Here is a 115,343-nt window from a genome sequence, read left to right as displayed (position 1 = left end):
GAAAAAACTTTTAATGAAATACCGGTAGCCGTTGGTTTCGTACTTATAAGTGTTTACTTGGACTTCTTTATTCTTAAGAATTGAAAAGCTTTTAGGAAATGTGAATTCCCGGAGAGTAGTATTTACCTTAGAATAGGTCGCCGCATCTGTTGAGGTAGAAGGAAAATCCTTTACAGCTATTTTTTCCCATTTAATTGGTTTTAGCTGCCCTTTAATAAAATGATTTTCTTTACCTATAAATACCAGGGTATGGTCTGAATATTCCCCAAACTTTTTTAAATGGTTTGGTTTTATCTCAAATCCGATCATAAAATCGTCCTGGGGGAATGGCCAGTCTTCTTTGGATCTATAAACGCTGGGGGTTGCCATTACTCCCAGGCTTTTTACAGGAAATGTGGCGAGAACATCGATAGCATAATCATAGAGGAATACGGTATCCGTTTCCGATATTTTTGTTCCGGCAAGAAAGGCTTTCCGGTTTTTACCGGTTAGTTTAAGATATTGGATATCCTCAAATTCCTTTTCCGTTAGATCCGGCATAGCAGCAGTATCGGGATGATAAATATCTGACAGCGAAATAAAACCGGTGCTCCATTTGGGTTTTATTTCATGCATCCTGATAACAAATAACCTGAGATCTTGCAGTTTTGGATGTACTACCGGGAGAGGCGGCTGTGCAGGAACTTCTTTCTGCTTCGGTTTATAATTCTTTTTCTTTTCCTCAACTCGTTTGCCTTCATGGGGTTGGTCTGATTTCGATTTGCCGTTACAAGCATTTAAGATTAAAAAAAAGGAAACAACTAAAAACAAATTTATAAAACCAGGAACCTGCTTCATTTGAAAAAAGATGTGTTTGTTTCAATTTGACTCGCAAATGATTTAAAACGCTACTCCAGTTATAAGCTTAATTTGCGAAGGTTCAACCTTAAACTCATAACCGCTTTAAAAGCAACCGCAAAGCCTGCAGCTAAGATAAGAAGATGTTACCAGTCTGTCACGGGTTTTTATAACCAGGCTTCCATTATTCTTAACCCAGTACTTCCCTAAACCATTTTCTTAACCAATTAGCTGAAATTCAAAACCGATTCTTATGATAACGATGCCCTTTATCGAACCGGGTAAGCAAGAGCAGGGTAAGTAAAACGAAGCCTGCCTGTATAATTCTTATCGTCCATCTAAACATATCCTTGTCTTTTTAACAAGACAATATTTAACGGGCTAACGCTGCCTGTGAAATTTAATTTATGTTCTTGAAATCCATTTTCCTCGGAAAACAGTACCTTTAAACTTGAAAAAGGGCAGCAAAAGGAAGGAAGCCTTAACAGCTTTGCGCCGGTTTAATTTTGCTTATTCCATATCCGGCAAGAACCTGCCGGATATGGAAGCCGGTTGATTTTCTTGCTTATTCCTGTAATATTATTATATATTTGTATGCAAGTAAAATAAGCCTCTCACAAATTCTTGCCTGTGTATAAATCGCTCTTACGTCCGCTGCTTTTCCAGATCGATCCCGAAAAGATTCATACGCTTTCTTACAGCGCCATCCGGACTGCCTTCCGCCTTCCTTTTTCCTCCAGAATTGCCGATAATATTTTTTGTGTAAAGCATGCTGCCCTGGAGCGCGAAGTATTCGGTCTGAAGTTCCCGAACCCCGTAGGGCTAGCGGCAGGCTTCGATAAAAATGCCCAACTGGTTGACGAGTTTTCGCATTTCGGTTTTGGTTTTATCGAGATCGGAACAGTTACTCCGCGGCCGCAACCCGGTAATGACAAGCCGCGTCTTTTCCGTCTGCCTGCCGACCAAGCCATTATTAACCGCATGGGCTTCAACAACCAGGGCGCTGAAACGGCCGCCCACCGGCTAAAGTATCGTAAAAGCAGCATTATTATTGGCGGAAACATCGGCAAGAACAAAGATACCCCCAACGAGCAGGCACTGAGCGATTACGAAAAATGCTTCGACGCGCTTTATGAGGTGGTAGATTATTTTGTAGTGAACGTGAGCTCGCCGAATACGCCCGGCCTTCGAGAATTGCAGGATAAAGAACCGCTGCAGCATTTGCTGGCAAAATTGCAGGAGCGCAACCATGCTAAACGCCAACCCAAGCCGCTACTGCTTAAAATTGCTCCCGACCTTACCGAAAGCCAGCTGAACGACATTGTAGAAATTGCCATCAATACCAAACTCAGCGGCATAATTGCTACCAATACCACCATTAACCGCGATGGCCTCGAAACCCATTTATCCGACCTGCAGGAAATAGGAGCGGGCGGTTTAAGCGGGAAACCTTTAAAAGAAAGAGCCACCGAAGTGATCCGCTATTTGCGGGCCCACCTGCCGGAAAGCATCCGCATTATCGGTGTAGGCGGCATCATGACTCCGGAAGATGCGCTGGAAAAACTGGAGGCCGGTGCCGACCTCATTCAGCTTTATACCGGTTTCGTGTACGAAGGTCCGGGTCTGGTGCGCGCGATAAACAAAAAGATCATCGCCGGAAAATAAGCTATTCTGAAGCGGTGTAATGCCAACTGAAAACGCTATATTTCTGTTAAAAAAACAAGGCGGATAGTTGGATTAATTCGGGGAAACAGCCAGATCCCATTACTAATGGAACAAAGAAAACATTTTCCTTTTTTTGAAGAGTGCGGGTTTTAAGGTAGAAACTAATGATCATAGTCAACTCGACGATAGGAGAGTTTCCCGGAATAAGGCAGCCAAGTCTGAAAAGAAGCTACTATCATTTTGATGAGATCCCCTCTGGCGTCGGGATGACCGGAGAACTTTTCGTAGTTGCAAAGAGAAATATTCTTTCAGTCAGTTTATCTCCCTCATTCATAGCAGGAAAGTAAAGGTAAGTGGGTTAATTAGTTAGCTGTTATGCTATATAGTTAGCCAGGAATATAGATGCTCTATAAAGAAACCGCCGGAAAATAACCCGGAATTCCTTCATAAAATTGGCCGCCGTTTTCAGCAGAAATAATGTAAATTTGAGGTTTGAACTGTAGCGATGGCAAAAAATACGTACCGTAACGAAGCTGGGAATGAGGCGAGGCAAATGAACGCACCGCGCAATGTAACGAAGGAGCCTTTAGGCCGGAACGAGTTTAGGAAATCCAACGAACCGAAATCCGAAAAACCCAAGAAGGAGCGGAAGCCTATTGCGTGGCCAACCTTCCGGTTTCCGCAAATCTCTTTTCTGAAAGACCGGCGATTTCAATTGCTGGCCGGTTTCTTTTTCCTGCTGACCTCCCTTTATTTAACGATTGCCTTTGTCTCGTTCCTGTTTACCGGCCCCGCCGACCAGAGCGTAGTAGAGGCCCTGAACCAGACGGCCGTAAAAGATGCCGGCCTGGAATCGGAGAACTGGCTGGGATTAACGGGCGCGTACATTGCCAATTATTTTATTAACGAGTGGGTTGGCATTGGGGCTTTTTTCCTGATCCCGCTGGTATTTTTCTGGGGGTATAAGATCGTTTTCCGGCGTACTTTCGTTTCTGTTTCTTCGGTAAATACCTTCTGCCTTTTCGGCATGCTCTGGACCAGCCTTTTGTGCGGTTACCTGGTGCTGAGTAGCAACACGGTGGCCGATTACGGCTTTTTCAGCGGCGGCATCGGCTACGAAACGGCCCTGTGGATGGAAAGCATCATCGGCTGGGGTTCTATCCTGCTACTGGCGTTCCTGCTGATCGTTTTCGTGGTTTTCTTCTTCAATATTACCACCCTGAAAGCAACCAACCCGCAAACTGAAACCGCTGCCAAACCACGCGGTAACCAGATTGCTGCCGACGGCGAAACGTACGAGCAGCTTTCCACCGGTTTCAACCACTATACCAATCCTGTTGCCAATTTAGAGGAAGAGGAGGAAGACGAGGAGTTTTTTGAAGAAGACGAAGAACTGGAAGAAGTTGCCGAAACATTTACCGTTAAAAAGCCTGGCGGAAACAGCGCCAACGGCCATGCCCTGGAACTGAATGTAACGCCGCCGGTAGTGGTTGCTCCGCCGGTCGTCACGCCGCCTGCTCCGGCCAATAATTTAAGCCTGCAGATCGAAACGCCGCACCTGGAACTGGAGGAGTTCGAAGATGAAGAGGAGTTTATAGAAGAAGAACCGGTTGAATTAGATGTAACGCCTTTACCAGACGATGCCACCGGCATTGCCATCGAAAATTATGATCCAACGCTTGATCTGGCCCGCTACCAATACCCGAACCTGGAACTGCTTAATGATTATGGCGGCAATAAAATACAGGTAAGCAAGGAAGAGCTCGAAGCCAATAAAGATAAAATTGTTGAAACGCTGGCCAATTACAGCATCGGTATTGCCAGCATTAAAGCCACCATCGGTCCGACGGTTACGCTCTACGAAATTGTGCCGGATGCCGGGGTGCGTATTTCCAAGATCAAAAATCTGGAAGACGATATTGCTTTGAGCTTAGCCGCCTTGGGTATTCGTATTATCGCGCCAATTCCGGGTAAGGGTACCATTGGTATTGAAGTGCCGAACAAGAAAAAGGAAATGGTGGCCATAAAATCGATCCTGAGTACGGAGAAATTCCTGAAAAGCGAAATGGACCTGCCAATTGCTTTCGGTAAAACCATCACGAACGAAGTGTTCATTACCGACCTTGCCAAAATGCCGCACTTGCTCATGGCGGGTGCTACCGGCCAGGGGAAATCGGTTGGTCTGAATACCATTCTTACTTCACTTTTATATAAGAAGCACCCGAGCCAGCTGAAATTCGTATTGGTTGACCCGAAAAAAGTAGAGCTTTCCCTTTTCAATAAAATAGAGCGCCACTTCCTGGCCAAACTGCCCGACAGCGAAGAACCGATCATTACCGATACCAAAAAGGTAGTGAACACGCTGAATTCGCTTTGCATGGAAATGGATATGCGTTATGACCTGCTGAAAGATGCCGGCTGCCGTAACCTGAAAGAATACAACCAGAAGTTCATCGAGCGCCGCCTGAATCCGAAAAAAGGCCACCGTTTTATGCCCTTCATTGTACTGGTAATCGACGAGCTTGCCGACTTAATGATGACGGCCGGGAAAGAAGTGGAAACGCCGATTGCCCGTTTAGCGCAGCTGGCTCGTGCCATTGGTATTCACCTAGTGGTTGCTACCCAGCGGCCTTCGGTAAACGTAATTACGGGTATTATTAAAGCCAACTTCCCGTGCCGCATTTCCTTTAAAGTGACTTCCAAGATCGACTCCCGCACCATTCTGGATACCGGCGGCGCCGACCAATTGGTAGGGCAGGGCGATATGCTGTTCTCGGTAGGTTCCGACCTGATCCGTTTGCAGTGCGCCTTTGTAGATACCCCGGAAGTAGACCGCATTTGCGATTTTATCGGTGATCAGCAGGGCTACAGCGATGCTTATCTGCTGCCGGAATTTGTAGGTGATGACAGCGGCGGTGGCGAAAAAGCCGATTTCGACCCAAGCAACCGTGACCCTTTATTTGAAGAAGCAGCCCGGACCATTGTGATGCACCAGCAGGGAAGTACCTCTTTATTGCAGCGCCGCCTGAAACTGGGTTATAACCGCGCCGGCCGCTTAATCGATCAATTGGAAGCCGCCGGGGTAGTTGGTCCGTTCGAGGGCAGCAAAGCGCGCGAGGTTTTAATTCCGGACGAATACAGTTTGGAACAGTTATTGAATAGCATGGAGAAATAATAAACTCTTACGCATTAGAAGATGTTGGCACTTTGAAATCGGGAGCAGTATAAACCTCAAAACATTTTCAGATTGCCGCTTTTTCGGATTTTTTACCAATACCCTATATGAAACGCATATCAATTTTATTTTTCTTTTTGTTCAGCATCGTGCAGCTTTCTTTTGCTCAGCAGGACCCCAAAGCGGCAAAGATCCTGGATGCCATGAGCAAAAAATACCAGGCCATGAAAGCCTTCCGCGCCAGCTTCGTACAGACCCTGGAAAACCCTTCGGCCAAAATAAAGGAAAACATGGAAGGCGACATTACCGTGAGCGGCAACAAATTCCGGTTAAAAATGAGCGGCCAGGAAGTGATCAACAACGGCGCTACCATCTGGACCTACATGAAATCGGAAAACGAGGTGAATATTTCGGAAAACGACCCGGATGAGCAGGAAATGTCCCCGAACCGGATCTACACCATGTATAAGAAAGGCTACAAATACGTTTATCTGAACGATGAAAAAGTGGATGGCGAACTTTGCAGCGTGATCGAGCTTTCGCCGGAAGATAAAAGCAACCCGATCTTTAAAGTGCGCATGCTCATCAGCAAAAAAGACAACTCGGTAAAGAGCTGGAAAATGTTCAAGAACAACGGTAACCGTTATACCTTCACCATTAAAGAATTCACGCCGAACGTACCGGTAGATGGCAATACTTTCGCCTTCGATAAAACCAAGTACAAGGGCGTTAAAGTGATCGACTTACGCTAAGCTGTTTTTTCAGGCACTAAGCCTACTGTTTTAAAGGCTGCTTCTTTTAAAGGAGGCAGCCTATTTTGTTTGGTTAGCTTTCTTGTTGAGACTTTCAATTATAGTAATAGGCTTTTACCCTTAACTCATAACTTTCAACTCTTAACTGACTTCCCCCCCTCAAGCCCGAAATGCTCCGGACAGGCTTCTGTCAGTTTCCCACCGAGCTGGCTTTTATCTTTTTGTGTAAGTTCAGATAATGTAGGCTCGAGCAACGCTGCGCTGGCGATATGCGTGGGGACAGGTCAAGCCCTGTCCGTACGTGGGAAAAGGGAAATCATGAAAATCCTTTATTCCTTAAAATTGTGTTCAGACATAAACGTGAAATGATAATGTGAAAGGGCACCCACAAGGGATGCCCCTACATGTAATTCCTAATTCTGAAAATTCTTTTATTCTGAAAATTCTGATCCTGATTTAAACAATTGTCCTGAAAATCTTTAAATCCTGAAAATCCTGATCTAGGGGCAAAAAAAATCCGGGCCAGCCTCTTACTTAGGAGACCGGCCCGGCACAGGAACTTGAAAATGATTTGCAGTAAATTCCTGGTGAGAGATTTTGGTTATTTTTCTTTCGGTTCGTAACCTTCAATTTTGTTGAGGCTCTTGGTTATGCCGAAAAGTTCTTCTGATTTACGGTTGTAAGCTAAAGCAGCTTCTTCCAGCGTTTCGAACAAACCTAAGTTAATCCGCTGTTTTTCGTAGTGAATAATGGCGCGGTACTTATTGGAATCTTTCACAACGCCCCGGATACCTAATTTGTTGTCGGTTTTGGAAGTGTTGCGTACTACCTTGCTCAGCGGAGCCCACTCAAGGTTTTCAATCTGGCAGTCCAAACGATTGCTGTTCTTGAAAGTAACGTACAAACGACGGTCATCCTGTGGCTGTTCAATGAATTTCAGGCCGATTAGTTTGTGCAAATAAATGGTTTCGTTCCGGTACGTGCCGTTTTTTAATGGCCAGTTCTTCTGGAAGAAAGCGTAACCGCCTGAGTGAATGCGCAGGTGCTTTAAAAAGCCGATGCTTGTCAGGTACGGGTCATTCTGCAGGTAATCATAAACGGTGTCGTCTACAAGCACCAGCTTGTCTGAGTTTTTTAAGGTTAGTTTACAGATCATGGTTTTTTTGTGAGAGTTTTAAAAAAGAAATCCATCGTTAACCATCCGGGATTCCAGGGCAAATATAACACTTATTCTACTAAGTTCGAAAAATAATTTAGATAATGTTTGCTGTTAAAATACCAGAGCCTCAGATTAAGTTAACACGAACATAACGCAAATGTTTTCCGGATATTATATTGCCCTCATCCTAAATGTTTCATAACAGATATCTTTAAGTTAAAAGATAGTTTTTATAGAATTAGTTCAGCAAGGTAAGACCTGTTAGCCAATTTTCCATAATAAATTTTATGATATTTTTTTTTCGGTCACTAAGAAAAGCAAAAGGTTGGCCCAATTGTGCCCGTAGTTACGCTACAGGGCCTTTTTAATTTTTTTCGGAAAGCAAAAAAAATAAAATAGCTTTGCGCCAAAATCAGCCTCCTGCCTGCCCGCTATGAACAAAGCCCAACTCTTCGCTCAGATCCGTTTAAAGCAATCGTACCTCTGCATCGGCCTCGATACCGATATTAATAAGATCCCGAAGCACCTTTTGAACCTGGAAGACCCGGTTTTTGAATTCAACCGGCAGATCGTAGAAGCCACTTTGGACCTTTGCGTGGCTTATAAACCGAATATTGCTTTTTATGAAGCCCTGGGCCGGAAAGGTTGGGAAAGTCTTGAGAAAACGGTAGCCATTCTGCCGGAAAATTGCTTCAGCATTGCCGACGCCAAGCGCGGTGACATTGGGAATACTTCCGAACTCTATGCCCGGGCGTTTTTCAGCCAGATGAATTTCGATTCTATTACGGTGGCGCCTTATATGGGAGCTGATTCGGTAAAGCCTTTCCTGGGCCATGAAAATAAGTGGGTGATCTTACTGGCGCTCACTTCCAATGCCGGCAGCCACGATTTTCAGCTGTTGCCTACGAATGCCGAAGGCACCGAAATGCTGTTTGAGCGAGTGTTAAAAACCAGCCAGCAGTGGGGCAGCGCCGACCAGCTGATGTACGTGGTAGGAGCAACCCAAACGGCTTATATTAAAAAAGTGCGCGAAATTGTGCCGGATCATTTCCTTTTGGTGCCCGGCGTGGGCGCGCAAGGCGGAAGCTTGTCCGAGATCTCGCAACATGGCTTTAATAAGGAGTGTGGTTTGCTGGTAAATTCCTCGCGGCAAATTATTTATGCTTCCAGCGGCGAAGACTTTGCCGAAAAAGCCCGCGCTGCCGCTAAAGAAGTGCAGCAGGAAATGGCCCGGCTCCTGGATAAATACCTGCCGGCCTAACTCATTTCAGGATGACGGTAGTTTTTATACCGAAAAAGCCAATAGTCCATAAAGGTTAAATTGTCTGCTACCTCCGTTCGCCATTGTTGCGTGTTCTCACGATAGCCGTCAGGCAAATTGCCGCCATCTGTAGAGACGTAATATATTACGTCTTTCCCTGCATTGCGACAAATAAGCAACGTCTGTACCCGCCCTTTAGCTGGCTTTAGCATCAATCATAATTGTTTGAACCCAGAATGAAGACGTAATACCCCGAACGGAGACGTAATATATTACGTCTCTACAGGCTAAAATCACAATAAAACATCATAGCCTGACGGCTATGGTGTTTTCAGTAGCAACCATGCTTCTGTCTGCTTTTACCTGACAAATAATTCAATAAGTAAACTAAACTTCCTCGCAAAATTACGTACATTTGGTTGTTGTTAATTATGCAGCCGCGATGACCGAAGATTTTCTGGCCTACATCTGGAAGTTCCAGTACTTTAATAAAGAGAACCTGCGTACCGCCGGAAATGAAGAACTGGTGGTTTTAAAACCGGGCAACCTGAATACGAACGCCGGCCCCGATTTTCAGCAGGCCAGTATTCGGATAAACGATATTGTATGGGTTGGCAGCGTGGAATTTCACGTGAAAGCTTCGAACTGGCAACGGCACGCCCACACCACCGACGGCAAATACGACCAGGTAATTCTGCATGTGGTCTGGGAAAACGATGCTACCGTATTGCGTACCGACCAGACGCCAGTTCCAGTACTTGCCTTAAAAGAGCTTGTTTCGCCGAATTTGCTTCAAACCTACCAGAACCTGAAAAAAGCGAAAGCGGCTATTCCCTGCGAAGCTTTTCTGCCGACGGTTCCGGCTATTACCAAAACGTTTATGCTGGAAAGGGTATTGCTGGAAAGGCTCGAAGAAAAGGCCCAGCGCATCCGCGAGATTTACCGCCATTCCGGCAATAACTGGGAAGAAACGCTTTATAAAATAATGCTGGTCGGCTTTGGCTTTAAAATTAACCAGAACGGTTTTTCGAAGCTGGCCCAGGCCCTGCCGTTTAAAATCCTGCAGAAACACCAGTATGAGTCCTTGCAAACGGAAGCGCTGTTGTTTGGTCAGGCCGGTTTTTTAGCGGAAAACCATACCGATCCTTATTTGCTGCAACTCCGCCGGGAATACCTTTTTCTGAAACATAAATACGACTTGCCACCGGCCTTGCAGCCTTCGGACTGGAATTTCCTTCGGTTGCGTCCGGCTAATTTTCCAACGGTACGGCTTAGCCAGTTGGCAGTTCTGATTTCCGCGCGCCCGCATTGGTTTTCTACCCTTACCGGTAATTTGCGGCTGAAAGAGCTCGAGGCATTTTTTAAGGTGAATCCTTCGGGTTACTGGCAGAAGCATTATATGCCGGAAAGGGAAGCTAATTTTAAGATCGGGGCGTTGGGTAAAAGCAGCGTGCATTTGCTGCTGATAAACGTAGTGGCGCCGCTGCTGGTCGCGTATGCCCGGGAAATGGACCAGCCCGCATTGGTAGAGAAAGCCCTGCATTTACTCGAGGCCCTGCCGCCGGAAAAGAACCATATTCTGGAAGCATTTCAACAGATGGGTTTCGAAAATAAATCGGCCGCCCAATCGCAGGGCTTGCTATCTTTAGGGCAGAATTACTGCCAGCCGGTACATTGTCTGCAATGCGCCATCGGGAACAGTATCCTGAAACGTTCAAAAACTGCTGCCTGAAATGCTTTTTTCTGCCATTCTTTCCCTGAGTATTTTTTCGGGGCTGGTTTTTCTTTTCTGGAAGCTGGCAGCGCGCGACCTTTCATTCAGGCATTTATTCTGGCCTGCGCTGGCTTTTAAAATCCTTTGCGGCATTATTATAGGCCTGGCGTACCAAGGCAAATATGATACGTTTCTTTACCAGAAGGCTGCCGAGTCGCTTACTGCTTTTGGATTTAATGATTTCACGGGCTACCTGAACTTAATTTTCTTCAGCAAGCTGCCGGAACCGGGAATCATTCAGCTGGGTAAGATCAAAACCTACTCCAATTCTTTCTTCTTTATAAAACCCCTTAGTCTGCTTAATTTTATTACCGGCAGTAATTATTTCCTGAACAGCCTCTTTTTCACTTTATTCTGTTTTGCCGGCTGCTGGTATTTTGTGCGAACGGTGCATAAATTTTTTCCGGGAAGTACGTTTCCGGCGGTGCTGGCTTTTCTGTTTTTCCCTTCCGTGGTATTCTGGACTTCCGGCATTTTAAAAGAAAGCGTGCTGTTAGGTTCTTTGTGTTTTTTCTGGGGAGCTGCATTAAACCTGTTGTACGGACATGGGAACCGAAAACATTTCTGGCTGCTGCTCCTGCTTTTTTCAGGATATATTCTGTGGAAGATCAAGTTCTTTTTAGCGGCCCTGGTTTTTTGCCTTACTGCCGCCTGGTTTGTTTTGCGCTGGCTGCAACAGAAATTTCCCTTTTTCAGAAAGCCCTCCCGCTTAGGGTTGATTTTGCCGGTAGTATTGTTGCCGCTGGCCGCTTTCATTCAGCAGTGGAGCGAAAGTTTTGATATCCAATTTTTCTTCCGGCGGCTCGTCTCAAATTACAATACCCTGCAGAAGTTATCGACCGGTCGGCCGGTAATTAGACTGGAGAATTTCGAACCCACTTTTTTTAGCGCACTTGCCAATGTTCCCGAAGCAGTATTGAGCGTATTTTACCGGCCCTTTTTCTGGGAAGGCAATAACCTGCTTTACCGACTGGCAGGAATTGAGAACCTGGTTTTACTGGTGCTAAGCTTAGGCATTTTTTCAGTTTTTTATAAAGGAAGACCTAAACAAATTCCTGGATTCTATTTTGTGCTTCTGGTTTATATATTTATAATGGCAACCATTTTCGGCTTATCTACGCCCAACCTGGGTTCTTTAAATCGTTACCGGTCTGCGATTCTGCCTTTCTTTATTTTCCTTTTATTACAGCTTCCCGTCTGGAAAAATATGCTGATACGCTTTAACCGATTGTTCTTCCGGCAAGCCGCGAATGTTGCAAACCGGATGAGAAAACCGTAGCTTTGCCACTATTTCAGAATTTTATGGAAAACCCGGTTATCATTTTTGGTGCTTCGCCAACAGGAAAGTCTGCCCTCGATATTTTTACCAGCAACAACGTAGTGGTGTATTGCTTTCTGGACGATGACGCAAAACTGCACCAGACTGAAATTCACAACGTTCCGGTTCTGGGTAATACCGACGAAGAAGAGTACCTGAAAATTCTGGGCAAGAAATGCGAGGTTTTTATTGCCCTCGACGATGCGGCTGCCCGGAAATCTATAGCCAATAAACTGAAAGAAGATTACAAGCAGGTGCCCGTAAATGCCATCCACAAAGCCAGTTATGTTTCCGAACAGGCCTGGCTGGGCCACGGCAACCTGATCAATGCAGGCGCCGTTGTGCAGATCGATTGCCGGATCGGGGATAATTGCATTATTCAATCGAATGCCGTGATAGAGACCGGCGCAACGTTAGGCGATTTTGTACAGGTTGGCGCCGGAGCTCTGATAAACGCCGAAGCGCAGATCGAAGAGCAGGCCTTTATTGGTACCGGTGCGGTAATTGTAGGAGGAGTGAAGATCGGGAAAAAAGCCAGAGTTGGCGCCGGAGCCGTAGTAATTGCCGATGTGCCGGCCGGACAAACGGTTTTCGGTAACCCGGCCCAGAAAGTATAATTTACCCGATCATTTATTTTGCGAACCATTTAAATGGGTAAAGGCTATCTTTTATTTAACAGGTGGAGCTTTTCGGAGGTAGCTTTTTTCTTCTGCTGCCTGCTTATAGCCGGCATGTTTACCACTTACTTTGCCCGTTTGCTTTCCAGCATTGCTACGGTAGGCTTGCTGCTTACTGCCTTGGCTTCCTGGAGATTCTCAGCGGTTAAATGCGATAAACGCTTATTTGGTTGCTTTGCGGGGTTCGGATTGATCTATGTTCTGCATTTATTAGGGCTGCTTCAGCCGGAACTCATCGACCGGAAGTTTCTGTACCGGGACCTGTCCATGAAATTACCTTTGGTAATATTCCCGCTTTCTTTTCTGCTTTTACCGGCCATTTCGCAAAGGCGGCTGCAGGTGCTTTATTACTTCTTTTTGCTTTGCGTTTTTGCCGGTTCGCTCTATAGCCTGGGGAATTACCTGGTTAACTTTTCTGAAGTAAATGCGCTGTACAAGCATTCCAAAATAATGGATACGCCCACCAACCATGTGCGCTTCAGCCTAATGGTTGCTTTTGCCATTGTAATCGGGTACCGTTTTTACCGCCAGGAATTCTTCTTTAAATATAACTGGGAGCGGCTTTTTATTTTAGGAATTACCTGCTGGCTGTACGTTTTCCTGCACCTGCTGGCCGTACGGAGCGGCCTGGTAGCTTTTTATGCAGTGGTCGGCCTGGGGCTATTGTTCGATCTCATTGTCCGGAAAAAATATAAACGGGTAGTTCTTATAAGCGCGGGGCTGGCTTTGGGTTTAATGGCAGCCTTTTATACGCTGCCTACTTTCTATAACCGGTTTTACTTAACCATCGAAGATATGCAGCGGGTTTCGAAAGCGGAAAACGCGCATAACTATTCCATTGCCGGCCGGGTGTATTCTTACAAAGTGGCCATGGCAGTTTTTCAGGAGCATCCGGTTCTGGGCGTAGGCATGGGAAATTTAGAACCGGAGCTGGATCAGAAATATTCGACCTTGTTCCCGGAAATAAAGGAACGCGGGCATATTTTACCGCATAACCAGTTCATTTTTTACCTGGTAGTTTTCGGCATCGTAGGCACGCTGCTCTTTATGATTGGCTTTTATTATCCGCTCTTGCGGTTTTCGCCCCGTTTCGAGCCCTTATTCTTGATTCATTACCTCATCATCACCTTTTCCTTCCTGTTCGAAGCCACCCTGGAAACCCAGGTCGGTTTAAATTATTCGCTCGTCTTTATTCTGCTGCCGCTCTGGTATTATAAATCGGGAGAGCCTTCCACGCTCTCCTGGAAAAACGATACCTTTTTTGCCTGAAAAACCTGATTAAATTGTTTAATTGCTTAATGGTTAAACTGTTATTTGTTCAGAATAATTTAAATTCTTCAGTTTTAACCATTTAGCAATCCAACCATTAAACAATTTAACCATTTAACCATTTAACAATTTAACCGTGAAGCAATTCAAACCGGAACCTTTACTGATATTTATCACTTTTTAGTTTGTGCCGATAAATGTAATTTTGCGGCACCAAACAGAAATTTAAACACTTAGTCTGAAGCTAAGCCCGTTATGAAAGATTACAGCATCTTACTTTATTACTGCTACACGCAGATCGAAGATCCGGAGCAATTCCGGGAAGAACATCACCGCCTTTGCCTGGACCTGAACCTGCGCGGCCGCATTATTATTGCTGCCGAAGGGCTGAACGGTACCGTTTCCGGCCTGAAAGAGGATTGTGAAAAGTACATGGCCGCCGTAAAAGCCGATCCGCGGTTTGCCAAAACCGATTTCAAGGTAGACTATTCCGATAAGCACGCATTTGCCAAGCTGCACGTGCGCCACAAACCGGAAATTGTGCATTCCAGCCTGCGGAACATCGACCCGAACAAACGCACCGGTATTCACCTGGAGCCCGAAGAATTCAAAAAAATGAAGGACTCCGAAGACGTGGTTATTCTGGATGTACGTTCGGATTACGAATTCAACGTGGGCCGCTTTAAAAATGCCGTTACCCTGCCGATCGAGAACTTCCGCGATTTCCCGGCCAAGGTAGACGAGCTGAAAGAAAAGTACAAGGATAAGAAGATCCTGACTTACTGCACCGGCGGCATTAAGTGCGAAAAAGCCAGCGCGTTTTTACTGGAACAGGGTTTCGAGAACGTGTACCAGCTGCACGGCGGCATTATTAAGTACGGCATGGAAGCCGGCGGCGAAGATTTCGAAGGCAAATGCTACGTGTTCGATAACCGCTTAACCGTAGACGTGAACAAAGTAAACCCGACCGTTATCTCCCAATGCTACGTGTGTGCCACACCTTCCGACCGCATGGTGAACTGTGCCAACCCGAGCTGCAACATTCACGTGGCCATCTGCGAGAGCTGCGGCCATGAAATGCAGGGAGCTTGTTCGGAAGAATGTAAAAATCACCCGGAAGTAAGGCCTTACGACGGCAGCGGATATTACCAGAAAGAAACCAACGGCTATAATCCGTTCAAAGGACTGAAACGGACGAAGGCCAACGCTTAAATAGACCAGGAATTCAGGAATATGAAAACAAAAAGCAGGTAAATGTTACCTGCTTTTTGTTTTTAACGTAGGGCAGGAAAAGGGAAATTATTTTCGCTTTTTCCCGCTTTCTCATTTTCAAATCTGCTACCTTCACCTCAAATTTCAAGAAAAAGATTAGCCATGCAAGCAATTCCAGAATCGGAACTCATTTTAAACCCCGACGGTAGTGTTTACCATCTGAACTTACTTCCGGAACATATCTCCGATACCATTATTACGGTAGGCGACCCGGAGCGCGTAGCCAAAGTAAGCCGCTACTTCGATTCCATTGAAATTGAAGTGGCCAAACGGGAATTTATTACGCATACCGGGTACTACAAAGGCAAACGCCTAACGGTAATTTCCACCGGCATGGGCACCGATAATATCGATATCCTGATGAACGAGCTGGATGCCCTGGTAAACATAGACTTGCTTACCCGGATTCCGGTGGCCGAAGAAGACCGCATTTCCCTGAAAATTATTCGTGTTGGTACTTCCGGCGCTTTGCAAAGCTCGGTGCCACTTGGTGGCCTTTTGGCCAGCAATTACGCCATCGGCCTCGACAGCCTGATGCAGTTTTACCCGCTGGTGCAAACCGATTTTGAAAACAGTATCTCCGAAGGCCTGAAAGCCCAGTTGGGCTTACCGTTTGCGCCTTATTGCGTGCAGGGTTCCGAGAGCTTGCGTCAGAAAATTGCCTTCGATATGATTCCGGGAAACACGCTAACCTGTCCGGGCTTTTATGCGCCGCAAGGCCGCGTATTGCGCGTGCCGCTGAAAAACGAGCAGCTTATACAAGCCTATCACAGCTTCCAGTTCGAAGATTTTAAGATCACCAATTTTGAAATGGAAACGGCCGGCTATTATTCCCTGGGAAGGTTGCTGGGCCACGAAATGCTGTCTTTGAATGCCATCGTAGCCGACCGCGTAAATCACCGCTTCGCCGAAAATGCTGACGAAACCATTAACGATCTGATCCTGAAAGTACTGGACCGGGTTTAAAATTGTTGATTGTTAATTGCTGATTGTTTATTGGCTAAATTGTTCTTGGTTGAAATTTTGATTGTCTTACAGGGTAATGAGAGATTTTTTTCAATCAACAATTAACAATCAGCAATCAACAATTAACAATCAGCAATCAACAATTAATAATTAATAAAATTCCACGCCGTTAATACAGCGGATCGGGAGGGAGGAGCCGGATTTGAGCATGATGTATTCTTTGTCGTAGTCCCAGATGGTGGTGTTTACCCGTTTTTGTTCGCCGTCTTCGGTTATAAAGAAAATATCTACTTTGCCATGGTAAGCATTTCCCAGTAAAGTAGCCCGGTGAATGTCGTGCTGCCGGCGCTTGCGCCCCTCAACCGTTTGCAGTACATCTTCCCGGCCGAAACGCAAGGTCGGAATGATTTCTTTCTGGATAAGTTCAGGGGCTTTAAGGATATGTTCCATGAATTTGTGAGGCTTAGTTGTGAGTGTTTCTGCTAATATAGTATTTCTACATATAAAATCAACGGTGGCTAAAACGATTTGTTTTATATGTTCCGCCAATTTTTCATTCTCCTTAATACGCAAACACCATGCTTTAAGTCAGAAAATAAGCCTTAACAAAATGATATTCTGGAATTTCGGCTTAAAAGCAAGTTCGCTTTCGCCGGAATAATTTTATCAGGAAAAAAGAAGCCCGCTTCCGGAAAGGAGCGGGCTTCTTCGTGAATGGAAGGCAATTATAGTTTTGCCAGGAAGGCCAGGGTATCTACGCCGTCAGCATAATCCCAGACCATGGGGCATTGCGCCTGCCCGAAAGAGAAGCTTTTCGGGTACCAGCCCGTTGAGGAAACCACGCATTGCGTTTTTTCTTCGGAAGCTTTCATTTTTTCAGCCAGATCCGGCAGACCGTTATAGGTTTCGTAATGCAGCACCGAAATAGGGGAGACCGGCTGTTTACTTTCGGTTAAAAGTAAGAAACCGTTATCCAGGTGCGGGACGCCATTCACCAGCAGGATCGATTTGTTGTAATCGTAATTGTTCTGGTAGCGGTGGTGGTCCAGGATGGCTTTGTAGGGTTCCAGAGCCTCGAAAAACGGATCGAAACGGTAGCCTTCCGGCACAAAAAGCTTGGAAATATTGCGGCAGCCCAATCCGAAGTACTGGAAAATATCGTTCCCTAAGGCATGCAGCTCTTCCGGTTTTTCGTAACCGGTTAATATGGCGGCGCTGCTCCGGTTTTTGCGGATAATGTGCGGCCGGCTGGCAAAATAATATTCAAAGTAGCGCGACGTATTATCCGAGCCGGTGGCAATAATGGCCTCCGATTCCTTTAACAGATCCACGAACGTGATGTAATCGGCAAAGCGCGGTTCGATTTTCAGGAGTTCGTCTACTACAAATTTGATCAGGTGCGGGTCGTCGGAAGAGGTTTTTACCAGGGCATGGTGGCCGCTGATCAGCACGCTCAGCAGATCGTGAAAACCGACTAAGGGAATATTGCCGGCCATTACGATGCCCACTTTTTTTGGAGACTCGAGTTCCGGGAAATCGTACGTATAAAGCCATTCCCGGAGGTATTGTTCTTCGAGCAAATTGGCAATACCCTGAAAAGCGGCCGTTACGTTGGGCAGGTCGAACCAGGAATTGGCGTTCCGGGCACGGGAAGCTAAGTTTTGTAATTCATCGGGGCTTAAGTTTTTCAGGCGCTGGCCTAAACGGGCAAAAGCTTCAATGCGGTTATCTAAAGTCATAGGGTTTATCTGAATATCTGAAAACAGGGGCAGCGTTCTAAAAATTCCGGCCCCGTTACCCGTAAAAAACGGTATTTAAATAAGTGAAAAAAGGTGTTCCGGGAATTAAACCGGTAAATAGTTGATTACGTAGGAGAATGTTCCTACTTTTGCGGCTCGAAATTACGTATATAAAATTTAAAAATATAAAACAGGAGATACGATTATGGCGATAATGATCACAGATGAGTGTATTAACTGTGGCGCCTGTGAACCAGAATGCCCGAACACTGCCATTTACGAAGGCGGTGCCAAGTGGACCTGGGGCGGCGGTACCTCGCTGACGGGTGAAGTTAAAATTGACGGCGGAGATGTGGTGGATGCCAAAGCGGCCCAAACCCCGATTTCCGAAGAGTTCTACTATATTGTTTCCGATAAATGCACCGAGTGCGTTGGTTTCCACGAAGAACCGCAATGCGCCGCCGTTTGCCCGGTAGACTGCTGTGTAGACGATCCAGATTACCGCGAAACCGAAGAAGAACTGCTGGCCAAAAAACAGTGGCTTCACGCCGAAGCAAGCTAAGATTTGGTATACTTATGATTTTAAAAACCCGCTTCGGCGGGTTTTTTGTTTATAAAGCATAGCGTTCAGGCTGGAGCGCTGCACGGAGGCACTTCTGTCTTTGCTTGCCGGTAACAATTTGCTATCTTGGCTGTTGAGCTATGCTGTTTGCGCGTGGAACGAAGGAGCAGTATTGAGAAGGGGCTTAAAAGTAGCGCTGAAAAACCCTGTTACATAATGCAGATAAACGTAGTAGTGTTGTTTATTCGGAAGTTGGCATACATTAGAATTTATGAAACTTATCAAATTAGTTTTTACAATTACAATTTTAATGTTTGCAGTTTCTTCTTGGGCTTGTACTTGTACAATGACACCTATTGAGAGTCATATAAAGGAAACAAAAAATATTGTTATAATCGAAGTAGTAGAACTACTAGACACGCCTGAAGAAAGGATTGATTACTATTTTAGCAAACCTGACCAAAGTTACAGAGTTAAGGTACGAATTATAACTTCATATAAGGGGAAACTAAAAACCGGAGAATTAATTGACTTAGATTCAGAATTTTCTAATTGTGACATCTACTTTAAGGATAAGCAAAAGTACCTACTATTCTTGGACAAGAAAAAGTACAAATACTCCGTCAGACATTGCTCATATAGTGAAAGTATTGAGAACGGAGATAAGAATATTGTTGCAATCGAAACAGTGCTAAAAAAGGATAAAAAATAACGCTTGCCAACAAAAGCTAAAAACCATTAAAACGTTTTTTAGCCCAGACGTAATAGGCAAACTTAGAAACCACCCGTCACAAAACAACAACAAAGATTATGGATACATCAAAATTGTTGGATCTAACAGGAAAAACTGCCATCGTAACGGGTGGGGCAAACGGGATCGGTAAAGCAAGTTGTGAAATACTTGCAGCCTACGGTGCGAAAGTAGTGGTCTCAGACTACAATTTGGAAGCAGCCGAAAAAACAGCCCGGGAAATAAACGACGCCGGTGGAAAAGCCATTGCAATTGACTGCGATGTAACGAAAGATGAAGCCCTGGTCAATTTAGTAAACAGAACAATGGAAGTATACGGGCAAATCAATATTTTAGTAAACAATGCAGGTGGCGGCGGAGCCGGTAGAGAAAGTCCTTCTCAGATTTCTGTTGAAGCCTTTGAACGTGTTTTTAAGATGAATGTGTTTAGTATGTGGCGTTTATGCCAGTTGGTTGCCCCACATATGAAAACCTCCGGCTATGGCAGCATTATCAATATGTCTTCTATGGCCAGTATCAACAAAAGCCCTGCAATTAGCGCCTATGCTTCTTCAAAGGCAGCGGTAAATCACATGACGGCTAATTTGGCCCACGATTACGGGCCGGATGGTATCCGGATAAATGCAATTGGCCCGGGCGCCACCCGTACTGCTGCTCTGGAGAAAGTTTTGACACCTGAAATTAAGGACAGAATGTTGTCGCATACCCCAATAAAAAGGCTGGGCGAGCCAGAAGATATTGCAGGAGCCGTGCTGTATTTTGCCGCCCCAATTTCCAACTGGGTTAGCGGGCAGGTTCTTTTCGTAAATGGAGGCGGGGTGCAGACCTTAGATTAACTTTTGCCTGTCTCACCTGTTTCGTATAAACAAGTGAACCAGAATGAGTGAAAACCAGCTGATAGCATTCTCCGATGGCGTAATAGCCATTATTATTACGATAATGGTGTTAGATCTCCACGTGCCTGATAACCCCAACTTGAAAAGCTATCTGAATGCCTGGCCAATCTTTGCCGGGTATGCCTTGAGCTTTTTAATTATTGGGAATTTCTGGGTAAGCCATCATAATATTTTCCGCAATGTTAGTCAGGTCAGCAACAAAACGCTTTGGATTAATTTATTTTGTCTGTTTTGGCTCTCCTTTATTCCGTTTACAACCTCCGCGATGGGCAAAAATGCCATGACTGAAGTTGCAGTAACTGTTTATGCAATAAACATTATGGTCACCAGCCTGTGCTACTTCTTTTTATCCAGACATCTGCTGGCCTTACACATCAAAGATGCTGAAACCATAAAAACGTTTTCCAAAAGTTTCCGAAAGACCTATCTTACAATCACCCTGTATATTTGCGCCATTCTTATTTCGCTGTCAGGCTGGCCGGTAGCTGCATTCGTTATTATGGTAGTTTCCGCTTTAAGCTGGCTTATCCCAGTTATTTTGAGTCTTCAAATGAAAACCATTTTGCAACATAGCCTTTATTTTCAAGTCGTTCAGATTAAGCCCTGATGTAGTTGGAATATTTAAATCTGGGACAACAGGAAACGATCCGGTTGGGGCATACGGGAAAACAGAATCCCAATACCCGGACAGCGGAATGAAATAGAACGCATAAATTAAAAATTCAAAAAAACATGTTTTATGCGACAGATCCATTTTTTATCGAAAATTGAAAAGGGCTTATTCCCTGTGCTGGTAGCCTGCCTGGTAACCCCAAATCTGCAGGCGCAGCAGCATGACTTTTTATCTGCAAAGGAAAGTGACCCGATAAAAATGGGCTGGATGCAGGGTTTTCCAACGCCAAAGGAGAAGGTTTTAAGCGTGGCCGATGGATCTTTTTTCAGTTTTCCCGGGCTGCGGTATAGTGTGGTACATATGCGTGAATTTTTACCCACGGTAAATGTTTCCCGTGGCCCGGACAAACCTGCTCCATTCACCTACGAGCTCGATCCTAAGATTGATGCCCTTGAATTTCTGCCCTGGGGCGAAAATAAAACAATGACGTGGGAGCAATCGCTATGGAAGAATTATACGGATGGCATTCTGATCCTGCATAAAGGCAAAATCGTTTATGAACGCTATTTTGGGGCGCTAACAGAGAAAAACGTTCATGCTGTAATGTCGCTTACCAAATCATTTACCGGAACATTGGCGGCTATACTGGTTGCAGAAGGGCGGTTAGATCCAAATAAATTGGTATCGTTTTACGTGCCTGAGCTAAAGAAATCGGCTTTCGGAGATGCTACCGTTCGGCAGGTTATGGATATGACTACGGCATTAAAATACAGCGAAGATTATGCCGACCCCAAAGCCGAACTTTGGGACTTTTCAGCTGCCGGCAATCCCTTTCCAAAACCAAAAGGCTATAAAGGACCTGTTGGTTATTATGCTTATTTGGAAACCGTTAAAAAGCAGGGAAAACACGGCGAAGCCTTCGGCTATAAAACGGTAAATTCCGATGCGCTGGGTTGGATTATTTCAAAAGTTACCGGAAAATCGGTGGCCCAGCTACTATCAGAAAATATCTGGAGCAAAATAGGGATGGAAGAGGATGCTTATTATCAGGTAGATGCCCTTGGCGTTCCTTTTGCCGGAGGCGGACTTAGTGCAGGCCTTCGTGATTTGGGTCGGTTTGGGCAGTTGATCCTTGATATGGGCAAGTGGCACGGGAAACAAATTATTCCTATGGCAGCAGTTGCCGACATTGAAAAAGGCGGAAGCAAAGAGGCTTTTGCGAAATCCGGGCATTCTGGGTTAAAAGGATGGTCGTACCGGGATATGTGGTGGATTACCGAAAATGCCGATAGCGCCTTTGCTGCTCGTGGGGTACACGGCCAAACGATATACATAGACCCCAAAGCCGAAATGGTACTTGTTCGTTTAGCCTCCCATCCCGTAGCAGCCAATAGTGCAAACGATCCCTATTCTTTACCAGCCTATCAGGCTGTTGCAAATTACCTGATGCGTAAAGAAAAATAGTAGCCTGAAAATATATTGTAATAAGAATCAGGACAAATTTAAATTGAATAATACGCATTCTCCGTCGCTGGCGCAAGTGTTAAGCGTAAGCGTCACTTGGGCCTGAAGAACAAAAGGAAGTCTCCAGACTTCCGTAAATACCTTCTACCAAAAACAACCTGCAGGAACTTCCCGACAAGCCGCTTCCCGCTAAATCCACCCCAATTCCCGCCTTCAAAACGCTACCTTCTCCAAATAAAAAAGTCCGAATCGGTGCTTCAAAAATCGAACATCTGAAAAAATCCCTAATTTTGCTTTTTACCGAAAACGGCCGGTTCTGCCGGTAAAGGAATAAGGAAGATTTCATTTTCAAATCTCCTTTTTTCCAAATTTTCAAATCAGAAGAAAGATGTCGATAGCCAAAACGTATAATCCGAAAGAAACCGAAGAAAAGTGGTACAAGACCTGGATGGAACAGGGCTTTTTCCGCTCTAAACCCAACCCACGCAAACAGCCTTACACCATCGTAATTCCGCCGCCTAACGTAACCGGCGTGCTGCACATGGGCCACATGCTCAACAATACCATTCAGGATGTGCTTATCCGCCGCGCCCGCATGCAGGGCAAGGAAGCCTGCTGGGTACCGGGCACCGACCACGCTTCTATTGCTACCGAAGCCAAAGTGGTGGCCATGCTCCGCGAAAAAGGCATTCAGAAAACCGACCTTTCCCGTGAAGAATTTCTGGAATACGCCTGGGAATGGAAAAACAAATACGGCGGCATTATCCTGGAGCAGCTGAAGAAATTAGGCGCTTCCTGTGACTGGGACCGCACCCGTTTCACCATGGAGCCGGACCTGACCAAAGCCGTGATCGATGTATTCGTGGACCTGTACCGCAAAGGCAAGATCTACCGCGGCGTGCGCATGGTTAACTGGGATCCGGTGGGTTTAACGGCTATTTCCGACGAAGAAGTAATTGCGAAGGAAACCACCGCCAAAATGTACCATCTCCGGTACAAGCTCGAAGGTTCCGAAGAATTTATTGTAGTAGCCACCTCGCGTCCGGAAACCATTATGGCCGACGTGGCCGTGGCGGTAAACCCGAACGACGACCGTTACAAGCACTTAATCGGCAAGAACGTTTTAATTCCCCTGCTGAACCGTGCCATTCCGATTATCGGCGATGAGTACGTGGCCATGGATTTCGGAACGGGCTGCTTAAAAGTAACCCCGGCGCACGACCTGAACGACTACGAGCTGGGCGTGAAGCACAACCTGCCGGTGATCGACATCCTGAACGACAACGGTACGCTGAATGAAAAAGCGGTGCTGTACGTGGGGCAGGATCGTTTTGCGGCGCGCAAGCAGATCGTAAAAGACCTGGAGCCGGCCGGCTTACTGGCCGACGTAAAAGAATACGCCAGCGTGCTGCAGACTTCCGAAAGAACCGGCGCGGTAATAGAACCGAAACTTTCGATGCAGTGGTGGGTGAAAATGGATACCCTGGCAAAACCGGCCCTGGATGCGGTAATGAACGACGACATCAAGCTGCATCCGCCGAAATTCAAGAACATGTACCGGAGCTGGATGGAAAACGTGCGCGACTGGTGCATTTCCCGTCAACTGTGGTGGGGGCAGCAGATCCCGGCGTATTACCTTGCCGATGGCAGCTTTGTGGTAGCGCCAACCCTGGAGGAAGCCGTGGAAATGGCCCGCGAAAAAACCGGCAATCAGCACCTGACTGAAAGCGACTTACGTCAGGATGAAGACGTACTCGATACCTGGTTCTCTTCCTGGCTGTGGCCGATCTCCGTGTTCGATGGTTTCAAAGACCCGGACAACAAAGACATCAACTACTATTACCCGACCAACGATCTGGTTACCGCTCCGGAAATACTCTTCTTCTGGGTGGCCCGCATGATTATGGCCGGCTACGAGTACCGGAAAGAAATGCCGTTCAAAAACGTGTACCTGACCGGTATCGTACGGGATACGCAAGGCCGGAAAATGTCGAAGCAATTAGGCAACTCGCCGGACCCGCTGGACCTGATCGAGAAATACGGCGCCGATGGCGTAAGAACCGGGATGTTGTACAGCTCGCCGGCCGGTAACGACCTTCTGTTCGATGAGAAACTGTGCGAACAGGGCCGGAACTTCAGCAACAAGATCTGGAACGCGTACCGCCTGATCAGCAGCTGGGAATGCGACCAGACCCTGGAGAGCCCGAACGAAAGCGCCATTGCCTGGTTCGAAAGCCGTTTCAATCAGGAGTTTGCCGTGCTGGAAGAACACTTCGAAAAATTCCGGATCTCCGATGCTTTAATGACGGTGTACAAGCTGGTTTGGGACGATTTCTGTTCTTCTTATCTGGAAATGATCAAGCCGGCCTACCAGAAACCGATCGATCCGCACACGCTTAAGGCCACGCACCATTTCCTGGAAAACATCCTGAAAGTGCTGCATCCGTTCATGCCGTTCATTACCGAAGAGATCTGGCACGAACTGAAAGAGCGTCCGGTTAAAGATTGCTTAATTATAGCCCCTTGGCCGAAGATCGATAAAGTAGATACCATTCTTCTCGAAAAAATGGAACGCGTGCTCGATATCGTAGCCGGCATCCGCCACATCCGGAACACCAAAAATATTCCGAACAATAAAGCTCTGAACCTGCATGTGAAAACCGCTTCGCCGCATTATTACAACGGTTTCGAAAGTATAATTCGCAAACTGGCCAACCTTGAAACGGTAAGCTACAGCGAAGCCATTATCGATAACGCGATCAGCTTTGTGGAAGGTCCGGACGAGTATTTTGTGCCGATGGAAGGCAACATCGATGTTGAAGCCGAAAAAGACCGTCTGCAGAAAGAGCTGGAGTATACCAAAGGTTTCCTGGCTTCGGTAGATAAAAAACTAAGCAACGAGCGTTTTGTAAGCGGCGCACCGGCAATAGTACTGGAAAAGGAATACCAGAAAAAAGCCGATGCCGAAGCCAAGATCAAAGCGCTGGAAGAAAGCCTGGCAGCCCTGGCCTAACGAATAGGTTTCGTACTGAAAATGAAAAGTCCGCTCCTGGGAGCGGACTTTTTTAGTTAACAGCGTACCGTTTTTTAGGGAAGGAATCAAACAACTTAATGTTGCTTTTAACCTGTGTTTGTAAAAGGCCGTTATAATAATATTAAAACTTAAATTTTATTATTATGAAGAAGGCTTTATGGATTATGTTGGGCTTTTGCCTTTGCAATGTACAGGCCCTTTGGGCCCAGAACGAAGGAAGGGCAGGAGGGCACCAGGTGCCGGCGTTGGTTACTTCTGCTTTTAACACCAAGTACCCCAACATGAAGGTAACCGACTGGGATTGGGAACGGGACAAAGGACTTTATGAGGCCGAATTCAAAATGGACGGCAAAGAATGGGAAGCCTATTTTACACCGGAAGGCGCTTGGGAAGAAACCGAAACCGAAATTCATAAAAACCAGTTACCGGCACCGGTAAACAAATCGTTAACCGCTGGCCCTTACAGCAACTGGTCTATGGACGATTACACGGAAATGGACACCCCGGAAAAAGGGAAATTGTACCGGGTGAAAGCTAAGGACGGAAACAAAAAAATGTACTTAACCTTCGATGCTAACGGAAATATGCTTGAAACCAAAGATGTTGCGGCAATGAAAAAGAAGAAGTATTAATTCTCTGTGAGACTGCAAAAAAGCAGCGTCAATCCGGGACGCTGCTTTTTTTTTTGCTTCTGCCGGTTAATGCTGCACTACAAACCGTTTCAACTCTCGGGTTTCTTTGCCGGTAACCTGTAAGAAATACGTGCCGTTCGGGAAATTTCTGACATCAAGCGGCTCCTTCTCTGTAATTCCGGCCAGGTTGCTTACTTCTTTTCCGGTATGGTCGAGCACTTTTACGGAATGGCTTTTTGGCAGTTCTACGTTTAAAGTGCTGCTAACCGGGTTGGGGTAGATCCTGGAAACGCTTTTTTCGGTTTCAACAATACCGCTGATGGCCTGGGGGTTTAATATCACGCGGTTGGTATAAATCAGGTCGCCCCGGTCGGAGCTGTTGCCGTTGGCGGCATTGCCGGCCATGTAAAAGGTAACCGGCCCAACATTGGTAGCCGGCGCTGTCCATTGAAATGTCCAGGAATTGCCTACGCCGGCGTTCCGGTGCGAAACATAACTGATGCGGTTGGCCGTTTGAATGGCGGTATTGTTGGCATTTATCAGGGTAAAAGAGCCTGCCTGCTGGTTACTGCTGGTCAGGGCGGCCAGTTCGAACCCGAAGCGCATCTGGGAAATATCGTTTACTACCAGTTGCAGCGTATAGGTAGCGCCGGGTACATACGCGGCAGGCGCGCTGATCAGGTTTACCGAGCCGGAGCCGGAGTTTACCGTACCCGCATGGCAGCTGGTGCAATTACTCTGGCCGGGCGCGCCCGTATAGCCGGCCGGCGGCGTCATGGAGTTGGTATTGCCTCTTACATGAAGCCCCAATACAAGCGCGGAGGCAGCAAAACCAAGTATTACTTTTTTCATAGAGCGAAGATGATATATAGTTTAACCTGAATTATGGTAAATGTACTAATTCATCTTCTGATGTACAAAGTTGAAGTCTATGGTTTAGTTATTGCAGCGCGCCATCGTTCACCCAGCATTCCAGCGTTTGTCGTTCGGCTTCGGTAAGTTCGGTAGAACCCGGCGGGGGCATTACGGGGGTATGTTGTTCCAGAACCGAATTCCGGAAGCTGCCATTGTCTACTTTCGCTTTCAGATCGGTATATTTATTAAAATCCCCATAGGGTGAACCTGAGCCGTGGCAGCCGGAAAGGGCGCAATCCTGCTGAACAATGGCAGTAACCTGGCCGGAAAACGTAACCGAACCCGGGGTGCAATCTTCGGTAACAGGCTTGGGCTCGGGCATTTTATTATTTGCACAGGCAAAGGAAAAAAGCAGCAATGCGGCAGGTAAATTAAAGGGAATTCTCATGCTCTTTTTTAAGTGAAAAGACATTGGTATCCGGATATTAGTATCTGGATTAAAGGTGTAAGAAGCTGAAATTAAGAAGATTGTAGTAATTTGTCTTCTGTTCTAATCAGGCAGTTATTTCAGTCCTGCTACTTAGCGAAAATTCTCAGATCTGAATGAAGTCTTCTTTACATCGAATAGCTGTCCAGCACTTTCCAGGTTACTACGCCATTGGCTACTGAATACTTCAGGAGCATATTGCCGCCGTTATGACCGTCTTCGAAATAGGCCAGCGCGTAACTGTCGTTCAGGATGCGGATGTCGCGGAAAGTCATGGTGCCGCCAACCGTACCCTTAACCGGTATCAGGGAGCTTTGGTTTTTGATCAGGCTGTTCTTCAATTCCACTTCCGGGTTACGTAAACCTTTCTTCTGCAACCGGTTAATGTCGCTTTCGCTCAGGCTGCCCAGTTCATCCGCAAATTGGGCGGAAGGCGGCGTTTCCAGCTCAATGGTATCGCCGGCTGCTAGTTGCGGTAGGCCGGTTACCCGCTTCTGCAACGAATCGATCAGCCGGTCCTGTTTGTAAATTTTAGAATCGCGGTCGGCAATGCGCTGGCGGGAGAGGTTTACTTCTTTCTGAGCCGAGCTGAATTGCCAGTAAAATAAAATGGCCAGGAACAGGGAAGCGGCAATAAGTAAAATAAAAAGGAAATTTTTCATAGCAGGTTTTAAAGCAAAAATAATAGCGTTTTAAAGTCCGAAGTTAGAAAGAGTTTGCCAAACCTGCTGTGGTTATTTAAAATAAAAAAGCCTCGGCTGAATCCGCAACGTTTCCGCGATTAATTAGAAACTATCTCAAAAAATGTCATTCTGAGTGGGGAAAAATTTTGTGGTTAGAATTTCGAAAAGTGGATATGACATCAAAGATTGGTTTTCAGTAGTGGTGCCGTTTGCTAAGTGTCATCCTGAGCACAAGTGAGCGCGATGGAGCGCGAAACTTGCGAGCGTAGCTCTGAAGGACCTCGTCGGCCAATAGCAAATACGCCAGAATAGAAGTCCGCAATTCGCCGATAAGTTGTTTCGCTGCTGCCGTAGCCATTCCTGCCTTTTCTACTAGTGCATTACCAATTTAATTTTTAGAAAGTGGGATTACAAATCCCACGGCTCGGTTAAGACGGGATTACAAATCCCGTCAAGCAAACGCTAATAATTAATTTGGTGGAGCACTAGAAGTGCGCGGGTCGGTGCACCACAGATCTGGGTGATTATTTCTGCCAATCCTAATTATGTCATGGGCAACCCTAGCGAAGGACTTCGTCGGCCAACAACATAAAAGCCAGAATTAACGGTTTTGCTTCAGGCCGACGAGTTGTTTCGCTAGCGCTCAACAGGACATTCTTATTTATGAAATAGCTTCTGGTATCATTTCCTGGCCATATTCAAAGGGGTAAAAACGGTTCGGTTAATTCCTGACAGTAATACCAAAATTAAAACTCAGGCGGTCGTAGGAAATGGGTTTGGAGGTTAAAGGCGCTGCTCTTGCTACCTGCACCTGTAGTTTCACGTGCTCAAGGCCGAAGCGGAAAACGAAACCGGGTTCAAAAATATAATACATGCCTTCATTTAAATCGTAAGCCTGATGGATGTTGTATTCACGCATGCCGGCCCGGTGCTTGTTGGAAGGATCGGAATACATGGCCACCATCCGCGTAGCTACGGCCGCTTCTACATACTTATGCCGGAATCCAAAATCTGGTTGAATAATAATACGATAGAAATTTGAAGTACCGGTTTCATTGTAAAACATGTTATAGCCAAGTCCGCCGTAAGTTTCGAAGATCAGGTTCTCCTTTGCATTTACCGGTTTAAAATAGCCCGCTCCGCCACTCATATTAAAGCCCACGCTTATAGGTGAAAGCTGAATGGAATTATTGATCACTATGCCTATTTTATCGGATATGGAACCGGCATAGCTATTTTCCGCCATATAGGTCTCATTCTCCGAAACCGAAATGCCCCCGGAATACACGAAGTCATCCTCTTCCTTCAGCAAGGGCACCTGGTGCATAAACGGGGTGTAATAAATCGATTTACAGTTCGTAAAACCAAGTGGTAAACCTAAAAGGAGATAGCGGAAAAACCTGAAAAGCGTGCTGATCATAACGTGCGCTAATTTTCAGGAAGGTAGCAAAAGAAAATAATTAACAAAAGTCAGTTCGAATAAATTAAAAAGCCCCGGATTGCTCCGGGGCTTTTTAAAATAGTATCGTTTTAAGCTGTAAAACTAGATAGAAGTGTTCATATCGAAGTTCTCCAGGTAATCGGCTACTTTGCGTACGAACATGCCGCCCAGAGAACCGTCAACCACGCGGTGGTCGTAGGAGTGGCTCAGGAACATGAACTGACGGATACCGATCAGGTCGCCTTGCGGCGTTTCGATTACGGCCGGCTTTTTCTTGATCGCACCAACGGCCATAATAGCCACTTGTGGCTGCATGATGATCGGCGTACCCATTACGTTTCCGAAAGAACCTACGTTCGATACGGTGTAAGTAGGCTCAGCCAGGTCGGCAGGCGTAAGTTTGTTTAAGCGGGCGCGGTTGGCCAGGTCGTTCACCTTTTTGGTTATACCGTTCAGGTTCATCTGGTCGGCGTTGTGAATTACCGGAACGATTAGGTTTCCGCTTGGCAGCGCAACCGCCACGCCAATGTTGATGTCGCGTTTCTTAATGATGCGGTCGCCATCTACGCTTACATTGATCATCGGAAAATCTTTGATTGCTTTCACAATGGCTTCGATGATGATCGGAGTGAAGGTCAGGTTTTCGCCTTCGCGTTTTTTGTAGCTGTCCTTCATTTTGTTCCGCCAGTTCACGATGTTGGTCATGTCGGCTTCCACGAAAGAAGTAACGTGCGGGCTGATGCGCTTGCTGTCTACCATGCGTTGCGCGATCATTTTGCGCATGCGGTCCATTTCGATGATCTCTACGTTACCGCTGTAAGAAGCAGCCGGTGTAGCAGAAACCTGTGGAGCAGCCTGAGGAGCCGGGGCAGCAGCAACCGGTGCCGCTTGCGGAGCAGCCGCTTGGGCCGTGCCGTTAACCTGAGGTGCCGCCTGAACCGGAGCTTTGCCACGGTTGGCTACGAAGTCTAAAATGTCTTTTTTAGATACGCGTCCTTCTTTGCCGGTGCCCGGAATGTATTCCAGTTCCTGCATCGAGATACCTTCTTCGCGGGCAATATTAAGTACCAGCGGCGAATAGAAACGGCCGGAAGCCGGTTGGTCTAACTTTGCTACCGAACCGCCGGAAGCAGCCATTGCCGGAGCAGCTACGGTAGCTGTAGCCGTTTGCGCAGGAGCCGAAACAGCAGCCGCGGCCGGAGCAGCCCCTGCATGACCGTTGTCGCCGCCGGTGCTGATGATGGCAATTGGTTTACCTACCGCAACCACTTCGCCTTCCTGGGCCAGAATCTCTTTTAAAACACCTGCATTAATGGCCGGTACTTCGGTATCTACTTTGTCCGTTGCTACTTCCAGTACCGATTCATCCTGCTCGATGGTGTCGCCAACCTGCTTCAACCATTTCAGAACCGTACCTTCCATGATACTCTCACCCATTTTGGGCATCAGCATTTCTACAAGTGCCATATTTTTTCGTTGTTCGTTTGTCGTTATTCGTTGTTCGAATGTGTTCAAAAACTGTCGCAAAGGTAATAATTTTAGCTAATTAACCTCGGGTTCGTAGGTTCGAATTTTCGAGATTCGAATGTTGGATTTTTGTGGTGGGACGGATAGCGTTCTGGTGGGTAAAAATGGATGGATAGATAGAAATATTTGGAACCCAGTTTTTCGGCTTAAAACCATAGCATTTTTGGATTGCTTAAATCCTAAAATTCACGTTGTTACATTAGAGCTTTTTTCTGAAATGAACTTTTGAAATTTCTTCTTTCATTACTTTGCCATTTTCGCCGATCGTGAGATGCGTTATAGTTGAATCGCCTTCGATGGTTTCATTGCTTTCTAAACCGATAAGTTCGCTTTCAGACTCTGTACCTTTTATTTCGAATTTGTTTTCGGCAATCAATTTCCCTGAGGACTCGTAACTCCAACCTCCATCTCCGCAACTGGAAGCAACGATGAAATTGTCGATAGCCTTGCCATTCTTGTCGAAAATGCAATACTGAAGGAGATCGCAGTAACTGCTTTCGTCTTGGGAAAGAATTACAAATTCTATTCTATCCGGCGTTTTTGTTTGCCATGAATAAAGGTAATCCCGATCATTCCCTTGACCGATGAATTTCCTTTTTGGATCCTGCCAGACCAATCTGAATGTTTGAGAATCTAGCTCAACATAATTGCCTGGCCTGGTTTCCCAATTAAAGGTGTCTATTTCGAACGCAGTTAAATGGCTGAATTTAAAATCCTTTTCCAGCCTGGTTAAAGGATTCTGTACTTCAATTTTCTCCTTGGACTTTTCAGCTTTTTCTTGTTTTGGTTCGGGTTTTTTACATCCTGAGAAAACAAGCACAATGGTAAGAAAGAAGAGTGAGTTTTTCATTTTAACATTTTCCGTTATTCCGTTATGCGTAGAGTTAACGAAGTGCTCTACGCATTTCCGTAAAGCCAATCTCCCGATTGGCGTAATTACCAAAACCGAACAACTTGGAACAATTAGCAATCCAATCTTGAAATTTACATTCTTCTAAAATCAGAACTGCTTCAAACGCCAATCGGGAGATTGGCTCTCCAACCATGCGGAGAGCGCTTCTCTAACTCTCCGCATAACGGTAAATAATTCAGAAAAAAAGTCGAACAATCGAATATCGAACAATCGAACAGTCGAACCTAAGGCAGACTCTGCCGCACCAGGTTCAGCAAGCTCATGGTGGTAAATTCGATGTTTAGTTCGCGGTCTTTGTTGAAGAAGAGTTTTTTGCTGATGGTTTTGGTGGCATCGGAATAGGCAATGCAAAGCGTGCCCACCGGTTTATCTTCGGAGCCGCCGCCCGGACCGGCAATGCCGCTGGTGGCAATGCCAATATCGGTTCCTATAATCTTGCGCACGTTTTCAGCCATCTCCCGGACTACCTGTTCGCTCACGGCGCCGTGCTGTTCGATGGTTTCCGGCTTTACCTGCAATTGCTTTATTTTTACCTCGTTGTCGTAGGCCAGAATGCTGCCCATGTAGTACATGGAACTGCCCGGAATGCTGGTTAGTTTGTGCGCTACGTAGCCGCCGGTGCAGCTTTCGGCAGTGGCAATGGTCATGTTGCGGGCCAGCAGCAGCATGCCGATGGTTTCTTCCAGGCTTACTTCGCCGTAGGCAAAAATGTGTTTGGAAATCAGGTTACTTACCGTGCTCAGTTCTTTCAGCAATTGGTCTTCCAGTTCGTCGGCGTCGGAGCCGATACCGGTAAGGCGGAGCCGCACGCCGGCCAGGTGGGGGAGGTAGGCCAGTTTGATGTTTTCCGGCAAAGCATCTTCCCATTCCGAAAGCTGGTCCGCCAGGAACGATTCGCCAATGCCAATGGTCTGGATCACCTTATGAATGATAACCGGAAATTCGAACGATTCTTTGATCTTCGGCAGTACCAGGTCCGTCATCATCCGTTTCATTTCGTAAGGCACCCCCGGCATGGAAACAATGATCTTGCCCTTATGCTCAAACCACATGCCCGGCGCCGTACCGATAATATTCCGGATCGGAATGCAGCTTTCCGGCAGAAAAGCCTGCTGACGGTTAGCTTCGGTCATTTCGCGGCCGCGGCTCCGGAAAAGTTCGGTAACGTCGGCCAGTGAAGGCTCGTGCAGTTTCAGCTCACATTTAAAATAATCGGCTAAGGTTTTTTTTGTAATATCGTCGCGGGTTGGGCCCAGGCCGCCGGTTATTAATATCAGGTCGGCCCGGTTCATGGCTTCTTCCAGGGCTTCGATCAGGTCGGTTGCTTTGTCGGCTATGGAGGAAATCTGTTTTACCTGAACCCCCAGCAGGCCGAGTTCCGTACCCAGCCAGGCAGAGTTGGTATCGGTTATCTGGCCGTAAAGAATTTCGTCGCCAATGGTAATAATTTCTGCGAATACCGGTTTCATAATCTGGCAGGGTTTATGCAAAGCTTGCTACTTAATATGCTTCAAAGTTAACCACCTAATACGTATGAAAAAGTTAAGTTTTTATTCTTTTCTCATTTTTTTTGCTTCGCTTTCTTCCTGTGCCTCCGGCCAGTTCAATATTCCCGACGTTTCCGGCTTGGGGCTGCCTAAAACTACGGGTTCCACCAACCGGCCTTTAACCGAAGCCGAAGTAGCAAACGGTCTGAAAGAAGCCCTCATCCAGGGAACCTCCAAAGGCACCGCCCAGGCTTCGCAAACCAACGGCTATTACGGCAACTCCCTTATCCGTATTCCTTTTCCGCCGGAAATTCAGAAAGTGGAAACCACCTTACGCAACATGGGCATGGGCAGCGAGGTCGATAAATTTGTGGTAAGCTTAAACCGCGCCGCCGAAGATGCTGCTACCAGCGCCAAACCTATTTTCATTTCCGCCATAAAAAGCCTGACCATCCGGGATGTCTGGAACATTCTGAGGGGAGAAAAGGATGCCGCAACGCAATATCTGAAACGCACCACCACCCCGCAACTAACCGCTTCCTTTAAGCCGATCATTCAAAAGTCGCTGGATAAAGTAAACGCCACGAAGCATTACGGCACTATTATTACAGCCTACAATAAAGTGCCACTGGTACAGAAAGTAAACCCCGACCTGAATGCTTACGCTACCGATAAAGCCATTGCCGGTTTGTTTACGCTCGTAGCCCAGGAGGAAGCTAACATCCGAGAAAATCCGATTGCCCGAACCACCGAACTGCTGAAACGCGTATTCGGCAGCAAAGGCTAAGTGGAAGAAATTCAATTAGTAAAAAAAAAACAAAAGGCCGGAAAGTACTTTCCGGCCTTTTGTTTTGGTACTTAGATGCTGTTTTTACTTATCCAATCTGATATATTACGTTATAAATTAAATTAGAAAAATACTATAAAAATTCAGCCCGGAAATGCCGTGCCCTCCCCACCGGAAACGCTATCCTTTACCAGTTAAAAGCCGAAAAAACAACGAAAGGCGCTGAAATAGAGTATTTAAGACCTGTTTACTTAATTCGAAAATTATGAAGAAGGTCTATCAAAAACCCTTTCGGCACTATTTGTTGGAAGACGCGCAAAGCCTCAATCCCCTCATGGAAGCCATCGGCGATTCCCGGGTTGTAATGCTGGGCGAAGCCTCTCACGGAACTTCCGAATACTATACCTGGCGCACTGCCATTTCCAAACGCCTGATCCAGGAAAAAGGCTTTAACTTTATTGCCGTAGAAGGCGACTGGCCCGATTCTTTCCTGGTAAACCGGTACGTTAAGGGGTATTCCGACGGCAGCAATACCGTGCACAAGCTTTTGCAGAACTTTAACCGCTGGCCAACCTGGATGTGGGGAAACTGGGAAGTAGCCGCGTTGGTGGAATGGCTGAAGGAAAATAACCAGACCAAACCGGTAAGCAAAAAGATCGGGTTTTACGGCCTGGATGTGTACAGTTTATGGGAAAGCCTGGAAGAGATCCTGAGTTACGTGGAAGCCAAAGACCCTGAACTGGTTACAGCGGCCCGCAAGGTGGTAAATTGCTTCGAGCCCTTCAACAACGATCCGGAAGAATATGCCCGCGCCGTTGCCTTTGTGCCCCAGGATTGCGAGGAAGAAGTGCTGGATCTGCTTACCCGTATCCGGGAAAAAGCGGCCGCGCTCGACAAAGAGAACGAAGCCCAGTTCAGTACCGAACAAAATGCTTTGGTAACGGTAAATGCCGAAAAATACTACCGGGCCATGGTGAAGGGAGGCTCTAACTCCTGGAACGTGCGCGACGAGCACATGGTAGAAACCCTGAACCGCCTGCTACAATTCCACGGTCCGGAGGCCAAAGCCATTATCTGGGAGCATAATACCCACATCGGCGATGCCCGCTTTACCGATATGGCCCGAAGCCGTATGCTAAACGTAGGCCAGCTGGTACGCGAGCAACACGGCCGGGACAAGGTTTTTGCGGTGGGTTTCGGGTCTTATAAAGGCAGCGTGATTGCCGGAAAAAGCTGGGGCGCGCCCATGCAGAAAATGGATGTGCCGGAAGCGCAACGCGGGAGCTGGGAGCATTTCCTGCACGAAATAAGCCCGGAAGACAAGCTCATTCTTTCCAAAGACCTGAAGCATGTCCCGGAACTCCGCGACACTATCGGGCATCGGGCCATTGGTGTGGTGTACGACCCTAAAACCGAACGCTTCGGCAATTACGTGCCTTCGGTAGTACCGGAACGCTACGATGCTTTTATGTTCATAGACGAAACCGAAGCCCTGCACCCACTGCATACCCCCTTGGCCACCAACGCACCACCAGATCTATACCCCTGGACTTTTTAAGACATTGGTATCTGGATGTTAGTATTTGGATTGGAAATACGTAAGGTTTTTTAAGTAGGTAAGGTTCTTTAAAAATTAAGAATCAGGACAAATCTAATTTGAATAATACGCATTCCTTTTTCTGTCATTCTGGAAGAATCTTGTGATTTCGGAGCTTTGAACTTATAGATGACTTACAAAAGGACAATCGTAGTAGTGCATGACAAGGTTAATTTTAGAAAGTGGGATTACAAATCCCACGGCTCAGTTAATACGGGATTACAAATCCCGTCAAGCAAATGCTAATAATTAAGTTGGTCGGGCAGTTGTTTAAATTAATTTGGTACCATTGCTTATAACTGTAATGTTTGTGAATTTATGTGGTTACTCCAGCCTTGCTACTTGCCTTTCGAAATGATTTTTTTAGGTTGAAATTTAACATGCCATTTTCCATGCAGAAGCGGCCTCAGGATGAGGCCGCTTCTGTTTTCCGGTAACTTAAAACCAGGTTCGTTTTCATTTCAAAAAGGGTTTCTTCCAGGCCGACCGGGTACACGTGCGGGTTCAGGAAACGCCGGGAAGATGGATCAAGCTGCCGGAGCTGCTGTTGCGTTCTGGCCTGAATTTCCGGCAGGGAAGGCAGTTTATAAACCTGTTCCCCGCCGCGGAAAACCGGCATCAGCAGATCCTCGTGGCGGGTACCGGCCGGGATGGCTTTGCGATGGGTAAAATCGAACGGATCGATGATTAAGGCTTGCTCCGGCAGCGGTTCCGCTTCGTTGCAGATCATGTCGGCCACAAACTTGTTTTCCTCCGAAATAAACCGCCTAACCTGTAATACACCCGGCGTAGAGGTTTTGGCCAGTTGTTCCGACAGCTTCAGTTTGTATTGCCAGTTTCCTTTCTCATCTCTTAAAGCCCCCATTTTATAAACGCCCCCTAAAGCTGGTTGGTCGTACGCGGTAACCAGTCTGGTGCCGATGCCCCAGGTATCGATCCGGGCGCCTTGTTTTTTTAGGTCCGCGATCAGGTATTCATCCAGGTCGTTGGAAGCCACAATGGAAACGTTCGGAAAACCGGCCTCATCTAATAATTTGCGGGCTTCCCGGCTCAGGTAAGTCAGGTCGCCGGAGTCGAGGCGGATGCCGGCCAGTTCGGAACCTTTGGTCCGGAGTTTTTGGGCCACTTTAATAGCGTTTTTTACTCCTTCCAGCGTGTCGTAAGTATCTACCAGAAAAACGGAATCGTTCGGGAAGGCTTCGGCATATTTTTCAAACGCTTCTTCTTCCTCTTCGAAAGCCATTACCCAGCTGTGCGCGTGCGTGCCTTTTACCGGAAACCCGAAAAGCTTGCCGGCCAGTACGTTGGAAGTTGCTTTGGCCCCGCCTATAAAAACGGCCCTTGCCGCCGCCAGTGCACCGTCTACGCCCTGAGCCCGCCGCATCCCGAATTCCATTACCAGATCGCCTTGCGCGGCTTCGGTAATGCGGGCAGCTTTGGTAGCAATTAAAGTCTGGAAATTGATCAGGGTCAGGAGCGGGGTTTCTACAAGTTGCGCCTGCAGCAGCGGACCGGTTACGCGGATCAAGGGCTCGTTCGGGAACACCACGGTTCCTTCCGGAATGGCATCCACATCGCACGTAAATTTCAGCTGTCGGAGGTAGTTTATAAAACCGGTTTCGAACAGTTCCTGGCCCGTAGCGCTTTTCAAACTGCTTAAATAAGCCAGGTCATCTTCCGAAAACTGCAAACTCTGCAAATATTGCACGGCATATTCCAGGCCGGCACAAACAGCATAACCGCCTTCGAAAGGATTTTTGCGGAAGTACAGATGAAAAACGGCTTCTTTTTCGGCCAGGCCGCTTTTCCAGTAGCCGTAGGCCATGGTAAGCTGGTAAAGATCGGTAAGTAAACTGAGGGAAGTTCCGTAAAGGTCGCGGGTAAAATTCATGCGGCAGGCAGGTGTTGATGTTGCTTAAACGGGTAATTGATTCATACCGTTTTAAAACGCAAATCTTACCTTTTTAGCCTGAAAACCTACCGTTTTTTCAGGAATTTATCGGTTAAAGTATTATGCCTGATTTACTTTTAAACATTACTAAGGAAGTAGACAAATTAGTTTACCCAATTATTCCATTTCTTTTCTGTCATTCTGGAAGAATCTTGTGAATTCTGAGCTACTCTCTCATAAGTTTCTTTCAAAATGACAATTAAGTAGCAAGACTAAAATAGCCGCAAACCTGAGCATGAAATACAATTATGTACGCTGCTGAATTTTAAACCTTTGCATGTTTTAAGTCCTGATACCAATATCCAGATACCAATGTCTATTTACTTCCGCTTATAAAAATACAGGTTAACGGCATCAGATAAACCTTTTTCGCTTAAGGTGAAGAACCCGGAATTATCGCGGGCAAAGGCAACGGCTTCTCCTTGCGGCTCAATCTGGTAAGCGAGTTCTTTGGGTTCCTGCCGGAATAAAGCATCTACCGACGTTGGCGCCTGCTGCTTGTAGTAATATAAACCGGTATACGTTTTCAGAATGGCCTCCGAACCATTGGGGGAGAGGGCCGCGCTTACGACGCCGGAAAACGGAAGTTCCTGCACAAAAGTAGCCGTATCGATGGCCTGGTAGTTAAAGGGAGGCGTTAGCTTATAAATTCTGGAAGGATTGTCGCGTTTGGTAAGGAGGTAAATCGTATGGGTTTGCGGGTCTACCAGCACCGCTTCGGCGTCGCGCGGGCCATCCGGATAGCGGAACCGGATGCGGTTAAACTCCCGGACGGTATCGGTTCCCAGGACAGGTTCCGGCAATTCGTAAATGGTATAGTTCGATTTGCTGCTATTGTTGTCGCCAATGTCAGCTACGTAAAGCGTGTTCCCGGCCAGAGCAATGTCTTCCCAGTCGCGGTTGGTGGCGCCTTTCAGGTAAATTTTACCCGTAGCCTGCCCCTTATAGTTTAATAAATGCAGTTGCGGCGGGTTGCCGCTGTCTTCGGCTACCCACAAATTACCCGGCGCGGTTCTGCTGTCGGCAAGGCCGGAAGCCTCTTTAATAGTAGCGCTGAGCGGGGTGCTGGTGGGTTCCTGGGCAAATCCGGAGCCGGGGCCATTGGGGCCTTCGGCTAAGGCGTCTTTTTCTTTGCTGCAGGCTGAAAACAGTAGCAAAAAGGCAGAAAAAAGTATCGGAGCGAAAGCGTGTTTTTTCATAGAGGGGAAGTTTTAAATGAAGGAAGATTTTAAAACTCTTACGCCCGACTATGGATGCTGTTTGGTTAAAATTGTATTTTAAAGGGAAGGTGTTGGTTTGGTTAGTTAAACAAATGCCTTGCTGGTAATAATGCAGTTGACTTTACCCCAAATCCTTCAAGCTTCCCTTAAAGCGGTTTTGAACATTTTCTGCAATCACAAATCGGTCAGCTAAAGCAGACGGCAATGAATAAGACCTTGGGAAACTTTGCGTAGCCTTCATTAACTGCCTGTAAAATTCTACAAAACATTAATTCAACCATTTAGCAATTTAACCATTTAGCCATTTAACAATTAACATTTAACAATTAACATTTAACAATTAACAATCAGGAATTCAACAACCCTGAACCGATTTTGCATAGTGGCTGATTTCCCTTAGCTTTGCCGCGACTTAAATTAAACCAGCAATATGGCATCGAAATACGATTTAGTAGTAATAGGCAGCGGTCCCGGTGGTTACGTGGCAGCTATCCGTGCTTCGCAATTGGGCATGAAAGTAGGCGTGGTAGAGAAAGCCGAATTAGGCGGCATCTGCCTGAACTGGGGTTGTATCCCGACCAAAGCATTGTTAAAAAGCGCGCAGGTTTACGAATACTTAACGCACGCAAAAGATTACGGCATCAGCGTTTCCGACGCTTCGGTAGATTTTAAAGCCGTAGTAGAACGCAGCCGCGGCGTGGCCGGCGGCATGAGCAAAGGCATTCAGTTCCTGTTTCGCAAAAACAAGATCGACCATATTGTAGGTTTCGGGAAAGTTACCGGCAAAGGCAAAGTAGAGGTTGACAATAACGGTGAAAAATCGACCATCGAAGCCGATCATATTATTCTGGCTACCGGCGCCCGTTCGCGCGAGCTGCCAAACCTGCCGATCGACGGTAAAAAGATCATCGGTTACCGCCAGGCAATGGTACTTGAAAATCAACCGAAGAGCATGGTAGTAGTAGGTTCCGGCGCGATCGGGGTAGAGTTTGCTTACTTCTATAACGCTATAGGTACCAAAGTTACCATCGTGGAATTCATGCCGAACATTGTGCCGGTAGAAGACGAAGAAGTATCGAAACAACTGGAGAAATCGCTGAAGAAAGCCGGTATCGATATCCTGGTTTCTTCTGAAGTTACTTCTGTAGATACCAAAGGCGAAGGCTGCAAAGTGAACATTAAAACGGCCAAAGGCGAACAGGTTATTGAAGCCGACATCGTACTTTCTGCCGTAGGTATCCAGACGAACCTGGAAGGTTTAGGCCTGGAAGAAATGGGCATTGCCGTAGAAAAAGGCCGCGTAGTGGTAGACGATTTCTACAAAACCAACGTGGACGGCATTTACGCCATCGGCGACATCGTGAAGGGGCCTGCATTGGCCCACGTTGCTTCGGCCGAAGGTATTATCTGCGTCGAGAATATTACTGGTCACAATCCTGAGCCATTGGATTACACCAACATCCCGGGCTGTACCTATTGCCAGCCGGAAGTGGCCTCGGTAGGGTTAACCGAGAAAGAAGCCAAAGCTCAGGGCCGCGACATTAAAGTAGGCAAGTTCCCGTTCTCAGCTTCCGGAAAAGCCAGCGCCGCCGGTGCGAAAGACGGTTTCGTTAAAGTGATCTTCGATGCCAAATACGGCGAATGGTTAGGTGCCCACATGATCGGCGCGAACGTGACGGAAATGATCGCGGAAGTGGTAGTAGCCCGTAAACTGGAAACCACCGGCCACGAGATCATCAAAGCCGTTCACCCGCACCCAACCATGAGCGAAGCCATTATGGAAGCTACCGCAGCCGCCTACGGCGAAGTAATTCACCTGTAAAACGGTAAGCAATAGCCCTAAAAAACACCCGTAGAGACGCCCAATTGGGCGTCTCTTTTTTTTGTATAATGTCCAAGCCTCTCTGAAGCAATTCAGAGGGGCTTTTTTTTGTTATTTACAGTATTTTTTCATAGTATTACCGGCAACGGTCCCGTATGTTTTTTCCCGAATGCTCTTTTTAAAGCTGTTGAAGTAATTAAATATCATGCACTTAAGCGAAAAGCACCTATGAAAAAAACTTCTACGCTTTTATGGCTGGTGTTTGCGGTCTGCCTGTGTGCCGGCAACAGTAATGCTTCGCATTTTTTAGGGGCCGAGATCGGTTATTTCCCGGTTGCGCCCAATACTTACATGGCCGAATACAAAACCTACTATGATTGCGCAAATAATGCAACCCCCCAGATTCAGTCCATGCAGTTAAACCTGGGCTCTCCGGGTTGCGCAGCAAATCAGATCATTAACGTTAACCGCGCTGGAAGTAAGGTTATTCAATCCTATTGTACCTCAGTAGGTAATAATTGTACCCTTAACTCGCCGTATACGATTACCGAAATAATTTTTTCGGGTACGTTTACAGTTTCCGGTCAGTGCCAGGGATATTACTTAAGCGTACAGGAATGGGCCGTAGCGCAAATGGCCAACCTGAATGGCACGGCATCGTCAAACGGTCTTTTATACCTGGAAGCATACATTAATACCACAGCGGCAGCTGTTAATCATAGCGTTTCGCCGGTTTTTATGGGGGTACCCACCTTATATTTTACCGTAAACTCGCCCGCCACTATTCCAAACTTGGTGCAGGATAGAACCACAGACGGACTCGATTCTATTGGATATGCCTTAAAGCCTGTCCTGTCTAATGCCAACACGCCCGTTGCCTATACCCCTGGAATGTCCTTCTCTAACCCTATTCCTTCTGTTGGGGGAGTAACCTTGCACCCGGAGTCCGGTCTTTTAAGCTTTACGCCGAATGTTTTTAATCAGGGAAATTTTTTCTCGAATGCCTATGCAGTTGTTATTGAGGCAAGCGGTTTTAAAAAAATAAACGGGGTAATGACCCGGGTAAGCACCACCCAGCGCCAGATCCCGGTTGCGGTGGTAAACAATACGCCCAATCAGAATCCCAAAGCAACGAATATTACTGTAAACAATCAGCCTTTGCCCCCGAACGGAATAGCAGCAGTGGCTGCCGGCAGTCAGGTGAGCATTCAATTTGAAACCGTCGATCCGAATGCCGCCGATATCGTTACTATTGAGGATCCTGGTCAGGGTCTGAATTTCCCGGCTTTTACTACCAGTAGCGGCAACCGCCCAACCGGAAGCCTGAGCGTAACCTTTGCCAACGAAGGCTTATATTGGTTACCCATAACTACGATCGATAATGCCTGCCCGGTAAAAGGTGTTTCCACCCAGATGGTCGGGATCAGGGTTTCCAGCAATTTGCTTGGAGTAAAGAACCAGACGGAACAAGCCCGGTATTTTACCTCTTTTCCTAATCCATTTACCAATAGCGTAACTTTCAGCCTGAAGACCCCCGAAAAAGTACAGGCAATTATTATTTACAACTTACAGGGCCAGGAAATAGACATGATTCCGGTGAGCGCTGCTGAATTAGCAAACCAGCAGGTAAAGTGGCAGCAGGCCGGAAAATATGCTGCCGGCACCTACCTGGCAAAGCTTATTTCTGAAAACAATATCACCCAAACGCTCCGGTTCACCAAGCTCCGGTAAACGCTATTGTTTAAGGCAAAAAAGTAAAAGCCGGTACATTGCTGTACCGGCCTTTACTTTTTTTTAGGGGTAAGGCAACGGTTTTATTATATTCCACGACCTGTTATTATAAATGGTTTTCTGCACCGCTATCCGGAGGCAAAAGCAGCGCTATTTTATACTGAATGCAGCGGCAACTTAAAATTCTATGAAAAAGATCTTACTATTGTTTTGTGCCCTAATGGCTGGGAGTACCTTAAATACATACGCCACGCACGACATTGGCGGCGATATTTCTTTTGTGGAAGTAACGACCAATACTTATGTAGTTACCTACTCGCACTACAACTGGGCCGGACTAAGCGGCATGTCAAGTCCTATTCACCTCCAGATCAGCGCTCCGGGTTGTAATACCGGCCGGTCCGTTCCCATGCAATTCCAGAACGAGTGGGTTGCCGGTAAAGTGCCGACTACCAGTGGCCTTATGCCTTATAAAATCTCGGTGCTGCAGGCCACAGTAACGTTTACTGCTGCGGAAGCTACTTGCAAAGATTGGCTTCTGAGCGTGGCAACCCACCGGAAAGGCCAGCAAAGTGCCAATCTGACCCAAACTCCGAACCAGCTGGATATTTACACCGAAGCTACCCTTAAACTGGACCATACCATTTATAACGGTTCCTCCCCGATGTTTGACCCGATGAATGCCCCGGTTTTAATCGCCAACATAAACCAGCCGATTACGCTGAGCGTGGCCGCATACGATCAGGATGGCGACTCGCTGGTTTACCGGATGGCAGCGCCTTTAACGGGACATAATCAGCCGGTAACGAATTATGTGAGCTACAATACTTCTATAGTTGTTAATCCGAATCCGCTGCCACCCTACAATTCAACCACCAATCAGCAATTTGCTATATTACCCAATGCAGCTTCAACCTTGTCTCCGCATTACCCTTTAGTTTCATATATCGCACCTTGGAATACACCAGATCCGGCTACCGGAATTCCGCCTAAAATTGTAAACGGAAACCAGTATTTTATTCTCGATTCCTTAACCGGAGCGCTCACCTTTAATCCGATTATCTCCGACTCTTCTGGCAATAACATTTATCTGGCTTCCTTTCAGGTAGATGAGTTCCGGAGAATAAACGGCGTAGCAACTAAAATCGGGTCGGTACGCCGGGAAACCATTATTGTGGTGGGTGATGCCGGACAAAACAACAACCCAACGCTTACCAACACCCGGCTGAACAATGCGCCGGTGCAGCCGAATACAATCTTAACGGTTAGCCCTGGCAGTACCCTTTCGCTTCAGGTAGACGCCGACGATCTGAATGCTGCCGATTCGGTTTACCTGAAAACCAATGCAACCACTGCTTTGCAGGGAGCTACAGTTACAATAGGAGGCGCCCAGCGCCAGACCGCCACCATTACCTGGACGCCTACTGCCGCCCAGGTGCGGTCGCAGCCTTATTACCTGCGCATCTGGGCCCGGGATAACGCTTCCCCGTTTTCCGGCTCCCGTGTAGAAACAATTGCCCTCCGGGTAAGCAACAGCGGCGCAGTTTCGGGTATCAGTTCTGATAAACAGTTAACCTCCTTTTTAGCGTTCCCCAATCCTTCCAGGGGAGAGGTAAGCTTCCGGGTAAAGGCAGCGAACATGCCGCAGGAAATTATCATCTATAACCTGCAGGGCCGCGAAATAGACCGGATCCTGGTAAAAGCGACCAGCTCCGGAGAGGAGGTGGTAAAATGGGAGCGTTCCCCGCAGTTTGCTACCGGAACTTACCTGGCAAAACTAATTTCCGAAAATAAAATCACCCAAACGCTCAAATTCACCAAACTCCAGTAAACAGTAATGTTTAAGGCAGGAAAAGTAAAAACCGGAACAGCATTGTTCCGGTTTTTTTTTTGTTGCTTTTTTTTCATGTTAAAGCAACTCTTTGCCAGTTTCTCCCGACTGGTTTATAAAGGCGCTGAAAATATTACAACCTACTTTTGATTAAACTACTACCGTTATGAAAAAAATATTCGCTCTCTCCGTTCTTCTGCTTTCCTTAGGGTTTAATGCTTTTGCGCAGGGAAACCAAATGCCTGCTGGCGGCTTATTCTTTAAGAATAAGGCAATACCATTTAGCCAGATTATAGAGTTGTTCCCTGGCGATACCATGCATCTGGTCCTTTCTACTTACGATCCCAATTCAACAGATTCTATATCCATTTCAACAGATTTAGCTACTGTGCTGCCAACGGCAACCTATACTTTAAGTAATTCGAAGCAACCTGTTTTACAAATTCAGTGGATTCCCACAAATGCCGATGTCAGGCTGGAGCCCCACATGATTTTGGTAGGGATTGATGATAATGCCTCACCAATCAGGGGGATTTCCTCTAACCATTTAAGGATCCGGGTAAACAAACCAGGCAGCATTACTTTAAACAACAACCCCGTAAACCTGAACGAAGAAATTCAGCTTCAGCCCGGTTCGCCCTTTAATTTAAGCGTAAGCAGCCTTAATCCAAACCTGACCGATTCTATCAGGATTACTTCCAATGTAGCTTCCGTTTTACCGGGATCTACTTTTATAACGGATAATGCCAAACAGCAGACCGCAGCTATTTTCTGGGTGCCAACGGCTTCGCATGTAAACGCCCAACCTTTTACGTTTACCGTTTCGTTGCAGGACAGCAGCGTTCCCGGTGGCAAACAGTACACCTACACGTTTAATGTGCGCGTAGGCAATGCCGGCGGCGTAACGGGAGTGAGGCAGGAGGTAACCCAGACGAAACCAATCCAGGCTTATCCCAATCCTTTTACCAGCCAACTTACTTTTAAAGTAGACCAGAAAAGCAGCGGCCAGCTATTAATTTACAACGCCTTAGGGCAGGAAGTAGATCGCATTTTAGTTTCTTCCGGTACTTCAGCCGAACAGGATATCCGTTGGGAAAAAGCTCCGCAAATGCCGGCCGGTCAATATTTCGGAAAACTTGTTAGCCCGGCAGGTGAAGTACAAACCATTAAATTCATGAAAATTCAATAAGCGTTAGTAAACAGTTCAATACATTTTCCGGAAACCCGCTTCTTAGACGTTTCTTAACCGGTTTTGCCGGAAGCCGCCTTAATTCTCTGCCGAAATAGTTAATTTTCTTTTCCGGCAGGGAATTTTTATTGGGATCTATGCGACTTGGGAAAGGGTAGGAGCCTGTTGCAAAAGTTGGTTAGGCCAATGCAGATAAGCATAATTGTAAGTTTGTTCTTAGCATATCGTTCAGTTTTACCTCCTACATACAGGTTCACTTGTCCGGCTGAAAACGATAGCATTTATAGCTTAAAAACCCCGGCAACCGGGGTGTGAGCTCGCTTTTATGCCGGCTTTAAAAGGCGGAAAATAATTCACAGAAAATTAAAGCAGCAGGCAACGGTTAATACCTTAACATTCGACTTGCTTTCAGAAGGGCCTTATGTTATAGGTTAAATAATTCAGCCCTTCTTCAGGCCAATACCGGATCCACTATAACGCGCCTGTTTAATTTTCTCCATCTTTTACAAAGTTGCATATCTATGAAAAAGACCGCTCCAATGCTCCTGCTTTTGTTTTTAGCAATATTTGGTTTCGGGCCAATCCAGGCACTGGCCTCCCATTTTTTAGGGGCTACCATCACCTATCAGCATTTGGGCCCGAATAGCTACCTGGTAAGTTACACCGGCTTCCGCGATTGTAACGGGGCAACTATGGCAAATACGGTCAACCTGAACCTGCAGACAACAGGCTGTACCAGCGGCCGTTCGGTTACCCTGACCAAGTCGGCTAATTCGCGATTTGGCGACCCGTACTGCCCGGCTGTTGGGAATGGCTGCACAGGCCCCGGCCGGCGTAACCACGAAGAAGTGGAATATACCGGCGTGGTAACCTTCTCGGCCGCCGAGCAGGCATGCACGGACTGGCTGTTAAGTGTAACCCAACCTAGCCGTGCCCCTACCATGAATCTGATCAGTAACAGTAATGATGATGTGTACACCGAAGCTTATCTCAATTTAGCCGTCGGCAATAATGGCGCCGTGTTCAACCAGGTTGCGCCGGCCAGGCCGCTGGTATGCGTAGGCGAAGAGATTATGCTGAATTTTGCTGTTTCCGATGCCGATTGCGACTCGGTGTCTTACGAACTGGCACAGCCCCTAAAAGCCAGCGGAACCCCGGTTCCTTATGCTCCAATTGGCGGCAATCCTGGCGGCACCATTGTCGTAAATCCAAATCCGCTTCCGCCTTATAATACTTCCACCAATCCGCAATTTGCGATCTTGCAAGGATTAGGAAATGCCTATAGCGTGGCCTATCCGATACCTTCCTTTTCTGCTCCCTGGAATGTACCGGATCCGGCTACCGGAATTCCTCCGAAAATAGTTACTGCCGCTCCATACTTTAAACTAGATCCGGTAACCGGGGTCCTGAATTTTAAGCCGGCTGCTTATAACCCCATTGTTGCAGCCAATATCAGTTATGCGGTAAGTGTGCAGGTGATTGAATGGCGTAAAATAAGCGGGGTAGTGACCAAGGTAGGGCACGTTCGCCGCGAAATGCTTTTCCAGGTAGAAGATTGTGCCGGAAATAAACTGCCGACTTTCACTTCCCTAATGGTTAACGGCAAAGCTTTAAGTTCCGGCGAGGTGATTACGATCCGGCCTGGCGCCCAGCTTAACCTGCAATTTGCCACCGCCGACCAGGCAACTGATGTACTGACGGTAGAATCCGACGTAAGTTCAGTGCTGAGCGGAGCTACTTTTTCTACCAGTTCTGCCACTCATCCAATCGGCGCCATCTCCTGGACCGCTGCCGGGCCAACCTGCCAGATAAAGTGGTTCTACCTTACCGTAAAAGACGATTTCTGCCCCATTTCCGGCAAACAAACCTACTTGATCGGGGTTAGGGTAGGCAATATCGGCACGGCTTTAGGGAACCAGGAGGAGTTAAGCGCTGCCGGAAAATTCCTGGCCTATCCGAACCCGTTTACCAGCGAGCTGCAATTCAGGTTGGACCTGAAGGCAAAAGCAGAAAACATCATTATCTATAACCTGTTGGGCCAGCAGGTAGACCAGATTCCTTTAAAGCATGCAGGCATTGGTGAGCAAAACATTAATTGGGAAAATGCCGGCAAGCATGCCGCCGGAACGTACCTGGCCAGGCTGGTTTCCGGCGGTAAAACAATCCAGGCAATTAAATTTATGAAGGTAAAGTAAGTAGCAGGACCGTTATAAACGCAGCCACCCCACTTTGTTATCCTGAAAGGAACTTGTGATTTCCGTGCTTCTAATCCAAAAGTTTCTTTCAGAATAACAATCAGGGTAATGCAATTTAAAGCGTCCTGCTACTTAAAACGCTACGATTCCGGGTAAAAAAGCAGGAAGGAAATTAAAGCTGAAAGCCTTGTTTTAACTTTTTTAAAATATTTTCTGCTCCAGGCAACCCGATAGGAAAAAGGCGTGTCTTCCGGTTTAAAGCAGGGTGTTAAAATATTTAATGATCTGTTGTTTTGTTATTATAACGGTTTAACTAATTTAACACCTGGTTCATCACCTTTTACCTACTACCTATGAAGAAAAAGATACGCAATCTATTTGCTGGAGCAGCAGCCTTGTTTTTAGCCGGATTCTCCCATAACGTGGCAGCTACACATTTTCAGGCCTCCGAATTAACGTATACCTGTGTAGCACCGGGCTTATATTCGGTTAACCTCAAACTATACCGCGACTGCTCCGGTTCTACCGCCCCCTCCACTGCCGTTCTAAACTTAAGGCCGCAGGGCTGCGGTACTACCCGGACTGTGCAAATGACCAAAAGCTCGGGATCCAATACCATTGGTAACTTTTACTGTCCGCAGCTTGGAGCACCCCAGTGTACTTCCGCGGGCCAGCCTAACTTCGAATTTGTTTCCTTTTCGGCCACTGTAACCTTTACGGCCGCTGAAAGAAACTGCCCGGACTGGAATCTTTCCTGGTCCGAGTGCTGCCGGCCGTCTTCTGCCAACCTCGTTGGTCAGGATGACCCTTACTCAGAAGCTTATTTGAATCTTGCAGCCGGAATAAACAACAATTCGCCCATATTTGGAGGCGCATTAATACCGTTTGTAAATAAAGACATGCCAATTATTATGAGCAGCTACGCAAACGATCCTGATGGCGATTCCCTGGTTTACAGCTTAAAAGAACCAATGAATTCTGCCAGTACTTTCGTTCCTTACCAGTCATATCAGCAGGTTACCATCCTAAACCCAAATACCAGTCAGTACGCAACGGCCCCAGCCGGGTCTTTTAGTGCTGCCTTTCCGCTGCATTCCTATGCTGTTAACTGGAGCCAGCCTAGCCCAAGTGCGGTAAAGAATTTCCTTTTCGATACCCAGACCGGCTCTATGTCCTTTACACCAACCAATTATGTGCCTAACACTCCCTCCGCGCAGGGGGCAAACAAATACGTTATGGTGGTACAGGTAGACGAATACCGGAAGATTAACGGCGTACCGGTAAAAGTAGGTTATGTGCGCCGCGACATGTTTGTAACGCTCATGGATTGTGGCCCGAACCAGAACCCAAAGGTAACTGCTCCAACCGCCAATGGGGTAACGCTTACCCCAGGCACCATCATCAACCTTCGCCCGGGCACGCCTATGAATTTCCAGTTTACTACCGCCGATGGCAACCCGAATGATGTACTTACCTTTTCGAGTGACATTGCTTCGGTATTACTGGGAGCCACCTTTACGCCCTCTACTACCGGCCAGCCAGGCGGTACCATTGCCTGGACCCCAACGGTTAACCATGTAAGAGACCAGGTCTATTATTTCCACATAACCGTAGAGGACGATGCCTGTCCGGTAAAAGGCCATCAGACCCAGACCTTTGGCGTGCGGGTAAGTAATACAGGAGCTGTAACCGGCACCAAAGAAGAACTCAGCAAGAGCCTTACCTTTGTAGCTTACCCGAACCCGTATACCGAAACGGTTAGCTTTAAAGTGCAGGCAAACGCCACGGTAAATCAGGAGATTGTTATCTACAACAGCTTAGGCCAGCAGGTAGACCGGATCATGCTGAAAAATATAGCAAGCGGGCAGAAGCAGGTGGTTTGGGAGAAAGGAAGCCGGATGGCAAAAGGGCAGTATGTGGCCAGGCTGCTAAGCGGTAATCAGGTGGTTCAGTCCATTCAGTTCACCAAACTCTAATACAGAAATAAAGCGAAGTTTTAAGTTGAAATTAAAAGAAAAAGCCCGGCTCATGCACGGGTTTTTTCTTTTACAGGTGATTTCGGATAATGCTTTTCGCTAGGCTGCATTGTAAAAACCGGACACCATATAAAGCGATCTATAAGTTTCCGGAAATATCTCTGAAAAAAAGAACCGGATAATTCCCTGGTCAGGCAACCCTTTCTGCTAAATGCTTGTCTGGTCAGAAAAATAACACTTCCCTAAACACTAATTCTTGGCCAGGCAAGCGGGCTAAGAATTAAAAAGAATGATCCTGAAAATTTAAAGAAAGACTATGAAAAAGAAATTACTTTCATTGCTGCTGCTAACGATGGTGGTTGCCGGTTATTCAAGGCAGGTGCTTGCATCGCACATGTCAGGCTCGGAGTTGACCTATTCTTGTGTGGCTCCCAATATGTACATTATTAGCCTGAAATATTACCGGGTCTGCGGAATGGCGCAGTTAAATAACGCTTTTACAGCCATCGCAAAGGCAAATACCTGCGGGGCTGCCATCGGGCAAAAGCAAATTACGCTGAATAAAGCCGGGAATAACCGTATTGCGCAACCTTATTGTGCCACGGGCCCGAATAATTGCACCGGGTCTGCTCAGGCATTTAATTACGAAGAGGTTTTATATACTGGAAATGTAACCTTTACGGCTGCCGAAGCCTCGTGCCCGGATTGGTTTATAAGCCTTCTGGAATGTGACCGGCCTAATTCGGCCAACCTGCAGGGCGTAAATTGCCTTTACACCGAAGCCTATCTGAATTTAAGCGCCGGCCTGAATAATAGTTCGCCCCAGTTTATGGATCTGGAGCCGCCATTTGTTGCGTTAAACAATCAGGTTGGGCTAACTGCTTTTGCCCTGGAGTCGGATGGCGATTCTGTAGTTTATAGTTTACAACCTGCGCTTTCAGATGCCAATACTCCGGTCCAATACCTGCAGGGTTTTTCTGCCCAGAATTTTATTCCGACACTTGCTCCGATCAGGCTCGACCCTGAAAACGGAAGCATGAGCTTTATTCCCACCACTTTCCAGGCCGGTAATCCCGGTTCGGGGGCAAATTTCTATTTCGCAGTTGTGCAGGCAGATGAATATAGAAAGGTAGGCGGCACCATGCAAAAGATCGGGCATGTAAGGCGGGATATGGTAATCCATGTAATAGATTCGGCGCCCAATCTCAATCCTAAAATTGCAGGCGTAACCGCAAATGGCGTAACCCTGGCCCCTGCAAGCGTGATCGAACTCCGGCCGGGCTCGCCGCTTACTTTCCAGTTCAATGCCTCCGATCAGAACCCGGCCGATGTGCTGGAAATAAGCTCAAATGCAGCCACCATGCTCCCCAATGCCAGCTTTACGGTAGTGCAGGGCGCTCAACCCGGCGGAACTGTTTCCTGGACGCCCACCGCGGCTAATGTAAGAAGCCGGCCTTATTTCTTTCACGTGACTGTAAAAGACAATGCTTGTCCGGTAAGAGGTTTCCAGACGTATACTTTTGCTGTGCGGGTTAGCGCTTCAGGCGCAGTAACCGGAATCAAGGAAAGCACAAAGAATACGCTGGAATTTGTAGCCTATCCGAACCCGTTCAAAAACGAAGTTTCCTTTAGAATAAACCGCAGCCCGGCCTCTGAACAGACAATAATAATTTACAACGCCTTAGGGCAGAAAATAGACCAGATACCTGTGAAGAAGGAAGAGGCAGGCAATGGGGTAAAATGGACCAATGCCGGTAAGTTTGCTCCGGGACAGTACGTTGCCAGGCTCCTGGATGGTAATACAATTAAACAAACCGTTAAATTCAGTAAGCTTTAGAGAACGCTAAGCATTTTGCCCGAAAAAGTAAAAGCCGGTACATACAAATGTTCCGGCTTTTACTTTTTTATAACTGGTCTTTCGCAGGAAGGAGAAGGTCCCTTTTTGAAGAGCAGGGTTGATTCCTTCTGGCTAATGACTATCCCTTGGAGAGGGTCATAGGAGTGTTAACACGTCGTTTGATAAATATCTCCATTCGTAAACACCCTTAAGGCTCAAGGGGAGAATCTTTAGAGTGAAACGGCCCTGCCTCCAAAGGGGGACCTCAAAAAACTTGCGTTACATCAGTTATTAGAAAAAAACATTGCGCAATAAATAGCCGGTAAATGTTGCGTTTGCCGGCATTATGTTATTTTATAGCTTAACATATATATAGTTTAACGCTATGCTGATGCTTTTTTTTCTTGCAAAACAGCTGTTTGTAGGGGGAGTAATGGAGAGTGCCGAAATTTCGAGACAAAAAGTACAGAAATTAAATGGAAAAGTTCATGTTGCGTTCAGGGGCGTGTTTTCCTTTTTTTTCAGACTTGGGGGCCGTAAAATTGTATCGTTAAATAGTAAAAGAATTGCATTAAAGGGTCTGGCCTTAAAGATATTTATTTTAAGAGTAGTAATGATTTGCATATATTCCTGGAAACATCCCGCTGAAACAGCGGGATTTTTTTTGCCCGCACTTTTCTGAAAATCTGTTCTAATGGCCCGCCCGGCCTTTTAAATCCCAACGTGCAGCCGCTGCGAACCAAACCAGATTTCTGAGTTTGGTGGCTTTTAAACGAACAAAAGGAAAAAAAAATAATTTTTTTTTCTCACGAGGCAACCCCTGCTTTATTTCTTCCGACCTCTTTTTAAATCGCCGCTTTTTTAAAGGCCTGATTCAGAAATAAAAAGAAAAAAGTTTTTATAGCTGGCAACTGTTGCGGAAATTTATACGACCTATAATTACAAACAGCTTAAAACCTCGAAACCTGCGTGAGTACAACGGTAGAAATTTCTGAAAAAGAACTGATTGAAGGGTGCATTCGCGGCGATCTGAAAAGCCAGAAGATGCTCTACAAGAAGTTTTACGGGTTTTCGATGGGGGTTTGCCTGCGGTATTCCGACAGCCGCGAAGAAGCTGCTGAAATTTTGAACGACGGATTTATGAAAGTATTTACCAATATTAACACTTACCAGCCCGATAAAGCCTTTAAAGGCTGGCTGCGCAAGATTATGGTGCATACCGCCATCGATCATTACCGCAAAAACAGCAAACACTACCATTCCCTCGATCTGGTTTACGCAGAAGCTGAGCTGGGGGTTGAGGATGTGCTGGATACCATTTCGGCCGAAGAAATTCTGGCTATGGTACAGCAACTATCGCCGGCTTACCGCCTGGTTTTTAACCTTCACGTGATCGAAGGTTTTTCCCATCCGGAAATTGCAGAAAAACTGCAGATCTCCGAAGGGGCTTCTAAATCGAATTTATTTAAAGCCCGCATGAAGTTACAGAAAATGATTGCTCACTCCGATAGAGAAAACAGAACCAGTTATGCAAGATAAAGACTTCGATCGGTTCATTCAGCAGGCTCTCGAAAACATGCCCGAGCCTGACTATAATCCTGCCGATTGGGACAGGCTGGAAGACCAGCTGCATAATTTTCAGGGCACCCAGCCAAACGCACCTGCTGCTGCCGCTAAAACTGTAGGAGGCAGCCTCGGAAAACTGGGGTTTGTTGCTTCCGCTATTTTAGTAACGGCCGTTAACGTAGTGCTGTTTACCAAGCCGGAGCTGCTTAAAAACAGTACCGCTACGCCCGAAAAAACTGCCGTATCCGCCCAGAACACCATAAGCGCCGCTTCCGGATCCGCCATAATTCCAGGAGCTACTGAGCGCGTTCGTCCGGAAGCTAGTCAAACAGAAGTACTGGTTTCTGTTGAAAATTCAGGCCAGGCTATTGTTAACCAGGCAACGGAGGCGTCTGAAACTTCCGGCAACCTGCCTGACCTTTCAGTTGCAAAAACGGAAGCAAACGGTTCCTCACTGGTTCTTTCTCCGGCAAAGCCCGAAAGCATTCCGGGTAAAAATAAAACCAAGGTAGCCGGCGGCAATAAACGTCAACCCGCAGCAACCTGGAACTGGTCGGGCAATAATACTGCAAACCGGTCTGCTGCCGGTGTAGCAACTTCCGGTATGGCAGGCGGTAAACCCGGTGGAATGTCTGCCGGTAAGGCCGCTGCAACCTCCGTTGGTTTGCCATGTGCGGCTGCTTCCAGTGCGCAGCTTGCTGCCGTAGTTGTTCAGAACGATACGGTAAAAGGTACCCGCCTGGAAATGACTTCCTGCCAGCTGTTTGAAGCCAATTTCTTAACCGGCTCCGGGGCAGCAGCCTACGCGGTAATTACCAGCAATGTGGCTGACGTTTTACCGGGTGCCCGTTTAAGCTTTAACAAGGAAAATGGCACGGCTTTATTGCAGTGGAACCCGCAGGCAAACTTAGCCCGGTTCCAGCCATACTCCTTTACCATTTGGGTAGCCGATGAACGCTGCCCGAATGCCGAACCAAAAGCATATGAATTTGCGGCTGCCATTGCTCCGGCCTTCACGGTTGCCGTTTCCGGAAATACCAAATTAACCAAAGGCCAGGAAACCGCACTGCAGGTTACCGGCGCCCCGGCCGGATCAATTTTCCGCTGGACAAAAGCCAATGCCGTAGTGGCCGATCTGGTAACCGCTGAATTAAGAGTGGCTCCGCAGCAGACCACAACCTATAAACTTCAGGTGATTTCGCCTGCCGGTTGTACCTACTCCGATTCGGTAAAAGTAGAAGTAGCTGCCGCACAACCGGAAATTGTTTCCAACTCCGGTAATATTCCGAACATTATTACGCCTAATAACGACGGGAAGAACGATTACTTCAAGATCCAGTTGCCGGAAGCGGGTCCTTACCGCCTGGAAATTTTAGACCGCTGGGGTAATCAGGTTTATGCCAGCGACAATTACGAAAACCAATGGAAAGGCGAAAACCTGAGCAATGGTATTTATTACTACATTCTCACGGTTAAAAAAGCCAAGAAAACCTACAAGGGCGCTGTAGAAGTGGCCCGCTAATTAAAATTTGTAATCATCATCATTCGAATAATCTATCATTAAACTGCTACCATTCATGAAAAAACTCTTTCAATTAAGTGGTTTATTCGCCGCCGTTTTAATAATGGCCGGCTACAGCCACAACGCTAAGGCTTCCCACTTTCAGGGATCCGACCTCACTTATGCCTGCGTAGCCCCAGGTACCTATGTGGCCAACCTGCGTATTTTCCGCGATTGTTCAGGAAACCCTTTGCCAACCAGCGCTACCCTGAATATGAGATCTCCCGGTTGCAATACCGGCCGAAACGTAACCATGACCCAGGTGGCAGGTTCTACCGGAATTGGTAACCTTTATTGCCCGCAGTTAGGCGCACCACAGTGTTCTTCAAGTGGCAAGCCAAACTATGAAACGGTAAAGTTTACCGCTACCATAACTTTCTCAACCCCCGAGAAAAACTGTACCGACTGGTACTTCACTTCTACCAATAATGCCCGACCTAAAATTGAGAATTTAGTAGATGCTGATTATGAAGACCTTTATTCTGAAGCCTTTTTGAAACTGGGCCCGGTTGCAAGCCCATTCAATAACAATTCACCGGATTTTGATCCGTTGAACGTGCCAATTCCATTGGTTTGCGTAAACCAGGATATCGTTTACAGCTTGAACGCCCAGGAAGTGGACAGCGACTCCCTTTCTTATGAACTGGTGCAGCCTTTAGGCTCTGGTGGAGCCCCAATTCCTTATGCAAATATTGGAGGCACCGGACCTAGCATCATCGTTAATCCAAAACCACTGCCTCCATACAACACCACTTCTAACCAGCAGTATGCAATTCTGCAAGGTGGTCAGGCTTCTTATTCTGCCACTTACCCGATGCCTTCGTTTATTGCCCCATGGAACACCCCGGATCCTGCTACTGGAGTTCCGCCGAAGATCGTTAATGCAGTTCCTTATTTCAACCTGGATCCGATCTCCGGCCAGTTACGTTTCCGTCCGGCTGTTTATACCGCAGGAACACTATCTTCCGCCGGCCGCAACAAGTATGCGGTAGTAGTACGGATCAACGAGTGGCGCAAAGTAAATGGCGCTATGGTGAAAGTTGGTTATATCCGTCGCGACATGCTCTTCATTGTAGAAGACTGCAGCGGCAACGTACCGCCAGTAACCACCGTTCCTCCGATTCCTCCTAAGTTCGAGGTTGAACTCAACGACACGCTGGTAAAAGTACAGACCTGTAATACTACCCGTATCGTTTACAAGTTCCAGGATACCGATAAGATCACCATTACGGTAGACACAGCTAAAATCAGAAGAGACCTTCCAAACGGCAGCATGCGCATCTACAAGAACGGCACTCCTAACGTGGAAGCAGTTCTGATGATTACGCCGGAAGCCAGCCACGCGGGCCATACTTACCTGATCCCGATCCGTATCGAAGACGATGCCTGCCCGATCAAGAGTATTGCCAACCCGGTTTACCGGATCGAAGTAAGACGGCAGTCGCTTGCCAAAGTTATCGGCAACGAAACCCGTGAGATCTGCCTTGGCGAAACTTCTAAGCTGGATGTGAACCTGAGCCGTCCGGACTCGATCCTGGGCAAAGAAGCAACCTACTCTTACCAGTGGAGCCTGCACCCGTCTACGCCAAACGGCGACGGTCTGCCAGCCAACAGAAGCCAGCGTGACATCACGGTGAAGCCTACCAAGACCACCCGTTACCTGCTTAAAGCTACTAACACGCTCAGCGCTCTGAAAGGTGCCTGCTACGATACTACTTCGGTACTGGTAAAAGTAAACGAGAACCCGATCATCAGCAGCATTACAGTTGGTTATCCGCAAGGCAGAGAAGACATCATCTTCGGCCGCGATGCCATGATCAACGTGGTAATTGACAATGTTGACCAAACCGGTTACACCTACAAGTGGTCTCCTGGTTCTAAGATGCTTGCCTCTAACGGCCGTCCTGATTCTACCATCATGGCCGACCTGCTTGATCCAAGTAATGATTCGGTAAGCTCAACAGTGCTGAACCCGAAAGTGATCTCGCTCAAGACCCGTACTTACAAGCTGACAGTTACTTCACCAAGCGGCTGCGAGTCGAGCAAGGAAGTGGAAGTGAAAGTAGGCGCATTCTTCCTGCCGAACATCATTACCCCGAACAACGATGGCAAGAACGACAAGTTTGTTTACAAAGGCATTGAGCCGAACACGAGCCTGCAGATCTTCAACCGTTGGGGTGTGAAAGTGAAAGATTACAAGAGCTACGACAACAGCTTCGGTGGCGAAGGCATAAGCGATGGCGTGTACTACTACATCCTCAAAGAGCCGAAAGGCGGTAAAACCTTCAAAGGCTATTTCGAAATTGTTCGTGACTAACCTTACCTCATAAAAAAGCCCTGCCAATTCCGGCGGGGCTTTTTTTATGAGGTTTATAATTAACATTGCGCGTTGTAAGTGCCTGAGCCGGTGAAAATTAATAAAAGTTGCCGAATCAAAGGATGCTTGAAGTTTTCCCGAAAAAAGTGCGCTTATTTCTTTTTAAATCTGCCGGAAATTTATAATTTCACACTCTCAACAATTACTCTAAAATGAAAAAACTCTTACGCATGAAAAGTATGCTTGCAGTTGCCCTGCTGTTGGTATGCTTCGGCCAAAAGGCTCGTGCCTCTCACTTCCAAGGGTCAGACCTAACCTATACCTGCGTAGCGCCGGGAACTTACTATGTTAGTCTGAAGCTTTACCGTGACTGCTCCGGATCAACTGCGCCAAGTTCCGCAACCCTGAACTTAAGGCCGCAAGGCTGTGGTTCGCCCCGGACCGTATCCATGACTAAAACTCCTGGTTCTAATGCTATTGGTAACCTTTACTGCCCGCAGTTAGGAGCGCCTCAGTGTTCTTCAAGTGGCAAGCCTAACTATGAAACGGTTACCTTTACCTCTTTGGTTACTTTTTCTGCAACCGAGCGTAACTGCCCGGACTGGTATTTATCCTGGTCTGAGTGCTGCCGTCCTTCAACTGCTAACTTAGTAGGTCAGGACGATCCGTTTGCTGAAGCTTACATTAACTTAGGCCCGGCTGCCAGCCCATTCAATAACAACTCTCCGGATTTCGATCCATTGAACATTCCGATTCCATTGGTTTGCGTAAACCAGGATATCGTTTACAGCTTGAACGCACTGGAAGTTGATGGCGACTCTCTTTCTTATGAATTGATGCAGCCGCTTAGCGCCGCTAATACGGTAGTACCTTACCAGCAAATTGGTGCAGGTGGAACGAACATCATCATCAACCAGAGCCCGCGTCCGCCATACAACACAACTACTAACCAGCAGTTTGCAATTCTGCAAGGTGGTCAGGCAACTTATTCTGCCACTTACCCGATTCCATCTTTCATTGCTCCATGGAACACCCCGGATCCTGCTACTGGTATTCCTCCGAAGATCGTTACAGCCGTTCCTTATTTCAACCTGGATCCGATCTCCGGCCAGTTACGCTTTAACCCTTCTGTTTACGTAGCGGGAACACAATCTTCAGCCGGTAAAAACAAATATGCGGTAGTAGTACGGATCAACGAGTGGCGCAAAGTAAATGGCGCTATGGTAAAAGTTGGTTATATCCGTCGCGACATGCTCTTTATTGTAGAAGACTGCAGCGGCAACGTACCGCCACAAACTACCGTTCCTCCGATTCCTCCTAAGTTCGAGGTTGAACTCAACGACACGCTGGTAAAAGTACAGACCTGTAATACTACCCGTATCGTTTACAAGTTCCAGGATACCGATAAGATCACCATTACGGTAGACACAGCTAAAATCAGAAGAGACCTTCCAAACGGCAGCATGCGCATCTACAAGAACGGCACTCCTAACGTGGAAGCAGTTCTGATGATTACGCCGGAAGCCAGCCACGCGGGCCATACTTACCTGATCCCGATCCGTATCGAAGACGATGCCTGCCCGATCAAGAGTATTGCCAACCCGGTTTACCGGATCGAAGTAAGACGGCAGTCGCTTGCCAAAGTTATCGGCAACGAAACCCGTGAGATCTGCCTTGGCGAAACTTCTAAGCTGGATGTGAACCTGAGCCGTCCGGACTCGATCCTGGGCAAAGAAGCAACCTACTCTTACCAGTGGAGCCTGCACCCGTCTACGCCAAACGGCGACGGTCTGCCAGCCAACAGAAGCCAGCGTGACATCACGGTGAAGCCTACCAAGACCACCCGTTACCTGCTTAAAGCTACTAACACGCTCAGCGCTCTGAAAGGTGCCTGCTACGATACTACTTCGGTACTGGTAAAAGTAAACGAGAACCCGATCATCAGCAGCATTACAGTTGGTTATCCGCAAGGCAGAGAAGACATCATCTTCGGCCGCGATGCCATGATCAACGTGGTAATTGACAATGTTGACCAAACCGGTTACACCTACAAGTGGTCTCCTGGTTCTAAGATGCTTGCCTCTAACGGCCGTCCTGATTCTACCATCATGGCCGACCTGCTTGATCCAAGTAATGATTCGGTAAGCTCAACAGTGCTGAACCCGAAAGTGATCTCGCTCAAGACCCGTACTTACAAGCTGACAGTTACTTCACCAAGCGGCTGCGAGTCGAGCAAGGAAGTGGAAGTGAAAGTAGGCGCATTCTTCCTGCCGAACATCATTACCCCGAACAACGATGGCAAGAACGACAAGTTTGTTTACAAAGGCATTGAGCCGAACACGAGCCTGCAGATCTTCAACCGTTGGGGTGTGAAAGTGAAAGATTACAAGAGCTACGACAACAGCTTCGGTGGCGAAGGCATAAGCGATGGCGTGTACTACTACATCCTCAAAGAGCCGAAAGGCGGTAAAACCTTCAAAGGCTATTTCGAAATTGTTCGTGACTAACCTTACCTCATAAAAAAAGCCCTGCCAAATCTGGCAGGGCTTTTTTATTATAGAGGATTTGAGTATTCTAAAAGTTTGATAAGGGAAGGCAAACAGGACCGGCTAGTACTAAATAAAGTTCTATTTATTGGGTAAGCACAGGCGAAAGTATGGTTGTTGGTGAATACATCATAGCCGTTGGATTAAGGAGAGTTTTATGTTTTCGGACTGTAGAGACGTAATATATTACGTCTCCTTTCGATATTATGACTCCATTCAGGGTACCAACGGCGGTATTATGTTGTAAACGCAACTAGCAGCAGCGGTTGAAATAAGTTACAATAATTTGCCTCAATGCTGTGGAATACGCTCAATACTGTCGCAATGCTGTAAAAGGCGTAATATATTACGTCTCTACACGGCTCCGGTAATTAGCCTGCCGCTTAAAGTGAAACCACGCAACTACGGCAAAGTGTGGTATCCGACAATTTATGGGGTATAATTCTAAGCTGGTCAGGTAGTTCTGGTAAATTGAACGTCATTAATAAATTTAGGGAGTATAGATATTCTTTTTTCCAAGAAACCATAGCGTTTCACTTCCGGCTAACCAGAAATACCCCGATAAAGATCAGCAGCGCGTACAACCCTTTTTCCAGGGTAAATACATCTTTCCCGGCTGCTACAGCAATAAAAATGGCCAGTACCGGCTGCAGGTAAATGTAAGCGCCCAATAGGGTAGGCGTGGCATACCGCAGAGCCCAGGCATTGAGTAAATAAGCCAGAATGGTTACGCCCACCACCATAAATATAATGGAAAGCCAAACCTGAACCGGGAGGCTTTGCCAATCAGGAGCCAATACCTGCTCATACCCGAAAGGAATTACCAGCACCGCGCCTACCAGGAAAATGCGGCTGACTACCGTTATCGCTTTATAGCGTTGCATGAGCGGAGCCACCAATACAAGGTACACCCCATAAGAAGCGGCATTCAGTAAAATGTAAATGTCGCCAAGCAAACTGCTGTTCTGGTCCTGTTTTCCGCCGCCGTAAATAAGCAGCATCGCCCCGGTACCGGCAATAAAGATCCCCAATGTACTAAGCCACCGGATCGGCGCTTTCAACAACACGGCCGATAAAAGCAGTACAATTACGGGCGTAATAACCATGATCAGCGAGGCATGGATGGGAGAAGTTAAGTTCAGGCCGCCGAAAAAGAAAAGCTGGTTAATGGCTACGCCGAACAGACCGCACAGCACCGACCGGAAATTATCGGCTTTGCCCACGATCTTTTCCTTAATTACAAACCGGGAAAGAAAACCGAAAAACACCGCTGCCGAAACCACCCGGATCACGATAAGGCCGAAGGGTTTTACATACTCCGGCATTACCGTTTTGGCAATGCTGTAATTGGCCCCGTAAATAAGCGCCACGCTGAAAAGCGCCAGGTGAACTTTAAATTGCTGATTCATAAAACCCGAAACAAGGCCGCAAAGATAGAAGGATTAATAGGAACCGATTTAGATTTTGTGGCTTTGATCGATCCGGAAGCAATTCTCTTTCTGAATTGCCTCAGCATCACCGCTGAAGCATTTTTGCATCCAATTTTTCCTCTATTAAATCTGTTACTCAAAATTTCAGCCATTCAGGCATAAATCCCGTACTTTTGAGCTGGAAAACGGTATCGTTTTCATACTAAAACCTGAAAAGGGAATGAACAATCCTAAAATTCCGCTTGCCGAACGGATGCGGCCCCACACCTTAGACCAGTTTGCCGGACAACAGCACCTGGTTGGCGAAAAAGGCGTGTTGCGGCGCTACATCCAGTCGGGCATGATTCCTTCCTTAATTCTCTGGGGACCGCCGGGCGTGGGCAAAACGACGCTGGCCAATATTATTGCTTCCCAGTTAAAACTGCCTTTTATTGCCCTTAGCGCCATAAACGCCGGGGTAAAAGATATCCGCGAAGTGATTGACCGGGCCAAAAGCCGGCCGGGGACCATACTGTTTATCGATGAAATTCACCGCTTCAGCAAATCGCAGCAGGATGCTTTACTGAACGCCGTAGAAAAAGGCATTGTAACCTTAATTGGCGCCACCACCGAGAACCCTTCTTTTGAAGTTATTTCCGCCTTGCTTTCCCGCTCGCAGGTTTACGTACTGAAGCACCTGACCAAAGAAGAACTGATCGCTCTGATTCAGAATGCCCTGGCCAATGATGTGTACCTGAAAAAGAAGAACGTAAACGTAAAGGAGTACGAGGCGCTGCTTAACATTTCCGGCGGCGACGCCCGCAAGCTGCTGAATTTGCTCGAAATTGTGGTGGAAGGTACCAACTCCGATACCGTGGAAATTACCGATGATTGGGTAAAGCAGATCGCACAGCAAAACGTAGTGCTCTACGATAAAAGCGGCGAAATGCATTACGACATCGTTTCCGCTTTTATAAAGTCCATACGAGGCTCCGACCCCAATGCGGCCATTTACTGGCTGGCCCGCATGATGGAAGGCGGCGAAGACGTGAAATTCATTGCACGGCGCCTGCTGATTCTGGCTTCCGAAGACATCGGCAATGCTAACCCCACGGCCATGGTAATGGCCAACGACTGTTTTCAGGCCGTTTCGGTTATCGGCTATCCGGAAAGCGACATCATTCTCGCGCAAACCACTATCTATTTAGCGTCTTCCCCGAAAAGCAATGCCTCTTACATGGCTATCCGGAACGCCCAGCGTCTGGTGCGGGAACAGGGAAATTTACCCGTACCAATGCATTTGCGAAACGCGCCATCCAAAATGATGAAGGAAATGGGCTACGGCCAGAATTACAAGTACGCCCACGACTTCGATCAGAATTTTGTAGTGCAGGAGTTCCTGCCCGATGAAATTAAAAACACCATTCTCTTCGACCCGGGCAACAACCCGCGGGAAAACGAAATGCGCAAAAACCTGAAAAACTGGTGGGGCGGAAAGTACGATTATTAATAGTTAATGATTAATGAATAATGATTAATATTGTTTTTGAATAGATCGTAATTTGTTAAACCGGCTTACTGCATCCGAAAAAGGAAGAAGGCAAACTATCTGAAATCACTATGGTTTTAATGTAAAAAAGTGTGAGTATCCTCGTTGCGCTTACCTTGAAGTTTAAGGAACAGGAAAGAAATAGGTCGAAACCAAAAAAATGGCTGAAAGCCCAATAAGCAAAGCCAAAAATTAATCATTATTCATTAATCATTATCCATTAACTAAAATGCGCCAATTCTTAAAGTTTGTGCTGGCTACCATTGTCGGAATGTTCCTTTTCATGCTCCTGAGTGTGATCCTCCTGATCGGGTTGGCCATTTCCGCTTCTTCCGAAGACGAGGTGGCCATCGAAAATAATTCTGTGCTCGAGTTAAAGCTGAACAAGCCCATCGAAGAACGCCAGACCAAAGATCCGTTCGGCGGATTCGGGCTTCCGTTTGGCGGGATGAAGAACAACCTGGGCTTGCAGGAAATTAAAGACGCCATCCGGAAAGCGAAGACCGACAACAACATCAAGGGCATTTACCTGAACGTTTCGCGGGCGCAGGCCGGCATGGCCACCCTGGAAGAGATCCGCAGCGAACTGCTCAGCTTCAAAAAGTCCGGTAAGTTCATTGTGGCTTACAACGATATCTGCTCCGAGAAATCCTACTATTTAACTTCCGTAGCCGATAAAATTTACCTGAACCCGGCCGGAACGCTGGAATTTAACGGATTGAGCACGGAAGTTTATTTCTTCAAAGGCATGCTCGAAAAACTGAACATTGAGCCTTACATCTTTAAGGTAGGAAAATTCAAAAGTGCCGTAGAGCCGTTCTTCCTCGATAAAATGAGTGAGCCCAGCCGCGAGCAAACCACCGCATTCCTCCATTCCCTGAACCAGTTCTCGCTGCAGAATATTGCCAAAGCCCGTAAGATCCCGTTCGAGAAATTACGTGCCGTTTCCGATTCCATGCTGGTGCACAACGCCGAAGATGCCTTTAAATATGGCCTGGTTACCGATTTAGGTTACTACGACCAGGCCTTGGATTACATGAAGAAAAAAACGGGTACAAAACTCGACAAAGAACTGAACCTGGTAACGTTAGCGAAATACCAGAAAATAGCTGAACCGGACGAGGATGTTAGCCGCAACCGCATCGCCGTAATTTACGCTTCCGGCGACATTGTAGACGGCGACGGAGATGAGGACAACATTGGCGGGGATAAATTCTCTGAAGCGATCCGCAAAGCACGGCTGGATGATAAGATCAAAGCTGTGGTGCTCCGTATTAATTCGCCGGGCGGCAGCGCGCTTGCTTCCGACGTGATCTGGCGCGAAGTAATGCTTACCAAAAAAGTGAAACCCGTAATCGCATCCATGTCCGACGTAGCTGCTTCCGGTGGGTATTACATTGCCATGGCCTGCGATACCATCGTAGCCCACCCGAATACCATTACCGGCAGCATTGGCGTATTTGGCGTAATGGCGAATTTCGAAGGCTTTCTGAAAGATAAACTAGGTGTAACGGTAGACCGCGTAAAAACCGGCAAATTCTCCGACATGCCAACCGTAACCCGCAAACTTACCGACTACGAAAAACAAAGCATTCAGCAGGAAGTACAGCGGATCTACGACGATTTTACCACCAAAGCTGCCCAGGGCCGAAGAATGCCGGTAACCGAATTGCAGGAGCTTGCCGCCGGCCGGGTTTGGTCGGGCATTGAAGCCAAAGAACGCAAATTAATTGACGTTTACGGCGGGCTGGACGATGCCATTAAAATTGCGGCTTCCCAGGCAAAACTGAAGGAAGGCGATTACCGGGTTCGCCGCTTACCGGCCCAGAAATCTTTCTTCGACGAACTGATGAAGAACATGCAGGGCCAGACCAGCGCCGCATGGATGCGCGCCGAACTCGGGGAGCACTACCGCCATTTCGAAACGCTGAAGAAAGTACAAACCTTGCAGGGCATTCAGGCCCGTATCCCGTTCGAAATGGAAATTCAGTAACCCCAAAGGGTAGGGAAAAGCAGGAAAAAAGTAAAAGAAGTTAACCAACCATCAACAGTAAATAGCCGGAAGCTTTACGCCAGCCGGAAATAAGATAAACCTATGCAGACATTTCAGGAAACAGTAGATTACCTACAGGAACGCGTTGGCTCATTTGTGCCGGAGTTCGGAATTATTCTTGGCACCGGCCTGGGCGCTTTGGTAAACGACATTGTGGTTTATGAAACCGTGCCTTACGAAGATATTCCGTTCTTCCCGGTATCTACGGTAGAAAGCCATTCGGGCAAACTGATCTTTGGAGAACTGGGAGACCGGAAAGTGGTGGTAATGCAGGGCCGTTTCCATTATTACGAAGGTTATACCATGGAGCAGGTCGTGTATCCGGTGCGGGTCATGAAAGTGCTGGGCATCCAGAAACTCTTTGTATCGAACGCGGCCGGCGGTTTAAACCCCGATTTCAGTACCAGCGACCTGATGGTAATTACCGACCACATTAACCTGCAGCCGCAAAACCCACTCATCGGCCGCAACAACGATGAACTGGGGCCGCGCTTCCCGGATATGAGCGAAGTATACGAAGAGTCCATGATTCAGCAGGCGAAACAAATTGGCCTTGAACAGGAGATGAAATTGCAGTTCGGCGTGTACGTAAGCGTGCCCGGCCCGATGCTGGAAACCAGAGCCGAGTACCGCTATTTAACCCTGATCGGTGCCGATGCCGTGGGTATGTCCACGGTACCGGAAGTAATTGCCGCCCGCCACATGGGGATTCCGTGCTTTGCAGTTTCGGTAATTACCGACCTGTGCACCCCCGAAAAACTCAAAAAAGTAATCCTGCTCGATATTCTGGAAGCCGCCGCAAAAGCCGAACCACAAATGACCTTCCTGATCCGGGAACTGATAGCCGCGCAGCCGAAGGAAGTTTAATTGAAGTTGTAGTTTAGAGCAGATTAAAGGGTTTTAACAAGTGAAAATGTAAAAGAAGGTTTGTAGAAAACCCTAACTACCAAGTGCCTTAAACAAACCTGTCATCCTGAACGCCAGTGAAGGACCTCGTTGACTACCTGCAGAAATGCTACCAAATCAGGCATACAACTATTGAAAACAGTATGTTTTTACACAAAAAAGCGGAGACCTGAACACTCCGCTTTTTTATTTCCTGCCAATACAATTTAATACCAGGTCGTAAGTACTGGATTCAATAAGATTAAAATTTTGGCAGATTATAGCGCAAGCGTCCGCTTGTGCTTGCGTCATTACCTGGTACACTGTCAATTTAAATTATAGAATTTGTTTGACGTGATTTGTAATCCCGTCTTAACCGAGCCGTGGGATTTGTAATCCCACTTTCTAAAAATTAACTTGACTATGTACTGGAAAGCACAAGCGGACGCTTGCGCTAGATAAAAAATGAAGGAGCTAAATATGATCCGGGATAATACCCAGCCCTTACTTCAGAATGATCTGTTTCCGGTCGTAAGTAAGGGTGGTGAAAACGCCCAGACCGCCCTGAACCGTAGATTTTATGGCGCTTGGCTGGGCAAAAGGGTTCCCGTTGGCATCGCGCGCATCATCCATGGTGTTCAGGAATTCATAATAAGGCTGCTCGATATGATACAAAGTAATAAACAGCGTATCATTGGGAAAGAACTTGTAAGTGGTGCCGAAAGCGATCTTTTTACCATTGTTCAGCCGGTCGTTCAGGAAACGGTCATTCTCCCTCCGCCGGTGGGTTAAACTATCTTTATGGATCTGATAACGGTAAGCATCCTGGGTGGCGGCATCGTCCTGAAACGTGCCCTCGATCAGGGCTTTACCCTCGTTGTTGAATTTCCACTCCAGACTGTCGATGGTTACTTTTGGCAGGAACTGCGCAAATCCGGTAACCCGGCGGCCCCGGGCATCTTTCACTTCCAGCGAGTACGTTTCGCCGGGGTTCCCGGAAACCAGGGTTACGGAAGAGTGGGTATAGATCTTCTCCGTTTCTTTATCGTAAAATGGGCTAAAACGAAGGGTATCGGCTTTGCCGTTGTGCGTAATAATTACCACGGCATCGGGGATCAAAACGGGCTCCGGCCGGTCGAAATAACTGGTGCTTTCGTAAATATTTACCCGGTAAGGTTTGCCCGCTTCCAGGTATCCTTCCACCACTATTTCGCTCTGAAACTCCGGCAGGTTCAGGTCTATCTCCTTTTCCATGTCGCAACCGGTAAAGCCGGCAGCAAGCAGTAGCAACAGCAAGCCAGAAACGATCTTCATAACAGGTTAAAATTTAAAATTATAAGTTACCGAAGGAATGATCGGGAACAGGGAAACCTGCTTTGCCCGGAATCCCAGGATCTTGCTTTCATCGCCGTTCTTAATTGCATCGATGTAAATAAAGTAAGGGTTTCGTCGGTTGTAAACATTGTAAATGCTGAAGGTAAGGTCCGATTCCCCATACCGTGGCCGGAGTTTATACACCATGCCCAGATCTAACCGGTGGTAAGCCGCCAGGCGGTAGTTGTTTCGTTCAGCAGCATAAAGCGGGATATAAAGGAAATCGGCTCCCGGAATATCCTGCATTACCATCTTGCCCAGAGGAACCGAATAAGTGCTGCCGGTGCCGTAAACCCAGGTTCCGGTAAGGCTTACCCGCGGGTTCAGCTGGTGCATGGCTACCACAGTAATATCGTGCCGGCGGTCGTAGCGCGTCGGGAATATTTTGCCCTGGTTAATTTCCGGGAATTTGCGGTTCGTCCAGGAGAGGGTATAACCCACCCAGCCGGTGGTTTTACCGGTTTTTTTCTCGAAGTAGATCTCGTTGCCGTAACTGAAGCCCTTACCGAAAATAAATTCCTGATCCAGGTTCGGGTTTACGAAAAGCTGGGCGCCGTCGCGGAAATCGATCTGCCGGTTCATCCATTTATAATAAACTTCGTTCGTAAACAAATACTTGCCGGAGTTGGAAAGCTTGCTGATACCCAAAGCCACCTGGTTGGATTGCTGTGGTTTCACACGGCCATTAGAAGGGTACCAGACATCGGTGGGCAGGCTGGCGCCGGAGTTACTAACCAGGTGCACGTACTGCACCATGCGCGTATAGCTGCCTTTCAGGCTCACCGATTCGGTTAAGTTGTAGCGGGCCGAAAAGCGTGGCTCAAAACCAACAAAAAAACTGGTGTCTTTGGAAAAACCGGAAAGCCGGGCGCCTATATTCAGGGCCAAACGGCTGTTTACGGTATAATCATCTGAAATGTACAGTCCATATTCCCCGGCTTTATGACCGATATCCGAACTAAAAGCAGTACCACCATCGGATGAACCGGCGCTTAAGCGGCCTACTACAAAGTCGTGGCTAACGGCGGTCGCGCCAAACTTCAGGGCATGCGCGGTATCTAACTGGTAATCGAAATCTACCCGGAGGCTGTAATCGCGTACGCCGGAACCCATTTTAAAACTCCGGGTGCCTACGTTATTTTTAATGCCATACTGGTAATCCGATACCGATACGGTGGTATTGGAATACAGCCGGGGAGAAAAGCGGTGGTTCCAGCGTAAAGCGGCCACTTTGTTGCCCCAGTCGAAATCAAAATTGAACCCTTTGTTCTGAAAGCCGAAAACATCGTTTCCGAAGTAGCCGGTAAAAAAGAGCTTATCGTCAGGGCCTAGTTCAAAAGAGGCTTTCCCGTTCAGGTCGTAGAAATAATAATCCGGAATGGGGTTGTAATCTTTTACCCCTTCCTTCATTTTATTGTAGCGGCGGGTAAACACATCGAAATACGTGCGGCGGGCCGAAAGCAGGAACGAAGAACGGTTTCGCTGGATCGGGCCTTCTACCGTTAACCGCGATGCAATAAGGCCGATGCCGCCGCTGGTGGAGAAACGCTGTTTGTTGCCCTCCCGCATTTTAATGTCTACTACCGAGGAAAGCCGGCCGCCGTACTGCGCCGGAAAACCGCCTTTGTACAGGTCCACGCTTTGTACTGCATCGGGGTTGAAAATGCTGAAAAAGCCGAACAGGTGCGACGCATTGTAAACGGTAGCGTCATCTACCAGGAACAGGTTCTGGTCCGGACCGCCACCGCGTACGTAAAGCCCGCTGGTGCCTTCGCCGCCCGATTGGACTCCCGGTTTCAGCTGCAGGGTTTTAATAAGGTCTACTTCCCCGAAAAGCGCGGGCAGGAGTTTCGCTTCCTGGGTCGTTAATTTTTCCACGCTCATTTGCGTAGACTTCAGCTTTTCATTCAGGCTGTTGGCTTCCACCACCACTTCTTTCAGTTCATTCAGGCTGGGCGAAAGGGTAATGTCCAGTTTCTGATCTTTGCTGAAGTTAATTTGTCTGGTAAGGGTCTGGTAGCCTAAGTAGGAAAATTGGATCGTATATGCGCCAGGCGACAGGGAAAGCACATAATTGCCGTTAATATCGGAGGAAGCGCCTTTGCCCGTAGCCGGAATAAAAGCAGTAGCCCCGATCAGGGTTTCGCCGGTTTCAGCATCGCGCAGGGTGCCGCTCAGCGAGTACAGCGTTTGGGACCAGACAGCCCGGGGCAGCACAAAAAACAACAGCAGCAGGAAACAAACGCGTAATTCTTTATAAAACATCGGAAACAGGGAAACCAGATTAACTTGCCGGAAATTCAATCCACAACAAAGCCTAAAAAGTTAACGACAGATAGCCGGGCTTATTTTAAACTTAAGCCGGTTTATTAAGTTTCGTTTTCTCGGCCGGTGGCGGGAATTTATAAGTTCCGGAGCTAACTGCCCCGCGCACAAATTTTGTTCCGGTTTTAGAAAATAGCGCAAATTGGCAGGTTAAATTATTGCCCGTCAGGTTATAAGCCGCTGTAAAGCCAGGCCTGGCGAAGTTGTTTCTGTTGTGGCGTAGCGGCGGGGTTAAGCGTTAGCTGGTTTTCGGTTTTTTCCAAGGTTTTCATCAACTTGCCTTTCAGTTTTACCTGCTGCATTTTGCCTTTGGCCGATGGGCGGTTTACCAGCACCGTTATCCGGCTGCCTTCCGGCGCGTTCCTTACCTGGCTTTCCAGCACTTCGCCGGCGGTTTCGGGGTTCAAGTCTTTGCCGTTAATGGCCAGCAATTGGTCGCCTTTGCGGAAGCCCATTTTCTTACCGAATTCATTCATATTTTCCGTGTCGGCCACCACCAGGCGCTGGTTTTTAGGGTCGTAGCCCAGCGTAAAGCGGCCCAGGGTCTGGCGGCGGGCATACCCATCTTTCTGATACGTTATGCCAACTTTGTTAAAGTATTCTTCCAAAGGCAGAGGCTTTGTCCCTTCCACATAGTTGCGGAAAAAGTCGCGGATCTCGGGGAAAGTCAGTTCAGCAATTTTATCGAACAATTCTTCGTCTTTAAAAGCCCGGTCTTTGCCGTAGGATTTGGAAAGGTCGGCCATCAGGTTACGGATGCCGTATTTGCCGCCGGAAAGCTCGCGGAGCCGGATATCGAGCATCATGCCTATTAAAGCGCCTTTCTGGTATACGTTGCCGTATTCTTTTTTATACTTATCTAAAGCGCCTTTGCTGAGTTCGGTAAACGGCAGGCTGTCATTGTAGGCTTCGGCGCCGGAAATGTACTCTTTTATGCGGTCCAGGAATTCTTCTTCGGAGATCAGCTTCTGGTTTACCTGCACATGCGACGAGAAATATTCGGTCACACCTTCGTAAAGCCACAGGTGTTTCGACATTTTCGGGTTCATGTAATCGAAATCGCCGATCTCTTCGGAATGAATGCTCAGCGGCGTTACCACGTGAAAGAATTCGTGGGCGGCAATGCTCCGTACCTGTTCGGCCAGCATGCTCGGCGGCATATCCGGGAAATAATAAACCGAAGAATTGGAATGCTCCAGCGCACCGTAAGAACCGGTCCGGTTAGGCTTTTCGGCCACGTAGATCAGGAAGGCATATTTCTGCACCGGAAGGGTTCCGCCCAGGTAATTTTTGCTCGCCTCCAGTACTTTTTTCAGCTCCGCCGATACCGAATCGGCCGATACTTTTTTAGACGGCGAATATACCGATACCAGTACTTCCGTATTCCCGATCTTCATCACCGAAGTATCGGGCACGTTGTACATCAGCGGTGAATCGACCAGCTCCATGTAGTTCGGAATGGTGTAAGTATCGGAAGTAGGAGAGGTGCTGGTGGCCTGTAAAGCAGTGGCACCGTAGAAGTTTTCGGGTTTGGTCACGGTCAGCTCATAAGGTACGCGCTTCATGTTGTCGAAATAACCGATGAAACCGTGCGTGTTGATCAGGAAATTCTGATTGGCTTCGATGTTGGTGCCGCCGGGTTCAAATACAATATCTTCTTTATTGGGCGTATCCCAGGTATCGTTTACCCAATAGGTAATTTTATCGAGCTTTTTGGCATCTTCAATTTTCCAGCGGTTTACGTCCGGTTTGCTTACTTTCAGTTCGCGGCCCTTTTTGTCGAAGGCTTTAAAATCTTCCACGAATTTTCCGAAGTCGTAAATAGAGTAAGTGCCGGGTACGATCTTGGGAATGTTGTAGACGATTTCCTTTTCCTTTATTTCGGGCACTTTAATGGTTACCGGCACCTTGTCGTCCTGCACCCGCACCAGGTCGATGTTTACCTTGTAGCGTTCGCCTTTAGGGGTATCGGAGGCCGAAGCGTTATAGAAAATGCAGGAAAAACTAAGCGCCAGAATTACGTTTTTAAAAATATGCATGGATCGGAGGTTAAAGACCGGGTTAGGGTAATGGAAGAAAAGCCGCTGTAATTTACGGCGGCTTATACTGGTTGCTGACAAAACATACTCAATTTAGATTGGTTTGGTTTTATTCGCTTCGTAATGCTTTAATCGGGTTGAGGCGGGCGGCTTTGGCGGCCTGGAAACTTACCGTAAGCATGGCAATGGTCAGGGCAATGAAACCGGCAATGGCAAAGATCCACCAATGAATTTCAGTACGGTAGGCAAAGTTGCGGAGCCAGTGGTGCATGCTATACCAGGCCAGCGGCGAAGCCAGGGCTACGGCAATCAAAACAAGCCAGGCAAAATCTTTACTCAGCAGCAGCATAATTTCCGAAACCGAACTGCCCAGCACTTTCCGGATGCCGATCTCTTTGGTGCGCTGCTCAGCCGTAAAAGAAGCCAGGCCAAATAAGCCCAGACAGGCAATCAGGATGGTAAGCGCCGCAAAATACCCGAATACGGTCAGCATTTTTTCTTCGGAACGGTACTGTTTGTTGAAATTCTCGTCCAGGAAGAAATATTCCATGGGGTGCTTCCGGTCGAAGGCCTTCCATTTTTCTTCAATAAAAGCAAGGGTGCCGGGAAGGTTGCTTTGTTCCACGCGGACGAGTAAAAAGCCCTGGGTTTTCGGGGCAAGCATAATGGCCAGGGGTTCGATCTTGTTGTGCAGCGAAGTGAAATGGAAATCTTTTACCACGCCGATAATTTTTCCTCTCAGCCCCAAGCCGTTTTCCAGGTTCTTCCCCACCGGGTTCTGGTAGCCGAGCCATCTGGCAGCGGTTTCGTTAATAATGAAAGCCATGGAATCGTCGGTCCGGATGTCGCGGGAGAAGTTACGGCCGGCAGCCAGTTTTATTTCCATCATCTCCAGAAAGTCGTAGTCCACGAACATGCTGCTGATGGTTTTTTCTTCCATTTTACCGGTTTCGTTGTTCTCGGCATAAAACAGCAAACGGCTTACTTTGTCTCCGGGAATAAAGGCCGAAGTCGCCACTTTTTTCACGCTCGGGCTGGCCAGAAATTCGTGCTTGATGGTGTTCAGCCGGTTCACCAGCGTGGTATCGCCGCCGGGAATATCGATCACTACCACCTGCTCTTTATTAAAGCCGAGGTCGTTATTTTTCAGGAACTGCATCTGACTGTGAACCACCACCGTACCAATGATCAGGATAAGCGAAATGGTGAATTGGGTAACCACCAGTGCCTTGCGCAACAACGCATTCGTGCCGCGCGGATTTTTGTCGCTTTTCAGCACATCTACCGGTTTAAACGCCGAAAGGAAAAACGCCGGATACGAACCGCCCACAATCCCCACAAATACAATGATCAGGAGCAAAACCACCAGGAAAGATGCATTGCTGAAGTAGGATAGCGTAAAGTTCTTCTCGGTAAGAGAGTTAAAATACGGCAACAGCAACTCCACCAACGCCAGTGCCACCAGTATGGCCAGAGCCGTCAGCATGACTGATTCGCCCACAAATTGTTTAATAAGCTGGGAACGGTGGGCTCCAATCACTTTCCGTAAGCCAACCTCCTTGGCGCGTTTGGCCGACCGTGCTGTTGCCAGGTTCATGTAATTGATGCAGGCAATGAGCAGAATAAACAAAGCCACAATGCCGAAAATGTACACGTAGGATTTATTGCCGGCCGGCGAAAGATCGTAGGTAAAGCTGTTATCGAGGTGAATATCCGGCAGCGCTTGCAGGTGGTATTTCATACTGGCAGTCAACCGGTTTTCCTTCATCCAGGGTACCACGGTTTTGTGGTAAAACGTAAGCAGGTTCTGCTCAAAAACTGCTTTTTTATCGGAAGAAGGCAGCAAAACGTAGGTGTACAGACTCATCCGGAACCAGTCGCCGCTGAACTGCTGCTTAAGGGCTTCATCGAACGTATTTACCGAAAGCAGCGCATTCAGCTTAAAATGCGAATGCCCCGGATCGCGGAACACGCCGGTAACTTTATGCGGGTTTTTGCTGAACTTCATCACCTTGCCCATCGCATTCTCCGAACTGCCAAAATACTTCCTGGCAATCTCTTCGGTAATGACAATGGACTTCGGCAGATCCAAAGCAGTAGCCGGATCGCCCTGCAGAAAAGGGTAGTTAAAAATGCGGAAAAAGGTACTGTCGGCAAAGTAGAAATTCTCTTCGCTGAACACCTTGTCTTCGTACCAGACGGTTTGTTTCCCGATCGGCATCACGCGCGTAACCGCTTCCACCACCGGGAAATCTTTTTTCAGCGCATCGGCCAGCGGAAACGGCGTAAGGGCAAACTTATCGGTTTGCCCCTGCAGGTTAATTTCATTCGTTATCCGGAAAATCCGGTTGGCCTTGTCGAAATGTGCTTCATAGGTCAGCTCGTCCCGCACGTACAAAAAGATCAGGATACAAGCCGAAATCCCGATTGCCAGCCCCAAGATATTGATGGCCGAATAAACTTTATTCCGCACCAGATTCCGCCAGGCAATCTTAAAGTAGTTCTTTAACATTTCGTTGTTCGTTGCTCGTTATTCGTTGTTCGAATTTTCGACTTTTCTTTTGAAGGTAAACAAATGTTGCTGAAGAAGATTTTTGGTCCCCCTTTGGAGTAGGGCCGTTTCATTCTCAAAATTGCTGGTCTAAGTTTATAACTTTGACCTATATATAATCTGAAGTTTTCAACTTCAGTGAGGCGACAGCCTTAAAAAGAGCAGTTTTTGCAACGATTAACCGGTAGTTAACACCCCTCTAAATGCTCAAGGGGAGAATCTTAAGAATGAATCAACCCTGCTCCCTCCAAAGGGGGACTTTTTCTACTTGTGTAAAAGCTGTAGCAAATTGCTGGTTTGGCTGACCTAAAATTGAAGGACTATTGTCGATTGTCTTTCTTTAGGGAAAAGGCTATCGTTTTACCCAGAAAAAAGTCAAAAATTCGAACTACGAAAATTCGAACCTACGAGCCACGAGCCTAAAGCATTTCCTTCGCGAAGTTGCGGGCGTTGATGTTTTCGGTTACGATCTCACCATCGAATAAGCGGATGATGCGGTGGGCGTATTCGGCATCGGAAGGGGAGTGGGTAACCATTACAATGGTGGTTCCGGCTTCATTCAGTTCGGTAAGCAGGTTCATTACTTCCTGGCCGTGGGCGGAATCGAGGTTACCGGTAGGCTCATCAGCCAGAATTAATTTCGGTTTGCTGATTACGGCCCGGGCAATGGCCACCCGCTGCTGCTGTCCGCCGGAAAGTTGCTGCGGAAAGTGGTTGCGGCGGTGCGCGATCTGCATTTGCTCCATCACCTCATTCACGCGCTGCTTGATTTCAGCCGCCGGCATTTTCAGGTAGATCAACGGCAATTCAATGTTCTCCGCCACCGTTAATTCATCGATCAGGTTAAAACTCTGGAATACGAAGCCGATATTCTCTTTCCGCAGATCGGCCCGCTGGCGTTCAGAAAACTTGCTCACTTCCTTGTCCAGAAAATAGAATTCGCCGCCGGAAGGATTATCGAGCAACCCGATGATGTTGAGCAAGGTAGATTTCCCACAGCCGGACGGACCCATAATGGCTACAAATTCGCCCTGCTTTATTTCGAAGTTTACCTTGTTTAAGGCCGTGGTTTCTACCTCATCGGTAGTATATTTTTTTTCGAGGTTTACGGTTCTAAGCATATTATTTTGAGTTTAGAGGATGCGCTTTAATTATTGTTGATTGTTAATTGCTGATTGCTGATTGTTAATTGTTTGTCGCTATCGCTCTGTCGCTCTTCCGGATTTGTAATCCGGAAGGGTTTAGCTGCGGATCTGTGATCCGCCTTGCACTGCCGCAGGAATAGAAAGCTATGCCTCTCAGCAGAAAAGTCGGATTGCAAATACTCATGCTCGGTGCTTCCGGATTACAAATCCGGAAGAGCGTAGGGTTGATAGGTTTGTCTAAATACTATTTTTAACAATCAACAATCAACAATCAACAATCAACAATTAAACAATTCAATCTTCCAGGTTCAGCTTCTGAATATCGCCATACCCATCGTAGCTGGAAACCACTACTTTATCTCCTTGCTTCAGGCCTTCCAGAACTTCGTAATATTGCGGATTCTGGCGGCCTAAGCGGATCGTGCGTTTTTCGGCAAACTTGCCTGATTTGTCTACCACAAAGGCCCAGGCGCCGCCGGTGCTCTGGTAGAAACCGCCGCGCGGGATCAGCAGGGCCTTGTCGCCGCCGGAAAGGTGCAGGCGTAATTGCAAGGTCTGTCCGCGACGAATGCCTTCCGGCGATTTACCTTCCGGGAATTCCATATCCACCTGAAACTGGCCGTTCTGCACTTCCGGGAAAACTTTGGCAACGGTAACCGGGTAGGTCTGGCCGTTAAAATCGAATTCCGCTTTCAGACCCGGGTACACTTTGGAAATATAATGTTCGTCGATGTTGGCTTTCACTTTAAACCCGTTCAGGTCGTCTATCTGGCCAATATTTTCGCCGGCCGTTTTCGATTCGCCAACTTCCGCTTTTAAGGTAGAAAGCTGGCCGCTGATCGGGGCGGTGATGTACAGATTACTTAACGTGCTCCGGGCGATATTAATATTGGCCTGCATCCGGTTAATGCTCTGGTCCAGCTGGCGAAGGCGTTTCTGCATCAGTTCGGCGTCTTGTTTCAGCGAGCGTTCGGCCAGTTCTTTGCGGCGTTTCAGGTACTTGTATTCGTCTTCACTTTGTTCGTATTCGGCTTTTGCAATTACTTTTTCGGCGTATAGCTCTTTGTTGCGGCGGTATTTGTCTTCTACCTGTTTCAGCGTGTAGTCAATCTCGGCCAGGGCATTCAGTGCTTTGATTTGATCCTGCTTCATGGTAATTTCCGAATTCTGGCGCTCGTTCATCAGGTCGAAGAGTTGCGTTTCGCGGTTCAGGAAATCGATCTGTAAGGTTGAATTGGAGATCTTTAAAATGGTATCGCCGGCGTTAATTTTGCGGCCGTCGTCGGTGTAGAGTTTTTCCACGCGGCCACCTTCCACCATGTCCAGGTAAATGGTTTTCAGCGGTTCCACGTTGCCATCTATGGCAATAAATTCCTGAAAATTCCCGGAAGTAACCTGGCCGATGGTAAGGCGGTCGTTCTTTACATTCAGGGAAGAAGTATGATCGGCAAACAGTACGGTATAGATCAGGAAAACCGCGAGCACCGTAGAACCGGCAATCAGCGCGATCTTCTTCGGGGTCCAGGTTTTCTTTTCAATAATGCGGTCCATAAACAGGGAGGTAATCAGTATTGAGGTTTAGCTTTTCAAGTAATATGCCATCTTTTGTAAAATGTTGTTAGTTAGGTATTTAAAGCATTTTTGTAGTGAAAGTAGTATTAAGTACTTGTGCGTTACTGAACAATAAAGTGTTCGATTCCGGACAATGTTTTTTATCTTCGTAAAGCGGCCTTTAACTAAAAACCTGCTGCACTGCAAAATAGCCCGTTTTCGGACACTTTCCGGCAAAATGGCATATAACTTGAGAAAAGATTTTTAAAGGTTGAATTGTTAAATGGCTGAATGGGTAAGTAAAGCAGTTTTGTCATGGGTAGCACAAGTGAGCGCGGGAGAGAGCGAAACTTGCGAGCGTAGCTCTGAAGGACCTTGTCGGCTAACAGCAATGCTGTCAGCTACAATAGAAAAATGCTATGAAATTTAGGCTAAAAGTTCAGCGATGGAATATAGTTTCTGCTCTAAGCCGACGAGGCTACGCTCTTCCGGATTTATAATCCGGAAGCACCGAGTATAAGGATTTGCAATCCGACTTTTTTAGTGCAAAACGTAGCATTTTATTACTCGGCAGTGCAAGGCGGATCACAGATCCGCAGCTAAATCCTTCCGGATTACAAATCCGGAAGAGCGATTTAAACCATTATTTGGCAATCAACAATCAACAATTTAACCATTAAACCATCCAGCAATTTAATTCTTTATGAGCAAAATCGACTGTAAGATCCTGATCGTAGACGACGAAGAAGATATTTTAACGGCCGGCCGTATTTTTCTGAAGCAGCATTTTTCCCTGGTCCGCACCGAACCGAACCCGGAGAAAATTCCCGCCCTGCTGCAGGCCGAAACCTACGACGTGATCTTGCTCGACCTCAATTATTCTGCCGGCGCGACTTCCAGCCAGGAAGGTTTTGAAATGCTCAAACGCATTTTGCGCTTCGACCCGAATGCCGTAGTGATTCTGATTACGGCTTACGGCGATATCGATCTGGCCGTACGGGCCCTGAAAGAAGGCGCTACAGACTTTGTAACGAAACCGTGGCAGAATGAAAAGTTGCTGGCTACGCTGATGTCGGCCTGTAAATTGCGCCGCTCCAGCCTAGAGGTAAAGGAACTGCAAACGAAGCAACAGCACCTGAACCAGGTAATGGACCGTCATTACGGCGAGTTCATTGGGACTTCTTCGGCCATGCAAAAGGTATATCAAACCATCGAAAAAGTGGGGGCTACCGATGCGAATGTTTTGATCCTGGGCGAAAACGGGACCGGTAAAGAACTGGCGGCCCGCGCCTTGCACCGGAAATCGAAACGGGCGAACGAAGTTTTTATTAATGTTGACCTGGGGGCGGTAAGCGAAACGCTGTTTGAGAGCGAATTATTTGGCAGCATGAAAGGCGCTTTTACCGATGCCAAGGAAGACCGCGCCGGTCGTTTTGAAGTAGCTTCCGGCGGTACGCTTTTCCTGGATGAGCTCGGGAACCTGAGCATGCCGCTGCAATCGAAATTACTGACTGCTTTGCAAAGCCGGATGATTACGCGCCTGGGCTCGAACAAACCAAAACCCATCGACATTCGCCTGATCTGTGCCACCAACATGCCGCTTTACGAAATGGTAGCCGACGGCCGTTTCCGGCAGGACCTTTTGTACCGGATCAATACCGTAGAAATTAACCTGCCGCCGCTCCGCGAACGCAAGGAAGATATCAAGCTGCTGGTAGAGCATTTCATGCGCAATTTCACCCGCAAATACCAGAAACCGAATTTAGGTATTGCCGCTAAAACGCTGCAGAAACTGACCGAATACCACTGGCCGGGCAATATCCGGGAGCTGGAGCACGCCGTGGAACGCGCCGTTATCCTCTGCGACCAAAGCGCTTTACAGCCCGATGATTTTTATTTCGGATCGGCCGCGCCGGCCAAAGCTGCAGTCCTGCCGGATTCAGAAATTACCCTGGAAGCACTGGAGAAAATGATGGTGCAGAAAACGCTTTCCAAGCACTCGGGCAACATTACGCACGCCGCCCGCGACCTGGGAATTACCCGTACCGCTTTGTACCGCCGCATCGAGAAACATGGCTTATAATCGTTTCCGGGCCGGGGTAGTGTTGCGCGTGGCGCTCATTACCGTAGCGGCGATGCTGCTCGTATTTTCGTTCTTCATAAAGCAATGGTACGTAACGGGCATCTGCTTGGGTCTGACTATTTTCGGCCTGATCTACGACCTGATCTTTTACGTGGAACGCACCAATCGCGAGCTTTCCCGCTTCTTTACCGCCATCCGGCATTCCGATTTTACCCAGCGTTTCACCGAGAAAAGCCAAAGCAGCAGCTTCCAGGAACTTCACGGACATCTGAACGAAGTGATCACGGCGTTTCAGAAGATAAAGTCGGAAAAGGAAGCGCATTACCAGTATCTGCAAGCCATTGTCGAGAACATCCGGATCGGGGTTTTTACCTTCGATGAAGCCGGAAGCGTGCAGCTTTTTAATAAAGTTGCCAAAGAAGTGTTGCAGGTGCCGTTCATTAAAAATGTACGGGCGCTGGACCGCATCAGCGCCGAACTGGTGCAGGCAGTGGAAGAACTGGAAAACGGGCAAAGCAAACTCATCCGGATCGACCGCGAAAAAGACCAGTTGCTTTTGCTGGTTTCGGTGGCCTGTTTTTCTTCGCAAGGCAAAAATATCCGCCTGGTTTCGCTGCAGAATATCCGGTCGGAAATGGAAGAGCAGGAACTGGCCGCCTGGCAGAAACTCATCAGCGTGCTTACCCACGAGATCATGAATTCGGTTACGCCGATCATTTCCCTGACTTCCACCATTCGCGGTTTAGTAGATGAACGGGTAGCCACGCTTTATACGACCGAAGAAATTGAGGAAGACGAAAACCTGGACGATATCCGGACCGGCCTGGTGACGATCGAAAAACGGAGTACCGGCATGCTGCATTTTGTACAGAATTACCGTCGCCTGACACGCGTTCCGCCACCGCACCTGGAAAAAGTAAAAGTAGACGACCTGCTGAAACAACTTGCTCTTCTACTGCAAAACGAACCTGCCTTTAAACGCGCCAAACTCCGCCTCATTCCGCACGAACAACCCTTAACCATTACGGCCGATTCAGAACTAATTGAACAGGTACTGCTGAACCTGGTGAAAAACGGGATCGAAGCCTGCGAACATGTAGCCGAACCAATCATTGAAGTTTCCGCCTTGCCTGACGAAAAGAACCCGGACCTGATCCGGATAGAAGTGAAAGACAACGGGAGCGGCGTACCGGAAGAAATTCTGGACAAGATATTTGTGCCTTTCTATACCACCAAAAAACAGGGTTCCGGCATTGGTCTAAGCTTATCGCGGCAGATCATGAAACTTCACAAAGGTACCCTGCAAATGCGTCCCGCCGAGCCGAAGGGTACGGTTTTTAGTTTGCTGTTTTATAAGTAGCTTTTGGGCTGGTAGCGCTACTGTTTTTAGAGGGAAAGCTTGTTTCTGAAATAGAGCAGGCTTTTTTGTTTTCAATTTCCCATCTGTCATCCTGAAAGGATCTTTTGATTTCAGTGCGCTTAAGCCAGAAGTGTCCTTCTGAATAAGAATTGTGCCGGCGAATTCGCTTTTTTTTGCCAGATTTAATAGCATTTTTATCCTTGTTACTCTTTAAAATTAAAATGAAAGCTCCCTTTTACTGGCTCGTAATTTTACTGAAATTCAGTTGTAAGCAACAAGTAAAAACCAATAGCCCGGCAGCTTCAAAAAAGGTTGCTATTGTATATAATACTGGTAAAACTGTTGAAGTAGAACAAGGAAGTGGAGATCATACACCCTACAAAATTCAGGAGATAAGTTCCCGCATTAATTTAAGTTATCTTTCTATTGAGCCAATTGCGTATAATGAAATCAAAAAAGAAAAAGGTGAGGAAGTTGCGGAAGTAATCAGGGTTGAATTTCCGTTAGTTCGAACGGCAGATCCTTTAGTAGAAAAGTACATTAATGATACGATTCAGGGTTTCATAAAAGATCATTTCGGCTAAATTGTTCTTAATCCTACTAGAGAGCAAAGGAAAGAAATTAAGGAGGAAGAAGATCCTTTAAAGGCACCTTTTGAGCATGAATTGTACTACACAGTTGCTTTTGTTAATGAAAGGTTTTTAGGTATTACTTTAGAAGAATCTAATACAGCCTGTTGTGGAGCCCCAGCTTCAGGATATTTCAGTCATCCGTTTGTATTCGATATGGGTCATAAGAAATTGTTAACCATAAATGATTTAATTAAGCCTGACCAGATGCAGGCTTTTCAAAAAACTATTATCGCGCTTGCTAAAATGGATGACCAACTTTTACCGAGCTCAGTCACAGCGTTAGAAACGGCCATAAAAGATATAGGCTCAAATTCATTTCAGTTAACGAAAGAAAATGTAGCAGTTGCTATTCCCAATGTAGGCGTTCATTCATCAAATAATGTATTTTTAGTAGTGGACTTTAAAAGACATTCCTCTTTATTTAAAGAGGAGTTCTTAAATGCAGTTAATCAGAATTGAATTAATGGGTGCCTGAATTTGAGAAAGCTCAAATCTGCAAAGGAGAATAAGTGCTTTTCACGTCCAGAATCATAGCCTTTTTCGCATTTCCGCCGAGCCGGAAAGTATTGCTTTTGTCTTATAAGCGATTTTTAGAATATTTGAGTACCCGTTTTAGATTTGAAACGATAGCGTTTTAACCAGAAAAGCCCGGCAAATCTACCGGGCTTTTCTGCTGAGAATGGAAGGCCTAACCGTGTTTTCTCCGGAAATCCTACCGTTTAATGGTCAGTTTCTTCACTACCTGTTTCTCCCCCTGTTGTACGCGCAGCATATACAAGCCGGTAGGCAGCGTTTCTACTCGAAGGCTGGTTTCCAGTTGCGCTTCATTTTTCAGGAGTTCCTGTTTTTGAATAAGCCTTCCCGTCAGGTCGAAGAGTTGGAACTGTACCGGACCACGATACTTGTTGCTTAGTTTTACCTGGAAAGCCACCGTAGCCGGGTTCGGGAAAATGTGCAGGTGTTCCAACGTCAGGGTTTCTGTAGTTCCGCTAATGATTATGTTTACCGCTGCCGACGTAGCGGTGCAACCATTCTGGGTAATCTGTACGGTATAGCTGCCCGTAGAATCAGCCTGCAGCACCTGGTTGGTGGCTCCCGGAATCAGGTTCCCGTTGTGGTACCACTGGTAGGAAGTTCCGGCGGAAGCCACCAGCATGTTTCCGGTTTGTACAATGGTAGCAATTGGTTTCGGGTTTACGGTTACCGTCACTGCGGCAGCTGTAGAATCGCAACCATCGGCATTGGTTACCTTGATGGCATAATTCCCGCTTTGCTTTACTACCAGGCTATCAGCAGATGCGCCCGTAATCAGGTTGCCGTTATGGTACCATTGGTAAGTGTTCGTACTTCCGCTGAAACCACGGAGTACCACCGAATCTCCCGCACAGAAAGTAAGGTTTCCGGAAGCTGAAATTGAGGCAGCCGGAGCAGCATTTACCGTAACTGCAACGGTGGCTGCTGTATCGGTGCAACCGCTGGCATTGGTAACGAACAACTGATAATTCCCGCTCTGACCAACTGCAAGAGAAGCCTGATTGGCGCCTGCCAGACTGGTACTGTTTCTGTACCACTGGTACGAGCCTGGCGTGGTGGTAAACAGGGTAACGTTGCCGCCGCGGCAGAAACTGGTTGTTCCGGATGCAGAAACTACCGGCACCTGGCGGGCAATGGTTTGCACCTGCACGGCTACGGATGTTGCGCTGCAGCCACTGGCATTGGTTTCCGTTACAGCATAAAGCCCGCTGGTTTTTACTTTCAGGTCCGGACCGTTTGCGCCGGCAATTGATGAACCGTTTAACAGCCACTGGTACTGGTTTCCACTAAGCGCCGGGGTTTGCAACAAAATGGAATCGCCGGAGCAGAAGGTAAGGGCAGACGCACTCGAAATAACCGGAACCGGTAAAGCAATTTCCGTAACCTGTATGGCCGGGGAAGTTTGCGAACATCCGTTGGTATTCGTTATTTCTACGGTATAAGTACCCGGCGTATTTACCGGATGGCTTGCGGCAGTTATTCCGGCTAATACAGTACCGTTCCGGAACCACCTATACGAGTAACCGGTTCCGGCAGGGGCATTCAGCATTACGTTGCCGCCCGTACAGAAAGCGGTATCGGTACCCAGCGCTGCAAGTGGTAGAGGATTTACCGTAATGGTCACCGTATCGGAAGCAATGCACCCTAAAGCGCTGGTTTTCACTACTACGTAAGTTCCCGGGCTGTTTACCGTAAGGGCAGAATCTGAGCTCAGGAAGGCGCCGCCCAGCGTTTCCCATGCGTAGGTAAAACCTGGCTGATCGTAGGCATTCAAAATAACCTGGTCTCCGCTGCAGATTTGTTTGTCATTCCCCAGGTTTACTACGGGCACCGGATTAAAGGTTACCACTACGGTATCGGAGGAAGTACAGCCGCTGACCGGGTTGGTAACTTTTGCGAACAGGGTATCGGAGTAAGAAACAGCAATCGTTTGGGTTGTAGCGCCGTTAGACCATAGATAGGTATAACCGGCCCCGGCATCCAATACTACCGGCGCACCGCAACTCGTTCTATCTGGCCCCAGATCTACTACCGGCGTCTGGCCTACGCGAATGGTTACGGCATCGGTGCTGCTGCACCCGGAGGCCGGATCCCAGACTGTTACGCTATACGTGCCGGTGGTATTAATGGTAAGGGTTTGCGTGGTAGCTCCGGTATTCCAGAGGTAGATCATGCCGGCTTTTCCGGCCGTTAAGGTCTTGCTTCCGCCGGCCGGTAAACAGTCATCACCGCCTAAATTTACTTCCGGTTTCCGGAAGATCTTCACCGATATGGCTCTGGTATTATCAGCTGGTTGCATATCGTCCGGAAGTTCTGCCGTAACTGAAATTTGATACGTGCCGCCGGCCAGGGAACTGAAACCGGTAAAGCGGATGGTATCGGTCGTGAAAGGCTGAAGGGTAACTGAAGCAGTAAGCGTTGGAATTTGATTTACGGCCAGGTTTAAAGGCATGTTGGTAACCGGAACCGGACCCTTATTGCTGATGATCACTTTCACCGGCTGAATGGAATCGGAACAACTACTGGCTTCCGGTTCTATAATATCCAGCACGGCAATATCTTTCCCGCTGACCTCAGCGATCTCAACATTATCGAGGGTAACGGTAATCGGATTGCCATCTTTATACCCGGTAAACCGAACGGTAATGTTCTGACCGGCAAAGGCATTAAGCGGCAGCCAGACCGTTTTAATGGCCTGCCCCGGAGGCGTGTTGGCCGGATTCAGGGTGTGAATGGTTGTGAAAGGACCGCAATTAGCCGAAACCTGTACTTCCAGGCGGCTCAACGAATTCGGATTGTACTGGGAAGTAAACGTGCCGAAATTTCCACCGCTTATCCGGTAATCGAATTTCAGGAAAGTCTGGTTTTGCGGCAAAGCAACTTGTGGCGTTTGCACATAAAAGCTATCGATGCCGGTGCCTGCGGAAGTGCCGGAAATTTGCTTATCTGAAGTATTGAGAACCGTAAAACCTTTCGAAGCCCAGCTTACCAGCAAAGAATCATCTCTCATTTGTTGGAAATTTTCCCGGAAAGGCAAAGGCCGCGGCTGTCTTAATTTCAGAACCGTAGTAAGCGTATCGGAGAAAATGCTATTGTTTCGCTTTAAAAAACTCTTGAAGGTATAAACACCGTTTTGATTCATATTAACCTTCTGGCTGAAATTAACCTGCATTTGCGCGTTTGGCGCCAGCATTCCCGCAGTTAATGGCTGAATAAAGGCCTGAGGATTTGGTCCTTTTACCAGCACATGTAATTCGGCCGGGTCGGTCTGGAAATTATGCGCTATAACCCCTTCGTTTTTGAATGTGAGTGAAATAGGTTCGTTGGCCGTACAATTGGCATAAGGGGAGAGCAGCTGTTTTAAACTGAGAATTGAATTTAAATTCTTAACTTCCAGGTTATCGATCTTCAGAATTTTTGCCAGATTGCCTCCTGTGCCGAATTCGGCTAAAAAGCGGATCCGGATTTCCTGACCGGCGAATGCTGCCAGGCTAATCTGAGCCTTGTTTACGGTGCTGTAGGAAATAAGCGCTGCAGCATCAAATACATGAACGTCGGAAAAATTTAAGCCACAATCGGTAGAAACCTGGATGCGAAGCTTGTCGTCTGCTGAAGTTGATGCCGGGGTGTAACTGGATGCCGATAATTCGAAAATTAAGTAAGAAGTAGCTGTAATGGCTCCGAGTTTAGGCGTTACCACGCTTTCCTTCCATAACTGATACGCATTGGGCTGATCCAGGAATAACGTTCTGGCCCGGATATCAAAAGCGGTTGAACTGCTCCAGCCCGTACTGTTAAAGTTGTCGAAGTTTTCGGCGTAAGGAATATTCCGGGGGGCGGTTATGGTCAGGGTTTGCGTTCTCAAATTGTTCGATGAAACGCCGTCGCCGGCAAGTTGCAGGGAAACAGCAGCGGTGTAATTTCCGGAGCCATGCATGTTCAGCGTTCTGGGAAACGTTACTTTTCTTACTTCCCCGGTAGTAAACATACCCGTATTTATGACCACCGTATCTTTCAGAACAGCTTTGCCCGTTACGCTCAGGATCAGTTTTACCGGATTAAGGCTCAAATCGAAATTAGTACTGCCGGTATTCTGCAAGTCTGCCGTAATGGTATTGGTGGTGGTGCAAAAAGTGGCCGGGTTGTAGGAAATTGCCATAATGCCGGCATCGATGGCCGGGTTTACTTTATTGCGGATGAACATATTATCGATAAAGGCCGCATCGCCGCTGCACTGGTAATCGTCGTCGCGCGTAGAAGACTGAAAGGTCAGGGTAAAGACGGTTCCCGCAAAAGCCGACAGGTCTACATAGCGGGCTACGAACGGATCGCTGCTGGCAGTAGTCGGTTTATAATCGAGGCTTACCTGCACGCCATTTACCAGTACCCGGAACCAGCTGAATTCGGCTTTGTTGCAAAAGGTTTGTTTCAGGTCGAAAACCAGTTCCGGATTAGTAAGGCTCGTAGCATCTACGCAGATGGAAGCACTGTTCTGGTAATTGGCATTTTTATTCCAGGCATCATCCGGCGTAACGCTGCCCCCCGGCCCGGTAGCTGCCCAGATCAGGCGGGGAGGATTACCCGGGAAATTCGCAGTGCCCACACCCATAAACCGTATACCATTATTTACCGGTTTTACATCCTGAAAAGGGAAGGAGTTAGGCAGAATAAAGCCATGATGGATCATAAATACATTTTCTGCCAAAACAAGCCCGTTAAAGTTGTGGCTGTAAGGAGCGGTAACCGGCGCTCGCCTGATTACCTTGTTGGCGGCCCGTATCGTGTTGTTAGTGGTAGCCAGGTCTGCCGGATGATTTACAGTTGCTTCGATCTGGTATTCCTGGATTGCATTCAGATTGGCCAGGTTCCGGAAAACATATTGCAGCGTATCGCCCGGGTTCAGCGTGCGGTTAATGGTTTCAGAAAAAGCGCTGTGGCCGACAACCTGGTAAGATACCGGAATATTGCTTACGGCCGCCGTGCCCATATTAGCCACCGTAATCTGCACCCTACCTGGGCCGGCACAACCGTTGGTAGGGGTAACCACATCGCGCATAGCCAGATCGGTAATTTCCTGGTTTATAATCTCAAAGGTTTCAATTTTAAAATACGGAAAAGCAGGGGCATGTTTATCGGCTATTACCCGGAACCGGATCTTTAAGGCCGGGCTGCCGGCAAACGGAGCCAGGCTGTAAATCATCTTTTTGGCATATTGGGATTGAACGTAATTCGAGCTGTCTATCTGGTCCAGTAGCGTAAAGGTCTGTCCGCAATCCGTGGTAACTTCTATCAGTAATTTATGGGCGGTATTTGCCAGGGAAACCGGTAAGCCATTTTCTTTTAATTCCAGATCGAATGCCAGCTTTGTAGTTGCCGTAATTCCGGTGATGGCCGGGGAGGAAATAATTCTTTCGCTGTTTCTGGCCGAGCTGCTGAAGGCAGTTACCCCGTACAGGTATGGATCAATGGCAAAATAGGAAAGCGGTACATCTATATGCATGCCTGAATTAACAGGGTCTGGTTTCCAGAACGGATCGGAGGCGGTGCCGAAAGGTTGAAAATAAGGTACGGCAAAAGCCTGCTCGGTGTAAAAGTAATGTGTGGCAGTGTTGTTGGCTGCACTTATGTCGCCGGTAAAGGTAACTTCCCCTTTGTATTCCAGATTGCCACCCGTATTAAAATTATGGCTGCCGGCAAGGGTAACCATTAAAGAAGAATCGGGGAGCAGGATTCCGGAATTTACCGGTACCGTGTATACCTGGGCGTTATTCCGTTTTAAAGTCAGCGTGGCGGGTGTAGCCGAGAAATCTATCGGGCCAAACCCGTTATTGTAAACCCAGGCCTTGATCGGCCCAGAGCTGTTCCAGCCGGCACAAAGGTTTTCCGGAAAATACAGGCGTTCCACCGCCACGTCCGGTTCGGTTCCTTTTATTTCGAAACGATCGATGCCCACGGTAAAATTGCCGTTGGTGCGACCGACCGTAATTTTTATCCGGATGTTTTTCCCGGCAAAGGCAGCAAGGTCGAATTTCAGTTTCCGGAAGCCATTTGTGAGTACGTTATCCTTTACTTCCAGCCGGGCCAAAGGGGTGAAGGCGCCGCCGCATTCTTCCGAAACGGCTACTTCCAGGTAAGCGCCTGATTGGGCCGGGTTTATGGAAACGGTATCGGTTTGCTTAAAAAAGTAGTCGAAGAATAAATAATGTCCGGCAGTTATATTTCCGAAAGTTTCCGAGGTTAAATAGTCATCCGGATTAATGTTCGTTAGCAGCGCCTGTGCATAATTTTCCTGTGAGTTTTTACCGGTTAAAAGCGCCCGGTTGTTGTATAAGTTGAACGTGCTTTGCCAGTTAGAATTTAAAAAGGTAAACTCCTGGAAGTAAGGTACAGAAGTGAAACCATTTGCGGCAGGTGTTACGACAGTCGTTCCCCGGGCCGTATCGTTCCGCGCTTCGGTATCGATGCCGGCAATTAAAAGCTTGGCGGTGGCTTCGTAAAGATAAGTGCCGGCCTGGAGCATGGGAATACCGGTTGCCGAAACCAGAATATCCAGCGCTCTGTTTGGGTTTAACGTCCCTTTGTCCACCAGTTTCGTTACGGTTGTGATGGTGCCGGACGGGTTGGTGGCTTTTACTGTAAGCAGTATTTTGTTTACCGATAAATTCAGGATCTCGGAACTGTAATTATTCAGTTTCACCGAAACGCCTTCGCCTCCGGTCCGGCAATTGCCCTGGCCGCCGCCATAATGTTTCACCTCCGACAAGCCTACATCTACCGGATTAATTTCCCGGATACCGAAGTTATCGAAGTAAAGCCATACCTGGTAATTGGGGTCGCCTAGTAACCGAAGCCGGAACTTTGCATCGCTGCCTGCAAAAGCCTTTAACGGAATCAGCACGGAAGTAAACTGGTCCGGGGAGGTCGGGGCGGAAGGATTAGGTACGATATGGTTCTGGTCCAGCGTCATTAGGGGAATGAAAGCAGTATCGCAATCCTGTTGCATTTCCACTAAAATCCGGTCGTTTCTTACGCCATAGTTCATATCGTTGTAGTAGTAATCGAAAACCAGGAAAGATTTAGCGGTTAAACCTCCTATTTTAGGGCTGCTAGCCTCCTGTTTCGGGTATCTGAATTGAGGAACCATTTGAAGCCAGCCGCTACCAATACCCGTATTTATAAAAGCCCAACCGGTAGGAGTGGAGCTGGTAAAATCCTGAAAGTAAGGCTGGGGCAGGGGGGCCATCGGCGCCGTACCGGTTACGGCAACGGCTTTGGTCATGGAATTATCGGCAGGGTTCACATCGCCGCTCAAGGGCGAACTGATTGAAAAAGTATAAGTACCCGTTGTATTCATGGTAAAGCCGGGCGAAGGTACTTTTACCTCGTAATAACTATTCCCCACAATTGAACCGGTATCGAGTACGGCGGAAAAAGTGCCGGTTTTCGCGCCGGAAACGGCAACCTGCACGGTAACCGGCGTAAGCGCCAGATCGATGGTTTCCACGTTTTTGTTCTGCAGCCGCACCGCAATGGCACTTACCGGCACGCAACCCTGCAAGGGACTTCTTAAACTGCTTACTGCCAGGTCCGGAGAACCCTTAATGGTAAAATCATCGAGTCCGAAACCAGCATACTGGTCCTTGGCATCCGCTTTAAAAACAAACCGGAACCGGACGTTATTCGCTCCTGCAAGGGTCGGGACGGCTACTTTAGCCAGCACCCAGCCGTTGCTTCCGGTAGTGCCGGTTCCGCTCCAGCCCAAGCCCTGATTGCCCGGCAGGGCCGAAATGTTGCTGCTGTTGTACCAGTTATTCGCCGCGTTTACTGTGCCTACCGTTTGCCAGGCACCGTTGCTAACCGAAGCCTGCATCACCACGCCATCGGTATTGGTTTCGGTATCCCACCATACTTTCATTTCCAGTTGCGGGTGCAGTAAATTACTGAAATCGAAACGTGGACTTTGCAGCCAGGAATTTTCGTTTGCATGGTATTGTCCCGTCAGGCCGCCGGTCACCCAGGCTTTCGTGCCAGAAGCAGCGCTCGTCAGGTTTGGCTTGTTCGGTGTGCCCAAGGCCCAGCTGGAATTGGTTCCTCCGGCAGTCCAGCCCAACGCCTGCAGATCGAAAGGTTGGATATAAGGAAGTTTCGGGGGCAATACCGTTATGGTAATGGTTTCGGAAGAAGTGGAATTATCGGTACACGTACCAATTACCATGTAAGTGGTAGTAGCGGTTGGCGTTGCCGTAATGGCGGAACCGGTATTCGCGCTTAGTTCCTGGGAAGGCGCCCAAACGTAGGAAGCCGCGCCGGTGGCCGTTAACGAGACCGTTTCACCGAAGTAAATGGTAGTAGCAGAAGCCGAAACCTGCACCTGGCAACTTTGCCCATGCGCCCTGGAAACCAGGAGCAGAAATAATAATGCAATAAAAATTTGTAAGAGTTGGGTTCTCATAGTTGCCGGGGGTAGGGTTTCAGTTATACAAAAGCCAATAAGGTTCAATGTTTTATAACAGCCTAGACCGGAAGAATACCGGGATGGTTGCCCGGGCAGGGAAAATTTTTAACAGGTTGCTTCGCAGGTAAAAAAAGCATGCTAAAAAGTCGCCAGGATTTAACAACCCCGGGGGTTAACAGATTAATGAAACGCTGGCCTTAAACAATTGCAGAGACGGGGAATCTTCCACTAGCCTGAACATTTATTGCTGCATTCTTATCCGGCTGTTTTCCCTAAACAAATGCCGGAATTTAACTGTTAAAGCCTGGATAGGGCCAAAAGGGAAAGCTATCTTCTCGCCGCTTTTCAGAAATAGTTGCTTTTATAGTTAGAGTACTTCCCTTAGAGTGCATCTCCTGGAGAATGAGAAAGATCTGCCTTTGCAAACACATAAAAAATAATGGATGAATAATCAACGGCAACCTAATTTCCTGCTCATTGTGGTCGACGACATGGGCTATTCCGATTGCGAGCCCTTTGGCGGCGAGATCCATACGCCCAACATTCAGCTAATGGCAGAGCACGGCGTCCGCTTCCGGCATTTTCATGTTTCCTCTTTGTGCGCTCCCACGCGGTCCATGCTGCTTTCCGGGTGCCATAACCACGATGCCGGATTGGGCGCGATGCCTACCATGCACGCCACCAATCAATACATGCAGCCGGGCTACGAAGGCTACCTGAACTCCAATGTGCTGACCATCCCCGAAATACTGAAAGAAGCCGGCTACCACACCTATATGGCGGGAAAATGGCATTTAGGCGAACACGAAGAGCGGCGGCCGCATGCCCGTGGCTTCGAGCGGGTGTTCTCATTTTTAGGCGGCGGCGTGAGTCACTTCAACGACCAGCGGGCTTTGAGCGCATTTGAGCAGCCTCACACCAAATATTCGGAAGATGGGCGAACGGTAGAAAACCTGCCGGATGATTTTTATTCTTCCGATTACTATACCGATAAAATAATGCAGTATGTAACGGAACAAACCGACCAGCAGCCTTTTTTTGCCTATCTGGCTTTCACTTCCCCCCACGACCCTTTGCAGGTGCCGGATAACTGGCTGGATAAATACAAAGGCGTTTATGATGGCGGTTACGATGCCATTAAAGAAAAAAGGCGGCAACGAATGAAGGAACTGGGGCTGATACCCAAAACCCTCACCGAAAACGAAGGCAGCGGCTTGTTCAAAAGCTGGGACGAACTTACGCCGGAAGAACAAAAAGAGGCCGCCCGGAGAATGGAGATCTACGCCGCCATGATCGAAAACCTGGACTGGAACCTGGGCCGTTTATTTAACAAGCTGAAGGAATTGAACCAGTTCGAAGACACCATCATTTTTTTCCTCTCCGACAACGGCGCCAACCCCAAAGACCCGACCTTTTACGCGCCCAATTCCGAAGCATTTATCCAAAGCAATTTCGACAACAGCTTTGAGAATTACGGGCGGATCAATTCTTTTCTTTCCATTGGGGGCGCCTGGGCGGAAGTGGCCAATACGCCTTTGTCCTATTTCAAACTCACCACCTACGAAGGCGGCACCCAGACCCCGTTCATTGTTTCCGGAAAGCGGGTACATAAACGCGGCGTGATTACCGATGAGCTGCTGCACGTAACCGACCTGCTTCCTACCATTTTAGACTACGCGAACTTAAAATACCCGCACACCAACGGTAACCTGAAACCGCTTTATGGCACATCGCTGAAGCCCTATTTACAGGAAGAAACCAGACAGCCGGTACGCACCGAATTTGATGTGCTGGGCTTTGAAATGGGCGAAGCCAAGGCCGTAATTAAAGGGGACTGGAAGCTGGTCTTTATGCCGCCGCCCATTGGCAAAGGAGATGAGTGGCATTTGTATAATCTAAAAGAAGACCTGAAAGAGGAAAATAATCTGGCCGCCGAATTTCCCGAAAAATTTAAGGAATTAAGGGCTGAGTGGGAAGCCTATGCGCTGGCAGTAGGCTACATAAAATCGAACGGCGATCCGGCATTGGCTAAACTGGGTTTTGAAGAATTCTTCCGCTTCGACCCTAAAAACCGGATGGAACCAGAAACAGGAACGAAGGAAGCAACGGGTAAGGAATCAGAACCGGTAAACCTGGGAGATTAAACGAAGCCGACATGTTTGAAGTACTCATAACCATATCGGCCACGCTTCTTCCGGTCTTCGTTTTCTTAACCATGTTTAACGTGGGCCTTACCCAGGACGTGAGCGACATCATGTACTACCTAGGAGACCAGAAGTTTGCCCTCCTTATGTTAGTGGCCAACTTTGTTCTGACTCCTTTGCTGATGTGGGTAATCCTGAGTTTCTTTCCCATTGACCCTTACCTTCGGATCGGGCTTGCCATCTTCAGCCTCTGTGCCGGTGCACCCTTTCTCATTAAACTCACCCAAGAGGCAGACCATGAGGTGGCCTTAGGCGCCAGCACCATGATAAAGCTGGTACTGGGTACGATCGTGATCGTTCCGCTGGTATTGCCCCGCCTTATTTCCGAGATCGAAATAGACGGCTTTAAAATTGCCTGGACCCTGGTGAAACAATTGATATTCCCCCTTCTCCTGGGCTTATTGTTTGCCCGTTTTTTGCCCAGGATAACGGGAGTGCTACAACCATGGGTAGCGAAGATCGGCTCCTGAACCTTGTACCTGGTAATTGCCGCTACGCTGGCCGGCTATTTTCCCGAACTGAAACCAATCTGGGGGCAGGGAGCCATTCTCATTGGCATCGCTTTCGTGCTGGGCGCCTTCGGTATTGGTTACTTTATAGGGGGAATCAGCGGCAAAGAAAATCGGCGGGAAGTCGGGGCGCTGGCTACGGCCCAAAGGAACACAGCCGCCAGCATGATCATTGCTGCGCAAAATTTTGCCGATAATCCGGAAGTGCTGGTAATTATTACCATTGCCAATACCATAGGCATTGCCATGCTTCTGGGTATAGCGAAGGTTTTATCGAAAGACCACAAAATTGAGATCATGTATACCAACAGGAAAGCCGGATAAAGCAATGGCTGACCTCACTTCTGGAAATCCCTCTCAAAACAGCTTCTTAAGGCATGAATATTAATCCTGAAAACAGCGCGGAAGAAGATAAAATAAAGCCTCCCGAAGATCTGCTTCCGGGAGAAACGTCGCTCAGGCACACCGTAGAAACGCACCTTCAGAAGCAAACTAAAAAATCAACTTTTAAAGAAGACCTGAATGCCGGTCTCACCGTAGCCATGAACGAAATCCCGGACGGGATGGCGTGCGGTTTGCTGGCCGGCGTTAGCCCGATCATGGGTTTGTTTGCCGCCGTGTGGGGCTGCCTGGCAGGCGGACTGTTAAACAGTTCCAAACTCATGATCATCTCTACTACCAGTGCCGCGGCCTTTCTTTTGTATCAGCTTACCCAATCCTATCCGGAGGCGCAGCGGGTGGATGCCCTGATCTTACTGGTGGTTTTATCCGGTGGCATGATGATCCTGATGGGGATGCTGAAGTTTGGGAACCTGGTGCGGTTTGTTTCTTATTCGGTGATAACGGGTTTTTTAGCGGGCATTTCGGTGCTTACTATTTTAAGCCAGTTACCTACCCTTTTTGGTTTTGCGGCCGAAGGTTCGAATAAAATTCTTCAGACCGTTAACCTGTTCCAGCATCTGGAACGCACCAACTGGCAGGCACTCCTGCCGGGCCTTGCCACCATTGCCCTGATGATACTTCTGCCTAAAACGCCCCTGGGTAACCGATCTGCCATTGTTGCCATTGCCTTGCCCTCGCTTCTTATATTTTTTCTGCATTGGAATAGCGTAGAGATCGTGAACGACGTAGGCGAGATTCCGAAAGGCCTGCCATCTTTGCGCCTGCCCGATTTTTCGCTGCTGCAGCCTACCCTTTTTAGCGGCGCGTTTTCCCTGGCCCTTATTACGCTTATCCAAGCCGCAGGCGTAAGCCAGAGCGTACCCAATCCGGACGGTTCCCGCTCCAACATGTCCAGAGATTTTATCAGTCAGGGCATTGCCAATGTTTCGTCCGGATTACTGGGGGGCATTGGCGTAGGCGGCTCCCTGGGTTCTACTTCGTTAAACATTATTGCGGGCGCTAAAAGCCGTTGGTCCGGAATTTTCTCGGGCTTGCTGGTATTAGCCCTGGTTTTGCTGTTGCCGGGTTTAGTAGGAAATGTAGCCATGCCGGTACTGGCTGCCATCATGATCTTTGCCATGGCCAGCGTCCTTAATTTCGAGGAGAATAAACAAGTCTGGAATGCCGGGCTGCCTTCCCGGATCGGCCTGATCGGAACCTTTCTTATTACCTTGTTTATGCCCATTCAGGCAGCAGTACTCATTGGGGTTATTTTGTCTTTTACGCTTTACTTTTTCACTTCTTCCCAGCTGGTAAAACTGCACCGCAGGCGCCTTTTGCCCGATGGCAGCTTTGAAGAAATTACCCTGCCGGAACAGCTGGAAAATGACGCGATCCATATTTTTGCCGTTGACGGCGATCTGCATTTTGCCGGCGCCCGCATGCTGGAACACCAATGGCCCAAAATCACTTCGGGAACCCGCCACCCGATAATAATTCTGGAGTTAAGAGGCAGGAATAATGTTGGCGCCACGTTGATTGAAGTGCTGGAGAAATACTACGAAAAAATACAACGGGCTGACGGCCGGTTTTACCTGACTGAACTTGGAGAAAACAGTTATGCTTCGTTTCGCATCCAGGCGGCTTCGGAAGTATTACACGGCATGCATATCCTGAAAAAAGAAGCAATTATCGGCAGAAGTACCCAACAGGCGGTTCAGGAGGCACAAGCCTGGCTTAACGATATTGCAGCACCTGGATAAACCGGCATACTTCAGGAAATAAGCCATAGTACTCCAAAAAGTTTTATTTGTAGGGTAGAAGCAAGCTGGAGTATGGTTGTTGGTGTTTTCACCATAGCCGTCAGGCTAAGGAAAAAAGGCGGTCATTCTGAGCTTGTCGAAGAAACTTATGGAGATTACAATGACAAAGCGAGCATAGCAAGGTTTGTCTTACTGTTAAACTTTAGATATACGGCTCCATAAGTTCCCTCGACTGGCGCTCGGGATGACATAATAAATTAGCTTAGCCTGACGGCTATGGTGAAAACACGCAACCACGGCGAACGGAAGTACCTGACAATTTAACCTTTATAGTGCACTAATATTAAAGCATTCCACAATATTTATTTTAGTTGTTTTATGTTAGTGACTCGTATGCTTCTTTAGACTTTCTTCTCCAGGTAATCCTTTATGTAAAGCTCCTTTACGATCACCAGCAGTACGGCTATAAGCGGAGAAGCCAGTAAGATGCCGCTTATTCCAACCAAAATGCCTAATAATACCTGTTCGAACAGCAGCAAGGCCGGGGGCATGGATACCAATTTCTTATCCAGCATCGGGGTTAATATATAGCCTTCAATGGTCTGAATACCCGTATACAGCAGGAACACATACAGGGCTTTATCCGGCCCCTCGAGGTAGGCCAAGGGCAAGGCAGGAATCAGAGCTAAGTATGGCCCCAGATTAGGAATGAAATTCAGAAAAGCGGCGATAATGGCCAGCACAAAAGGCAGCGGAATTCCCAGCAGGGTTAAACCTATTGCCGTGGCCACCCCGACCACTAGCATGGAAATAAACCGGCTCAGCAACCAATTACTCAGGGTGTCATAGCTCTGGTCTAATACTTGACCGATGCGGGGCCGGTATGTGGGAGCGAATAATTTAACAACTCCCTTTTTATAACTTCCCGGATCAGAAGCCAGGTAAATACCCGTAATAATAATGATCAGGAAATTTGCTAAAACGCCGAGCGTGGAGGAAACAACGCCCGTTAGCTGCCCGAGTATATCTTTATTCGAAGACAATAATTGAACAGGTTCCCGAGGCAGGCCTGCCAGAATTTTCTGGCCCAGGTTTGTTTTAGCCAGGCTGTCTTTCAGGTTTTGAAAAGCCTGCGGCAACGTTCTGGAGAGTTCTTCCGCTTGCTGGCTTACCGTAGGAGCTGCCAGCAAAATAATGCCTCCAAGAATTACAACTAATAACACCAGCACCAGCAGCAAAGAAATGGGATACTGGATTTTAGTTTTCCGGTACAGGAAATAAGCTAAGGAACTTAACAGAATGCTGAACAGGATACCCCCGAAAACCAATAAAAAGAAATTAGCGGTATACCAGAAAAGTAAGAATAAAGCAATAAGGAGCAGCGATACGAAGGCGGTGATGGCCGCTTTAGATGAAATGCTGTTCGGTGGCTGCTCCATTTTTTATTTAATTCTGAGGTTTTCCTGAGAAACGAGGTTCGTTAGACCGATACTTCTTAGCCCGATGCATTAAACCTGAAAGGGAAATTAAGAATAAGCCTGAACCACTAAAAAAAGGATTACGTTGAAGTCTTCAGGGCCAAAACCATTAATGGACCTAACAGGCGATATTGTATATTGTTTTATGGAACAGCGTCATTCCAGTGGCGGCAAATAAGTAGCAAGACTAAAATAACCGTATAATCTGCAAGGAACTTTAATTAGTCAATCTCCTGAATATAAATCATTTGTATGTTTTTAGTCCAGATACTAATATCTTTTTACTTAAATGCTGTTCCTGGCAAACGTTCAAGTTCCGGCCTGCTAACTACTGCCTTCTTTTTAGTTTTGTTCCAGTAACCGGCTGCTGCCTGCGAAAAGGTAGATCGGCAATATAACCTTATAGCTAATTAGCAAGCCGGTATCATGCACTGTCTTTGCGGTTTACGACACCGGAGCTATGCAGCTGGCTTTAAACTTCAACGCCCTTAATTTCCTGAAAGGCTCTTACGCCTGAAAATCGCAAAAAAAATCCTGAACGGTGGCTTACTACGCACTTCCGCTCAGGAAAACAATAGTGATCTACCGCAAATGGTATGGTTTCAGGCCCAAAAAGTAAAGTTCAGGTTATGGCAAATGCTGCTTTATGATCTGACTCAGCTGGGCCGCTGGCATAGCACCGGATTGCCGCCATACCGGTTTTCCCTGGTGGAAAAGAATTAAGGTCGGAATGCCCTGTACCCGGAATTGTTGAGCAGCGGCCTGGTTTTTATCGACATCTACTTTTATTACTTTCAGTTTTCCGGCGTGTTCGGCGGCTACCTGTTGCAGAATAGGAGCCATGGTTTTACAAGGTCCGCACCAATCCGCATAGAAATCTACCAATACGGGCATGCCGGGTGCGCTTATTAATTCGGAAAAAGGTTTTTTAGCCATAGCAGTAATTTGAAGCTTTTACTTCCGGAAAATAATCAGATAATTTCTCTCTGTTGCAAAGTTAACCTTACAGAAAGTGCAATCAACTTATTTTACGATAATGGTTTCCGGTAGTTCTTGGAATTGCTACGAAGGCAGGTAACTCAGGTAATTTCTAACAGGCGGTTCTACAGAGAGATAGCGGAAAAATCTATTTTTAATTTTTGTGCCTTATAAAATTATAGGATGCTTTATATAGTTTGTTAAAATTCGGGGTCTTATTGAATGAGTTGCAATTGCCTGGTTTTCAGGGTTTGCGTAAAATGAACTTTAGGTTCTGAATTTTCTTTATTATGAAAAGATTTCAACGATCAAAATCTGATATGTTAGTTAAAAATATAAAATCGGCTTTTTACGTTTGGGCGCTGGTGTTCTTGACTATTTTAAGCGGCACAGCCTGCAAAAAAGAAGCTGAAGCGGTTACGAAAACCGAAGCGGAAACGAATAACCTGGTTTCTACGAGCTTTGTCGGTTATATGCCGGCAAGCGCCATCCGCGATCTGGCCACGGCCAACGGTTACCCGCAATACAACGAAGCGTTGCAGTACGATGTGGTGGTTTTTAAAATGGTGTACTATACCACGTATCAGGGAAAGCAAACCCAGGCTTCCGGCCTCATGTGTTTCCCGCGCAACATGCCAAACCCTCCGGCCATTCTGAGCGCCCAGCATGGTACCTTGTTCGCCCATAAAGACGCTCCGAGCAACTTTCCGAATTCCTTTAACGGTCCGGAACTATTTGCCTCGGCCGGTTACGCCACCTTTATTCCCGATTATTTAGGTTACGGCGCTTCCGCCCAGATCCTGCACACATATTACAACGAGCAGTATTCCGCTCTGGCCGTTATCGATATGATAAAAGCCGGTAAGATTTTCTGCCAGCAGGAAGAGATTCCGGTAAGCGATAAATTGTTCCTGGCGGGGTATTCCGAAGGCGGTTACGTGACCCTGGCAGCGCAAAAGGAAATCGAGAACAACCCGGCGCATAATCTGAAGCTTACTGCGGTGGCAGCCGGTGCCGGCGGTTACGATCTGCAGGATATGCTTTCGAACATTACCACGGCGCCTTCTTATAATCACCCGTCGTACCTGGCCTTTTTGCTGCAGGCTTACAATACGGCCAACGGCTGGAACCGCCCGCTAACGGATTTCTTTCAGGAGCCTTATGCATCCAAAATTCCGGCTTTGCTGAACGGCTCTAAAACCGGTAGCCAGGTAAATGCGGAACTGGTAAAACAACCAAATAAGTTATTTGCGCCGGCTTTTTTCAACGCCCTGAAAGGTTCCGGCGAAGACCAGGTGAAAGAAGCCCTGAAAGCCAACAGCTTAACCGATTACGCGCCCAAAGCTCCAACCCGGATGTACCACGGCACCGCCGACGATGTGGTTCCGTTTACCAATTCCCAGGTTACCTACAATAAACTGAAAGCAAACGGCGCGAAAGATCTAACCTTCCATTCCATTCCGGGAGGTACCCATGGCACTACGTTCCAGCCGATGATCTCGGAACTGATTCCCTGGTTTGCTTCCTTTAATAAGTAAGGTTTTTGCTTCCTGATTTTTAATAAAAAAGCCCTGCCAGATTACCGGCAGGGCTTTTTTTGATGTTTAAAAATCCTTAAGAAAGCTTTTTCTTTATGAAGATCAGGCGGGTTATATAAATTCCTTTTCCATCAGGACCGCCGGCATCACTTTCCACACCACTTAAGGTAAAAGCAAGTTCCCAGCCTTCGTTGGTAAGCGTGTTGATCTTTGAGGTAATTAAGGCGTCGTTAGAAGCAATGTTTTGGAAATTAATACCTGCCGCGCTGTAAAAGTTCAGCAGTTTCGTTTCATCAAAAGCATCTAGTTTAAGATCTGACCGGTCAACATCATCCTGTTTGCTGTTTTTACCATTCGTTCTGGCCGTTGTAAACTGGTTCGCATCCAGGGCCTGTTTGTTCTCGATTATTCTGGACCGGCCAATTCCCATGGGAACGATCGATTCTACAATAGTTACAACCTTATATTCGTAGTTTTGAGCTTCTGCTGATAAAAAAAGACATGTGAGTAAAAGAGAAAGAATAATTTTTTTAATAGTGTTTTTTGAAACGGGATTTGGTTTGATTGATTGATGGAGCAAAAGTAGGAGGATTTAATGGGTTCATAATAAAAGATAAGCTAAAATTTCTGGAAAAATAACAAAGATGAAAATGCCCTAAGCAAAAAGCCCCGCCAGATAACCGGCAGGGCTTTTTGTTTAAAATCCATACTGTTTTTTCAGCTTTTAACTTACCGTTTTCAGTTTCATAATTACGAAGATAGAAATAACGGTAGCTACCGAAGCCAGAATGCCCACCATGTTGAAATGCAGCAGTTGTCCGTTAGCGGCTTTCTGCACAATAAGGCCGGAAGTAAAAGCGGCCAGGCCCGAAGCAAGCTGCTGTACGGAAGAATTGATGCTCATAAAGCTGCCCCGTTGCTTAGGCTCTACGCTGGAAGTTATTAAAGACATGGCCGGAACAAAGCGCGCTCCGAAAACAATGAAGAAGAATGTGGTAATAATAAACACCTGATAATGCGGAATAGGCGGCAGGTTGGTAATGAGTAAGATCGGGATTATGGAAACCAGGGCGGCAATGATGTAAACTTTTTTCTTGCCGTATTTATCGGCCAGGCGGCCGGCTAGTTGGGAAGTTACTACGGTAGCCAAACCGCCAAAGAGGTAAATAAAGGTCAGTTCCGATTCGGCGAAACCAATGTTGGCTACCATGTATGGGCTGATGAAAGGTACCACCGTAAAGCCGGCCATTTGCAGAATAAACACCATTCCCAGAGCCCACAGCAGGTTCTTCTTCTTTACAATGTTCAGCAGCACGCGGTGCGGTTTTTCGTGCTTGGCATTGGTTAAGTGGCCTTTCAGCGGCGGTAAAAATTTCATGGCGATGGCCAGTACTACCAGACTCATGCCGGCCAGCAGGTAAAAAGGAGCGTGCCAGCTGGTTTTGCTCGCCAGATAAAGCCCGATCGGAATACCGGCGATGGAAGCTATGGAGAAAGCGGCCATTACCTTACCGGTGGCCGCGCCCCGGCGTTCTTCCGGAATGGCATCTCCGATAATAGCTAACACCAACGCCCCTAAAACCCCGCCGAACAAGCCGGCCACCACGCGGGCGGCTACCAGAAGTTCGAAGGTAGGAGCGAGGGCACACAAGGCTGTTCCAATGGCAAAACCCAGGTATAAACCCAGCAAGGCTTTTTTGCGGTCGAGCCGGTCGATGTAGAAGGCCGAACAGAAACCGGAAACGGCCGCGCTGAAGGTATAAGCCGAAACCACCAGGCCAAACTGTTGCGGGTTGATCTGGAAAACGCGCATGAGTTGGGGTCCGAGCGGCATCATGATCACAAAATCCATGATGTTGGTGAACTGGATGGTAGCCAGAATAAATAAAAGCAGGCCTTCGCGGATCTCGACTTTAGGAACCAGGCTTTCGCCGGCGGCTGACCCGGAATTTGAGGTATTGGATAAATAATCGGACATAATAAATAAAAATTTTGCCGGTGCGGCGGCAGGGTTTACGTAAGGAAGCCTGAACCGGGCGGCAAAAGTACAGAAATAATTTCGCCCGGTAATTGCCTTTAACCGTCTGAAAAAGAAACAACTGGTGAAAGGCAGCTAAACGATACTTTTTCAGAGAATTGGCTAGCGTTTCCGGCCTGCAGGACGGCTGATCGGGTTTTAAGAGAATTCGTAAAAAGAATATGAAGGAAGCCGATAATAAGATATGCGAACTGTGCCGCCGGGAAGTAGAAAGCCTGAGCCGCCATCACCTGGTGCCCAGAGAGGAAGGCGGGAAGTACGGACCCACCGCGGAGCTTTGCCAGCCCTGCCATTCCACTATTCACTTACTGATCGGAAACCGCGAACTGGCCCGGGAGTACAACAGCATATCGGCCTTGCAGACGGCGGAGCCTTTGCAGAAATATTTGCGCTGGGTCCGGAACAAACGGGTTGCCAGAATTTCGAACCGCCGGGGCCGCCGCTAACCTTCCGGTAACTTAGCGGGAGGTAAACGGTTAAATATTTCCGAGGGCTTCCCCTTACATTATTAAATTATTATCTTTAAGACATAAATGCAGATGAATTGCCGGAAAACGGTAATTTGCCTTGTTTTTAGTTCCGAAATTAAAACTATGAAGAAAATTCTCTGCCCAACCGATTTTTCCAAGACGGCTACCAAAGCCATGGAATACGCGGCTTTTCTGGCCAGCCAATCCCGGGGCCATGTAACGTTGTTGCACGTAACGCACCTGCCTTTAGCCGAAACCGCCGAAGCTGCCCTGGCGGCTTCCGAAGTGGTTGGTGAAATCCACCGCGATGCGATCGATAAACTAAATGCCGCATGCCATTACCTGCAGGGAAAATACGCGGGTACCTGGGAGTGTAACTACGAAGTAAAAACAGCTTTCCTGGCCGATGCGGTGCGCGACTTTGTGGTGCACGAAGGCTACGATATGGTGGTAGTAGGTTCTACCGGCGGCGGCAACACCCTGGAAGAGATTCTGATCGGCAGCAATACCCTGGCCATTATCGAGAATGTTGCCTGCCCGGTACTCATGATCCCGACCGAAGCCCATGGCCCGCGCATTCAGCGCATTGCCTACGCTTCCGATCTGCAGGAAGCCGATACCTATGGCCTGCAGCAGGCGCTCCTGTTAGCCGGCCTTACCAAAGCGGAAGTAGAAGTGGTACACATCGATACGAAAAACGATACCAAAAGCCAGGAAAAAGCCGCCGCTTTCGGAAAGCAGATCGAAGCAACTTTCGCGGCCCAGAATGTACATTTTAACGAAATCATTCACCCGGACGAGGAAGTTGGCCTGAAAGATTACCTCCGGAAAACAAATGCCGACCTGCTGGTGATCCTGAAAAAGCACCGCGGTTTCTTCAGCAATCTATTTCACAGCAGTTTAACCGAAAAGCTAACTTACCATTCCAAATTCCCGATGCTGGTTCTGGATGAAAGAGTGCAACAGCATTTATAAAAACGGTATAAAAATCATCAGAAAACCGGAAAGGCAGCTTTCCGGTTTTTTTGTGCCTTATCCTATCGTTTTCTTCCGGAAGACCGGGGAAGACCGCATTTCTTTAGGTTTGGATAACGTTTTTGAAAGCAGCACCATGGTCCGGACAACTTACGCTACCGAAACCACCGATTTTGAAAACGAAAGCCGTTTCTTCCGGCGGGGCATTCGGGTGAGCTTTAATTACAATTTTGGTAAAATGAATTTCAACTCGCCCCGCAAGAAAAGCATCCGCAACGAAGATGTGAAAGGCGGCGACGGTGGCAATGGTGGCGGACAATAGGATTTTTTGATTACGCTTAAATGTTTTGTCAAATTAAAAAGCAGGAGGTTTCTTCCTGCTTTTTCTTATGCCTTTATCAGGGTTTTATTACTTCTTTTTGCTGCAAACCTTACAAGCCGTTCTTCTTAAATTTACTACGGCTGTTCCACGGGTAACCACTTCAATCTGGCCTTTACAGCGTTTCAGCACCGGACAATCGGGTCTGGTATGGTACGTTGAGGCGCTGCCGGTTGGGCAGATGAAAACTTCGCGGTCTGCATCGGCAGGTTTGGCAATCGGTTTCTGACTGGCTGCCTGGCTTTTTTCGCGTTTGTTTTTGCGGAAATCCCAGGGGGCAACCGGGTTGGGCTGGCTCCACAAACCGCGTTCCAACCGCCGGGCATCGTTTTCAAGGTAACCTAATTGCGGATCATTGGCATAGGCGCGGTAGTACCAGGCATATCCGTTGGCCACCAGTTCCTTGTTTAACGATTTACCGTCGGGCAGGAATATTTCGCCGATGGTGCGGCCGTAGCGGTCGGTGCCTTTTTGTTCCAGTCTTACAAATTTTCCGTAAGCGAGGTCGGAAGTAAATTTCCGCGCTTGCGTACCGAAATCCTGCTTTTTCTCCGGGCAATCTACGCCGTACAGGCGCACGGTAACGGGTTTGTTGTCCATTAAAAGTTCTACCGTGTCGCCGTCCTTTACGCCGATTACTTTAAAACCTTCTTTCGGTTTTTCGCCGCAAGCCAACGTAAGCAGCACCAGCAGTAGAAACAGGTAATTGCGGAGGTATGAGGATTTAAAGATCATAAATACAAGTCAGGTTAATTTTTACTTGAAATTCTCTCAAAATTGTGTGATCCTGAGTGGGTAAAAATTTGGGGTTAAAATTTCTGAAAGTGAAAATGGCATAAAAGGTTTACCGTGTCCGGTGTCCTCACCGGACACCATGCTGCCGTATCCATTCCTGCTTTTTCTACCAGTGCATGACCAGGTTAACTTTTAGAAAGTGGGATTACAAATCCCACGGCTCGGTTAAGACGGGATTACAAATCCCGTCAAGCAAATTCTAATAATTTATTTGGTCGGGCACTGCCGAAAAAAATGCATAAACGCTAACGGCAGCAAGGAGGTCTGTGCGACAGAGGCCTCGGTAAACGTTAGTTGACATCGAAACTTTTTGAAATTTTATTTAAAATTTTTCCTCTCAACATGACAGCTGCTTTTAGTTAGCTTCCACTTTTTCAGCCCGAAAAGCTAGCATTTTTATTTGTAATATTTTTCCCGGAAAGCTGCTTTTTGTTTCAGGTATTCCGGATGATCTTTTGCTCTGAACCAATATTCTTTAAACACGGCGGCAGCACGGGCTTTTTCGTTTGAAAGCGCGTCAGGTTCCTGGGCTATTACTTCGTTACCTTTGTTTTTGCTGCCGGAAGAGTAGGGGTAAGCCAAGCCTTCGGTTTTGTCTTCTTCGCCCATTTTGTATTTCCGGCCGGAGCTGTGGTTGGCGTAGCGGCGGGCGCGGGTAAAACCCATTTGCAGGAATTTCCGGGCCATATCCGCACCGACGAAATCCTCTTCCTGCAGGTAGCCTGCGAACAGCTCGTAAATTTTTTCAGCCGAAGTTTTTGCTACTTCTTCCGTCTTGAATTTCCAGTAGGGCAGGATCTCGTTTTTGTAAGGCTGCACGAGTAAAACGCCCTGCTCACCTACGCCAATTCGGTAGAGTTCCGAGTTTTTCCGGAAGTCCGTTTTATCAAAATCGAGGTGATAGGGGAAACCGTTTTTCTTCATGTTGGTGAATTATTTCCGGCTTCTACGGCAAACGGCGGAAAAGGAAAACCTTAAAGCGGTTTCTGTATTTTCAGTATCCGGAAATTTCCGTTGAAATTGGCAGGCAAATCTTTTACAATTTTCAGCTTTGTATGCGTCAGCAGGTTTTCAATGACCCGGGTAATATCGGAAAACAGGAACGAAGTAAGCTTGTTGAAGAATGCCCGGAATTTAGAAAGCTGCTGATTTTGCGGCCGGAATTTATCGAAGATTACTGCTTCGCCGCCCGGTTTCAATACGCGCTCTGCTTCCTGTAAACATTTTACCGGATCCGGAATTACCGCCACAATTAAATGCAGGATTAATTTATCGAAGGTATTATCCGGGAAATGCAGATTTTGCCCGTCCATTACTTCCACGGTGGCATTAAACTGCAGTCTTTTGGCCCGCTGCTGCATTTTACTCACCATAGCAGGCGTAATATCTCCAGCGTACACCTCAGCATTTTTCGGCAGGAAGTCAAAATCAAGCCCGGTGCCGGCACCCACCAACAGCACTTTTTCCCCCGGCTTTATCTGCAGCATGTCAATGGACTTGCGGCGGGAAGCAGTAAAAATCTTACCTACCAGCAAATCGTAGATCGGGGTGTAGAGCGTGTACCGGATGCGGTTCCAGGAGTTCGTGTTCAGGCTCATTTTATATAGTGGAAATGGTATGTTTTAGAACCGTAAAAGTGAATGGATTTTTGGGGAATTGCAAAAGGAATAGGAGCTACCTTAACGCTTGAAAGGAAAAAAAATACAGATTTTGGAGATGCTCCAGATCATTCATTTGCTTGACGGGATTTGTAATCCCGTCTTAACCGAGCGTGGGATTTGTAAACCCACTTTCTGAAAATTAACCTGGTCATGCACTCGTAGAAAAAGCAGGAATGGCTGCGGCAGCATGGTGTCCGGTGAGGGCACCGGCCACGGTAAACTTTTTATGTCAATTTTACTTTCCAAAGTTTTAACCCAAAATTTTCACCACTCAGAATGGCAAATGTCCTTTAAGTAATTTCAAATTTAACCCTACTTGCTGCGGTTTTTACGGGCAAAGAACTCTTCCAGCGTTTCATCGGGCTGCTTTACAAACAACCTCGATCGCCGCTCCATTTTTGGTTCCGGTTGGGAATAGTATTCCCAGTAGGCCTTTTGCGTTAGGCGGAACCCTTCGGCTAAGCGCTCGGCATAGCTTTTGGTTTTCCAATAAGCACTTTGGTCAGCCTGGGTTTCTAAGGAAGTAAATCTGATCTTTGGTTTCATGGAATTACATTCGTTACGCAAACACCGCATCATATGTATACGCCGAAACTTCAATTTTACTCACCCCGCCGCTTAGTTTCTTCACCTGAATTTGCGTACTGATACGTTCTTTCAGGGCTTCTACGTGGGAGATAATGCCGATCATTTTGCCGCTAGCCTGCAGGTTTTCCAGAGCCGTGATGGCAATGTCCAGCGTTTCGGCATCTAGTGTACCAAATCCTTCGTCAATAAAAAGCGAATCGATTTGCGTTTTGTGGCTTGCCAAGTCCGATAAGCCTAATGCCAGGGCCAGACTCACCAGAAAACTTTCCCCACCGGACAAGGTATTGACCGAACGAACGGCATCGGCCTGATAGGTGTCGATCATCTGGAGTTCGAGGTCGGAGTTGGGGGCTTTTTGTAATAGGTAACGGTCGTTTAGTTTGAGCAGATGGCGGTTGGCCAGCATTACCAGTTTTGCCAGGGTTAGGCCTTGCGCAAACTTGCTGAATTTCTTGCCGCTTTCCGAACCAATAAGCTCCGATAACCTTTCCCAACGTTCGGCTTCTTTCTGCTGCTTCGAGATGCGTTGGGCCAGTTCCTGGTGTTTTCCCTGGAGTTCTTTTTCCCGTTTCAGAATTTGCGTAATGCTGCCGATCTGCTGGTTTGCTTCGCTGATCTCGTGGTCAGTCTGCAGCAGTTTTTCGGTTAAGAAAGCTACGGTTTCCGAAGTCAGGTTTTTGGTTTCTTCGGTTTTTAATTCCGCAATGGTATCGGCTAAGGTCTGGCGGGTTTCGGTAAGCAGTTTTTCGAGCTGGGTCTGCAAATTTGTTAACCGAACAGCTTCCTCGTCGGCTAAAAATAATTGCTTTAAAGCCGCTACCGAGATGATTTTTTGAGCTGCCAGTTTCGTTTCCAGTTCGCTTTGTAATTGCTGAACCGTTTCCTGAATTAGGGTGGCATCCTGATTCAACCGTGCCAGTTGCGTTTCCGTGAGGTTTAGTTTTTCCAGTAAATTCCGGGCAGCATTTTGCGCATCTTCCGCCTCTTTAGCTTTGGTTTCGCAAGCCTTGGTTAAAAGGGCACGTTCCTCCAGCGGGTTTTTCTGACCGAATAGTTTTTCGCGCTCGGTTTTCAGATCCTGCAGTTCCTGGTGCTCTACCCGAAGCTGTTGCTGCAGGGCATCGAGTTGGGTTTGTTTTTGCTGTTGGGTGGCTTCGGTTTTCTGAAGTTTTCCTTCGGCTTCGGTCAGGCGCAATTGGGTTTGCTGCAAAGCCTCGGTTTGTTGGGCATAAGTCTGGGCCTGTTGCTTTAATTCCTGCAACAAAACGCTGCCTTTTTCCGCCGAAAAAGTAAAGCCGAACCGCATGGTGAACGAAGCTGCTTCCGCTGCAATATTGGTGTACTGTTCCTGCAGGTCGAGTAATTCCGCTTCAGCCTTCTGCAGGGTTTGTTCCGCATGTTGCTTTCGTTCCGAAGCTTGTTCTTTAATAGCCGTTTGGCTTACCATTTCGTTTTGTAAACGATACTGTTTTTCGGTTAAAACCTGCGCCTGATTTCTCGCTTGTCTAACTTTTTCCAGTTTCTGTTTTTTCGCCTGAAGTTCTTCCTGTTTACCCGGAATTTCGGTAGAAATAGCCGCAGCATCTGCAATAGAGAACTGGTTCTGAAGCTGTTGGTTTATTTCGGAAAATTCCGTTTGTAAAGCCGTTTGTAACTGCTCATTTTCCTGCAAGGCATTTTCAGCGGTTTTTAAATTAGCCTGAATAACCGCCAGCTCGGAAGCCGCCTGAGAACGTTTTTGCTCCAGGTCTGCTACCGTTTTCTGTTGTGCGTTTCGTTTTTCCGTAGCATCGGTAAGTTTCGGCGTCAGGTTTTGGGCGAAGGGATGCTCCAGCGAACCGCATAACGGACATTCGCAATCCGGTTTTAACTGCTGACGGGCTTCCTCGTAATGCTGCACCTGCAATTGAAACTCCAGTATTTCCTGGTACTGCTTCAGAATTTCCCGGGCGGCTGTATGTTTTTCCAGTAGTTCCGCCAAGGTAGTCTCCAGCGTTTTTAACCCGTTAGCGGCTAACGTTTTTTGCTCCTGTAGCTTTTCTGATTTTTCCGCTACCGTTCCGAACTGCAGCGCCAGTTGCCGTAACTTCTCCAGTTGGTTCATTTGATGCGGCAATTCCTGCAGGGCATTTTCCAGTTCCGGTTCCGAAGTTCCGGCCAGGGCTGCATCTAATATGGTTTGGTTTTCAGCAAGAGCAACTTCCAGTTCCTGTTTCTGATGCTGGAGTGCGGCTAGTTTTTCTTCCGAAGTTTGAAGCTGAAGTTTCGTGCCCTGAATAATTTCGGTTGCGGAAGTTTTTTCCTTTTTCCATTTCTGGCCGTCAGCAATAATTTCCTGCAGGTCTTTTAAATACCGCTCAAAAACCGGAAGCTCGCTGCTAAGTTCTTTCTCCGCGGCATGCTCCTGCAACCAATGCTGCAAGTCGGCCAGATTTTGGATTAATTGCGCTACCGTTTTCCGGTGCGTTTCCACTTCCGCCACGCCGGTATCGAAAACGTTTTTGGCGCTCTGGTAGGCTTCTTTGTTTTTCTGGAATTGGCGGCGCAAGCTTTCTAACTCGGAATCTTTCTGCAAAACCGAATCCAACAGAGGCGTAATTTCTTTCAGCGTTTTTTCGGCCGCTTCCTGCCCGGCTTTAGCCGCGGTAGCTTGCTTTTGGGCCGTTTCTGACTGAGCTTTTAATTCAGGGATCTGAAGGGTAAGTTTTTCCTGCTGGGTTTGCAGGTCGGTCAGGAGTTTTTCCTCGCGCTCCAGTTTTACCAGTTCCGGCCGGAACGTAACGGCAATTTTATGTTGTTCGAGCCGCTCAAATTCAGTTTTGTACCTGCCGGCGTTTTCTTCCAGTTCCACCAACGCCCGTTGGGTTTGTTCTTTCTTTTCCGAAAGCTTCTGCAGGTTTTTGAGCCAGGTTAGCTGATTTTCGGTTTCCGTGCGACTGGTCTTCAAAAGTGTTTCCTGCTGCCGGAGACTTTCGAGTGACGTTTCATATTCGGTAAGTAATTCCGGCGCCAGTAATGCCTGCCCCGAAAGTTCGCTTCGCAATTGGTTTAACGCATTTTTTTCGGCTGCTGCCCGGCGGTACGCCTGCCGCGAAATATCGGAATAGATAGCCGTATCGGTGATGCGTTCCAGCAGTTCGCTCCGTTCGTTTTCGTTGGCTTTCAGGAAACGGGTAAACTCGCCCTGGCTCAGCATGACCGAACGCAAAAACTGATTGTAATCCAGCCCACATAGCTCCGAAATCTTCCCCGGAACTTCATGCGATTTCAGGTCGAAAATAACTTCATCGGAAACCCGGCACAACTCCATTTTAATCGGCTGCAGGTTGCCATCGGCTTTTTTGCGGCTCCGGTACACGCTCCACTTGGCCCGGTAAACTTCGTTTCGCGCTTCAAAAGTAACTTCCGAAAAGGCTTCGGCTGTGTGGCGGGTCATAATTTCCGAAGGCAGGTCGCGGTCGTGGCGGTTTACGCGGCCGTATAAGCCCAGCGTAATGGCGTCGAGAATGGTAGTTTTGCCAGCGCCGGTAGGGCCGGTAATGGCAAACAGGCCAGAATCGCTCAGCGGCGGCGCATCAAAACAAATTTCATGTTCGCCCCTTAGCGAGTTCAGATTAAGAAAACGGATAGACTTTATCTTCACAGCAACCTCCTTCAGTATTCTATCAAAGATAAAACTTTATTGTTAAATGGCTGAAATGTTAAATTGTTTAATGGTTAAATTGTTAAATGGCTGAATTGTAAATGGTTTAATCACTCGGGTTAGTTTAATAATAATCTGATAGATGGCTTTGACAAAGTTTTTCTAATTCATAAGTACTCTATTTATTTTCCGAATTATTTCGATAATTACCCAATGCAGTTTTTGAAATCGTTTCGGGCACATGAACAGCTCAGTAGCGTAGGGCTTAAACCCTACGCTACTGAGCTAAAGAGAAATTCAGGCAGGAGTTAGCTCCTGATAAAAAGCGAAAGCGACGGAATATCTGATTGTCTGCTTTGTGTTCCTGAACCCAATAGTGCTTTGCTTTTTTGCCATAAAATAGTAGCGTTTGGAAGAACAGAATTCCGGAAAAGGAGTACATATAGCTGTTTGAACTCACCTTATTATGCCAGTCAGCAGAGAACGCCTGTATACCGATGTTAAAAAACTGACATCGCTGGAGCCGCCCCGCAGTTATTACCACCCGGAATCTTTACGAAAGGCTGCCACTTACACCGAAACCGAATTTAAAAAACTGAATTGCCGGGTTTCCCGGCAGAATTTATATCAGGGCTTTCACAATATTATTGCTTCTTTCGGTCCGGAAGAAGGCGAAAGAATTGTAATTGGCGCGCATTATGACGTATGCGGCGACCAGCCCGGCGCCGACGACAATGCCAGTGCGGTTGCCGGATTGCTGGAACTGGCGCGGGTTATGCATGAAGAAAAGCCCGAACTGAAATTTCGTTATGATTTTGTAGCCTATAATTTTGAAGAACCGCCCTTTTTTGCCACCGACGAAATGGGCAGCGCCGTTCATGCCCGTTCCTTAGCCAAGGAAGGCGTAAACGTAAAGCTGATGGTGTGCCTGGAAATGATCGGGTACTTCTCAGAGGAGCCGAATTCCCAGGGATTTCAGAACGAAGCCTTAAAGCAGATTTACCCGCATACCGGCAATTTTATTGTGGTAGTGGGTAAAGAAGGGCAGGAGGAAACCGTGCAGCGCGTACAAAGCCTGATGAAAGAAACCTGCAAAGTAGATGTGCAATCCATAAACGCGCCAACGTCCCTGCCAGGCGTAAGCCTTTCGGACCACCGTAATTACTGGACGCAAGGCTACCAGGCCGTGATGATCAACGATACTTCCTTTCTTCGGAACCCGCATTATCACCAGAAATCAGATACGATTGATACGTTGGACTTTGATAAAATGACGGAAGTAGTGAAAGGCGTTTATAATGTGATTTTGAATTTCTGAAGATAACCGGAACCCACCCCTAACCCCTCCGAGGAGGGGAATTGCTACTTAGTCGAAAATTATCTTTGGTTCAAATCTTAATCGGGCTAGTGCTTCAATCTGCTTTTGAGCCAATAAAATAATCGTAACAAGTATTGAAACTATTCCCCTCCTCGGAGGGGTTAGGGGTGGGTTAAATCTTAGGAGATGAAAAACGAGATTATCCCCTACAAACCTTATCTGAAAAAACTAGCCCGGCAATTGCGTTTAAACAGCACTTTATCGGAAGTATTGCTCTGGAACGAACTGAAGCAAAAGAAAATGCATGGCTACGACTTCGACCGCCAAAAGCCAATCGATGACTTTATTGTTGACTTTTACTGCAAACAGTTAAAATTAGCAATTGAAATAGACGGAGATAGCCATGATCATAAATTCGAGAATGATATATCCCGACAGCAACGTTTGGAAACCTTGGGGGGCAGTTTCCTACGGTTTTGTGATCTGGAAGTGAAACGCGATATGCGTAATGTGCTCAGAACTATCTCAGCCTGGATTCTAAACCGGCATGATCAGCAGGGCCTAAAAAATCCACCACTTTAATGCTTCATACTGATATTTCTGAATTACTCCTTAAAAGAGCTAGTAACTATCAGTATAGCTAAACTTAGTTCATATTCTCCAGTAATTCATCGAAAGTCTGCAGCAGATCGTCGTGAGCCAGTTCCGGGAATTCGGCTTCGCAACGTTTGCGGAAAACTTCTTTCGGTTGCAGGTCGTGCAGGTGAAGGTCTTCCTGCACCTGGCTGTCGAGGGTGATTTTAGCCCGGATCAGGTTTTGGCGGCAGGTAATCAGTTCCAGATCTTCTTTTCCCCCCAGTAATTCCCGCAGGTTTTCTTCCAGGTTCGGAATAAAAGTTTCGGTATCTACCTGCACTTCGGCCCAGGCCGGTAACGGACAGTCTTCATTTTCAAAAGCCAACATCTGGATCTGTACTTTCTCAAGCGTTCCTTTAAACCGTACCAAACGGCGTTGCCGCGGCACCGGAATTTCTGTAATATTGCCTAACGTTCCGTTTTCAAAATCCAGCAACAGTACAATTTTCCGGTCGTCGTTTTCGCTGAAACTTAACGGAATAGGGGAGCCGGAATAACGCACATGCTTAAAGCCGCCCACAAATTGCGGCCGGTGTAAATGTCCTAAGGCTACATAATCGAATTCCACCGGAAACTGATCGCCATAGATCTGCCCCAGGTTTCCTACGTGAATTTCCTTTTCGCTATCGGAAGTGCTGCTGCCGGCGGCAAACAAATGGCCTGTAGCAAGTACCGGAATTCCTTCCGTTTTATATGCCTTTATATAAGGTACTAATTCTTTATAATGATTACAGATGCCGTCCTTAATTCGCTGTTCCCGTTCTTCGGCGGTTTCGCCTGCAATGGAAAGCCGCACATCTTTGTCGCGCAGGAAAGGCACGGCACAAACTACCAGCTGTACTTCCCCGGTTTTGTCTTCTAAAGGAATAATTTCTTCCTCTAAGTTTGCCGGTACGCCGCCGATTACGTGAATGTTAAAATATTTCAGGAGTTCTTTCGGGGCATTGAGGGTAGAAATGGAGTCGTGGTTGCCGCCGGTGATTATAACGTGCTTGCAGCCGGTTAAATAAAGCTCCCGTAAAAAATCGTAATACTGTTTTAAGGCCGTATTGGAAGGAGTTCCCGTATCGAAAACATCGCCGGCTACAATCAAAGCATCTACTTTTTCAGATTTGATGGTTTCCAGCAACCAGTCCAGAAAATGCTGGTGTTCCAGGGTGCGTTCGTGTTGCAGCAAGCGCTTGCCCAAATGCCAGTCAGAAGTATGTAAAACTCTCATCACAGTATCAGCCTTTCAAAAAAGTAAAGATACATGATTTTCGGATTACAACCTGCTTTATTCTCTGTTCCGAAGCAAACGCTACGTTTTAGCAGGTAAAAAGTGCTTTCGAACTGTAGCAAGGGATTAAACAGTACTTGGACCCGCAATTTAGAAGGAAGTTAACAAGTTTAGTTTGAACAGTTAGAATTTTCCCCTTTCTGTCATTCTGGAAGAATCGTGTAATTTCTGGGCCCTGAACTCACAAGATTCTTCCAGAATGACAATCGTAGTAGTAGGAAGTAAATTAGGCTACTTACTTAAAGTAAAGTATAAAGGAAAAGATCAAAGAATTTAAATGGTAGGGTTTCAGTCTAGAAAAGTACGTATTCCCAAAAAAAAATTAGCAATCAGCACTTAACAATCAGCAATTTTTTAAAACTGCATCATCTCCTTAATAATAATACTGCAGCCCATCAGCAGCACAAACCAGCCAAAAGCCGGTTTCAGGGTTTGCCCCGGAATAAAGACTGATAAATACGTTCCTGTAAGAATACCCCCAATGGCTAAAAGCGAGAATTCGCTCAAAAATATCCAGTCGATCTGGTGATGGCTGATGTCGCCGGTAAAACCGATCAAGGAGTTTACGGATATGATAAGCAGAGAAGTGCCAATAGCCGTTTTCATTTCCAGGTTGGCAAAAAGGACCAGCGCCGGAATAATAAGGAAGCCGCCGCCGGCCCCCACTGTACCGGTTAAAACTCCTAAAACAGCTCCCAGCGCACAAATAAATCGCTTCGAAACTACTCTGGGGGAGATCATTTCCTCGCCGTGAAGGGGCTTCTGCCGGATCATGGCATAAGAAGCAAAGGTCATCAGGGCCGCGAAAAGCAGCATTATAAAGTGAGATTTCGTTACGCTCAGTTGCCCGTTACTGAAAACTTCTTCCGGAATGGCCGGCACCAGGAACCTTCGGGTTAGAAATACCGAAATAAAGGAAGGAACCGCAAAAAGCAAAGCAATTTTATAGTTGATCAGTTTTCGCCGCATATACGTGGTTGCGCCTACCAGCGAAGTCATTCCCACCACAAATAAAGAGTAAGCCGTCGATACCACCGGATTTATACCGATCAGATAAACCAATACCGGCACCGTCAGAATAGAGCCGCCACCGCCTACCAAACCCAACGATACGCCTATCAGGATGGCGGCCATGTAGCCAACCACGTGAAAAAAGCTAAAGTCGGTTAGTAAAAAGTGTTGCATTTCTTTTCAAATTCAGGTGATCCTTTCTGTTCTCTTTCCTTTATTAAACGACCAGAAAGAGAAGTTAAACGGGTCTGGTATATGAAAAATGCAAAATCTACAGCCTGAAAATGGTTTAAGTACCAAAATAAAAAGTTAAGCGGTATTTTTCTGAGGCAGATGAATTGATTTCCTTGCAGAATTCCTATATTGCTTTTCGATTTTCTTAACCAAACACTTTAGACACTTATGGCAAACAAGATGTTCGCAACCAAGTCCATTGCGAAACTAATTGCGGAGTCAGAAAGTGGCGAACACGGTCTTAAACGGACCCTGTCGGCTACTAACCTGACCATGCTCGGAGTCGGCGCTATTATCGGAGCCGGTATTTTCGTTCTTACCGGAACTGCCGCGGCCACCGCTGCCGGGCCCGCCATTGTACTTTCCTTTATCATTGCCGGCCTAGGTTGCTTGTTTGCCGGCCTGTGCTACGCCGAGTTTGCCTCCATGATTCCGATTGCCGGTTCGGCCTATACCTATGGCTATGCTACCTTGGGCGAGTTTATTGCCTGGATCATTGGCTGGGACTTAATTCTGGAATACTTGTTTGGAGCCGCCACCGTAGCGGTAGGCTGGTCCGGGAACGTGGTTAGTTTATTGAAATCGGCCGGGATAAATATTCCGGAAATAATAGCCAGTGCACCACTAGCCTACGATGGCAGTTCTTTCAGCACAACCGGCTCTTTAATAAACCTGCCGGCCGTATTGCTCATCCTTACCATGACTGCCTTACTGGTAGTTGGAATTCAGGAATCTGCCCGTTTCAATAATCTTATTGTATTCATCAAGGTGGGTATCGTGCTGTTAGTTATCGGGTTTGGTTTCCAGTATGTGAACTCCGCGAACTGGGAGCCGTTCATTCCGGCCCGGGAAATCATGCCCGATGGCAGCGGCCGCTATGGTTGGGAAGGTATTGTACGAGGCGCCGCCATCGTGTTCTTCTCCTACATTGGTTTCGATGCGGTAAGTACTGCTGCCCAGGAAGCAAAGAACCCGCAACGCGATATGCCGATCGGTATGCTGGCTTCCTTAGGTATCTGTACCTTATTATATGTAGCCATGTCTCTGGTGCTTACCGGTCTTACTTCCTATAAAAACCTGAACGTTCCGGATCCGGTACTGGTGGCTCTTACCGCTGCCGGCCCTGGCTTGAAATGGTTATTCTTCTTCACCGGTATCGGCGCGATAGCTGGTCTTGCTTCAGTAGTATTGGTTATGCTTATGGGCCAGCCACGTATTTTCTACGCGATGTCCCGCGACGGACTGCTTCCATCAGTATTCGGTAAAGTGCACCCGCGTTTCCATACCCCGCACATTACCACCATTGTAACCGGCGTAATTGCAGCAATAATAGCCGGTATTTTCCCGATAGGTTTATTAGGAGAGCTGGTAAGTATCGGTACTTTGTTTGCCTTCATTATCGTATGCGCCGGAATCCTTATGCTTCGCTATACCAATCCTGATATCCACCGTCCATTCAGAACCCCTTTTGTACCGGTAGTTCCAATTTTAGGAATCCTGATCTGTGGATACATGATGGTAAACCTACCGCATGATACCTGGTTAAGACTAATAATCTGGATGATAATCGGAATAGCTATTTACTTCTTATATGGCCGGAAGCATAGCAAACTGGCTAAACAAAATGAAGAAGAACGTATCAGCAGGAATGCATAAATAAAACAGTAACCTTTTAGCATTATAAAGTAGAAGAGGCCCCGGTTAAAACAGCCGGGGCTTTTTTTATGCTTAGGAATTACGGTTGAAAATTTTTTTTTCCTCTGTTTCCGTGTATGTTACCGGAAAGTTAAGCTGAAAAAGGAACAGTGGCTTGCAAACTCCGTTTAAGCCTGCTACTTTTGCATCGCAATTCAGCAGCAGGCAGGGTTGAAAGAAGAAGTTGGAAAGGCTTGAAAAAGCCAGACTTGATTTGAACTTCGGTTCAGAAAGTTTGGTTATCCTTAAGGCTACAATAAGTAGCTATCTTAAATTTCGGGGCAGTAAGGCAACCTTACTTCCAGTAATCAGCTCCGGAAAACTTCAGAAAATATTTTGCTTTAGGTATTGCAGGAATGAAAAACATTTCTGACTTTTGCACCCCGATTCAGAAGGAAGCGGAAAAGCAAAAAGGCGCTCACGGCTTTGAATAAAGCCGGTTTTTAAAAGAAAGATCTTAAAAATAAATTTGTTTTAAGATTTGGAAGTT

The 115,343-nt window shown here is 47.3% G+C and carries 81 protein-coding genes (1 of these 81 running past the window's edge); 49 read left to right on the top strand and 32 right to left on the bottom strand.

What is annotated here, in order from left to right; all coding sequences use genetic code 11:
* On the bottom strand, nt 1–837 hold the 5' portion of the coding sequence (locus tag F0P94_RS04015; protein WP_150902516.1) for an oxidoreductase. 297 nt of this gene lie to the left of the window's left edge; only the first 837 of its 1,134 coding nucleotides appear in the window; its start codon is at nt 835–837; the stop codon falls past the left edge of the window.
* 630 nt (nt 838–1,467) lie between these two features.
* On the opposite strand from F0P94_RS04015, the gene F0P94_RS04010 reads away from it, so the two are divergent.
* The 3 genes from F0P94_RS04010 to F0P94_RS04000 all read left to right on the top strand — a co-directional run bounded on the left by F0P94_RS04010 (nt 1,468) and on the right by F0P94_RS04000 (nt 6,429).
* On the top strand, nt 1,468–2,502 hold the full coding sequence (locus tag F0P94_RS04010; RefSeq protein WP_150902515.1) for a quinone-dependent dihydroorotate dehydrogenase: 1,035 nt from the start codon (nt 1,468–1,470) through the stop codon (nt 2,500–2,502).
* A 505-nt stretch (nt 2,503–3,007) separates the two neighbouring features.
* Nucleotides 3,008–5,677 (top strand): FtsK/SpoIIIE family DNA translocase, encoded by a 2,670-nt coding sequence (locus F0P94_RS04005; RefSeq protein WP_150902514.1) that lies wholly within the window; start codon nt 3,008–3,010, stop codon nt 5,675–5,677.
* A gap of 107 nt (nt 5,678–5,784) precedes the next feature.
* The gene (locus F0P94_RS04000; protein ID WP_150902513.1) at nt 5,785–6,429 is read left to right on the top strand and encodes a LolA family protein; all 645 of its coding nucleotides are present in this window, start codon (nt 5,785–5,787) and stop codon (nt 6,427–6,429) included.
* Nucleotides 6,430–7,030: 601 nt separating this feature from the next.
* Here F0P94_RS04000 and F0P94_RS03995 read toward each other — a convergent pair.
* Nucleotides 7,031–7,585 carry an AP2/ERF family transcription factor gene (locus tag F0P94_RS03995; protein ID WP_150902512.1) on the bottom strand — a complete coding sequence of 185 codons (555 nt, stop codon included), beginning with the start codon at nt 7,583–7,585 and terminating at the stop codon, nt 7,031–7,033.
* Nucleotides 7,586–8,021: 436 nt separating this feature from the next.
* Between F0P94_RS03995 and pyrF the strand changes: the two genes are divergently transcribed.
* The 7 genes from pyrF (at nt 8,022) to F0P94_RS03960 (ending at nt 16,125) form a co-directional block, all read left to right on the top strand.
* On the top strand, nt 8,022–8,849 hold the full coding sequence (gene pyrF / locus F0P94_RS03990) for an orotidine-5'-phosphate decarboxylase (protein WP_150902511.1): 828 nt from the start codon (nt 8,022–8,024) through the stop codon (nt 8,847–8,849).
* A gap of 442 nt (nt 8,850–9,291) precedes the next feature.
* Nucleotides 9,292–10,581 carry a DUF2851 family protein gene (locus tag F0P94_RS03985; protein ID WP_150902510.1) on the top strand — a complete coding sequence of 430 codons (1,290 nt, stop codon included), beginning with the start codon at nt 9,292–9,294 and terminating at the stop codon, nt 10,579–10,581.
* Between the two features lies 1 nt (nt 10,582).
* Nucleotides 10,583–11,902 carry a hypothetical protein gene (locus F0P94_RS03980; RefSeq protein ID WP_150902509.1) on the top strand — a complete coding sequence of 440 codons (1,320 nt, stop codon included), beginning with the start codon at nt 10,583–10,585 and terminating at the stop codon, nt 11,900–11,902.
* A gap of 23 nt (nt 11,903–11,925) precedes the next feature.
* Nucleotides 11,926–12,558 (top strand): acetyltransferase, encoded by a 633-nt coding sequence (locus F0P94_RS03975; protein ID WP_150902508.1) that lies wholly within the window; start codon nt 11,926–11,928, stop codon nt 12,556–12,558.
* Between the two features lie 33 nt (nt 12,559–12,591).
* Complete coding sequence (locus F0P94_RS03970; protein ID WP_150902507.1) at nt 12,592–13,887, top strand: O-antigen ligase family protein; 1,296 nt, start codon at nt 12,592–12,594, stop codon at nt 13,885–13,887.
* Between the two features lie 255 nt (nt 13,888–14,142).
* Entirely contained in the window at nt 14,143–15,099 is a 957-nt protein-coding gene (gene trhO / locus F0P94_RS03965) for an oxygen-dependent tRNA uridine(34) hydroxylase TrhO (protein ID WP_150902506.1), read from the top strand.
* 162 nt (nt 15,100–15,261) lie between these two features.
* Nucleotides 15,262–16,125 carry a nucleoside phosphorylase gene (locus F0P94_RS03960; protein WP_150902505.1) on the top strand — a complete coding sequence of 288 codons (864 nt, stop codon included), beginning with the start codon at nt 15,262–15,264 and terminating at the stop codon, nt 16,123–16,125.
* A 150-nt stretch (nt 16,126–16,275) separates the two neighbouring features.
* On the opposite strand, the gene F0P94_RS03955 is transcribed toward F0P94_RS03960, so the two are convergent.
* The gene (locus F0P94_RS03955; protein ID WP_150902504.1) at nt 16,276–16,575 is read right to left on the bottom strand and encodes a hypothetical protein; all 300 of its coding nucleotides are present in this window, start codon (nt 16,573–16,575) and stop codon (nt 16,276–16,278) included.
* A 275-nt stretch (nt 16,576–16,850) separates the two neighbouring features.
* On the bottom strand, nt 16,851–17,864 hold the full coding sequence (locus F0P94_RS03950; RefSeq protein ID WP_150902503.1) for an acyl-CoA reductase: 1,014 nt from the start codon (nt 17,862–17,864) through the stop codon (nt 16,851–16,853).
* 205 nt (nt 17,865–18,069) lie between these two features.
* Here F0P94_RS03950 and F0P94_RS03945 point away from each other — a divergent pair, with 205 nt between their 5' ends.
* The 7 genes from F0P94_RS03945 to F0P94_RS03915 all read left to right on the top strand — a co-directional run bounded on the left by F0P94_RS03945 (nt 18,070) and on the right by F0P94_RS03915 (nt 25,816).
* Nucleotides 18,070–18,426 carry a 4Fe-4S binding protein gene (locus F0P94_RS03945; RefSeq protein ID WP_150902502.1) on the top strand — a complete coding sequence of 119 codons (357 nt, stop codon included), beginning with the start codon at nt 18,070–18,072 and terminating at the stop codon, nt 18,424–18,426.
* A gap of 271 nt (nt 18,427–18,697) precedes the next feature.
* Nucleotides 18,698–19,138: a hypothetical protein gene (locus F0P94_RS03940; protein WP_150902501.1), complete on the top strand. Its 441-nt coding sequence runs from the start codon at nt 18,698–18,700 to the stop codon at nt 19,136–19,138.
* A gap of 98 nt (nt 19,139–19,236) precedes the next feature.
* Complete coding sequence (locus tag F0P94_RS03935; RefSeq protein WP_150902500.1) at nt 19,237–20,013, top strand: glucose 1-dehydrogenase; 777 nt, start codon at nt 19,237–19,239, stop codon at nt 20,011–20,013.
* A gap of 43 nt (nt 20,014–20,056) precedes the next feature.
* The gene (locus F0P94_RS03930; RefSeq protein ID WP_150902499.1) at nt 20,057–20,680 is read left to right on the top strand and encodes a TMEM175 family protein; all 624 of its coding nucleotides are present in this window, start codon (nt 20,057–20,059) and stop codon (nt 20,678–20,680) included.
* A gap of 132 nt (nt 20,681–20,812) precedes the next feature.
* Nucleotides 20,813–22,150 carry a serine hydrolase domain-containing protein gene (locus tag F0P94_RS03925; protein ID WP_150902498.1) on the top strand — a complete coding sequence of 446 codons (1,338 nt, stop codon included), beginning with the start codon at nt 20,813–20,815 and terminating at the stop codon, nt 22,148–22,150.
* A gap of 388 nt (nt 22,151–22,538) precedes the next feature.
* Nucleotides 22,539–25,163 carry a valine--tRNA ligase gene (locus F0P94_RS03920; RefSeq protein ID WP_150902497.1) on the top strand — a complete coding sequence of 875 codons (2,625 nt, stop codon included), beginning with the start codon at nt 22,539–22,541 and terminating at the stop codon, nt 25,161–25,163.
* A 164-nt stretch (nt 25,164–25,327) separates the two neighbouring features.
* Nucleotides 25,328–25,816, top strand: a complete 489-nt coding sequence (locus tag F0P94_RS03915) for a PepSY-like domain-containing protein (RefSeq protein ID WP_150902496.1) — start codon at nt 25,328–25,330, stop codon at nt 25,814–25,816.
* Between the two features lie 66 nt (nt 25,817–25,882).
* Here F0P94_RS03915 and F0P94_RS03910 read toward each other — a convergent pair whose 3' ends face one another.
* From F0P94_RS03910 to F0P94_RS03880, 7 genes are all read right to left on the bottom strand, one after another.
* The gene (locus F0P94_RS03910) at nt 25,883–26,668 is read right to left on the bottom strand and encodes a choice-of-anchor V domain-containing protein (RefSeq protein ID WP_150902495.1); all 786 of its coding nucleotides are present in this window, start codon (nt 26,666–26,668) and stop codon (nt 25,883–25,885) included.
* Nucleotides 26,669–26,756: 88 nt separating this feature from the next.
* On the bottom strand, nt 26,757–27,119 hold the full coding sequence (locus F0P94_RS03905; RefSeq protein ID WP_150902494.1) for a hypothetical protein: 363 nt from the start codon (nt 27,117–27,119) through the stop codon (nt 26,757–26,759).
* 167 nt (nt 27,120–27,286) lie between these two features.
* Complete coding sequence (locus F0P94_RS03900; protein WP_150902493.1) at nt 27,287–27,820, bottom strand: hypothetical protein; 534 nt, start codon at nt 27,818–27,820, stop codon at nt 27,287–27,289.
* A 742-nt stretch (nt 27,821–28,562) separates the two neighbouring features.
* A complete protein-coding gene (locus F0P94_RS03895; RefSeq protein WP_150902492.1) occupies nt 28,563–29,261 on the bottom strand; it encodes a hypothetical protein in 699 nt (232 codons plus the stop codon).
* A 123-nt stretch (nt 29,262–29,384) separates the two neighbouring features.
* The gene (locus F0P94_RS03890) at nt 29,385–30,749 is read right to left on the bottom strand and encodes a dihydrolipoamide acetyltransferase family protein (protein ID WP_150902491.1); all 1,365 of its coding nucleotides are present in this window, start codon (nt 30,747–30,749) and stop codon (nt 29,385–29,387) included.
* A 259-nt stretch (nt 30,750–31,008) separates the two neighbouring features.
* Nucleotides 31,009–31,659 (bottom strand): hypothetical protein, encoded by a 651-nt coding sequence (locus tag F0P94_RS03885; RefSeq protein WP_150902490.1) that lies wholly within the window; start codon nt 31,657–31,659, stop codon nt 31,009–31,011.
* A 287-nt stretch (nt 31,660–31,946) separates the two neighbouring features.
* On the bottom strand, nt 31,947–33,191 hold the full coding sequence (locus tag F0P94_RS03880) for a competence/damage-inducible protein A (protein ID WP_150902489.1): 1,245 nt from the start codon (nt 33,189–33,191) through the stop codon (nt 31,947–31,949).
* Nucleotides 33,192–33,255: 64 nt separating this feature from the next.
* Here F0P94_RS03880 and F0P94_RS03875 point away from each other — a divergent pair, with 64 nt between their 5' ends.
* Together F0P94_RS03875 and F0P94_RS03870 are read left to right on the top strand one after the other, a co-directional pair.
* Nucleotides 33,256–33,996, top strand: coding sequence for a DUF4197 domain-containing protein (locus F0P94_RS03875; protein WP_150902488.1), 741 nt, complete (start codon nt 33,256–33,258; stop codon nt 33,994–33,996).
* Between the two features lie 265 nt (nt 33,997–34,261).
* Nucleotides 34,262–35,554, top strand: coding sequence for an erythromycin esterase family protein (locus tag F0P94_RS03870; protein WP_150902487.1), 1,293 nt, complete (start codon nt 34,262–34,264; stop codon nt 35,552–35,554).
* Nucleotides 35,555–35,999: 445 nt separating this feature from the next.
* On the opposite strand, the gene F0P94_RS03865 is transcribed toward F0P94_RS03870, so the two are convergent.
* Both F0P94_RS03865 and F0P94_RS03860 read right to left on the bottom strand, forming a co-directional pair.
* Nucleotides 36,000–37,484: a nicotinate phosphoribosyltransferase gene (locus F0P94_RS03865; RefSeq protein ID WP_150902486.1), complete on the bottom strand. Its 1,485-nt coding sequence runs from the start codon at nt 37,482–37,484 to the stop codon at nt 36,000–36,002.
* A gap of 380 nt (nt 37,485–37,864) precedes the next feature.
* Nucleotides 37,865–38,743 (bottom strand): hypothetical protein, encoded by an 879-nt coding sequence (locus tag F0P94_RS03860; RefSeq protein WP_150902485.1) that lies wholly within the window; start codon nt 38,741–38,743, stop codon nt 37,865–37,867.
* A 451-nt stretch (nt 38,744–39,194) separates the two neighbouring features.
* On the opposite strand from F0P94_RS03860, the gene lpdA reads away from it, so the two are divergent.
* The 12 genes from lpdA (at nt 39,195) to F0P94_RS03805 (ending at nt 59,296) form a co-directional block, all read left to right on the top strand.
* On the top strand, nt 39,195–40,586 hold the full coding sequence (gene lpdA / locus F0P94_RS03855) for a dihydrolipoyl dehydrogenase (RefSeq protein ID WP_150902484.1): 1,392 nt from the start codon (nt 39,195–39,197) through the stop codon (nt 40,584–40,586).
* A 228-nt stretch (nt 40,587–40,814) separates the two neighbouring features.
* Entirely contained in the window at nt 40,815–42,317 is a 1,503-nt protein-coding gene (locus F0P94_RS03850; RefSeq protein WP_150902483.1) for a T9SS type A sorting domain-containing protein, read from the top strand.
* A gap of 187 nt (nt 42,318–42,504) precedes the next feature.
* On the top strand, nt 42,505–44,148 hold the full coding sequence (locus F0P94_RS03845; protein ID WP_150902482.1) for a T9SS type A sorting domain-containing protein: 1,644 nt from the start codon (nt 42,505–42,507) through the stop codon (nt 44,146–44,148).
* 166 nt (nt 44,149–44,314) lie between these two features.
* A complete protein-coding gene (locus tag F0P94_RS03840) occupies nt 44,315–45,337 on the top strand; it encodes a T9SS type A sorting domain-containing protein (protein ID WP_150902481.1) in 1,023 nt (340 codons plus the stop codon).
* A 521-nt stretch (nt 45,338–45,858) separates the two neighbouring features.
* Complete coding sequence (locus F0P94_RS03835) at nt 45,859–47,532, top strand: T9SS type A sorting domain-containing protein (RefSeq protein ID WP_150902480.1); 1,674 nt, start codon at nt 45,859–45,861, stop codon at nt 47,530–47,532.
* Between the two features lie 353 nt (nt 47,533–47,885).
* Nucleotides 47,886–49,508, top strand: coding sequence for a T9SS type A sorting domain-containing protein (locus tag F0P94_RS03830; RefSeq protein WP_150902479.1), 1,623 nt, complete (start codon nt 47,886–47,888; stop codon nt 49,506–49,508).
* Between the two features lie 316 nt (nt 49,509–49,824).
* Nucleotides 49,825–51,345: a T9SS type A sorting domain-containing protein gene (locus tag F0P94_RS03825; protein WP_150902478.1), complete on the top strand. Its 1,521-nt coding sequence runs from the start codon at nt 49,825–49,827 to the stop codon at nt 51,343–51,345.
* A 385-nt stretch (nt 51,346–51,730) separates the two neighbouring features.
* Nucleotides 51,731–52,027, top strand: coding sequence for a hypothetical protein (locus F0P94_RS19570; RefSeq protein ID WP_191906909.1), 297 nt, complete (start codon nt 51,731–51,733; stop codon nt 52,025–52,027).
* 287 nt (nt 52,028–52,314) lie between these two features.
* Nucleotides 52,315–52,884: an RNA polymerase sigma factor gene (locus F0P94_RS03820; protein ID WP_225307113.1), complete on the top strand. Its 570-nt coding sequence runs from the start codon at nt 52,315–52,317 to the stop codon at nt 52,882–52,884.
* Nucleotides 52,874–54,433: a gliding motility-associated C-terminal domain-containing protein gene (locus tag F0P94_RS03815; protein ID WP_150902477.1), complete on the top strand. Its 1,560-nt coding sequence runs from the start codon at nt 52,874–52,876 to the stop codon at nt 54,431–54,433. The genes F0P94_RS03820 and F0P94_RS03815 overlap by 11 nt, the downstream gene beginning before the upstream one ends.
* A 55-nt stretch (nt 54,434–54,488) precedes the next feature.
* Nucleotides 54,489–56,789, top strand: a complete 2,301-nt coding sequence (locus F0P94_RS03810; protein WP_150902476.1) for a gliding motility-associated C-terminal domain-containing protein — start codon at nt 54,489–54,491, stop codon at nt 56,787–56,789.
* A gap of 212 nt (nt 56,790–57,001) precedes the next feature.
* Complete coding sequence (locus F0P94_RS03805; protein ID WP_150902475.1) at nt 57,002–59,296, top strand: gliding motility-associated C-terminal domain-containing protein; 2,295 nt, start codon at nt 57,002–57,004, stop codon at nt 59,294–59,296.
* Between the two features lie 572 nt (nt 59,297–59,868).
* Here F0P94_RS03805 and F0P94_RS03800 read toward each other — a convergent pair.
* Complete coding sequence (locus F0P94_RS03800) at nt 59,869–60,744, bottom strand: DMT family transporter (protein WP_150902474.1); 876 nt, start codon at nt 60,742–60,744, stop codon at nt 59,869–59,871.
* A gap of 241 nt (nt 60,745–60,985) precedes the next feature.
* On the opposite strand from F0P94_RS03800, the gene F0P94_RS03795 reads away from it, so the two are divergent.
* The 3 genes from F0P94_RS03795 to F0P94_RS03785 all read left to right on the top strand — a co-directional run bounded on the left by F0P94_RS03795 (nt 60,986) and on the right by F0P94_RS03785 (nt 65,213).
* Complete coding sequence (locus F0P94_RS03795) at nt 60,986–62,254, top strand: replication-associated recombination protein A (protein WP_150902473.1); 1,269 nt, start codon at nt 60,986–60,988, stop codon at nt 62,252–62,254.
* 268 nt (nt 62,255–62,522) lie between these two features.
* On the top strand, nt 62,523–64,286 hold the full coding sequence (gene sppA, locus F0P94_RS03790) for a signal peptide peptidase SppA (protein WP_150902472.1): 1,764 nt from the start codon (nt 62,523–62,525) through the stop codon (nt 64,284–64,286).
* A 102-nt stretch (nt 64,287–64,388) separates the two neighbouring features.
* The gene (locus F0P94_RS03785; RefSeq protein WP_150902471.1) at nt 64,389–65,213 is read left to right on the top strand and encodes a purine-nucleoside phosphorylase; all 825 of its coding nucleotides are present in this window, start codon (nt 64,389–64,391) and stop codon (nt 65,211–65,213) included.
* A gap of 522 nt (nt 65,214–65,735) precedes the next feature.
* Here F0P94_RS03785 and F0P94_RS03780 read toward each other — a convergent pair.
* The 6 genes from F0P94_RS03780 to F0P94_RS03755 all read right to left on the bottom strand — a co-directional run bounded on the left by F0P94_RS03780 (nt 65,736) and on the right by F0P94_RS03755 (nt 76,216).
* Nucleotides 65,736–66,545 (bottom strand): DUF4249 domain-containing protein, encoded by an 810-nt coding sequence (locus tag F0P94_RS03780; protein WP_150902470.1) that lies wholly within the window; start codon nt 66,543–66,545, stop codon nt 65,736–65,738.
* Nucleotides 66,546–66,551: 6 nt separating this feature from the next.
* Complete coding sequence (locus F0P94_RS03775; protein ID WP_150902469.1) at nt 66,552–68,870, bottom strand: TonB-dependent receptor; 2,319 nt, start codon at nt 68,868–68,870, stop codon at nt 66,552–66,554.
* A gap of 230 nt (nt 68,871–69,100) precedes the next feature.
* Nucleotides 69,101–70,969 (bottom strand): M61 family metallopeptidase, encoded by a 1,869-nt coding sequence (locus F0P94_RS03770; RefSeq protein ID WP_150902468.1) that lies wholly within the window; start codon nt 70,967–70,969, stop codon nt 69,101–69,103.
* Between the two features lie 109 nt (nt 70,970–71,078).
* A complete protein-coding gene (locus tag F0P94_RS03765; protein WP_150902467.1) occupies nt 71,079–73,481 on the bottom strand; it encodes an ABC transporter permease in 2,403 nt (800 codons plus the stop codon).
* Nucleotides 73,482–73,939: 458 nt separating this feature from the next.
* The gene (locus tag F0P94_RS03760) at nt 73,940–74,641 is read right to left on the bottom strand and encodes an ABC transporter ATP-binding protein (protein WP_150902466.1); all 702 of its coding nucleotides are present in this window, start codon (nt 74,639–74,641) and stop codon (nt 73,940–73,942) included.
* Nucleotides 74,642–74,959: 318 nt separating this feature from the next.
* Nucleotides 74,960–76,216 carry an efflux RND transporter periplasmic adaptor subunit gene (locus F0P94_RS03755; protein ID WP_150902465.1) on the bottom strand — a complete coding sequence of 419 codons (1,257 nt, stop codon included), beginning with the start codon at nt 76,214–76,216 and terminating at the stop codon, nt 74,960–74,962.
* Between the two features lie 703 nt (nt 76,217–76,919).
* Between F0P94_RS03755 and F0P94_RS03750 the strand changes: the two genes are divergently transcribed.
* The 4 genes from F0P94_RS03750 (at nt 76,920) to F0P94_RS03735 (ending at nt 80,750) form a co-directional block, all read left to right on the top strand.
* Nucleotides 76,920–78,299, top strand: a complete 1,380-nt coding sequence (locus F0P94_RS03750; protein WP_150902464.1) for a sigma-54-dependent transcriptional regulator — start codon at nt 76,920–76,922, stop codon at nt 78,297–78,299.
* Nucleotides 78,289–79,659, top strand: coding sequence for a sensor histidine kinase (locus tag F0P94_RS03745; protein ID WP_150902463.1), 1,371 nt, complete (start codon nt 78,289–78,291; stop codon nt 79,657–79,659). Before F0P94_RS03750 ends, F0P94_RS03745 begins: the two co-directional genes overlap by 11 nt.
* A 173-nt stretch (nt 79,660–79,832) precedes the next feature.
* Complete coding sequence (locus F0P94_RS03740) at nt 79,833–80,243, top strand: hypothetical protein (RefSeq protein ID WP_191906908.1); 411 nt, start codon at nt 79,833–79,835, stop codon at nt 80,241–80,243.
* An 81-nt stretch (nt 80,244–80,324) separates the two neighbouring features.
* Entirely contained in the window at nt 80,325–80,750 is a 426-nt protein-coding gene (locus tag F0P94_RS03735) for a hypothetical protein (protein ID WP_150902461.1), read from the top strand.
* Between the two features lie 253 nt (nt 80,751–81,003).
* Here F0P94_RS03735 and F0P94_RS03730 read toward each other — a convergent pair whose 3' ends face one another.
* Complete coding sequence (locus tag F0P94_RS03730; RefSeq protein WP_150902460.1) at nt 81,004–89,277, bottom strand: T9SS type A sorting domain-containing protein; 8,274 nt, start codon at nt 89,275–89,277, stop codon at nt 81,004–81,006.
* A 446-nt stretch (nt 89,278–89,723) separates the two neighbouring features.
* On the opposite strand from F0P94_RS03730, the gene F0P94_RS03725 reads away from it, so the two are divergent.
* The 4 genes from F0P94_RS03725 to F0P94_RS03710 are packed head-to-tail and all read left to right on the top strand — an operon-like array spanning nt 89,724 to nt 94,137.
* Nucleotides 89,724–91,424, top strand: coding sequence for an arylsulfatase (locus F0P94_RS03725; protein WP_150902459.1), 1,701 nt, complete (start codon nt 89,724–89,726; stop codon nt 91,422–91,424).
* An 11-nt stretch (nt 91,425–91,435) separates the two neighbouring features.
* Nucleotides 91,436–91,954 carry a bile acid:sodium symporter gene (locus F0P94_RS03720; RefSeq protein WP_150902458.1) on the top strand — a complete coding sequence of 173 codons (519 nt, stop codon included), beginning with the start codon at nt 91,436–91,438 and terminating at the stop codon, nt 91,952–91,954.
* Nucleotides 91,955–91,957: 3 nt separating this feature from the next.
* Nucleotides 91,958–92,317 carry a hypothetical protein gene (locus tag F0P94_RS03715; protein WP_150902457.1) on the top strand — a complete coding sequence of 120 codons (360 nt, stop codon included), beginning with the start codon at nt 91,958–91,960 and terminating at the stop codon, nt 92,315–92,317.
* A gap of 53 nt (nt 92,318–92,370) precedes the next feature.
* On the top strand, nt 92,371–94,137 hold the full coding sequence (locus F0P94_RS03710) for a SulP family inorganic anion transporter (protein WP_150902456.1): 1,767 nt from the start codon (nt 92,371–92,373) through the stop codon (nt 94,135–94,137).
* 401 nt (nt 94,138–94,538) lie between these two features.
* On the opposite strand, the gene F0P94_RS03705 is transcribed toward F0P94_RS03710, so the two are convergent.
* Together F0P94_RS03705 and trxA are read right to left on the bottom strand one after the other, a co-directional pair.
* Nucleotides 94,539–95,576: an AI-2E family transporter gene (locus F0P94_RS03705; protein WP_150902455.1), complete on the bottom strand. Its 1,038-nt coding sequence runs from the start codon at nt 95,574–95,576 to the stop codon at nt 94,539–94,541.
* Nucleotides 95,577–96,242: 666 nt separating this feature from the next.
* The gene (gene trxA / locus F0P94_RS03700) at nt 96,243–96,551 is read right to left on the bottom strand and encodes a thioredoxin (RefSeq protein ID WP_150902454.1); all 309 of its coding nucleotides are present in this window, start codon (nt 96,549–96,551) and stop codon (nt 96,243–96,245) included.
* 362 nt (nt 96,552–96,913) lie between these two features.
* Between trxA and F0P94_RS03695 the strand changes: the two genes are divergently transcribed.
* The gene (locus tag F0P94_RS03695) at nt 96,914–98,131 is read left to right on the top strand and encodes an alpha/beta hydrolase family protein (protein WP_150902453.1); all 1,218 of its coding nucleotides are present in this window, start codon (nt 96,914–96,916) and stop codon (nt 98,129–98,131) included.
* 76 nt (nt 98,132–98,207) lie between these two features.
* On the opposite strand, the gene F0P94_RS03690 is transcribed toward F0P94_RS03695, so the two are convergent.
* Nucleotides 98,208–98,561, bottom strand: coding sequence for a hypothetical protein (locus F0P94_RS03690; protein ID WP_225307112.1), 354 nt, complete (start codon nt 98,559–98,561; stop codon nt 98,208–98,210).
* Nucleotides 98,562–98,855: 294 nt separating this feature from the next.
* Nucleotides 98,856–100,109 carry an MFS transporter gene (locus tag F0P94_RS03685; RefSeq protein WP_150902452.1) on the bottom strand — a complete coding sequence of 418 codons (1,254 nt, stop codon included), beginning with the start codon at nt 100,107–100,109 and terminating at the stop codon, nt 98,856–98,858.
* A 221-nt stretch (nt 100,110–100,330) separates the two neighbouring features.
* Here F0P94_RS03685 and F0P94_RS03680 point away from each other — a divergent pair, with 221 nt between their 5' ends.
* The 3 genes from F0P94_RS03680 (at nt 100,331) to F0P94_RS03670 (ending at nt 101,936) form a co-directional block, all read left to right on the top strand.
* Entirely contained in the window at nt 100,331–100,615 is a 285-nt protein-coding gene (locus F0P94_RS03680) for an HNH endonuclease family protein (protein WP_150902451.1), read from the top strand.
* A gap of 147 nt (nt 100,616–100,762) precedes the next feature.
* Nucleotides 100,763–101,614 carry a universal stress protein gene (locus F0P94_RS03675; protein WP_191906907.1) on the top strand — a complete coding sequence of 284 codons (852 nt, stop codon included), beginning with the start codon at nt 100,763–100,765 and terminating at the stop codon, nt 101,612–101,614.
* The gene (locus tag F0P94_RS03670) at nt 101,589–101,936 is read left to right on the top strand and encodes a hypothetical protein (protein WP_150902449.1); all 348 of its coding nucleotides are present in this window, start codon (nt 101,589–101,591) and stop codon (nt 101,934–101,936) included. Before F0P94_RS03675 ends, F0P94_RS03670 begins: the two co-directional genes overlap by 26 nt.
* Before the next feature lie 87 nt (nt 101,937–102,023).
* On the opposite strand, the gene F0P94_RS03665 is transcribed toward F0P94_RS03670, so the two are convergent.
* The 5 genes from F0P94_RS03665 to F0P94_RS03645 all read right to left on the bottom strand — a co-directional run bounded on the left by F0P94_RS03665 (nt 102,024) and on the right by F0P94_RS03645 (nt 108,680).
* Entirely contained in the window at nt 102,024–102,728 is a 705-nt protein-coding gene (locus tag F0P94_RS03665; RefSeq protein WP_150902448.1) for a thermonuclease family protein, read from the bottom strand.
* A 456-nt stretch (nt 102,729–103,184) separates the two neighbouring features.
* Nucleotides 103,185–103,712 carry a DUF4385 domain-containing protein gene (locus tag F0P94_RS03660; protein WP_150902447.1) on the bottom strand — a complete coding sequence of 176 codons (528 nt, stop codon included), beginning with the start codon at nt 103,710–103,712 and terminating at the stop codon, nt 103,185–103,187.
* A 50-nt stretch (nt 103,713–103,762) separates the two neighbouring features.
* Nucleotides 103,763–104,386, bottom strand: a complete 624-nt coding sequence (locus tag F0P94_RS03655) for a class I SAM-dependent methyltransferase (RefSeq protein ID WP_150902446.1) — start codon at nt 104,384–104,386, stop codon at nt 103,763–103,765.
* A gap of 375 nt (nt 104,387–104,761) precedes the next feature.
* Complete coding sequence (locus F0P94_RS03650) at nt 104,762–104,995, bottom strand: hypothetical protein (protein ID WP_150902445.1); 234 nt, start codon at nt 104,993–104,995, stop codon at nt 104,762–104,764.
* A 13-nt stretch (nt 104,996–105,008) separates the two neighbouring features.
* Nucleotides 105,009–108,680, bottom strand: coding sequence for an SbcC/MukB-like Walker B domain-containing protein (locus tag F0P94_RS03645; RefSeq protein ID WP_150902444.1), 3,672 nt, complete (start codon nt 108,678–108,680; stop codon nt 105,009–105,011).
* 466 nt (nt 108,681–109,146) lie between these two features.
* Between F0P94_RS03645 and F0P94_RS03640 the strand changes: the two genes are divergently transcribed.
* Nucleotides 109,147–109,998, top strand: coding sequence for a M28 family peptidase (locus F0P94_RS03640; RefSeq protein WP_150902443.1), 852 nt, complete (start codon nt 109,147–109,149; stop codon nt 109,996–109,998).
* Between the two features lie 186 nt (nt 109,999–110,184).
* Nucleotides 110,185–110,580 (top strand): endonuclease domain-containing protein, encoded by a 396-nt coding sequence (locus F0P94_RS03635; protein WP_150902441.1) that lies wholly within the window; start codon nt 110,185–110,187, stop codon nt 110,578–110,580.
* A gap of 64 nt (nt 110,581–110,644) precedes the next feature.
* On the opposite strand, the gene F0P94_RS03630 is transcribed toward F0P94_RS03635, so the two are convergent.
* Nucleotides 110,645–111,853 carry an exonuclease SbcCD subunit D C-terminal domain-containing protein gene (locus F0P94_RS03630; protein WP_150902438.1) on the bottom strand — a complete coding sequence of 403 codons (1,209 nt, stop codon included), beginning with the start codon at nt 111,851–111,853 and terminating at the stop codon, nt 110,645–110,647.
* 414 nt (nt 111,854–112,267) lie between these two features.
* Nucleotides 112,268–113,098 (bottom strand): sulfite exporter TauE/SafE family protein, encoded by an 831-nt coding sequence (locus tag F0P94_RS03625; protein WP_150902434.1) that lies wholly within the window; start codon nt 113,096–113,098, stop codon nt 112,268–112,270.
* 228 nt (nt 113,099–113,326) lie between these two features.
* Here F0P94_RS03625 and F0P94_RS03620 point away from each other — a divergent pair, with 228 nt between their 5' ends.
* Nucleotides 113,327–114,814, top strand: coding sequence for an amino acid permease (locus tag F0P94_RS03620; RefSeq protein ID WP_150902432.1), 1,488 nt, complete (start codon nt 113,327–113,329; stop codon nt 114,812–114,814).
* The last annotated feature ends 529 nt before the right edge of the window (nt 114,815–115,343 follow it).

The organism is Adhaeribacter soli (assembly GCF_008727925.1).
Lineage (GTDB): Bacteria > Bacteroidota > Bacteroidia > Cytophagales > Hymenobacteraceae > Adhaeribacter_A > Adhaeribacter_A soli.
Note: the sequence above shows the minus strand (reverse complement) of the source record. Positions and strands in the feature narration are given on the sequence as shown.

Bases quoted from the DNA above. Each gene is read 5' to 3' on its own strand.
- F0P94_RS03685 (WP_150902452.1), bottom strand. From the start codon at position 100,109: ATGTCCGATTATTTATCCAATACCTCAAATTCCGGGTCAGCCGCCGGC.
- F0P94_RS03895 (WP_150902492.1), bottom strand. From the start codon at position 29,261: ATGATCAGCACGCTTTTCAGGTTTTTCCGCTATCTCCTTTTAGGTTTA.
- F0P94_RS03905 (WP_150902494.1), bottom strand. From the start codon at position 27,119: ATGAGAATTCCCTTTAATTTACCTGCCGCATTGCTGCTTTTTTCCTTT.
- F0P94_RS03945 (WP_150902502.1), top strand. From the start codon at position 18,070: ATGGCGATAATGATCACAGATGAGTGTATTAACTGTGGCGCCTGTGAA.
- F0P94_RS03730 (WP_150902460.1), bottom strand. From the start codon at position 89,277: ATGAGAACCCAACTCTTACAAATTTTTATTGCATTATTATTTCTGCTC.
- F0P94_RS03680 (WP_150902451.1), top strand. From the start codon at position 100,331: ATGAAGGAAGCCGATAATAAGATATGCGAACTGTGCCGCCGGGAAGTA.
- F0P94_RS03950 (WP_150902503.1), bottom strand. From the start codon at position 17,864: ATGACTTTAGATAACCGCATTGAAGCTTTTGCCCGTTTAGGCCAGCGC.
- F0P94_RS03690 (WP_225307112.1), bottom strand. From the start codon at position 98,561: ATGGGAATTGGCCGGTCCAGAATAATCGAGAACAAACAGGCCCTGGAT.
- F0P94_RS03935 (WP_150902500.1), top strand. From the start codon at position 19,237: ATGGATACATCAAAATTGTTGGATCTAACAGGAAAAACTGCCATCGTA.
- F0P94_RS03755 (WP_150902465.1), bottom strand. From the start codon at position 76,216: ATGGACCGCATTATTGAAAAGAAAACCTGGACCCCGAAGAAGATCGCG.
- trxA (WP_150902454.1), bottom strand. From the start codon at position 96,551: ATGGCTAAAAAACCTTTTTCCGAATTAATAAGCGCACCCGGCATGCCC.
- F0P94_RS03940 (WP_150902501.1), top strand. From the start codon at position 18,698: ATGAAACTTATCAAATTAGTTTTTACAATTACAATTTTAATGTTTGCA.
- F0P94_RS03870 (WP_150902487.1), top strand. From the start codon at position 34,262: ATGAAGAAGGTCTATCAAAAACCCTTTCGGCACTATTTGTTGGAAGAC.
- F0P94_RS03805 (WP_150902475.1), top strand. From the start codon at position 57,002: ATGAAAAAACTCTTACGCATGAAAAGTATGCTTGCAGTTGCCCTGCTG.
- F0P94_RS03890 (WP_150902491.1), bottom strand. From the start codon at position 30,749: ATGGCACTTGTAGAAATGCTGATGCCCAAAATGGGTGAGAGTATCATG.
- F0P94_RS03625 (WP_150902434.1), bottom strand. From the start codon at position 113,098: ATGCAACACTTTTTACTAACCGACTTTAGCTTTTTTCACGTGGTTGGC.
- F0P94_RS03800 (WP_150902474.1), bottom strand. From the start codon at position 60,744: ATGAATCAGCAATTTAAAGTTCACCTGGCGCTTTTCAGCGTGGCGCTT.
- F0P94_RS03840 (WP_150902481.1), top strand. From the start codon at position 44,315: ATGAAAAAAATATTCGCTCTCTCCGTTCTTCTGCTTTCCTTAGGGTTT.
- F0P94_RS03720 (WP_150902458.1), top strand. From the start codon at position 91,436: ATGTTTGAAGTACTCATAACCATATCGGCCACGCTTCTTCCGGTCTTC.
- F0P94_RS03995 (WP_150902512.1), bottom strand. From the start codon at position 7,585: ATGATCTGTAAACTAACCTTAAAAAACTCAGACAAGCTGGTGCTTGTA.
- F0P94_RS03810 (WP_150902476.1), top strand. From the start codon at position 54,489: ATGAAAAAACTCTTTCAATTAAGTGGTTTATTCGCCGCCGTTTTAATA.
- F0P94_RS03850 (WP_150902483.1), top strand. From the start codon at position 40,815: ATGAAAAAAACTTCTACGCTTTTATGGCTGGTGTTTGCGGTCTGCCTG.
- F0P94_RS03915 (WP_150902496.1), top strand. From the start codon at position 25,328: ATGAAGAAGGCTTTATGGATTATGTTGGGCTTTTGCCTTTGCAATGTA.
- F0P94_RS03770 (WP_150902468.1), bottom strand. From the start codon at position 70,969: ATGCATATTTTTAAAAACGTAATTCTGGCGCTTAGTTTTTCCTGCATT.
- F0P94_RS03640 (WP_150902443.1), top strand. From the start codon at position 109,147: ATGCCAGTCAGCAGAGAACGCCTGTATACCGATGTTAAAAAACTGACA.
- F0P94_RS04005 (WP_150902514.1), top strand. From the start codon at position 3,008: ATGGCAAAAAATACGTACCGTAACGAAGCTGGGAATGAGGCGAGGCAA.
- F0P94_RS03860 (WP_150902485.1), bottom strand. From the start codon at position 38,743: ATGAAAAAACACGCTTTCGCTCCGATACTTTTTTCTGCCTTTTTGCTA.
- F0P94_RS03845 (WP_150902482.1), top strand. From the start codon at position 42,505: ATGAAAAAGATCTTACTATTGTTTTGTGCCCTAATGGCTGGGAGTACC.
- F0P94_RS03635 (WP_150902441.1), top strand. From the start codon at position 110,185: ATGAAAAACGAGATTATCCCCTACAAACCTTATCTGAAAAAACTAGCC.
- F0P94_RS03705 (WP_150902455.1), bottom strand. From the start codon at position 95,576: ATGGAGCAGCCACCGAACAGCATTTCATCTAAAGCGGCCATCACCGCC.
- F0P94_RS03825 (WP_150902478.1), top strand. From the start codon at position 49,825: ATGAAAAAGAAATTACTTTCATTGCTGCTGCTAACGATGGTGGTTGCC.
- F0P94_RS03925 (WP_150902498.1), top strand. From the start codon at position 20,813: ATGCGACAGATCCATTTTTTATCGAAAATTGAAAAGGGCTTATTCCCT.
- F0P94_RS04000 (WP_150902513.1), top strand. From the start codon at position 5,785: ATGAAACGCATATCAATTTTATTTTTCTTTTTGTTCAGCATCGTGCAG.
- F0P94_RS03620 (WP_150902432.1), top strand. From the start codon at position 113,327: ATGGCAAACAAGATGTTCGCAACCAAGTCCATTGCGAAACTAATTGCG.
- F0P94_RS03955 (WP_150902504.1), bottom strand. From the start codon at position 16,575: ATGGAACATATCCTTAAAGCCCCTGAACTTATCCAGAAAGAAATCATT.
- F0P94_RS03710 (WP_150902456.1), top strand. From the start codon at position 92,371: ATGAATATTAATCCTGAAAACAGCGCGGAAGAAGATAAAATAAAGCCT.
- F0P94_RS03835 (WP_150902480.1), top strand. From the start codon at position 45,859: ATGAAAAAGACCGCTCCAATGCTCCTGCTTTTGTTTTTAGCAATATTT.
- F0P94_RS03660 (WP_150902447.1), bottom strand. From the start codon at position 103,712: ATGAAGAAAAACGGTTTCCCCTATCACCTCGATTTTGATAAAACGGAC.
- F0P94_RS03910 (WP_150902495.1), bottom strand. From the start codon at position 26,668: ATGAAAAAAGTAATACTTGGTTTTGCTGCCTCCGCGCTTGTATTGGGG.
- F0P94_RS03865 (WP_150902486.1), bottom strand. From the start codon at position 37,484: ATGAATTTTACCCGCGACCTTTACGGAACTTCCCTCAGTTTACTTACC.
- F0P94_RS03980 (WP_150902509.1), top strand. From the start codon at position 10,583: ATGCTTTTTTCTGCCATTCTTTCCCTGAGTATTTTTTCGGGGCTGGTT.
- trhO (WP_150902506.1), top strand. From the start codon at position 14,143: ATGAAAGATTACAGCATCTTACTTTATTACTGCTACACGCAGATCGAA.
- F0P94_RS03785 (WP_150902471.1), top strand. From the start codon at position 64,389: ATGCAGACATTTCAGGAAACAGTAGATTACCTACAGGAACGCGTTGGC.
- F0P94_RS03985 (WP_150902510.1), top strand. From the start codon at position 9,292: ATGACCGAAGATTTTCTGGCCTACATCTGGAAGTTCCAGTACTTTAAT.
- F0P94_RS03675 (WP_191906907.1), top strand. From the start codon at position 100,763: ATGAAGAAAATTCTCTGCCCAACCGATTTTTCCAAGACGGCTACCAAA.
- F0P94_RS03665 (WP_150902448.1), bottom strand. From the start codon at position 102,728: ATGATCTTTAAATCCTCATACCTCCGCAATTACCTGTTTCTACTGCTG.
- F0P94_RS03630 (WP_150902438.1), bottom strand. From the start codon at position 111,853: ATGAGAGTTTTACATACTTCTGACTGGCATTTGGGCAAGCGCTTGCTG.
- F0P94_RS03670 (WP_150902449.1), top strand. From the start codon at position 101,589: ATGAAAGAGTGCAACAGCATTTATAAAAACGGTATAAAAATCATCAGA.
- F0P94_RS03750 (WP_150902464.1), top strand. From the start codon at position 76,920: ATGAGCAAAATCGACTGTAAGATCCTGATCGTAGACGACGAAGAAGAT.
- F0P94_RS03725 (WP_150902459.1), top strand. From the start codon at position 89,724: ATGAATAATCAACGGCAACCTAATTTCCTGCTCATTGTGGTCGACGAC.
- F0P94_RS03970 (WP_150902507.1), top strand. From the start codon at position 12,592: ATGGGTAAAGGCTATCTTTTATTTAACAGGTGGAGCTTTTCGGAGGTA.
- F0P94_RS03655 (WP_150902446.1), bottom strand. From the start codon at position 104,386: ATGAGCCTGAACACGAACTCCTGGAACCGCATCCGGTACACGCTCTAC.
- F0P94_RS03815 (WP_150902477.1), top strand. From the start codon at position 52,874: ATGCAAGATAAAGACTTCGATCGGTTCATTCAGCAGGCTCTCGAAAAC.
- F0P94_RS03920 (WP_150902497.1), top strand. From the start codon at position 22,539: ATGTCGATAGCCAAAACGTATAATCCGAAAGAAACCGAAGAAAAGTGG.
- F0P94_RS03875 (WP_150902488.1), top strand. From the start codon at position 33,256: ATGAAAAAGTTAAGTTTTTATTCTTTTCTCATTTTTTTTGCTTCGCTT.
- F0P94_RS03930 (WP_150902499.1), top strand. From the start codon at position 20,057: ATGAGTGAAAACCAGCTGATAGCATTCTCCGATGGCGTAATAGCCATT.
- F0P94_RS03960 (WP_150902505.1), top strand. From the start codon at position 15,262: ATGCAAGCAATTCCAGAATCGGAACTCATTTTAAACCCCGACGGTAGT.
- F0P94_RS03830 (WP_150902479.1), top strand. From the start codon at position 47,886: ATGAAGAAAAAGATACGCAATCTATTTGCTGGAGCAGCAGCCTTGTTT.
- F0P94_RS03795 (WP_150902473.1), top strand. From the start codon at position 60,986: ATGAACAATCCTAAAATTCCGCTTGCCGAACGGATGCGGCCCCACACC.
- F0P94_RS03880 (WP_150902489.1), bottom strand. From the start codon at position 33,191: ATGAAACCGGTATTCGCAGAAATTATTACCATTGGCGACGAAATTCTT.
- F0P94_RS03975 (WP_150902508.1), top strand. From the start codon at position 11,926: ATGGAAAACCCGGTTATCATTTTTGGTGCTTCGCCAACAGGAAAGTCT.
- lpdA (WP_150902484.1), top strand. From the start codon at position 39,195: ATGGCATCGAAATACGATTTAGTAGTAATAGGCAGCGGTCCCGGTGGT.
- F0P94_RS03745 (WP_150902463.1), top strand. From the start codon at position 78,289: ATGGCTTATAATCGTTTCCGGGCCGGGGTAGTGTTGCGCGTGGCGCTC.
- F0P94_RS19570 (WP_191906909.1), top strand. From the start codon at position 51,731: ATGCTGATGCTTTTTTTTCTTGCAAAACAGCTGTTTGTAGGGGGAGTA.
- F0P94_RS03765 (WP_150902467.1), bottom strand. From the start codon at position 73,481: ATGTTAAAGAACTACTTTAAGATTGCCTGGCGGAATCTGGTGCGGAAT.
- F0P94_RS03780 (WP_150902470.1), bottom strand. From the start codon at position 66,545: ATGAAGATCGTTTCTGGCTTGCTGTTGCTACTGCTTGCTGCCGGCTTT.
- pyrF (WP_150902511.1), top strand. From the start codon at position 8,022: ATGAACAAAGCCCAACTCTTCGCTCAGATCCGTTTAAAGCAATCGTAC.
- F0P94_RS03650 (WP_150902445.1), bottom strand. From the start codon at position 104,995: ATGAAACCAAAGATCAGATTTACTTCCTTAGAAACCCAGGCTGACCAA.
- F0P94_RS03695 (WP_150902453.1), top strand. From the start codon at position 96,914: ATGTTAGTTAAAAATATAAAATCGGCTTTTTACGTTTGGGCGCTGGTG.
- F0P94_RS03885 (WP_150902490.1), bottom strand. From the start codon at position 31,659: ATGAAAAACTCACTCTTCTTTCTTACCATTGTGCTTGTTTTCTCAGGA.
- F0P94_RS03760 (WP_150902466.1), bottom strand. From the start codon at position 74,641: ATGCTTAGAACCGTAAACCTCGAAAAAAAATATACTACCGATGAGGTA.
- F0P94_RS03775 (WP_150902469.1), bottom strand. From the start codon at position 68,870: ATGTTTTATAAAGAATTACGCGTTTGTTTCCTGCTGCTGTTGTTTTTT.
- F0P94_RS03900 (WP_150902493.1), bottom strand. From the start codon at position 27,820: ATGAAAAATTTCCTTTTTATTTTACTTATTGCCGCTTCCCTGTTCCTG.
- sppA (WP_150902472.1), top strand. From the start codon at position 62,523: ATGCGCCAATTCTTAAAGTTTGTGCTGGCTACCATTGTCGGAATGTTC.